We start from the raw sequence: 113,797 nt of genomic DNA on the forward strand, positions 1-113,797 counted from the left end.
GGGCTTTTTTGGTTACTTTTTCAGCTCTTGGAAAAAGTGACCCGCCGTAAGGGCGGAAAGCGCAATCAGCACCACCCGAAGAAATGGATATACACACTACTCTCGAGTCACCCAGCGACGCGGAGCGTCGTTCAAGGCATTACCACGCGGAGCGTGGGAACGATCATCAGCGATCATCACCTTAAAGACGCAAATGAATTTATCTCAGTGTCCAGTCAACCGCGATTGTGTAACGATGTTTGGCTTAAACGCCCCCCCCCCATCGCCAAGGACAGAACACGGATGCTCGCCGCCCTCAGACACTACCCCGCCTCGGTCCAGTTGCTGCTGTCCTCGTCCCTGTTCCTGACGCTCGGCCGCGCGATCACCCTGCCGTACCTGGTGATCTACCTGTCATCGAACTTCACCCTCAGCATCAGCGACATCGGCATGATCGTCGGCAGCGCCCTGATCGTAGGTTCCTTGCTGAGCCTCTACGGCGGCTACCTCACCGACAAACTGTCGAGCTACAAGCTGATCCTGTGCTTCACCGGCTTCTTCTTCGTCGGCTTCGTCGGCATGTGCGTCACCGGGCAGCTGTGGCTGTTCTTCCTGTTCCTGGTCTCGTTCAACTTCGCCTATTCGGTGATCGACATCGTGGTCAAGGCGGCCTTCGGCAAGCTTCTGCCGGTGGAAGAGCAGAGCAAGGTGTTCTCGGTGCGCTACACCCTCATCAACATCGGCTATGCAGTCGGCCCGTTCATTGGAGCGGGGCTGGCCCACTGGAACATGAAGCTGCCGTTCGTGATGTCGGCGGTGCTGGGGCTGGGCTACTTCCTGGTCTATTCGATCTATGGCGATCGCAAGCTCAGTTCGGCCGATCCTGCCAACGCGCCGGTGTCGTTCCTGGCGGTCGGGCGGATCCTGCTCAAGGACTATCGCCTGGTCTGCTTCACCATTGGCGGTGTGCTCAGTGCCGTGGTGTTCGGTCAGTTCACTGCGTACCTGTCGCAATTTCTGGTGACCACCCACACCGCCGAGTTCGCCTACCAGGTCATCAGCACCGTGGTGGCGGTCAATGCGGCGGTGGTGATCTGCCTGCAATACCTGGTCGGCAAGCACATCAGCCATCAGTACCTGAACCAGTGGCTGACCGCAGGTTTCAGCCTGTTCCTGATGGGGGTGGTGGGCTTTGCCATGTCCACCAGCGTGCTGCACTGGGGCATTGCGATTGCAATCTTCACCCTCGGCGAGATCATCGTGTTCCCCGCCGAATACATGTTCATCGACCGCATCGCCCCGACCCACCTGCGCGGCATGTACTACGGCGCGCAGAACCTGTCTAACCTCGGCGGTGCGCTGGGCCCGGTGCTGTGCGGTTTCGCGCTGGCGACGCAGCCACCGGCGTTCATGTTCTATATGCTGGCGGGCTTTATCGTGGGCGGCGGCTGCTTCTACCTGCTGGGCGCGTCCTATTCCAGGCGCCACGATCAACAAACCCGGTAACGTTTTGCGATGACGCACCTTTCACCTCTGGATGCCTGGCAGCAGGCGGTCGATACACAGGGTTTTCAGCCGGACGAGGCCCAGCGCAAGGCGGCGTTGCAACTGCAGGAATGCTGGAGCGCGGTGCGCGCCGGGCGCTCCCATGGCGTGCCCAAGGGCGTTTACCTGTGGGGGCCGGTGGGGCGGGGCAAGACCTGGCTCATGGATCGCTTCTTCGAGGGCCTGCAGATTCCGGCCCGGCGCCAGCATTTCCATCACTTCATGCGTTGGGTGCATCAGCGCCTGTTTCAATTGACGGGCGTTGCCAAGCCACTTGAAGTGCTGGCCCATGAACTGGCCCAGGAAGTGCGGGTGCTGTGCTTCGACGAGCTGTTCGTCAACGACATCGGCGATGCGGTGATCCTCGGCGGCCTGTTGCGGGCCATGTTCGAGGAGGGCGTGGTACTGGTCTGTACGTCCAATCAACTGCCCGAGCAGCTGTATTCCACCGGGCACAACCGCGAGCGGTTCATTCCGGCGATCACCGCGATCAATCACTACATGAACGTGGTGTCGGTGGACGGCGGCGAAGACCATCGCCTGCATCCGGGGCAGGCCGAGCAGCGCTATTGGGTCACCCAGGAGAAAGGGCCGAGCGCGCTGGTCGAGGTGTTCGAGACCTTGAGCAGTGGCGAGTCGGTTTCGATCCAGCCGGTGCCGGTGGGGCGCCGTCATTTGCCGGTGGTGCGATGCAGCAAGACGGTGCTCTGGTGCCGCTATGCAGACATTTGCGAGCAGCCGCTGGCGGCCATGGATTTCATCGAACTGTGCGATCGCTACAAGGCCGTGCTCTTGAGTGAAGTGCCCGCCTTGAGCGCGCCCCAACGTGAAGGGCGCATTGCCCGGGGCACGGAGGATGGCGTGGAGCAGGTGACGGCAGGCGATCGCGAACTGCCGCAGTTGTCACCCTACGATGACGGCGTGCGGCGATTCATTGCGCTGGTGGACGAGTGCTACGACCGCAAGGTGCCGCTGTACGTCGAAGCGGCCATGCCGATGCACGACCTGTACACCGAGGGCTACCTGGCCTTCGCCTTCCGCCGGACCTTGAGCCGGTTGCAGGAGATGCAACTGGCGCGGTTCGGGCATTGATAAAGCCGCCCCGCGTTCCGTAGCAGTCCGGCTTGCCGGCGTCGGGGCCCTCAAGATCGCTGACGCCGGCAAGCCGGACTGCTACGGGACCGAGGCGTTCGATCCATAGCAGCACGGTTCGCCGGCGGGGACGTACGCAAGATCGCCGCCTCAGGCCTGGCTTCTACGCCGATGCCGCAACACATGCTTGGCGCCTTCGATCACCAGCACCACCACCGCCAGCCAGATCGGCAGGTAGGTCATCCATTCCTCACGCTGGATGGATTCCCCCAGCGCCAGGGCGACGAACACCAGCAGCACAGGCTCCACGTAGCTCAGCAAGCCGAACACGCTGAACGCCAACAGGCGGCTGGCGAAGATGTAGCTGATCAGGGCCGAAGCGCTGATGACCCCCAGGATCGGAATCAACACATACAGGCGCGGCGATTGCTCCACCACCGATGGGTTGCCCTTGCAGATGAAGGTGATCGCCACCGGCAGGATCAATACCATGTCCCACCACAGGCCGCCCAGGTTGTCGGTCTTGAGCTTGCGCCGCAGGACGAAATACATCGGGTAACCCACGCACACCACCAGCACTTCCCAGGAAAAACTGCCCAGGCGCAGCAGCTCGTTGCCCACCCCGACAATGGCGCAACAGGCTGCGATCTTTTGCAGGTGCGACAAGTGCTCGCCGTAGACCAGCCGACCGGTGAGGATCATGGTCAGGGGCAGCAGGAAATACCCCAGCGACACATCCAGGCTGCGCCCGTGCAGCGGCGCCCACATGAACAGCCACAATTGCACGCCCATGAGAAACGCCGACAGCGCCATGACCAGCAGCAGCGCCGGGTTCTGGCGAATGCGGTTGGCCTGGGCGCGCGCCAGTTTCCAGTCGCCGCTCCAGAGCATGAAGATCGTCACACAGGGCAGGGTCAGCAACATCCGCCAACCGAAGATTTCCTCACCGCTGAGCGGTTTCAGCAATGAGGTGTAGAAGTACATGACCGCGAAGAGGCAGGAGGCCATGACCGATAACGCAACACCCTTGTACACAGGGGCTCCTTTTCTGATTTCAATGAAGGCTTCCGGTGCCTTGCTCTGATGGCTGGCTTGCGTGAAGTGGCGCGCAGTTTAGCCGAAGGTGCCGGTGGCGATGGTCTGCAATCTGGTAAACGTCGCTTCTGATGGCAGTAAACGACGCCTCTTTGGCAGAGAACGAAACCGCGCGCCGATTGAGCGCGAAAGCCGCCGGCCTCAGACTTTTCCTCAACGCGCCAACACCGGCGCGGCCCTTTGAGGAGCATCGCCATGACCCAAGAAATCGCCGGTATCAAGATCCCCGACAGCGCCCTGGCCCGCGCCACCACCGAGTACATCCGCGAGCAGGAAACCGACCTCTTGTTCAATCACTCCCGTCGCGTGTTCCTGTGGGGCGCCCTGACCGGCGAGCGCAAGGGTCTGAAATACGACGCCGAGCAGCTGTATGTCGGCGCGATGTTCCATGACCTGGGCCTGATGGAACAACACAGCAGCCCCGACCTGCGTTTCGAAGTCGACAGCGCCAATGCTGCCCGCGCCTTCGCCAAACCGTTCGGCCTTTCCGAAGGCGATCTGGAGCAAGTCTGGTTGTCCATCGCACTGCACACCACGCCGGGCGTGCCGGAGCACCTGCGCCCGAACGTGGCCCTGGTGACCGCAGGGGTGGAAATGGACGTGCTGGGCATCCAGTACGATGCGTTCAGCGACCAGCAGCGCGAAGTCGTGACCCATGCCCATCCGCGCGGCGATGAGTTCAAGGAATGCATCCTCTGCGCATTCGCCAACGGTTTCCGCCACAAGCCGGACACCACCTTCGGCACCGTCAACGCTGACGTGCTGGTGGATGAAGATCCGAAGTTCAAGCCGATGAATTTCGTCAACATCATCCGCAGCTCGTCGTGGAAGGCTTGAAGCGTCTGGCGTAGGCGCTACTGAAACACGGCTTTTCTGTAGGAGTGAGCTTGCTCGCGATAGCGGTGGGGCAGTGACCCCTGCATTGTCTGAATGACCGCGATCGCGAGCAAGCTCACTCCTACATTGGTTGTGGTGTTCGGTGGGTCTGAGGCATCTGTGAGGCGAAATCCTCAAATAACCCTCCTTCGACATCACGCCAACCCCTGTTAGGCTCATGGCTGGTCGGCCCATGAAGGGCTGGCGTCGTTGCCAAGGGAGCCTGCATGACCTCCATCAGTACCGCCGCGCCCACCGTTCCGGGGCGGCTGGAACAGTTTTCCACCCGGGTTGCGTTCTTCATCACCGGGTTCAGCATCTCCGCATGGGCGCCGCTGGTGCCCTATGCCAGGGATCGCCTCGGGCTGGACGACGCAGGCCTGGGCCTGTTGCTGCTGTGCCTGGGCATCGGCTCGATTGTGTCCATGCCCGTGGCCGGTGCCCTGACTGTGCGCTACGGCTGTCGGCGCATCATCCTGACGGTCGGCAGCATCGCCTGCCTGTGCCTGCCGTTGCTCGCCACCCTGACCCAGATACCGCTGATGGTCGCGACCCTGTTCATCTATGGCGCCAGTATGGGCGCGCTGGGGTGCGTGACCAACATCCAGGCGATCATTGTCGAGCGCGCCAGCGGCAGGACCATGATGTCGGGCTTTCACGGGCTGTTCAGTTGCGGCGGCATCGTCGGTGCGGCGGGTGTGTCGGCGCTGTTGAGCCTGGGCGTGTGGCCATGGCTGAGCATGACCCTGGTGGCGCTGTTCATCCTCCTGGCCATGTACAAGGCCGGCCCCAACCTGCTGGGATACGGCAGCGAAGCGGGCGGGCCAGCGTTCGCGATTCCCCACGGCGTGGTGCTGTTCATTGGGCTGATGTGCTTCACCGTGTTTCTCACCGAAGGCGCGATGCTCGACTGGAGCGCGGTGTTCCTCAGCACCCAGCGCGGCGTTGAACCCTCCTATGCCGGGTTCGGCTACGCCGTCTTTGCGTTGGCGATGGCCATCGGCCGGTTGTGCGGCGACCCCATCGTGCGGCGCCTGGGCGTGCACCGGATCATCCTGTTCGGCGGCTTGTGCGCAGCAGTCGGCATGGCCGTGGCTACCCTGGTCGAGCACTGGCAGGCGGCGCTGGTGGGATACGCGCTGGTGGGGCTGGGCTGCTCCAACATCGTCCCGGTGTTCTACAGCGCGGTCGGGCGGCAGAAGACCATGCCGGAGAATGTCGCGGTCCCGGCCATTACCACCCTGGGCTATATCGGCATCCTGATGGGCCCGGCGGGGATCGGCTTCGTCGCCCACCTCAGCAGCCTCGGCGCGGCGTTTCTGATTATCGCGCTGATGCTGCTGGGTGTGGCGCTCAGTGGTCGCTACCTGAAGGTGTGAGGCTCAGAGCGGGCGCGCCGTGCCCGACACGCGAATCGAACTGCCGGGCACGTCGCTGAACGTGGCGTGAATCCGCGAGCGGCTGCCCATGTCCTCGCCCTGCACGATGTCGATGGCGCCACCGTGATTCCAGCGAATGTCGCGCAGATAGCCGGCGAACGCTGCAGATGCTGCCCCGGTGGCCGGGTCCTCGTAGACGCCACCAAAGGCGAACGGGTTGCGGGTGTGGAACAGGCGAGGGCTTTCGGCGAACACCAAAAGGATAGTCACCAGGCCTTCGCGCACCATCAGCTCACGGCCGCTGGCGAAGTCATAGCGCATGTTTTTCAGGGTGTCGCGACGGTTCAGCGCCAGCACCAGATGCTGCGCGCCGCCATTGATAAGGGCAGGGGGGATGCGCAGGTCGATGTCTTCGGCCTGCAGGTCGAACAGAGCCATGGCCGCACTCAACAGCTCACGGCGGACCGGCTGGCTGTGGGTGGGCGGCGATTGCAGCGCGGCGGAGGTCAGCGTGCCTTGCTTGTGGCCTTCGACACTGATTCGCGCCTGGTTCAGTTGCAGTTCGTACAGGCCTTCGCCATAGCGGCCGGCCAATGCCGCACCCAGCGCAATGGTCGCGTGGCCGCAGAACGGCACCTCGGCTTCGGGGGAGAAATAGCGCACGCGCCAGGCATCGCCCTCGGGCACCGCAAACGCGGTTTCCGAATAGCCAACCTCGGCGGCGACCGCCTGCATCGTGGCGTCATCGGGGAGGATTTCGCCAATCCACACGCCGGCCGGGTTGCCGCCTTGATCAGCGTCGGAAAACGCCGCGAGTCTGAGGATGTCCAGTGCCATGTTCGAAGGATCCTTGCGCCTTGGGGAAGTTGTGCAAGTCTCGTTCAATCAGGGCACCGGATACCAACCAAAAGTGCTTATGCGTGGGATTCGCCGGGTTGATGCTCAGGCGCAAAACCGCTCCCGACGGCAAGCCGTGCTGCTACAGGGTATTACCGGGTGATGCTCAGGCCGGGATCATCGCGAAACCGACACCGAAGCGGTTCCAGGCGTTGATGGTGGCGATGGCCAGGGTGATGTTGGCCACATCGGCTTCGCTGTAGTGCGCAAGCAACGCTTCGTATTGATCCTGCGGCGCGTGGTGGATCGACAGCTGGGTCAGGCTTTCGACCCAGGCCAGCACGGCCTTTTCCTTGTCGCTGAAGAAAGTGGTTTCGGCCCATACGCTCAGGGTCTGCAGACGGGCTTCGGTTTCGCCAGCCTTGCGCGCATCGTTGGCGTGCATGTTCACGCAGTAGGCGCAGCCGTTGATCTGCGAAGCGCGCAGGCGGATCAGCTCCAGCAGCGAGTTATCCAGGCCGGACTTGGCCAGTGCGGTTTCGAGACCGACCATGGCTTTGTAGGCTTCAGGGGATTTCTGGGCCCAGGAAATGCGCTTGTTCATGTGGTTGTGCTCCGTAGCAGAAGTGGGAAAGTTCGTTGCGAGTGGCCCTACATTACGCTTGAGGTCGCAGGGACCGAATAGCCAATGGAACGGGATATTCGCAGACCAATTGCACGGGTCTGCAGTGATTGGTCTCCTGTCAGCGATCACGCTTCATGAACGCCGGCGACACGCTTTGCGTCTTGCCCCGCAAGCCCAGCGCTCTAGCATGTGAGCCATTCATCACAAGGAGTCATCCATGTTTGCCGGATTCCAGAAAGACCAGCGCCAGGTCAACGGCGTGCAGATCGCCTACCGCATCGGCGGCAGCGGGCCGGGCCTGTTGCTGTTGCATGGTCACCCGCAGACCCACGTCATCTGGCACAAGATCGCCGAACACCTGAGCCAGCATTTCACGGTGGTCGCCGCCGACCTGCGCGGCTACGGCGACAGCAGCAAGCCGCCCGCCAGCGAGGATCATTCCAGCTACAGCAAGCGGGAAATGGGCCGCGACATGGTCGAGTTGATGCGCGAGCTGGGCTTGTCGACGTTCTCGATCCTGGCCCATGACCGTGGTGCCCGGGTGGCCCACCGTCTGGCGCTGGATCATCCCCAGGTCGTGACGCGCATGGCGTTGCTCGACATCGCGCCGACCCTGGCGATGTACAGCCAGACCACCGAAGCCTTCGCCCGGGCCTACTGGCACTGGTTCTTCCTGATCCGCCCGGCGCCGCTGCCGGAAATGCTGTTGCAGGCAGATCCCGAGCAATACCTGCGCAGCGTCATGGGCAGCCGCAGCGCGGGACTGGCGCCGTTCACCGACGAAGCCTTCGCCGAGTATCTGCGCTGCCTGAGGCTGCCGGGCGCGGCACGCGGGGTGTGCGAGGATTACCGCGCCAGCGCCGGCATCGACCTGGAACATGACCGGGCTGACATCGCGGCGGGTAATCACCTGACCTTGCCGTTGCTGGTGTTGTGGGGCGGCGAGGGGACAGTGGGCAAATGCTTCGAGCCGCTCAAGGAGTGGCAGCAGGTCGCCACCGACGTGCGTGGCAAGGCGCTGCCGGGCGGGCATTACCTGGCGGAGGAAATTCCGCAAGAGTTGTTGGCCGAGGTGATGCCATTTTTGACTTAAACACGCCGCCACCACTACTGGTACTCCCACCGCTGCCCCTGTAGGAGTGAGCTTGCTCGCGATGGCGGAGTGTCTGTCACAGCACCATCGTCTGACTGGACACCATCGCGAGCAAGCTCACTCCTACAGGATGTGTTTCGTCAAGCAGAGGGTGTCTCGTCAGGCGCGAGAGCGGGTCAGTCGCCGGGCATCGCGGCGTGCCACCAGTTTCTCGCGCACCTTGTCGTACGCCATGTTGAACAGCATCGTGTACGGCAGGAACAACAGCAACAGACCGATATCCAGCAGGAACGCTTCCCACAGGCTGATCGACAGCCACCAGGCGGCCAGTGGCACCACGGCGACGATCAGCCCGGTTTCGAAGCTGATCGCGTGCAGCGCCCGGACCTTGAGGGTCATGGCAAACCCGAGCCTGGCGCGCAGCCGGTCGAAGCCTGCGTTGAACAGCATGTTCCAGAGCATGGCGACGGTGGAAATCATCACCGTCATCGCCCCCATCTTGCCCAGCGACTGGCCGAGCACCCAGGCAAGGCCCGGCGCGAACAGCACCACGCCGATGAGTTCGAACAGCAGCGCATGAAAAGCGCGCTCCTTGATGGATTTCGCTGGAACGGCCGACTTCGCGGCCTTGTTCTGCGACAGGGTGCTGACTGGCATGACAACTTCACTTTATGGCTGGGCAGGCGTGCATTGTCGTGGGGCAATGGACTAAAGTGAAAATTGTTTCCATCGGATAAACCGATGGATGACTTAGAGTCCTGCCATGAGTTACTCACCCGAGGCTCTTGAAGCCTTCGCCCAGACCATCGCCCTAGGCTCCTTCAGCGCGGCGGCCCGGCGTCTGGGCAAGAGCCAATCGACGGTCAGCGAAGCCATCTCCCGGCTGGAGATCGACCTGGGGGTCGAGTTGTTCGACCGCTCCTCCAAACACCCGACCCTGACCGAAGCGGGTAAGGCGTTGCACGGGCGCATCGAGGAAGTGCTGGCCGCGTCCGACAAACTGCGCCGTGCCGCAGGGCAACTGGCCGGGGGCGTGGAGCCACGGCTGACGCTGGTGCTCTCGGATGCCAACCAGTTCGCCGAATTCGAGGCGCGCATGGCCGAGCTTGACCAGCGCTTCCCCGAACTTGAACTCGAATGCGTGTTTGCCGAGCATGGCGATGCCATCAACCTGATCCAGACCGGGCGTGCCTCGTTGGGGCTGCTGTCGGCCCAGGCCAGCTACCCGCCGGAAGTGGGCCACGCGACCATCGCCGAGCGTGCCGATTTCGGCCTGTTCGTGTCCCACAAGCACCCGCTGGCGGCCGAGAGCGCTGTCGATTATCGCAAGCTGGCCGAACATCGCGCGCTGCGGCTGAACACCATCATCGATGAAAGCATCCCTACCGATGACTTGCCCAGCGGTGCGCGGCGCACCTGGTCGGCGCCCAACTATCTGTTGCTGATGGACATGGCGATCTTCGGCTTCGGCTGGTCGGCCCTGCCGCGCTGGCTGGTGCGCGGGTACGCCCAGGGGCGGCTCAAGGAGTTGCAGGTTCCGGGCTGGCCGCGCAGTTCGGCGGTGGATGTGATCTGGTCGCGACAGAAAAGCCTGGGGCCTGCGGGGGCGTGGTTGCTGGATACGTTGCTGGAGGGCAGGGGCGGGTATTGAGCCGGCATTTGTACTGACCTTCAGATCGACCCGCCGGCAAGCCGTGCTGCTACGGACCGTGTTGCGCCCCGATCCCGTAGCAGCCGGGCTTGCCCGCGGGGGCGGCCTCAAGGTCGACAATGTCCACCAACCGTGCGACGTTTTACCCTCAACGCAAACGATTGCGACCATCGGTCATCTTCCCGTCTTGAGCCCTGAACCCCTCTATTCCAAGGCTTGCCACCTTCCAAACGATCACCACCGGCGGCTTTTTACCCGGCCATCACCATCCCCCTACAAAAAAGAGGTTGAATAGTCACAGTAAATGTTATTTAAATAACAAAAATAATAACGCCCCCGATGCCTGTCGGAGGCGTGAACAAGGTACGACACACATGAACAAGATCGCGGTCATCGGCAGCAACATGGTGGATTTGATCACCTACATCGACCGGATGCCGGCCCTGGGGGAAACTCTGGAAGCGCCGGATTTCGCCATGGGCTGTGGCGGCAAGGGCGCCAACCAGGCCGTCGCTGCCGCCAAACTGGGCGCCGATGTGCTGATGTTGAGCAAGGTCGGCGACGACATGTTCGCTGACAACACCCTGGCCAACTTCAAGCGCTTCGGCATTGACACCCAGTTCGTGCAGCGCGTGCCTGGCGTTTCCAGCGGCGTCGCGCCTATCTTTGTGCAGAGCGATTCGCACAACAGCATCCTCATCGTCAAAGGCGCCAACGCCCACCTCAAACCCGCTGACATCGACGCCGCTCAAGCCGCCCTGCGCGACTGCAAGCTGATCGTCCTGCAGCTGGAAATCGAACTCGAAACCGTTTACTACGCCATAGATTTTGCGAAAGCCAACGGCATTCCCGTGCTGCTCAACCCGGCACCGGCGGTCAAGGGCCTGAGCCGCGAGCATCTGTCGAAGCTGGACTTCTTCATCCCCAACGAAACCGAACTGGCGCTGGTCACAGGGCGGGTTGTCGATTCGGTGGATTCCGCCCGCGCCGCTGCCTTGCAACTGGTAGAGGACGGCATCCGCCACGTGATCGTGACCCTCGGTGAAAAGGGCGCGCTGTACGTAGGCGAGGAGGGTGAGTTTCGCGTCGAAGGCGTCAAGGTCGACGCGCGCGACACCACCGGCGCAGGCGACGCATTCATCGGCTGCTTCTCCCACCACTGGAGCCAGGACGGCGACATGCGCCGCGCCATGACCCAGGCGGTTGCCTATTCCGCCTGCTCGGTCACGGGGCTGGGCACCCAGAGTTCCTACCCTGACGCTGCCACGTTCGGGCGTTTTCTCGACACGCTGTAAGTCACCCATGAGCCGCCGCGCCCCGACCGGTCAGCACGACCGGCAGGGCGGGGTATTCCCTGCACTTCACGGAGAACAACAATGACAAAGCCCGCGCTCCAACAATCACCGGACGGGTTCTACCTGAACCGCACGCCCTGGTTCGCCTTCATCCTGCTGTGCTGCTGCTTCGCGTTGTGGGCGGCGGCCGCGAGCATGAACGACGTGCTCATCGCGCACTTCAAGAAAGCCTTCCTGCTCAGCGATTTCCAGACGGCGTTCGTGCAGTCCGCGTTCTATCTGGGTTACTTCTTCGTGGCGATTCCGGCGGCGCTGGTCGTACGCAAGTTCAGCTACAAGACCACCATCCTGATCGGCCTGCTGCTGTACATGGTGGGCTGCTCGCTGTTCTTCCCGGCGGCATCCATGGCCAAGTACGGCATGTTCCTGATGGCGCTGTTCGTGATCGCGGCGGGCCTGTCGTTCCTGGAAACCGCCTGCAACACCTACTCGACCCTGATGGGCCCCCGAGAAACCGGCACCCGTCGCCTCAACATCTCCCAGACTTTCCACCCGTTCGGCGCCATGGCCGGGGTCTACGTCGGCAGCTTCGTGATGTTCAAGGACACCGACGCCACCCGCGAACAGTTGACCCAGATGAGCGCCTCCGAAGCAGCGATCCAGCAACTGGACATGATCCAGTCGACCCTGCTGCCGTACAAATGGATGATCGCGGTGCTGATCCTGATGTTCGTGCTGATCGCCTTCACCAAGTTCCCGGCGTGCAAGGGCAATATCAAGGAAAGCGTCAAATCCAGCAGCCTGGGCCAGAGCCTGTCTCGCCTGTGGCGCAACCCGCGATTCACCTTCGGGGTGCTGGCGCAGTTCCTGTACGTCGGCGCGCAAGTGGGCGTGTGGAGTTTCACCATTCGCCTGGCCATGCAGATGGGCGGGATGAACGAGCGCAGCGCCTCCTGGTTCTTGCTGACCACCTTCGCCGCCTACTTCGTCGGCAAGATGATCGCCAACCTGCTGATGCGCAAGATGCACCCGGCCAAGGTGCTGGCAATCTACGGCGTGCTGACTATCGTGCTGCTGGCCTACACCATTCTGGTGCCGAACATCAGCGCCGTGTATGCGGCGGTGGGCGTGAGCATTTTCCTCGGCCCATGCTGGCCGACCATCTACGGCCTGACCATCGACGGTCTGGGCGAAGACACCGGCGTGGGCGGCTCGCTGCTGGTCATGAGCATCGTCGGCGGTGGCGTGATGCCGATCTTCCAGGGCCTGCTCTCCGATGCCACCCACGGCAACATGCAGATCGCCTACAGCGTGCCGCTGCTGTGCTTCGTGGTGATCGTGGCCTATGCGATCAAGTGCATGCGTGACCCGCGAAGTGAAACGGCGCCGGTGGGCGCGGCGGTGACCGCCTCATGAAAACCACGACGATCGCTCTGTACCCGGAGCTGTTCGGCAGCGCCGAAAAGACCCTGCTCGAATCGACGGACTTTCGCGTGCTGGCCTGGACCTACCCCAGTGGCGTGAAGGCCGTGGCGCTGGAGAACAATCGCGGACGTGTGGTGGTGCTGCCTTATCAGGGGCAGATGATCTGGTCGGCGGTGTTCGACGGTTGCGACCTGACCATGCGCAACATGTTCAGCCAGCCCCGTCCAAGCTCGACGGTGATCGGCACCTACGGTTGCTTCATGTTCCACAGCGGCATCCTGCGCAACGGCTGCCCGACGCCTGCGGATGACCATGCGCTGCACGGCGAAATGCCGTGCGCGCCGATGGACAGCGCCTGGCTGGAAGTGGGTGAAGACGCGGCGGGTGCCTTCCTGCGCCTGGGCGGCGAATACGAGTACGTGATGGGCTTTGGCGATCACTACCGCGCTCGTCCCGGCGTGACGCTGCGCGCAGGCTCGGGCCTGTTCGACATCGGCATGGACGTGCAGAACCTTGCGGGCAAGCCCATGGAGCTGATGTACATGGCGCACATGAACTATGCCTACGTCGCTGACGGGCAGTTCGTCGAGCCGATGGGCATCGAGGTGACGCGGGTGCGCAGCAGCGTGCCGGCCCATGTGAAACCGACCCCTGCCTGGTCGGCGTATATCGCCGAGCTGACCGAGGATCCGTCGCGTCTCGACAGGCTGGATTCGCCGCAGTTGTATGACCCGGAGATTGTCTGCTTCTTTGATGGCGTGCAGGCTGATGCCAGGGGCGACGCGCATTTCCTGCTCAAGCATCCGGCAGGGCCTGCGTTCTATACGCGGTACAAGCCTGCGCAGTTCGAGCACGCTGCGCGCTGGATCCTGCACAACGCCGATCAACAGGTGGCCGCCTTCGTGTTGCCTGCCACCTGCGAGCCGGAGGGCTACTTGGCGGAAAAGGCCAAGGGCAACGTGCGGGAACTGGCGGCGGGGCAGAGTGCGTCGTTCAGCGTGACGACGGGGTATCTGTCGGCCGCGGAAGTGCGCCAGCTTGAGGATCTTCCAGGGGTACACGCCCCGTAGCAGCACGGCTTGCCGGCGGGAGCGGTGTGTCTGCCACTGATGTTCTGTCTGACACTCCGCTCCCGCCGGCAAGCCGTGCTGCTACGAGGTGGCGGCTGGAGGGCGTGGATTCATTTCACACCACCAACTGCGCCCCGTACCCCTGAATCAGATCGCGATAAGGCTTGGGCAGTTTCTTGTCGCTGACCACCACATGAAAGTGCTCAAGGGTGGCGAAATGCGCGGTGCGCACGGCGTCGAACTTGGAGTGGTCGGCCAGCAGCATGCAGTGCCGGGCCTGGCGCAGGACCTTCTGCTTGACCTCCACTTCATTGAAGTTGAAGCAGGTCACGCCGAATTCGTCGCTCACCCCGGCGGCGGACACGAAGGCCCAGGTCAGGCGGATGCCGTCCAGGATGCTGGCCTCGCTGTGGTGCTCGAACACCTGGTTCTTGCGGTGGAAAGTGCCGCCACACAGGATCAGCGTGCAGTTGGGTTTGTGCTGCAACTTGAGCAGCACGTTGAGGGAGTTGCACACGGCGGTGAACTCCAGCTCGTCGGGGATGAAATCGATGACGAAGGGCACCGTGGTGCCGCAGTCGAAGAACACCGTGTCGCCGGGCTTGATGAAGGCCGCCGCCAGTTTGCCGATGCGGCGCTTTTCCTCGACATGGCGGGTGCCCTGTTCGGTGACCTTGTAATCGCTGGCTTCCGACGGATCGAAGGCCAGGGTGATGTGCCCGCCCAACAGGTGGAATTTTTCCGGATGACGGCCCAGGTCGCGGCGCAGGGTCATCTCCGAAACGTCCAGCAGGGCCGCCATTTCACGCAGGTGAATGGCCTTCTGGTCCTGCAGGGCTTGCTGGATCAATTTGATGCGGTCGGATTTTTTACTGTCCACAGGCATTCCGGCTGTCGATTGAATTTGGTGTAAAAATAACATTTTATGTTATGTTTGAAACATCTGGTGCGGCGCACACTCTTTTAGCTTAAAGCGTGCCGCTTGTAACGGCTTATCTCCCAGGAATTGCAATGAAGATCGAACCTGCAGCACTCGCACAATACATCGACCATACCCTTCTGGCCGCCGATGCCTCCCGCGAGCAGATCGCCACATTGTGCCGTGAAGCGCTAGAGCATGGATTCTATTCGGTGTGCGTCAACTCGGGCCAGGTGCCCTACGCAGCGTCGCTGCTGACCGACGGCAAGGTCAAGGTCTGTGCCGTGGTCGGTTTCCCGCTGGGCGCGGGCCTGTCCGACACCAAGGCATTCGAAGCGAAGCAAGCGATTGCCGCAGGCGCGGGTGAAATCGACATGGTACTCAACGTCGGTGCCCTGAAAGACGGCCTGCTGGACTTCGTGACCGACGACATTGCCGCCGTCAAACAGGCCTGCGGTACAGTGCCGTTGAAGGTGATCCTGGAAACCTGCCTGCTCGACGACGCACAGAAGGCCAAGGCCTGCGAAATCTGCCGCGAGCTGGACGTGGCCTTCGTCAAGACCTCCACCGGCTTCAGCAAGAGCGGCGCGACCCTGGAAGACGTGACGCTGATGCGCAAGGTGGTCGGCGCCGGTGTAGGCGTCAAGGCCTCCGGCGGCGTGCGCGACTACGCAACCGCCGTGGCCATGATCGAAGCGGGCGCCACGCGCCTGGGCACCAGTTCAGGTATTGCCATCGTCAGTGGTGCGCAGGCGTCGGGCTCGGGTTACTAACCCTTCTTCTCCCCACAGCAGTGGTCTGCGCCTTCCGCATCCTGATATTTATCATGCAGGCGCACCCACTCCATTATCTCTTCTTCGTTGCGGCCTTTCGGCGTCAAGTCCAGATAGTTGTAAGTGCCCACCAGAATGTCCAACCCACGGGCGTAAGCCGAGTAGGTGTGGAAGATCTCCCCCGCCGCATTCTTGTAGAACACGCTCACGCCGGGCATTTCCTCTTCGGCGAAGTCGGTGGTCTCGTAGTTGTACTTCATCTTCTTCGCAGACATTTCGTCAGCGCTGGCTGACACGTGGAAGTCCTCGTTGAAGGACGTGCCTGCCGACGACACCCATTTGAAGTGCCAGCCCATGCGTTGCTTGAACCCCTCGAATTCCGCCAGAGGCGCGTGGGACACCGCCACCAGCGAGATGTCGTGGTTCGCCAGGTGCAGGTTGGCGCCGTCCAGGTGGTCGGACAGGAACGAGCAGCCTTTGCAGCCTTCCTTCCAGCCCTTGGCGAACATGAAGTGATAAACGATCAACTGGCTGTTGTTGCCAAACAGCTCGGCCAGCGTCTGCCGGCCATCGGGCGTGTCGAAGCTGTAGGCTTCGTCGATTTTTACCCAGGGCAGGGCGCGACGGTCGGCGCTGAGCTGATCGCGCTGGTGGGTGAGGGCCTTTTCCCGGGCCAGGTGTTCACGCCGGGCAGACAGCCATTCGGCGCGGGATACGACAGGATGCGAGTCGATGTTGCTCATGATGTTCTCCTTGCACAGGCACATATGGGGCTTTGACACTGGCTAGTCGAACGGCGCTGGGTGAAATCGACAAAGGGCTCCTTTCGGCACTTGGGTATGACCTGCGCCGCCGATCAATGGCAAACTGCCCGGGTACTCGAATTCCCGGACCCCATCGTCTATGCCGCAACTCTCCCTGGCTCATTTCAAGGCTCGCTGGTTTTTCTGGCTGTGCATGGTGCTGATCGTGGTCGGCCTGCCGGTCGGTTGCGCGGCGCTGCAGCACAAGGAGCGTGAGTTGGTGTTCATGATCGAGCCGGGCACCGCCAGCTGGTACCACGGGATTCCTGCGGATGTGCAGGAGCTGGAACTCAGGGCGCCGTCCTTTGGCCTGTCCCAGAACATCCACGCCTGGTGGTGGCCGGGCGAGAAGAAAGACGCGCCCTCGATCCTCTATCTGCACGGTTCGCGCTGGAACCTCACCGGGCAGTTTTTCCGCATCGAGCAACTGCACGTCCTGGGCTTTTCGGTGCTGGCCATCGACTACCGGGGCTTTGGCCAGAGCAAGGGGCAACTGCCTTCAGAAGCGTCTGTGTATGAAGATGCGCGCATCGCCTGGGAGCGTCTGAAACAACTGCAACCCGATCCGCAGAAGCGCCTGATCTATGGGCACTCCCTGGGCGGTGCGGTGGCGGTGGACCTGGCGGCAGAACTGGGGCGCGATGCGCAGAAGGGCGATGAGCCTATTCAGGCGCGCGGATTGATCGTCGAGTCGACCTTTACCAATCTGGCGGACGTCGCGTCCTCGGTCGCCAGCACTCGCACCTCGTTGCCGGTGCGCTGGCTGGTGTCGCAGAAATTCGATTCCATCGACAAGATCGCCGACATTCACATGCCGGTGCTGATCGTTCATGGCACAGCCGACGCATTCGTTTCGCCGCGCTTCAGCCAGCAATTGTTCGACGCGGCGCAAGAGCCGAAGAACCTGTTGATGGTGCCCGGCGGCAACCACAACAACAGCATGAACCTGGGGCGCCAGGCCTACGCCCAGGCAATCCAGGCATTGCTGACGGCCAAGGCACCGGTGGCTCACAGCGCGCAGAGTGCAACGGCCAGACAGCCTGGATAAGCCGCTTCGCTAGGCTGGCCGGCCGCAAGTAAAAACCTGTGGGAGCGGGCTTGCCCGCGAATGGGAAGGTCCCGTGACGCGATGTTGTCTGACCCACCGCTTTCGCGGGCAAGCCCGCTCCCACAGGGTTCTCTGTCAGAAAGTCTGGAATACGCCGGCAAGCCGTGCTGCTACGGGGCGGTCGTGGGCTCTACTGGGCGGGCTGGTGCTCGACCGAGAACGGTCTGTTCTGCACCACGACGCGGCCCGGGTGGCTGTCCGGCACCACGAAGCCCTTGAGCGCTTCGAGCAGCTTCTCGGGGTCTTCGATGGGCAGCTCGGCCAGTTGGTGCGGGGTCAGGTTCCACCACTGGCTGGCCAGCAGGCCGTCAATGATGTGCTGGTCGAAACGATAACGCTGCACCTTGGCCGGTGACCCCACCACGATGGCGTAGGGCGGCACGTCCTTGGTAATGAGTGACTGCGCGCCAATCACCGCGCCGGTACCGATGGTCACGCCTTCCAGAATCAGGACATCCATGCCGATCCATACATCGTGGCCGATCACGGTCTGGCCCACTTCCTCATGGGCCTGTGCAACCCCTGCCTGGCTCTGGCGCAGGCCAACCAGCCCACTGTGGGAACTGAGCCAGTCCAGCGGATGGGATTTGCGATTCTGACCGATGGTCACATTGCGCGCGATGGAACAGTAGCGGCCAATGCTGGCGACGTTCTGCAATTCGGTGCCGCTGACGATATCGGTATATGCGCCGATGCTCAGGCAAGCGGAGTTGATCTTGACCTGGTGCAGCTTGACCCCATGCTCCAGGGTCAGCTCCATCTTGCGTCGCAGCCCCTTGATCCCACTGTCCAGACGGCATTTGTTGTGGGCCAGAGCGCGCTTGAGCTGACGGTCCAGAAGCATGCGGCGAAAGAAATTCATAGGGGCGGTCTGCAACTTGCGAAGAGGAAGGCGCGATAACGTCGCGATGGTGTATTTTATGTTGATAACGGTTCGCAATGGTGCCACGTTTCGGGGCACCCGGTAAATCAGAGCTCGCGTCATGGACAAATACTCGAACGGCGAAGCCCACCTCACCCATTCCGACCGGGACTGGGTAGTGCGGGCCAAACCCTTGCCGCAGATGGAGCGGATCGAGGCGTATTTCCATGGACACGGTTTCGAGATGCATCGCCACGACACCTACGCCATTGGCCATACGCTGTCCGGGGTGCAGAGCTTCCGGTACGGCAAGGAAATGGTCAATAACCTGCCGGGCCAGACCATGGTCCTGCACCCCGACGAGCCCCACGACGGCCACGCCGGGACCGAAGACGGCTTCCGCTATCGCATGTTCTACCTGGAGCCTGCGATGATCCAGCAGGTGCTCGGCGGCAAGCCGCTGCCGTTCATCAAGGGGGGAGTATCGAGCGATCCGCGGCTGTTCCGGGCCACACAGACCTTGCTGCGGGACTTGCAGACCTCACTGGATCCGCTGGAACTGGATGATGCCGTCTACGACATCGCCATCGCCCTGCAAACCGCGGCGGGCGTGCGCAAGGGCAGGCAGCGCGTGGATTTTCCGGCCGCCGAGCGTGCGCGTGAGCTGCTGATGGCAAGCCTGGAGCAGGGCGTGACCCTGGACGAACTGGAACAGGCCAGCGACACCGACCGCTGGCGCCTGTCCCGGGATTTTCGCGCCCTGTTCGGCACCAGCCCCCATCGCTACCTCACGCTGCGCCGGCTGGACCTGGTGCGCCACTCGATCTCCTGCGGCATGTCACTGACCGACGCCTCGGTCATGGCCGGATTCGCTGATCAGAGCCACATGACCCGACACTTCGTCAAAACTTTCGGTTACCCGCCGGGCAAGTGGTTGAAGATGTTGGGTATGCGGGATTGACCACTCTCAGCTCATCAACGCCATCTGCGTAGCAGCACGGCTTGCCGGCGGGGCGGTGTTGCAGACAACCCTGCGTCGCCAGGCACGACGCCCCCGCCGGCAGGCCGTGCTGCTACAGGGCCCCCGGCATCAACACCGCAATCAACGCCCTGACCACCCCCGGCAGCGCGTCCAGTTCCCTTACCAGAATGCTCCGTTCGCGCACCGCCCATGGTTCGTCCAGCTCGATGGTCACCAGTTTCATGGTGCGGCTGTGACGCGAGGCGGCCGACTCGGGAATGATGCCGATCCCGACACCCGCTTCCACCATCCGGCAGATGGCCTCGAAGCTCGACACCTGAATGCGCAGCGACAGGTTCTGTCCCAGTCTTTCGACGTGATCGCGCAGGAAACTCAACAGCGTGCTGCCTTCGTGCAGGCCGATGTGCTGGAAAGCCAGGGTCTGCTTGAGGGTGACCTTCTTCTGCGCGGCCAGTTCATGGCCTGCGGGCACCGTGAGCACCAGGCGGTCGGTGCTGAAGTGCATCACCTGCAAACCCGCCGCTTCCACGGGCCCGGCGATGATGCCCATGTCGGTGCTGCCGTCGAGCACGCCGCGCACGATGTCCCGTGACAACCGCTCTTGCAGGTCCACTGTGACGCCCGGGCGCTGGGCCAGAAAGCCTGCCAGCACCTCGGGCAGGAATTCGGTCACGGCGGTGGTGTTGGCGAAGATGCGGATGTGCCCGGCTGAATCGGTGCCGTAGTGGGTGAACTCGCTTTTCAGGTAATCGACCTGGCTCATGATCAGCCGGGCGTGCTTGAGCAGGCGCTGGCCGGCCGGGGTCAGTTCCACGCCACGGCTGTCGCGGTACAGCAGACGGGTGTCGAGTTGGCCTTCCAGGGCCTTGATCCTGGCGCTGGCGGCGGCAGGGGACAGGAAGGCGCGGCGGGCGCCCTGGGTCAGGCTCGGGGATTCGCCGATGTGAATGAAGAGGCGCAAGTCAGCCAGGTCGAAGTGCATGGTTGAATCCGAACGTTGCGAATACTGAGGGCCGTTCAGCATACATGAACGCCGGTATACGCAAATGCAAATTCACAGAATGCCGGACACATTCCATGATCGCCTCATAACAACAACCGCAGAGGGTTATCCCTTATGAGTTCGACAGATTCGCCGGTGGATTTCAGCGCCTGGATCGGACGCACCGAAGAGGCTCAAGACCATCTGAGCCACAACCTGATCAAGCGCATTGCCGCCACCTTTGGCGAGCCGCTGCCAGCTGAAGGCGATGCATTGCCGCCGCTGTGGCAGTGGTGTTTCTTCCAGGAACCGGTGTTCGAAAGCCAACTGGGCAGTGACGGCCATCCGGCCCGCGGCGGTTTTCTTCCGCCTGCCGACAACCGCAACCGGATGTGGGCCGGAGGCCGCGTCGAATTCATCCAGCCGCTGAAAGTCGGTGCCGACGCCCATCGCCTGTCGACCATCTTGCATATCGAAGAGAAGCACGGCCGCACCGGCTCCTTGCTGTTCGTCACGCTGCGCCACGATTACTCGCAAGACGGCGAGCTGTGCGTGCGTGAAGAACAGGACATCGTCTACCGCGAACCCAATCCGCCCAAGCTCACCAGCGGCGAGGCGCCAGACATGGGCGACTGGAGCGAAACCATCGAGCCGACGCCGACCCTGTTGTTCCGCTACTCGGCCGTGACCTTCAACGGCCATCGCATCCATTACGACTACCCCTACGTCACCGAAACCGAAGGTTATCCGGGGCTGGTGGTGCACGGGCCGATGATCGCCACTTTCAATCTGCGGGCCTTCATCCGCGCCAACCCTTCCAGACGAGTGCGCCATTTCGCCTATCGCGGCGTGCGCCCGCTGAACGTGCCGACGCCGTTTCGCGTGGGTGGGCGCATCACCGAGCCAGGCACGGCGCAGTTGTGGGCCGGTAACGAAGCCGGTGTGGCCCAGAGCGCCGAAGTGCGTTTCGACTGACTTCTCTTCTTTTACAGAGCCGGCCGCGCATTCGCCGCGCCGCTGCCAGATGCGAGCACACACCATGAGTCCATACGACAACGAAGATCTCAATGCCATCCGTGAAGGCGTGCGCGCCCTGTGCGCCGAATTTCCTGCCGAATACTGGCGCAAGATCGATGAAGAAAAGGGCTTCCCCGAAGCCTTCGTCAAGGCGCTGACCGATGCCGGCTGGCTGTCGGCGATGATCCCCACCGAGTACGGCGGCTCGGGGCTGGGCCTGGCCGAAGCCTCGGTGATTCTCGAAGAAGTGAACGCCTGCGGCGGCAACTCCGGCACCGTGCACGGCCAGATGTACAACATGTTCACCCTGCTGCGTCACGGCAGCGACGCGCAGAAAAGCTACTACCTGCCAAAACTCGCCAGCGGCGAATTGCGCCTGCAATCGATGGGCGTGACCGAGCCGACCACCGGCACCGACACCACCAAGATCAAGACCACCGCCGTCAAGCAGGGCGACAAGTACATCATCAACGGCCAGAAGGTCTGGATCTCGCGCATCCAGCATTCGGACCTGATGATCCTGCTGGCGCGCACCACGCCGCTGGCCGAGGTGAAGAAGAAATCCGAAGGCATGTCGATCTTCCTGGTCGACCTGCGCGAAGCCATCGGCAACGGCCTGACCGTGCAGCCGATTGCCAACATGGTCAATCACGAAACCAACGAGCTGTTCTTCGACAACCTCGAATTGCCCGCTGACAGCCTGATCGGCGAAGAGGGCAAGGGCTTCAAGTACATCCTCGACGGCCTGAACGCCGAGCGCACGCTGATCGCCGCCGAGTGCATCGGCGATGGCCGCTGGTTCGTGGAAAAGGCCAGCGCTTATGCCCGCGACCGCGTGGTGTTTGGTCGCCCCATCGGGCAGAACCAGGGCGTGCAGTTCCCGATTGCCGAAGCGCACATCGAAATCGAAGCGGCGGACCTGATGCGCTGGCGCGCCTGCGAGGAATACGACAGCGGCAAGAATGCCGGCGCCGCAGCCAACATGGCCAAGTACCTGGCGGCCAAGGCCTCGTGGGAAGCGGCCAACGCCTGCCTGCAGACCCACGGCGGTTTCGGCTTTGCCAACGAATACGACGTGGAGCGCAAATTCCGCGAGACCCGCCTGTACCAGGTCGCGCCGATCTCCACCAACCTGATTCTTTCCTACGTCGCCGAGCACCTGCTCGAACTGCCACGCAGCTTCTGAGGACATCCCGATGAGTCATACCCAGGCAAGCCACACTCAGGTATTAGCGGGCTTCCTCGCCGAGCTGAAATACGAGCAGATTCCAGGCCACGTGCTGGACCGTACCGAAGACCTGTTCCTGGACTGGATCGGCTCGGCGCTGGCCAGCAAGGGCGCGCGGCCGATCCCGATTTTCGAGCGCTATGCCGAGCGCATGGGCCCGGCTGACGGCAAGGCCAAGGTGCTGACCAGCGACCGCCGCACCTCGGCGTACTTCGCGGCGTTGGTCAACGGCGCCGCTTCCCATCTGGTCGAGCAGGACGATCTGCACAACAGCTCCGTGCTGCACCCGGCCACCGTGGTGTTTTCGGCGGTGCTGGCGGCGGCGCAGGACCTGGGCAAATCCGGGCAGGATCTGCTGCTGGCGTCGGTCGCAGGTTACGAGGCGGGCATTCGTATCGGCGAGTTCATGGGCCGTTCGCATTACCGCATCTTCCACACCACCGCGACCGTCGGCACCCTCGCTGCAGCCGTGGCGGTGGGCAAGTTGCTGGACTTCAATCAGGAGCAGTTCATCAACCTGCTGGGCAGCGCCGGCACTCAAGCGGCGGGCCTGTGGGAATTCCTGCGTGACGCGGCCGATTCCAAACAGCTGCACACCGCCAAGGCCGCGGCCGACGGCTTGCTCGCCGCCTACATGACCGAGGACGGCCTGACCGGCGCGCGCAACATTCTTGAAGGCGACCAGGGCATGGCGGCGGGGATGTCCACCGACAGCGATCCGAAGTGGCTGTCCGACCGTCTGGGCACGCGCTGGGCGCTGGTGGAAACCTCGTTCAAGTTCCACGCCTCGTGCCGCCACACTCACCCGGCCGCCGATGCGCTGTTGCACCTGATGCAGCGCGAAGGCTTGCAGCACGACCAGATTGCCAAGGTGGTGACCCGTGTTCACCAGGGTGCAATTGACGTGCTGGGCCGGGTCGATGTGCCGCAGACGGTGCACCAGGCCAAGTTCTCGATGGGCGCGGTGCTGGGCCTGATCGCCGTGCATGGCAGCGCGCAGTTGATCGAATTCCGCGACCTGGCCCTGACCGACGCCGCCGTCGCAGCGTTCCGCGAGAAGGTCACGATGGAGCTGGACCCGGAAGTGGATGGCGCCTACCCGGCGCGCTGGCTGGGCCGGGTGATCGTCACCACCACCGACGGACGCACCCTGAGCGCGGCCATCGACGAGCCCAAGGGCGACCCGGGCAACACCCTGTCGCGGCCAGAGCTGGAAGCCAAGGTTCAGCGCCTGCTGGCGTTCTCCGGCGCACGCACGGTGGAGCAGGGCAAGGCGTTGATCGAGCGGGTCTGGCAACTGCGCGATGCGCGGGAATTGGGCGATCTGATTTAAGGCATACGCCGAACCTGTAGGAGTGAGCTTGCTCGCGATAGCGGTATGCCTGTGCCAGAGGTAGTGACTGACACAACGCATCGCGAGCAAGCTCACTCCTACAGGGATGCGTGAGAGGTGGAAAAACATGACTCAACAAAACCCCCGTCCCCTGGACGGCATCACCGTGATCAGCCTGGAACACGCCATTGCGGCGCCATTCTGCACGCGGCAACTGGCGGACCTTGGTGCCCGTGTGATCAAGATCGAACGCCCCGGCACCGGTGACTTCGCCCGTGGCTACGACCAGCGCGTCGATGGCCTGGCCTCGCACTTCGTCTGGACCAATCGCTCCAAGGAAAGCCTGACCCTGGACCTCAAGCAGGACGTGGCCGGCGATATCCTTGAGTCGCTGCTGGCCAAGGCCGACGTACTGGTGCAGAACCTGGCGCCGGGTGCTGCGGCGCGCATGGGCCTGTCGTTCGAAACCCTGCACCAACGCTTCCCGCGGCTGATCGTCTGCGATGTGTCCGGTTATGGCGAAGGCGGCCCGTACGAGAAGAAAAAAGCCTATGACCTGCTGATCCAGAGCGAGGGCGGCTTTCTTTCGGTCACTGGCGGACCGGGGGAGAACGAAATGGCCAAGGCCGGTTGCTCCATCGCCGACATCGCCGCCGGCATGTACGCCTACACCGGCATCCTTTCGGCGCTGCTGCTGCGGGACAAGACCGGGGAGGGCAGCCGCATCGATGTGAGCATGCTGGAAAGCCTGGTGGAGTGGATGGGCTATCCGATGTACTACGCCTACAACGGCGCGCCGCAACCGCCACGGGCCGGGGCGTCGCACTCGACGATCTACCCCTACGGGCCGTTTCCCACCGGCGGTGGTGGCACCATCATGCTGGGCCTGCAGAACGAGCGCGAATGGGCGCTGTTCTGCGAGAAGGTGTTGCTGGACAAGGCGCTGGCCACCGACGAGCGTTTTTCGGCCAACTTCAAGCGTTCGGAAAACCGCGAGGTGCTGCGGCAGATCATCGTCGACGGCTTTGCCGCGTTGAGCCTGGATGAGGTGGTGGCGCGTCTTGAGGACGCGCAGATCGCCAACGCACGGGTCAACGACATGCACGGCGTGTGGGACCACCCGCAACTCAAGGCCCGCGACAGCTGGCGCGAAGTGGACAGCCCGTCGGGGCCCTTGCCGTCGCTGCTGCCGCCTGGCCGCAACGCCGCCTTCACCCCGCGCATGGATGGCGTGCCGGGGCTGGGGCAGCACACGCAGAGCATCCTCGGCGAGCTGGGTTTTTCCGCCGAGGAGCAGGCGCGGATGAGTGCCGCCGGCGTGGTTTAAGGGCCGACGGAATTGCTCCCAGCCCCTGCACTCTGTGGGAGCGGGCTTGCCCGCGAAGAGGCCAGTGCAGGCGCCCCATCTTTGGTGTCTGGTGATCGGCCTTCGCGGGCAAGCCCGCTCCCACAGAGTCGGGTGGTGCTCTGACATTGATTCATGACCAAGGAATTTTTCAACCATGCCCCAACCCACCATCCGCTCCGCGCTGTTCGTCCCCGGCAGCCGACCCGAGCGTTTCGCCAAGGCGCTGGCTGCTGGCGCCGATGCGGTGATCGTCGATTTCGAGGATGCCGTCGAAGAGCCGCTCAAGCGCCAGGCGCGGGATCATCTGGCGGCGTTTCTGCAGGCCAACCCACAGGCGTCGGTCTGGGTGCGGGTCAATGCGCCGGATCATGCCGAGCATGGCGCTGACCTGGCGTTCTGCAAACAACACGCGGGCGTGGCCGGCGTGCTGCTGCCCAAGGTTGAAAGTGCCGCCCATGTGGCGGCGGTGTGGGCCACCGGCAAGCCGGTATTGCCCATCATCGAAAGCGCCAAGGGCCTTCTGGCGTTGCAGGAAATTGCCCATGCACCGGGTGTCGAGCGCTTGTCGTTCGGCGGCCTGGACCTGGCGCTGGACCTGAACCTCAACACCGGCACCGCCTCGGCGCAGATGTTCCTCGATCAGGCGCGCATGTCGGTGCAACTGCATTCCCGAGGGGCGGACCTGCTGCCGCCGCTGGACGGCGTACACCCGGCCATCGGCGATCCCGACGGCCTGCACCGGGTCATCCGCCATGCCCACGACATGGGCTACGGCGGCGCGCTGTGCATTCATCCGGCGCAGGTGCCGATGATCCACGCCGCGCTGGCGCCCAGTGTCGAGGATCTGGGCTGGGCCCGGCGGGTGGTGGACGCCAGTGCCGCAGCCGGCGGCGCAGGTGCCTTCCAGCTGGACGGGCAGATGGTCGATGCTCCGGTGCTGTTGCGGGCGCAGCGATTGCTGGCCATGAGCGCGAGATGAGGCCCGTCCGCCATATGGCGTTCGGCTATGACGAATGCCGGCTTACATAAAAGCTGATTCTCTAAACACATCATGTTGGGCATGGTTAGGGTGCACAACGCTCAAGCAGTACCGATTGCTCCTACAAAAAATACGCTCCTACAAAAATAAAAAGGTGATATCGATGTTGAAGCTGACCAAGGCGCTGTTCTGCGCCGCTGCAGTCTCCGTGGCCGGTATGGCGCACGCTGACCCCGTCGTCATCAAGTTTGCCCACGTGGTGGCGGAGAACACGCCTAAAGGCCAGGGCGCCTTGATATTCCAGAAAATGGTCGCCGCCGACCCGGCCTTGAAAGACAAGGTCAAGGTCGAGGTGTACCCCAACTCTTCGCTGTTCGGTGACGGCAAGGAAATGGAAGCCCTGCTGCTCGGCGACGTACAGATGCTGGCGCCGTCGCTGGCCAAGTTCGAGCAGTACACCAAGAAAACCCAGATCTACGACCTGCCGTTCCTGTTCAATGATCTGGCCGCCGTTGACCGTTTCCAGCAGGGCCCCCAAGGCAAGGCGCTGCTGACCTCGATGGACGACAAGGGTATTCACGGCCTGGCTTACTGGCACAACGGCTTGAAGCAGCTGTCATCGAACAAGAAGATGGTCGAGCCCAAGGACGCCCGCGGCCTGAAGTTCCGCGTACAGGCTTCAAGCGTGCTGGAAGCGCAGTTCGTGGCGCTGCATGCCAACCCGCGCAAGATGAGCTTCGCCGAGGTGTACCAGGGCCTGCAGACCGGCACCGTCAACGGTACCGAGAACACCTGGTCGAACTATGAGAGCCAGAAGGTCAACGAGGTGCAGCCGTACTTCACCGAGTCCAACCACGGCCTGATCGACTACATGGTCATCACCAACTCCAAGTTCTGGAACGGCCTGGCGCCTGATGTGCGCGACGAGCTGCAAAAGATCATGGATCAGGTGACGGTCGAGGTGAACAAACAGGCCGAAGCCCTGAACCAGACCGCCAAGCAGAAGATCATCGATTCCAAGACCAGCGAGATCGTGACCCTCACCCCCGAGCAGCGCGCCAAGTGGCGTGAAGTGATGAAGCCGGTCTGGGACAAGTTCTCCGAAGAAATCGGCCCGGACCTGATCAAGGCTGCGGACGATGCCAACCAGGCGTCTGTCGTCGCCCGATAAGACCGCTTCATCCAGGCAGTGATGTCTGCGTGGCCGCCGGGCTCCCGGTGGCCGCTCTCTCGACGTTCGGAGAATTCTTATGCAATCGCTGACGCGACTCTGGGAGCACCTGGAGGAGGGCATGATCGCCTTTCTGCTGGCTGCCATGACGCTGGTGACTTTCGTCTACGTGGCGCTGAACAACATCTACACGCTGTTTTACACCCTCAGCGACCAGTGGGCGGTCAGCAGTGATTTTTTCGCAGGGATCGGCGATCACTTGATGGGTTATGCCCAGGGCATGACCTGGAGCGTCGCCCTGACCAAGGCCTTGTTCGGCTGGCTGATTTTCTTCGGTATCTCCTACGGCGTGCGCACTGCCGGGCACCTTGGGGTCGATGCGCTGGTGAAAAAGACCAGCAAACCGGTGCAGCGGATTCTCGCGATGCTCGCCTGCGCCTGCTGCCTGGCCTACGGCGCGCTGTTCCTGATCGCCAGTTACAAATGGGTGTCGGCGCTGTTCGTGGCCGGGATCGGCGCTGAAGACCTGGACCGTTATGGCGTCAAGGTCGCCTACATCACCGTCATCGTGCCCATTGGCTTCGCGCTGGTGATCGCCCGTTATCTGGAAATTCTCTACCGCATCTGGACCCACCGGCAGACGGGCCTTGGGCTGGCCGATGAGGCAGCAGAAGCCAGCAAACTGGCCAACCCTAACGAGGAGCAACACTGATGACCGTTCTTTGTCTGTTCCTCCTGCTGTTCGTGTTCATGTTCCTGGGCGTGCCCATTGCGATTTCGCTGGGCCTGTCCGGTGCGGTATCGATCCTGCTGTTCAGCCAGGACTCATTGAGTTCGCTGGCGATCAAGCTGTTCGAAACATCCGACAGCTACACCTTTCTGGCGATTCCGTTCTTCCTGCTGTCCGGCGCCTTCATGACCACAGGTGGCGTGGCGCAGCGCTTGATCGACTTTGCCAACGCCTGTGTGGGCCACATTCGCGGCGGCCTGGCGATTGCGGCAGTGCTGGCTTGCATGTTGTTCGCGGCGTTGTCTGGCTCTTCGCCTGCCACGGTGGCGGCGGTGGGTTCGATTGCCGTGGCTGGCATGGTGCGTTCGGGTTACCCGAAGGAATTCGGCGCCGGGATCATCTGTAACGCCGGTACCCTGGGCATCCTGATTCCGCCGTCGATCGTGATGGTGGTGTACTCGGCGGCCACCGAGACTTCGGTGGGCAAGCTGTTCATCGCAGGCGTAGTGCCGGGAATCCTGCTGGGCGTGATCCTGATGGTGGTGATCTACATCGTCGCTCGGGTCAAGAAGCTGCCAGCGCAACCACGGGTGTCGTTCCGCGAGTGGCTGTCCACCGCGCGACGGGCATTCTGGGGCCTGCTGTTGCTGGTGATCATCCTGGGCGGCATCTACAGCGGCATGTTCACCCCTACCGAAGCTGCGGCCGTGGCGGCGGTGTATTCGGCGTTCATCGCGCTGTTCGTGTACCGGGACATGCGCATTCGCGATTGCCCCAAGGTGCTGCTGGAGTCCGGGCGACTGAGCATCATGCTGATGTTCATCATCGCCAACGCCATGCTGTTCGCCCACGTGCTGACCACCGAACAGATCCCGCAGCAGATCACCAACTGGGTGATTTCCGAAGGGCTGACGCCAATCGGCTTCCTGATCATGGTCAATGTGGTGTTGCTGGTGGCGGGCAGTTTCATGGAGCCTTCGGCCATCGTGCTGATCCTGGCGCCGATCTTTTTCCCGATTGCCACCAAGCTTGGGATCGACCCGATTCACCTGGGCATCGTGATGGTGGTGAACATGGAAATCGGCCTGGTTCACCCACCCGTGGGGCTGAACCTGTTCGTGACCTCGGCGGTGACCGGCCTGACCCTGGGGCAGACGATCCGCGCGGCGCTGCCGTGGTTGTCTATCCTGTTGTTGTTCCTGATTCTGGTGACGTACGTGCCGTTCATCTCGCTGGCCCTGCCGAACTGGCTGGGCATGCCATGACGGCGTGAGTCATTGACCGAACTGTGAGCGCAGTGCCTTGGCCCTCGTCGACTTTGAGTCTTCGGGGGCTTTTTTCATCCCATTGTGCCGATTCCCCCCGTAGCAGCACGGCTTGCCGGCGGGGGCGTCGTGTCAGGCAATGCAGAGGTGTCTGATACACCGCCCCCGCCGGCAAGCCGTGCTGCTACGGTGCGTGGTGTTCGGGCCGGTCAATCGGCGAAATCAGGCGCGTGCCGCGCCAGGATCCGTTTCACGCTTTCCAGATGCAATCGCGCACTTTCGGCATCCTCCTCACCCATCTGCCGGGCCGTGCGCAACAGCACCTGCGGCTCGAGGGCTTTCAACGCTCGCCCGCTGCTCATCGCCTTGAGTTGCACTTCGGCCGCACGTTCCAGGTAGTAGAGATCGTCCCAGGCCTGGGCGATGCTATGACCGGTCACCATCACCCCGTGATTCTTCAGAAACAGAATATCCGCCCCGCCCATCGACGCCGCGATGCGGTCGCCTTCGCAGTTATCCAGCGCCAGCCCGTTGTAGTCCTCGTCCACCGCCACCCGGCCATGAAACTTCAGGGCTGTCTGCCCGGCCCACACCAGCGGTTCGCCTTCGAGCATCGCCAGCGCCGTGGCATTGGGCATGTGTGTGTGAAACGCCGCAATGGCGCCCGGCTTGTTCAGGTGCAGCCGGGCATGGATATAGAACGCCGTCGCTTCGGGCTTGCCATCGCCTGCAATCACATTGCCGTCAAAGTCGCAGATCAACAGGCTCGACGCCGTGATCTCCTCGAAGCTCAAGCCATAGGGATTCACCAGAAACAGCTCGGGATGCCCTGGCACCAGCGCCGAAAAGTGATTGCAGATGCCCTCGCTCAAGCCCAGCCGCGCCGCCATGCGCAGGCTGGCGGCGAGGTCCAGCCGGGCGGCGGCGATCTGCGGGCTGTCCAGGTTCGTGTAGTGCCGGTCGTTGCGCGCAGCGCTGCGCAGATCGTGTGCCATGGAGCTCTCCTTATTCGTTCGCCCAACCCTTGCCGCGAATGTAGTCGGGCACCTGGGCCAGGTTCGTCAGCGTCGCGTCAGGAGTGTAGTCGGGCAAGGGTCTGCGGCGAGTGCCGCGGTCGATCCACACGCAACGAAAGCCCAGGTCCCGGGCCACTGTCAGGTCCAGATGGGGGCTGGCGCAGATGTGCAGCACCTCGTCCAGATCCACATCCAATTGCTCATGGGCATGCCGGAACAGGCGGTGATCGGGCTTGTAGGCTTGCGCCTGTTGCGCAGTGATCACGCGGTCGATATGGCCGCCAAGCTGGGCCACGTTGCCCTTGATGATGTCGTCATCGGTGTTGGACACGATGCACAGCTTGAAGCCCTGGGCCTTGAGCCACTTCAGGGTCTCGGGCACTTCAGGGAAGGGCGGCATCTGGCCGATCCGGCGAATCAGGCTCTCGGCGTCGTCAGGCTCGCAGGGCAGGCCGAGTTCTTCCAGGGTCAGGGCCATCGACTGGCGGGAAATGTCGGCGAACGAATGGTGGGGTGGCGTCTGTTCCAGGCGGTGTTCGTGACGGTCGTAGATCTCGATGAAACGGTCGGCATCCAGTGCGGGATTGCCTTTGCGCGCCAGCAATTGACGCACGCAGTCGAGCAGGCCTTCGTCCCATTGAATCAGGGTGCCGTAGCAGTCGAAGGTCAGCCAGCGGGGGCGGGGAGTGGTCATGGTCGGCTCCAGATCGAAGTGTTGTGAGGCCACTCTAGACGTTCGTGGTTTTGATCGTAAAATTAAATTAAGATCAAAAAATAAGTTGTATTTCGAATTAAGAGGGCGAACGCCATGTTTGATCTGGAACTGCTGCGCACGTTCGTCAGCGTGGTCGATTCAGGCGGCTTTACCAAGGCTGGCGAGCGGGTCAACCGCACCCAGTCCACAGTCAGCCAGCAAATCCGCAAACTGGAGGAGACGCTTGGGCGCCCTCTGTTGCTGCGACAGCGGGCGAGCAAGCACATCGAGCTGACCGAAGACGGCGAGCGCCTGATCGGTTATGCCCGGCGGCTGGTAGCCTTGGCGCTGGAAGCCCACAGCGTGCTGTGTGGCGATGGCGAGGTTGGCGTGGTCAAGCTGGGCGTGCCCGAGGATTTCGACGTGCAGCGCCTCATGGCCTTGCTGTCCGGCTTTGCCCGGGAGCATCCGCGCATTCGACTGGACACCGTCAACGGCCTGAGCGTCGATCTGCATCAGCGCCTGGAAAACCGCGAGATCGATTTGGCGCTGGTCAAGCGTGATCGCGGCAGCAAGCAGGAACCGGCACTGGCCAGTTGGCCTGAACAGGTCAACTGGGTGGCGGGGTGCCAGATGGACGTCATCGACGATCCTGTGCCGTTGGTGGTTTACCCTCAGGGCTGCATCTATCGAAACCGCATCGTGCACGCCCTGGAGTCGTCCGGGCGGCGCTGGCGCGTGGCGTTTGCCAGCCAGAGTCTGGTGGGCATTCAGGCGGCAGTGTCTGCTGGGCTGGGGATCAGCCTGCTGCCTGCGTCGGCCATGTTGGTCGATCATCGTTTGCTGGGCGTGGAGGAAGGGTTTGCGGCGGTGCCGCCCAGCGAGCTGGCGCTGGTGGCGGCCAACCGGATGCTGACCGATGTGCAGCGCACCCTGGTCGAGTACATGAAGGGGCAGATGACAGGCAATTGATACAGGCAAAAAAAAATCCGCGCAGGCCCAGAACATCAGGGCACCACGCGGATCGTCTACGACTCGGTCAGTGCATGAAAAGTGCGATCAGGATAATCACCGGGATCGGCACACCCAGGAACCACAGCAGTAATGAGCGCATGATGTTTCTCCTTGATCAGCGAAGGGTAGAAGTGCTGGCGTAAGCACGGGTTTCAACGTAGGTCACGGCGTCACGGCGACGGCCACCCCAGATGGCGGCGAGGCTGGCGACGAAGGCACCGCAGAGCAGGGCGACGAAGGTCCACAGCGCGGTCATGGCGGCAACCTTGGCTGCAGTCTCGGCGGCTTGTTGGGCTTTGAGTTTGGCGTCAGCCACGGCCTGCTTGGCCTGACCGTAAACCTGATCGACACGGGCCTGGGCGTCGGCCTGGCTCAGGTTGGTACGTTGCGAAACCAGTTGGGCCAGGTAGTTGCGGTCTTCGGTTGCCAACTGACCATCGTTGGCCAGGGTCTTGGCGAAGATACGCACCACCACGCCGCGCGCTGCGTCATCGCTGACGGCTGCAGGGCGGTCGTCGCGGAACAGGCTGTCGACGAAGTAGCCATATTGATCGGAGCTGGTGTTACCGGCTGCACTGCCGGCTGCAACCGCTGCGGTCCCGGCAACGCCTGCTACCGCACTGGCACCGGCCTTGACACCGCTGCCGACGATGCCGCTGACCGAGCCCACGACCAGCACAGCGGTCACCAGGGTTGCGATTGCCCAGGACAGGAAGCCATGAGCGGTGTCGCGGAAATACACTTCATCGCCATGCATGTTCGACCACTTCACCCGCAGCCGACCGGCCAGATAGCCACCAAGGCCCGAAGCGATGATTTGCGTCAGCGCCAGCCAGATCACCGTGGAAATGCCCAGTGTCTTGGCGCTGGCCCCTTCACTGGCCCACGGCGACATCGCTGAGAAGCCCAGCCCGGAGCCCAGCAGTACCAGAATCAACGATAAGGCAGCGGCGCCCGCGGCGCCGGCAAAGATGGCAGCCCAGGACACGCCTGATGCTGTGGAGGGTTCTTCTACGTCGGCAGGATAGGAATCAGGGGAAACGTTCATCGTGTGCTGCTCCATGCGAATAGGTGTTGCAGGAGCTAATGCACCGGCTGTGCCAGTGGTTGAAATAAGAAATTGCAATATAAATCAGTAAGTTAACTGATGGGGTATGCAGTCCTGTTCATGCAATTTGCATGACAGGCCAAGGTTGCGGTGGCGTTCTGCCCGGTTTGTAGAAGTTCAGCCCGATCAAGGGATTGCACGATGTTTTTCGCGTTGATCGAGACCCGCTAGAAATATTCTGGCACTCATTTTCTGAAGGGTTGTCCTGTGCAGTCCGCTCCTGCGGACTTTCTGAACGCAGAACCGCAACATATATATGCATTACCCGCCTTTAGGCTAATGTCCCGGTGCCAGCGCATGACCTATAGTTTGCGCACGGCCCACCGATCTTCGAGAGGTTTACCACCATGTTCGTGCACCGCCCCCTGGAAGAAAAAGACATCCCGGCCGTCTGCGACATGCCTCAGAGCATCGACGAGCTTTTCTACATGTTCCCCAAGGCCACCTTTCCGCTCACCCCTGCGCAGCTGAAAGATGCGATTGAACAGCGCTCCGACAACACAGTTATTGAACTGGACGGGGTAGTGGTCGGCTTCGCCAACTTTTCCCGCTTCGACTTCCGGGGCCGCTGCTCGATGGGCAACGTCATCATCGCGCCCCATGCCCGCGCCAAGGGCGTTGGCAGGTACATGATCGGTTGCATGATGGAACTGGCCTTCGGCAAACATGAGGCCAAGGAACTGACCGCCTCCTGCTTCAACCACAACGTGCCGGGCCTGTTGTTCTACCCCAAACTCGGCTTCAAACCCTTCGCCATCGAAGAACGCCAGGACAAGAAAGGCGCTCGCGTGGCATTGGTTCACCTGCGCCTGCCCCGCGAATAACTTCCACGAATTGCCACTCGTCGGTCAGCCTTACAGTGGCCGACGAGCGGTTCAATGTCTTTTGCGCCAATTCCGGGCCTGTTCAGCCTCCCCACTGCTGACCCTCGAACGAATCCGCTCGTTTTTTCCACTGGTTACTGCTGATGAATCGTTTTTTCGAAACGAGAAGACAGTTAACCGGCGCCACAATTCACTGTTTTTCAGCTGTTTGCTTCCGGTTTGGGCCAGGCGTATAACTTGGCTTATTCGCCAATAACCATGAGGTTCTTGAGACGAATCGAGCGATGGCATCCCCACGCAAGTGGGTTACTGGGTGTTGGCGAGTGACTGTTACAAGTTATGACAGGAGTCGCCTCGGGAGGATATAACTAATGATTGCATGTACGCTTTCCAACCTTGAACTACGCAGCATAATTGAAAGTGCGTTTCTGCCGATGCGTTGCAACTGCACCGTGATGAGTGACTCCATGACGGTCGAAGTGATTGACCCGCTCACCGAGCGCGTAGAGCTGCTGGCCAGCGGTATTGCGCTGGAGCGGCTGGACAATAGCCGCGCCCTGTGCGAACTGATCGGCGAATTGCGCGCCGACCTGAACAATTCGCGCTACCAGCAGCGACATGCGCTGGCAGGCTGAATGACGCGATGTGTTTTACGTATACCAGGGTTCACAGACCGACGCCCATGATGCAGTGCATGTCATGGGCGTTTTTGTTTTAGCGCCTCTGGCGACGGATGTTAGTTGATCAAGGCTTTGGGTTTATCACCTTCGATAACTCCACCCCTCTTATATATTTCTCACCTATCCCCGCAATAGCGTTGAACGAATGACGCGACCGCACTCAAATGAAGTGTTCCAGAATTCTGGCCAATGTCTGCCGGGATGCGCGTTCCATCGGCGGCAGGATCAGGGCATCTGCACGTAGATCTGGAATTACGCTCGCATACCTTTTATCTTAAGCCCGCACAGGGCGGCAGGCCGCCGGTTTCGCTTAACACCACACAGACAGGGGAATGCATGGCTGACTACCAGCCCGATGCCCGTGAAGTGCCGCAGGGGTCGGACCTCAGGGGCGATGTTCGTCGACGCAAGGTAATGATGGGCGTTGGCTTGCTGATGGGCATCGTCGTGCTCTGTGTGGCAGCCATACTCCTCATGCTGCAGCGCCTGGAAGCGAGGAACGCCAGTTTCCAGCCCCCCATGACCGCCCTGGAACGCCAACGCCTGCTGCCGCCCGACCCGGTGCTCGACACGGCACCGCAGATTCAGGGCTTGCGCTATGGGGAGCAGCCCGGGCTTATTGGCGACGACCTGGTGGCACCCGAGGTCCAGCACGTCAGCCACGGCCCGTTAGGCCAGGCTCCGGCGCTTGAGGGCGGCAACCTGCATGCCGACTCGGCTGCAGGCCTGCAACACGCCAGTCATTTGCAATAACGCGCCCGGCACCAGCTCGTGCGATCAATGCACGCTGCGGTGGTGCTCATTTTCAAACAACAGCCTGAATTGTTCTTCGCCATTGTGCTCGATCGCGTAGTGCTCGCGGATCGGGCCGGCTTCGATCCTGCCGTCCAGTGCAACGCGGATGATGGCTGACTTTGGCAGGTAATCGGGCACTTCACCAATGATCGTCAGTTCCCTGAAGCTGTGGCCGTCCATCTCCACCGTGGCCAGGCGAACCCTGCACGTCGCCTGCATGGGAATAGGGCCAAACAGGGTGTCACGTGAATAGTCGATTTCGGCAATGCTGGACCGACGGTTTTTCTCAGCATTCATGTTTGCGACCTCCATATCCGTTCAAAAGTGGTACGAGCCAGACAGTGGAACCGGGCGGGCCGGGAATAGTTCTGTGTTTTTGCCGGCAGGTATGACCATCCATCGACTGCACTGGCAAGGCAGCGGCTTGATTTCGGAGAAAAGCGGCTTTTATGGCGTCATTAATATGCCTGCGCCTCAATGGACGGAAAACCGGCTGGAAAACATTCTCATCCGGATAATAAGCAGGCTAATGATGTGACAGTTTTCCGACAACTAGCAGCCAAGTTTGCGGTTCGATTAATCGCAAGTTGATAAAAAAATGAACGGTTGCGATTTTAAAAATGTATGGAGATATTCACCGCTCCAGAAATAATGACGTCAAAAAATAAAATCGTTTTAAAACAGTATGTTGAACACTCAGATTACACAAAACGAGATTTTCTCGAAAATTTGACACCTTCCGGGTTTTTTGAAACTATCACCCTACGTAATTCTTCTTGTAATAGTTTGAAATAAATTTTGACCCGTTACCGATTGCGCGCCTGGAAGTCCCGAACCAGAGCGCTTCGCTAATGGCGGTAGCGTCTCCCAGGTCCCCGCAGAAGTGATTTCAGGGCGCCGCCAGGTGATCGATTCCTCTTCTTAGTGGCGCTGCCGCGCACTTGCTGCCGTTTTCAACCCGCTGCCCTTATGGTCGGTGTGCGGTAGTCATGCCCAAGGTTTTCTGCGGTACATGTTTTGTATCAAGTTAGACATGTTCGTATCAAGTTACACATAAACGCAAGTTGCTTTAGAGCAGGCGGTTCTTTGCGCCTGTTACACATTGTCCCGGACGCATTTTGGGCTGCGCTCAATGCATCGACCTCGTTTGGAGTCAAGATTATGTATGGAGATCATCTGGAAACCGTTTGCGGTTGCGTAGTCGGTGGTGCCGGACCGGCAGGAATGGGGCTGCTTTTCAATGCATTGAAGAGCGGAGCCATGCCGGAGCTGGCCAGGGAAGGCCTGATCATTGTCGATGCAAGCCCCAACCCGGGCACGGGTCGCCTGGGCGACTACAGGATCACTGCCAACTCGGTAGGCGATGTGTTCCTCGATTGCCTGCGCGATCCGGCGCTCAAGGATGTGTTCGAACCCCTCGAACACTCTCCGGCGTATTGGCGTATCCGCCGTCAGGCCCAGAGCGCGCCGCAACTGGCGGATGTGGCCGAGCTGCTCGCCGAGGCCTCGACACTGGTGCTCGACTTCATCGTCGAGCATTACGGTGTGAAGCTGTGGACCAGCACCACCATCACCGAGGTGGTGCACGAGGATGACGGTTATCAGGTCTGGGTCGAATCCCAGGGGCACACCCGGCGCATCCGTTGCCGGGCGCTGGTGCTCAATCTGGGCGGGCGGCAGGATCCGCAAAACCTGCTCGACAGCCTTGCCGACCAGGGCCTGGCCGTTCCACCCACGGCCAAGGTTCAGAGCGCCGACGAACTGCTGCGCATGAACGCTGTGCAACTGCGCGATTTCTTCGCCCCGACGCTGGCGCGCAAGGGGCGGATCAGTGTGGTGGGCGGTTCTCACAGTGCCTTCTCGACGCTGGAAAACCTCGCCGACGCCCTGGAATTCGCCGGCATGGACGAAGTGACCCTGGTGCACCGTTCGCCGATCCGGCTGTTCTACGAGACCGCCCAGGCGGCGACAGACGCAGGCTATGCCTTCGATCCGGTCAGGGATGTGTGCCCGGTATCGGGGCGCGTCAACCGCTCCGGCGGCTTGCGCTACCGTGCGCTGGATGTAGGACGTGAGGCATTGGCCAACGGGCATGTCGGCAAAACCGGTGTCAGAGTGCATCTGCTGCAGACGCTGAACGGTCCCGAGGGTCAGTACGAACTGGCGCGTCAGGCCTTGGCGGAGTCCGAGGTGGTGGTGCAGTGCACCGGCTACCAGCCACTATTGCCGCCGATGAATTATGTCGCCGGTGGCGCGATCAGCCTGATGGAAGTCAAGGGCGGGGTGGATTCGGACCCCGCCGGCTGCCCACTTGATTCCAACGGCCAGCGCCTCTATGGCCTGCACCTGTTCGGGCTCGGTGCCGGGCTTGGCGTTGATCCTCGGCTGGGCAGCGAAGCGTCATTCGACGGCCGTATCTACGGCGTCTGGCAATTCCACCATGACGCCAGCGGGGCTGTGATCGATGCCGTTCTGGCGCGGCTGCAGGAACCGCTCGCTCAGCCCGTCAGCGTCAGCCGCACGCTGGTGGCCAGTCGCGAAGAGCAGCGCCAGCCGTTCCTGTGGCCGGTGCTGGCCAACGCGCAATCCTGACTCTCCTTGCAAGACTTGCGTCCCGAACCGCCTCTGGTGGTTCGGGATTTTTTTTGCCTGATGTTTGCGCGGCGCAGGTTTATAGCCTTCAGCAATGTCGTGGGAAAACAATATGTTGGTCATCATTCAATTTTTGGATAGAGTGCGATCCTTCATCTATTCTGGGGTGTTCGTACCCTCTTCATTGACTCCACAAGGAACCGACAGAACATGCGCATTTTGATCGTGGGTGCAGGGGCGATTGGCGGCTACTTTGGTGGTCGGCTGCTGGAGGCGGGGCGCGACGTGACATTCCTGGTGCGCCCGGGGCGTGCCGAAGAGCTGGACCGCGACGGTCTGATCGTGCGCAGTCCGCTGGGCAATATTCTGTATCCATCGCCGCCCCACGTCATGACGCCGATGCTGGATCAGGTGTTCGATTTGATCGTGCTCAGTTGCAAGGCCTACGACTTGGATGCAGCGATGGAGTCCTTTGCCGCCGCCGTGGGTCCCGCGACCTTGATCCTGCCGCTGCTCAATGGCATGGCGCATCTGGATCGCCTGGCGGCGCGGTTCAGTCCTGAGAACGTGCTGGGCGGGCAGTGCCTGATTTCCCTGGACCGTGACGCCTCGGGGGCGATCCTGCACCTGAACGACACCAACCAGTTATCGTTCGGTGAGCTGAGCGGCGCCTTGACCCCACGGATTCTGAAAGTCGCCGAGGCGCTGGCCGACGCAGGATTTGCCGCAAACCTGAGTCAGCAGATCGTTCAGGAGATGTGGGAAAAATGGTGTTTCATCGCCACCGGCGCAGGCATTACCGGCGCCATGCGCGCGAGCATTGGCGATGTGATCCAGAGCGGGGGCGAGCCACTGATTCTCAAGTTGCTGGCCGAGTGCGCCAGCGTCGCCGAGCATTCCGGTTATGCGTTGCGCAGCGAGGTGCGCGAGCGATTCGAGACGATGCTGACCACCAAGGGCTCGAAGATGACAGCGTCCATGCTGCGGGATATCGAGCGGGGTGCGCCGATAGAGGTCGATCACGTGATCGGCGACATGATCGCCCGTCGCGCCGCTTCCGACAGACATGCGAAAGCGGGTATTACGGTGCTCGATTACGTGAACCTGCACCTCAAGTCCTACGAAGCGCGGCGGGTGAGGGAGCAGCGGTAGCGGTGATCTTGCGAACGCCCCCGCCCGTAGGAGCGCGCTTGCCCGCGATGGCGGTGTGTCAGCTTGCATATCGGTGACTGACCCACCGCTCCCGCCGGCAAGCCGCGCTGCTACGGTCATGTGTACGACATCAATCCCGTAGCAGTCCGGCTTGCCGGCGTGGCGCCTTCATGATCGCAATCGCCGGCAAGCCGAGCTGCTACGGACCGCGCAAGCAACGCACTTCTGGCTTACCCCTTGGCCTTCGCCAGCTCCATGATCATCCGGGTCAGCAGGTAGATCCTGGGCGATACGCTTTCCACTTCGGCATATTCCTCCGGTGTATGAATATTGCCGCCGACGATGCCGAAACCATCCAGGGTCGGCACGCCGACGCCCGCCGAGAGGCTGGCATCCGCTGCGCCGCCGCTGCCTTCGATGGTCAGCTTGCGGCCGATTTCGCCATATATCCCTTGCGCCATCTCCACCAGTTTGTCCGATTCAGGCGTCTGCGGCATGGGCGGCAGGCCGCGATCCAGGTGGGTGGTCACTTCGGTTTCCGGGATCAGCTTGTTGGCCGAAACCCGCGCCAGGTCTTTCTCGATGCGATCGAACTCCTCGGGCACTGCGGCGCGTACGTCGCCCTTGGCCGTGGCCTGGTCGGGAATCACGTTGACCCGGTCGCCAGCGTTGAGCACGGTGAAATTGATGGTGGTTTTCTTCTCGGCATCACCCAGCTTGCCCAGTTGCAGGATCTGGTGCGCCACCTCCATCGCCGCATTGCGACCCAGCTCCGGCGCGACACCTGCGTGGGACGCCTTGCCCTTGACTTCGACCACCGCAGTGGCGCTGCCCTTGCGCCACACCACCAGGCCATCGGCGGGGCGGCCTGGTTCCAGGTTCAGGGTCACGTCATGCTGTTTGGCGACTTTCTGAATCAGCTCGGTGGCGGCTGCCGAACCGGTCTCCTCGCTGGCGTCGAGCAGGAAGGAGATTTGCGCGTAGTCCTTGAAGTCGATGTTCTTCAGAATTTTCAGCGCATAGAGTCCGGCGACGATCCCGCCCTTGTCGTCCATGACCCCAGGGCCGTAGGCGCGACCATCCTTGATATGGAAGGGCCGGGCAGCTGCCGAGCCTTCCTTGAACACGGTGTCCATGTGCGCCATCAGCAGGATTTTCGCCTTGCCGGTGCCCTTGATTGTGGCCACCACATGGCTGCTTTTGTCTGGTGCGGTGTTGGGGAAGGTTTCGATGGTGGCGCCGAGTTTCTTCAGCTCCTCGACGGTGATGTCGCGCACCTGGGTAAGGCCCGGTTCATAGCCTGACCCGGTGTCGATGTTGACCAGTCTTTCCAGCAGTTTGAGGGCTTCGTCCTTGTATTTGTCGGCATCGGCCTGAACCTGTTTGTTCGGCTCGGCAAAGGCCGGGGAGGCGACGGCGAAGGTGAGGCCAAGGGCAAGGGCGCTGGCGAGCAGCGAGCGGGAAAACGATGACGGCATGGGTCTGTCCTTGATGTTGTTTTTTGAAAACGCCCCCTTACCCTAGCGTCTTGTACAGGTTTGTGCATGTTGGAATGCGACCTGTCCCCAATCAATTCGTCCCACACCCCGCCCGTGAAAGCACCACAAATCCCGTAGCAGCCGGGCTTGCCCGCGGGAGCGATCCGTAGGCCGCCCCCGCCGGCAAACCGTGCTGCTACGTGGACTGTGTTGCACGCACCGCCAAGCGAACCACTGCCTCGACCAGCAGCGCCAACCCCAACGCCCCGGCGCCAATCAGAAACAGCAACCGATGATCCCCGCCGCTGGCATTGAACAGCATCGAATACCCATACCCGGACAGCGCCTGCATCAGCGCAAACACCGTGGTCGCGCGGCTCCACGCAGCTCCTTGGGCGCCGGCATCCTGGGGCAGGAGTTCATGAACCCGCGCCAGCACCAGCGGCACGATGCCGGGCGGAAAGCTGCCGATGACCAGCGTCAGCGCCGCGATCAGCAGGCTGCTGTGGGAGCTGTACAAAATGCCGACCACCAGCGCCTGCACCACCAGCACCAGGCGAATGCCCCGCACCGGTCCCAGCCGGTCGGCGATGTAGCCATACAGCATGGGTCCTGCCAGCGCACCGACGCCATAGGCGATCCAGTACAGCGCCCCGACGTGAGCACCCAGCCCCAGGTCCCGCGCGACGAAATCCACCAGGAACACCATCAACGGCACCAGTCCGATCGCCATCAAGCCGAACTGCAGATAGGTCAGGTTCAGAAACAGCACATGACGCGGCGGGCGATGTACCTGCACCGCCTGAACAGAATCCGGTCCTGTTGTCGCCGTCGACGCCGCAACCTGTGGCCAGCCAGTCCAGCTGATGGCCGTCAGCACCGCGCAGAACGCCGCCAGGCCCAGCCAGGTGATGCGCAGCCCCGTGTCCAGCAGCAGCGGCACCAGCGTACCGGACGCGGCGATGCCCAGGCCCAGCCCGAAAAAGATCGCGCCACTGGCCAGCCCCTTGCGCGTGCCGGGAATGTGCGGCAGCACGGTGGAGGCGACCAGCACCATGATCGCGCCACCGGCCAGCCCGGAAATGAAGCGCCAGGCGAAGAACCACAGGGTCGACAGCGGCAGCGCACAGCCAGCGAACGACAGCGTCACCAGCACCATCATCAGGCGCAGGGTGGTGCGATTGGAAAACCTGCGAGCAACCGGGCGCCCCAGCAACGCGCCGATAAAATAGCCGGCAAGGTTGGCGGCGCTGAGAATGATGATGTCGGAGGTGGCGAACCAGTGGTTCTCGATCAGCGGCGGAATCAGTGGCGTGTAGGCAAAGCGCGCCAGGCCGATGCCGACCAGGGTGGCGCACAGCCCGGCAATGATGGCGTGCCAGGGGATGGCAGGGCGGACGGGCGCATTGTCCGGGGATGACGTATCCATAGAAACGGCTTCGGGCTGCATGTTGCTGACCTCGGAAAGAGATAGGAGTCTATGTTTGACAGCGATGTCATGTTTGTCACTCTAGTCAAAATTGACAGGCTTGACAAGAATGAGGTCAACTCATGGCTCGCAGGTGGATCGAGACGTCGATTCCACGGCTAATGAAAAACGCTGGAGAGCAGGGCAATGGCGGGTGTAAGACAGTTCGACGAAGACAGGACACTGGATCTGGCGATGAACGTGTTCTGGCAAAAGGGCCTGAGCGCGACCTCGATGCAGGATCTGGCCGAAGCGACGGGGGTGTTGCGCGGCTCGCTGTACAACGCCTATCAGGGCAAGGAGCAACTGTTTCTCAAGGTGTTCGATCGCTATCGCCAGCGCATGACCGCCAGCATGGCCCAGGCGCTGGCCGAGCCGTCGATCCGCGTGGCGCTGGAGAACTTCTTCGAGTTCATCATCAGCTCGATGATCGAGGGCACCCCGACCCGAGGCTGCCTGACCACCAAGACGGCGGTGGACGGTATCAGCGAGGTCGATACCATTCGCGTAGCGTTGCAGGGCATGCTCGATGACATCGAAGCCTTGTTGCACGCCCGGTTCGCCGCCGAGGCGCAGAACGACACGCTGAATCTTCCTGCCGACCAGGCCTCGCGCCTGGTGTCGACCTTCACCCGGGGCGTGGTGGTGATGGAGCGGATCTACCAGGACCCCGAGCGCCTGCGCAGCACCGCAGCCTCGATGGTCCGGGTGTTGGTAAAAGACTAGACCGGATCAGCAATGCATCGCCCAGGACAGAAACGTAGAACCTTTGCCGTGAGCTACCCTCAATAATTCAACATCTGTTGTCAGAGGAGAGGCGCACCATGCCGGTCAAGCACGATTTGTACGCGGATTTGAGTATCACCAAAGACGAGCTGCTCAAGCGTCGCAGCAAGGATGCCAAGCTCGATCATCTGGTTGGTCAGTACGACGCAATCGACGCCGACATCGTCAAGGCTGAAGCCGGATCGTCGGGCGATGTCTCGGACGACCAGCTCAAGAAGCTCAAGGAAAAGCGCCTGCTGGCCAAGGACAAGATCGTCCAGCAACTGATGTAGGGTGTTTGCGTCATGTGACGCGCTGAACACGAGCGGCGAGCTGTCCACACGAAGCTCGCCGTTTTGTTTTCAGCACATATCGAGAACTGTTCGCATCACGTGCTATAACTAAGCGCAGGCCGCGAACTAGAGCGGTCGCGTGGCTGTGCAGGGTATTAATTAATGTATGAAGTTGTTACTTATACAGATGTTAGTTGGCCAGAGAGTGAACAGTGTCACGCTAATGGATCCAAAAGTTACGCAGAAAAAAACGGCGTCAGGTTGTACGCCGTTTAATGAGCCTGCCACCGGGTAGCGGCAGACTAGTGACTTAGAAGATGAACCGCAGGGTCATTGGGGATCTTGGTTAGGCGCGATCTCGGCTTGAATACGTTTGTAGATTTCTTCACGGTGAACTGAAACGTTCTTCGGGGCGTTGATGCCGAGCCTGACCTGAAGGCCCTGTACGCCCAGAATGGTGACGGTGATTTCGTCACCGATGTTTATGCTTTCGCCGACTTTGCGGGTGAGTATCAACATAATCTTTTCCTTGATGGCCTCTTGAAGCGCCTCTACCAGGAGGCTGGCGTTAGCCTTTTGGGTGGTGTGGTTGCCGAGTGCATCCCAATGTGTCCGTCACTATGACGTCACAGGTATGCAATTAATTCCCCAGGTTCATCTTCTTGTCATTGGAATGGTCGCTCCTGAGGCCAGACGGCATGCGAATTTTGCCTGCTTTTGGCAGTAAATCCCCGTAACAATTGGCTATGGGGCTGATAGCCGAATCCGGGGCGGCGCCTATTGCACACTTCTTTCGCATTTATTGCAAAGCGCTCGTGCAGGCAAGTGATGAAATTTTCATTAGATTGCCTGTGAGCGATCTCCTAAAGGAGTGTAGGAGAGTTCCGAATTGCGTGACGTCAAAGTGATGCGACTTTAAACGAAATGGCTACAGGCTGTCTCTGGGCGTGTATCGGCAGGCAGGGGAGATGTGCGCGCGGCACAAATGAAATGCCCACCGCGAGGGTGGGCATTGTCACGCTGGAGGGTAGGTCAGACGACCAGCGACAGCAGCATGATGAAGATGATGCCGACCACCGAGAGGATGGTTTCCATCACGGTCCAGGTCTTCAGGGTTTCAGTGACGGTCATGTTGAAGTACTGCTTGACCAGCCAGAAACCGGCGTCGTTCACGTGGGACAGGATCAGCGAGCCTGCACCAGTGGCCAGCACCAGCAGTTCGCGGTTCACGCCCGGGATCATGCCGACCACCGGAGCCACGATGCCAGCGCCGGTGATGGTCGCAACGGTCGCGGAGCCGGTGGCCACGCGAATCACCGCCGCCACCAGCCAAGCCAGCAGGATCGGCGAGATCTGCGCCTGCACAGCCATATGACCGATCAGGTTACCGACGCCGCTGTCCACCAGCATCTGCTTGAAGCCACCGCCGGCACCCACGATCAGCACGATTGCGGCAACCGGCGCCAGGCTCTGGTCCAGCAGCTTGATGATCTGTTCCTTGCTGAAGCCGCGAGCGGCGCCAAAGGTGTAGAACGCCAGCAACAGGGCGAACAGCAGGGCGGCGATCGGGTGGCCGATGAAGTCCATCCAGATGCGGAAGATGTGGCCGGTCGGCAGCGCGACGTCGGCGAAGGTCTTGAGCAGCATCAGGAACACTGGCAGCAGGATCGTGATCAGGGTGATCGCGAAGCTGGGCAGGTTGTCGTTGGTCGATTCCTTGGCGATCTGGTCCATCAATTCCTTGGACGGGTTGCCCGGAATGTATTTGGCGATCCATTTGCCGTAGATCGGGCCCGCGATGATGGCGGTCGGGAAGGCGACGATCAGGCCGTAGAAAATCGTCTTGCCGATGTCAGCGTTGAAGATGCCGATGGCCAGCAGCGGACCCGGGTGCGGAGGCACCAGACCGTGCACCGCGGACAGGCCGGCCAGCAGCGGGATGCCGATTTTCACGATGGACACGCCGCTGCGACGGGCAACGATGAACACCAGCGGGATCAGCAGCACGAAGCCGATTTCGAAGAACAGCGGGATGCCCACCAGGAACGCCGAAAACATCATGGCCCAGTGCACGCGTTCTTTGCCGAAACGGCGAATCAGCGTCTGGGCGATCTGGTCGGCGCCGCCGGAGTCGGCCATCAGTTTGCCGAGCATTGTGCCAAGGCCCAGGATGATGCCGACGAAGCCCAGTACGCCGCCGAAGCCGTCCTGGAAGGATTTCATGACTTTGTCTACAGGCATGCCGGAGGTCAGCCCGAGAAAACCTGCTGCGATGGTCAGTGCTACAAAAGGGTGGACTTTGAACTTGGTGATCAGCAGCACAAGGCCGATGATGGTCACCAGCGCATCCACTAGCAGATACGTGTCTTGAGTCATACCAAACATGGGGTGTCTCTCCGTTGTATTTTGTTTTTTTGGAGCTACTGCAAAGCGCTATCGTTCACTGCCATGTGTACACAAAAAGACAGCGCTATCTTTGTCGCTCACGCCGGATCTGCGATCAGGAGCCGGTGAGGGCGTTGCCAGATGCGGTTTGCGATTCGTCCCACCAGCTTGCCGCCCTGGCACCGATGGTCTCGATCGTTTGGGTTGCGTCGACGACCAGGGTGCGGTCTTCGCCGTAGGGTGGTTCGAGGGTCGCGAACTGGCTGTCCACCAGGCTCGCCGGCATGAAATGCCCCGGCCGGTGCGAGCAGCGCTCGGTGGCAAGCTCCTTGGTCAACTCAAGAAACACAAAACCCAGGCCCGGCACGGATTCACGCAGGCGCTCACGGTAGATGAGCTTGAGGGCTGAGCAGGTCAGGACCGGTTTTTCACCGTTACGCACCGCCTGCGCGACTTCTTCGCCCAGGCGGGTGAGCCAGCCTGCGCGGTCTTCGTCATTGAGGGGGTGGCCGGCGCTCATCTTGTCGATGTTGGCCTGGGGGTGAAAGGCGTCGCCTTCGATCAGGCGTCCGCCACTGTTCTTGGCAATCTCGGCGCCGACGGCGCTTTTGCCACAGCCGGAAACACCCATTACCACGAGGGCAGAAATAGCAGTTGGAGCAGTCGTCATAAAAACCTCGCCCCAGAGACAGCGCTGTCTTTGCCGGATGGTGTGCAACACCGGCAAGGCTGTTTCCGGGTGTAGTCATTGTTATGGGTATTACGGTCGTTCATGAGTCACTCGACCTCGGCCGTGAACACGGTCGAAGAAGGTTGCGAGACTCCATGGGGTAGCGCTACCTTAGAGCCCATTCGACACAATCGCAACCCCTTCGCCTTTCCTTCCATTCAGTTGGCAACGCATGACTCGCATTGGTTCCCGCTCCACTGGTCGTCCCACCCTTAACGAGGTCGCGAAACTGGCGGCTGTTTCGCCCATCACTGCCTCACGCGCCCTGCGTGGCGTAGCGACCGTCGCGCCGGACCTGGTGGAAAAAGTACGCGCTGCTGCGCAGAGTCTAGGCTATGTCGCCAACCCTGCCGCCCGGGCGCTGGCTTCTTCGCAAAGCCAGTCGGTGGTGGTGCTGGTGCCATCGCTGTCCAACCAGTTGTTCATCGAAACCCTGGAAGCGATTCAGAACGTGCTGCGCCCGCGCGGGCTCGAAGTGGTGATCGGCAACTACCACTACTCGCCGGTCGAGGAGGAGAACCTGCTGCGCAGCCACCTGGCCAACCGGCCACGGGGCATTCTGCTGACCGGATTCGACCGCAGCCCGGCGGCCCAGCAACTGCTGGCAGCCAGTGGCGTGCCCTGTGTGCACATGATGGAACTCGATCCGGCCCGGGCCGAGCCGTGCGTGGGGTTTTCCCAGCAACAGGCCGGTGCGCAGGCGGCGCAGCATTTGTTGAGTCGTGGGCGGCGGCGCCTGGCCTATGTCTCGGCGCAGCTTGACCCGCGAGTGATCCAGCGTGGCAGCGGCTTTCGCGGCGTGCTGGAGAAGGAGGGGTTGTTCGACGAAGCGCTGCAGATGGCCTCGCCATTGCCATCGTCCATAGGTCTTGGGGGCGAATTGTTCGCGCGCCTGCTGGCTGAGCATCCGGATGTGGACGGGGTGTTTTTCTGCAACGACGACCTGGCCCAGGGCGCGACCCTGGAAGCGTTGCGTCGCGGGATCAGGATTCCCGAGCAGGTGTCGCTGATCGGCTTCAACGATTTGCCGGGTTCGGCGCACATGGTGCCGCGCCTGACCTCGATCCGCACCCCGCGCGAGCAGGTCGGCCAACGCGCCGCGCAATTGCTGCTGGGGCTGCTGGACGGCAATGTCCAGCAGGCTCAGGTGGATCTGGGGTTCGAGCTGGTGGTGCGCGAGAGTACCTGAGCGCCCGCAATCACAGGTCCACACGAGACCCGTAGCAGCACGGCTTGCCGGCGGGGGCGGCGTATCAGCCAATGGATATCTGTCTGACACACCGCTCCCGCCGGCAAGCCGTGCTGCTACGGTTCGGCGTTTCGCCTCAAGCCTCTTTCTTGAACGCCAACCGGAACTCGTGCAACAACGGTTCGGTGTACCCGCTCGGTTGCTCCCTTCCTTTGAACACCAGCGCACAAGCGGCCTGGAACGCGGTGGATTTCTCGAAGTTCTCCGCCATCGGCGTGTAGGCCGCATCCCCTGCGTTCTGCTTGTCCACCACCTTGGCCATGCGCTTGAGGGTTTCCATGGCGTCGTGCTCGTGGATCACCCCGTGACGCAGCCAGTTGGCGATGTGCTGGCTGGAGATGCGCAGGGTGGCGCGGTCTTCCATCAGGCCGACGTTGTGAATGTCCGGCACCTTCGAACAGCCCACGCCTTGCTCGACCCAACGCACCACATAGCCCAGCAGGCCCTGGGCGTTGTTCTCGACTTCCTCGCGAATTTGCTCCTCGGTCCACTCGGCCTTGGCCACCACCGGAATGCTCAGCAGGTCCAGCAGAATCTGCTCGCTCTCGGCGTTCAGGTCGACCTTCTCCAGTTCCTGTTGCACCGCTTTGACGTCCACCTTGTGGTAATGCAGCGCGTGCAGCGTGGCGGCAGTCGGCGAGGGCACCCAGGCGGTGGTCGCACCGGATTTCGGATGGCCGATCTTCTGTTCCAGCATGTCGGCCATCTGGTCCGGCATCGCCCACATGCCCTTGCCGATCTGCGCCCGGCCGCGCAGGCCGCAGGCCAGGCCCACCAGCACGTTACTGCGTTCGTACGCCTTGATCCACGGCGTGGCCTTCATGTCGCCCTTGCGCAACATAGGGCCGGCTTCCATCGAGGTGTGCATCTCATCGCCGGTACGATCGAGGAAACCGGTGTTGATGAACGCCACCCGCGCCGACGCTGCGTTGATGCAGGCCTTGAGGTTGACGCTGGTGCGCCGCTCTTCATCCATGATCCCCATCTTCAGGGTGTTGCGCGGGATCTTCAGGGCGTCTTCGATACGGCCGAACAACTGGTCGGCAAACGCCACCTCGGCAGGGCCGTGCATCTTCGGTTTGACGATATACACGCTGCCTGCGCGGGAGTTGCCGCGGTTGTGCAGGTCATGCAGGGCGATCAGGCTGGTGATGACGCCATCGAGAATGCCCTCCGGAATTTCCTTGTTGCCGTCGTAGACAATCGCCGGGTTGGTCATCAGGTGGCCGACGTTGCGAATGAACAGCAGCGAGCGGCCATGCAGAGTGAGGCGGCTGCCATCGGCGGCGTTGTACTCGCGGTCGGCATTGAGCTTGCGGGTGATGGTCTTGCCACCCTTGACCAGTTCTTCGGTCAGGTCGCCTTTCATCAGGCCCAGCCAGTTGCGGTAGATCACCAGCTTGTCTTCGGCGTCCACGGCGGCGACCGAGTCTTCGCAGTCGATGATGGTCGAGAGTGCAGCTTCCAGCAGCAGGTCCTTGATGCCTGCCGGGTCGCTGCTGCCGATGGGGCTGGTGGGGTCGATCTGGATTTCGATGTGCAGACCGTGGTTCTTCAGCAAGATGGCGGTGGGCTGCGCGGCATCGCCCTGGTAGCCGACATATTTTTCCGGCTGCGCCAGGGGCGACTGACTGCCGTTGGCGAGGGTGACCACCAGCGCGCCGCTGTCCACGGCATAGGCGGTGGCATCGACGTGGGAGCCTGTTGCCAGGGGCGCTGCTTCATCGAGCAGGGCGCGGGCGAAGGCGATGACCTTGGCGCCGCGCAGCGGGTTATAGCCAGCCTTGATTTCGGCGCCGTGCTCGTTGGAAATCGCGTCGGTGCCATACAGCGCGTCATACAGCGAACCCCAGCGGGCGTTGGCGGCGTTCAGGGCATAACGCGCGTTGGCGGCGGGCACTACCAACTGCGGGCCGGCCTGTTCGCTGATTTCGATGTCGACCTTGCTGGTCGTGGCCTGCACCTGATCCGGCACCGGTTGCAGGTAGCCGATGGAATCGAGGAAGGCGATGTAGGCGGGCATGTCGGTGACAGGGCCCGGGTTGGATTTGTGCCACTTGTCCAGTTGCGCCTGGATGCGCTCGCGCTCGGCCAGCAGCTCGCGGTTGAGCGGCGCCAGGTCATGCACCAGCGAGTCGAAGTCCGCCCAGAAAACGTCCGGGTCAAGCCCGGTTCCGGGAAGCACGTCCTCGTCGACAAAACGCTTCAGGCTGGCTGCCACCTTGAGGTTGTGGCAGTTGACGAATTCGGTCATCTCGGGCTCTCCATCAAAATTGTCTATAACGCGACCCTGTAGGAGTGAGCTTGCTCGCGATTGCGATCTGCATGTCATGCAGGAGTGTCTGACACACCGCTATCGCGAGCAAGCTCACTCCTACAGGGTTTTGGGTACCTCTTTAGCCGGCGTTGACTGCAGCAACACCCGCCTTGGCCACCTGTGCATCCTGATCGGCCTTCACGCCCGACACACCCACCGCGCCAATGGTTTCGCCGTTCACGATCACCGGCACGCCGCCTTCGAGCGAGGTCAGCAGGGGCGCGGTGACGAAGGCCGTACGCCCGCCATTGACCATCTCTTCATAGCCCTTGGATTCACGACGGCCCAGCGCCGAAGTGCGGGCCTTTTCGATGGCGATGTAGGCGCCAATCGGGGCGCAGCCGTCCAGGCGTTCGAAACCCAGCAGGTGGCCGCCATCGTCGGTCACGGCGATGGACACCGCCCAGCCGTTGGCTTGCGCCTCTTTACGGGCGGCGGCGAGGATCTGGGTGACTTCGGTCTGGCTCAGTACGGATTTGGTTTTCATGAAGCTCTCCTTTGCAAGTCGGGGTTGATTCGGTGGTCCGGGCGCCTGCCTGTTACACGGGTTGCAGGGCGTCCTCGATGAGTTCGATCCAGTGCTTGACCGGGGTGCGGCCGGCACTGGCAAGGTGGGTCTGACAGCCGATGTTGGCGGTGGCGATGACCTCGGGCCGGCCGCTCTCCAGGGCATTCATCTTGTTGTCGCGCAGTTGTCTGGACAGCTGCGGCTGGGTGATCGAGTAGGTGCCAGCCGAGCCACAGCATAGGTGACCGTCCGGCACTGCGGTCAAGTTAAAGCCCAAGCGGGTCAGCACTGCTTCCACCGAGCCTCCGAGTTTCTGCGCGTGCTGCAGCGTGCAAGGGCAATGGAACGCCAGCTTTTGGCTGGTGCAGGCGCCGAGTTTTTCCAGCGGTTCGGCACGCAGCACTTCCACCAGGTCCTTGGTCAGCGCGCTGATTTTTGCGGCTTTCTCGGCATAGGCCGGATCGCCACGCAGCATGTGACCGTAATCCTTGACGAACGCTCCACAGCCGCTGGCAGTCTGCACGATGGCTTCGGCACCGGCCTGCACGCTGGGCCACCAGGCATCGATATTGCGCCGGGCGCGCTGCAGGCCCTGTTCCTGGGCATTGAGGTGGTAATCCACGGCGCCGCAGCAACCGGCCTGGGCGATGGACTTGACCGTGATGCCCAGGCGATCGAGCACCCGAGCCGTCGCCGCATTGGTGTTGGGCGACAGGCCAGGCTGCACGCAGCCTTCGAGAATCAGCACCTGCCGTGCATGTTGCCGAGTGGGCCGCGGCTTGGCCGGGCGCACGCTGCCGGGCAGCTTGTCTTTCAGGGTTGCGGGCAGCAGCGGGCGGAACGCGTTGCCCATTTGCGTCAGCGCCTTGAACAGCGAGGTGTTGGGCACCACGTTGCGCAGGCCTTCGCGCACCAGCCGCTGGCTCATCGGACGCGGCACGGCGGCATCGACCACCGCGCGGCCAATGTCCAGCAGGTTGTGATAGTTCACCCCCGACGGGCAGGTGGTTTCGCAATTGCGGCAGGACAGGCAACGGTCCAGGTGCAATTGGGTTTTCTCGGTGACTTCCTTGCCTTCGAGCACCTGCTTGATGAGGTAGATTCGCCCGCGCGGGCCGTCCAGTTCATCGCCCAGCAACTGATAGGTCGGGCAGGTGGCGTTGCAGAAACCGCAGTGCACACAGCTGCGCAGAATGCTTTCGGCTTCTTCGCCACGGGGCAGGCGCTTGGCCTGTTCGCTCAGGGTGGTCTGCATGGTTCAGATCTCTGCGTACATACGGCCCGGATTGAAAATCCCGTGGGGGTCCAGTTGTGCCTTGAGCTGGCGGTGGTAGCGCATCAGAGGCTCGGCCAGGGGCTGGAACGGGCTTTGATCCAGGCCATGGCTGTAGCAGGTCGCGTGACCGCCGACGGCGCTGACCATGGCGCGAATTTCCTCGCCCGACGCATCGGACTTCAGCCAGCGCTGGGCGCCGCCCCAGTCGATCAACTGCTCTCCGGGCAAAGCCAGCACGCCGGTGTTGGTGGGCAGCGACAGGCGCCACAGCGCTCGGCCATCGGTGAAAAAATCCAGCCGGTGTTCGTTCAGCGCCTGCCACCACGCCGGGTCGATGGACTCGCCACCCAGGCGATCATGGGCCGCAGCCACCGACCCTTCACCGCCTTCCAGACGCAGGCGCAAGACGCGGCCGTCGTGGCTGGCGGCGCTGATCGGCAAGGGTTGCTGGCCCCATTCGGCCAGGCGGGCGAGGGCGTGGGCGCTGTCCATCTCCAGCGCGATGCTGGTGCACAGGCGTGGTTTGGGCAGCACCTTGAGCGACACTTCGGTGAGCAGCCCCAGGCAGCCGAAACTGCCGGCCATCAACCGCGACAGGTCGTAACCCGCGACGTTCTTCATCACCTCGCCGCCGAATTTCAGGTGCTTGCCAAGGCCGGTGATGACCCGGGTGCCGAGCACGTAGTCACGCACGGAGCCGGCCCACGGGCGACGCGGCCCCGACACCCCCGCGGCGATCATCCCGCCCACGGTGGCATCGCCGACGCCTGCGTCGCTGTAGCTGGGCGGCTCGCAGGGCAGCATCTGCCCGGCCTGGTCCAGCGCAGCGTTCAGTTCGCTGAGCGGGGTGCCGGCGCGAGCGGTAATCACCAGTTCCGTCGGGTCATAGCTGACGATGCCACGATGGATGCGCGTATCCAGCACTTCCCCGGCCACTTCACGGCCCAGGAACGCCTTGCTGTTGGCACCCTGAATACGCAGCGGCAGGCCGCTCTGGATGGCCTGGTTGACCTGTTCGAGCAAGGTCTGGCTGGCGTCGCCGTCTTGCGCGGTGGGGTAGGACTGACGTTCGGCACCCATCAGAAACGCTCCAGTTCAGGGAAGGGCAGCTTGCCCATGTGCACGTGCATCGCGCCGAATTCGGCGCAGCGGTGCAGGGTCGGGATGTTCTTGCCCGGATTGAGCATGCCGCTGGGGTCGAACGCCGCTTTCACGGCGTGGAACAGGGTCAGTTCGTCGCTGTTGAACTGCGCGCACATCTGATTGATCTTCTCGCGGCCCACGCCGTGTTCGCCGGTGATGCTGCCGCCGACTTTCACGCACAGTTCCAGAATCTTGCCGCCCAGCGCCTCGGCGCGATCAAGTTCCCCCGGCTGGTTGGCATCGAACAGGATCAGCGGGTGCATGTTGCCGTCACCGGCATGGAATACGTTGGCCACACGCAGCCCGTATTCCTCGGACAGCGCAGAAATGCCCTGCAAGACGCCCGGCAATTCCCGACGCGGAATGGTGCCGTCCATGCAGTAGTAATCCGGCGACAGCCTGCCTACAGCAGGGAAGGCGTTCTTGCGTCCGGCCCAGAAACGCACGCGCTCGGCTTCGTCCCTGGCCTGGCGCACCTCGGTGGCGCCGGCTTTTTCCAGCACGGCGCGGACCCGGTCGCAGTCTTCGTGAACGTCGGCTTCCACGCCGTCCAGTTCACACAGCAGGATGGCTTCGGCGTCCACCGGGTAACCGGCGTGGATGAAGTCTTCAGCGGCGCGGATGGCCAGGTTGTCCATCATCTCCAGACCGCCCGGGATGATGCCTTCGGCAATGATGTCACCCACTGCACGGCCAGCCTTTTCCACCGAATCGAACGCCGCCAGCAGCACCCGCGCCACTTGGGGTTTGGGCAGCAGTTTGACCGTCACTTCGGTGATGATCCCGAGCATGCCTTCGGAGCCGGTGAACAGCGCCAGCAGGTCGAAGCCGGGGGAATCCAGCGCGTCGGAGCCCAGCACCATGCGCTCGCCTTCGACGGTGAGGATGTCGACCTTGAGCAGGTTGTGCACGGTCAGGCCGTACTTGAGGCAGTGCACGCCGCCCGCGTTCTCGGCGACGTTGCCGCCGATGGAGCAGGCGATCTGCGACGACGGATCGGGTGCGTAGTAAAGATCGTAGGGCGCGGCGGCCTGGGAAATCGCCAGGTTGCGCACCCCCGGTTGAACACGGGCGAAGCGTCCGGCGGGGTCGATGTGCAGGATCTTGTTGAAGCGCGCCATGACCAGCAGCACGCCTTTCTCCAACGGCAGTGCGCCACCGGAAAGCCCGGTGCCGGCGCCGCGTGCGACCACCGGCACGCCGCGCTCGTAGCACAGCTTGAGCAGCGTCTGGACTTGCTCGACCCGCTGCGGCAACACCACCAGCATCGGCGTGGTGCGGTACGCGGAGAGGCCGTCGCATTCGTAGGGGCGCAGTTCTTCCTCGCGGTGGAGGATCTCCAGGTCCGGCAGGCGTGACTGCATCGCTTGCAGCAACTGCGCCTTGTCGATGTCCGGCAGCGCGCCATCGACGCGTTCGTCATACAGGATATTCATGGTGGGTGTTTCACCCCGTCTTGTTCTTATATGGCCCCGTTCTGGCACGGAACGTTCTACGGCTGACTTGCATCATTGGCCGGGTGGGGCTTACTGTCCATGGCAGAAAGCACTGGTCGAACCAGTTTTTTTTGGCATTTGCACAAAGGTTTTTTATTAATCCTCGGAATATCAATTAGTTAGATATGCATTCCGTTGTTTCTTGTGTCGCATTTATAACTGGTCATACCAGATCGCTTCTCGTAGCAGCCCGGCCGGGCGGCGCTCCGCTTGCCGGCGGGAGCGATGTGTCAGACAACTCATCTGTGACTGACACACGGCTCCCGCCGGCAAGCCGTGCTGCTACGGGATGTGTGGACACCTTTTGGAAAGAGGGCTTATGGACAACCTCGTGCAAGCTTCCACCCCTCAGGTTGCGGACGTCGTCAGCGAGCGCATCGAGCGGCTGATCGTCGATGGCGTGCTCAAGGTCGGGCAACTCCTGCCTTCGGAGCGGCGCCTGACCGAGAAGCTGGGCGTCTCGCGCACCGCGCTGCGTGAAGGGCTCAAGCTGCTGCGTGCCCGGGGCATCATCGAAACCCGTCACGGCAAGGGCTCATTCGTTGCGCAGATGGGCGGCTTGGGCCTGTCCGCCGCATCGCCGCTGATGCACCTGTTCGCCTCGCAGCCGCGCACCCTCTATGACCTGTTCGAGGTGCGCAGCCTGCTGGAAGGGGAGTCAGCCCGCCTGGCGGCGCTGCGCGGTACCGACGCAGATTTCGTGCTCATCACCCGCGCCTACGACGCGCTGGTGGCGGCCCACGATCACGCGCTTGATGCCAGCGAACACGCGCGGCTCGATCATGCCTTTCACCTGGCGATCAGCGAGGCATCCCACAACCCGGTGCTGGTACAGACCCTGCGCTCGCTGACAGACCTGCTGCTCAACACGGTCTTTGCCTCGGTCAACAACCTCTATCACCGTGAAGCCCAGAAACGGCAGATCGACCGCCATCACGCCAGGCTCTACAACGCCGTCACCGGCCGCCTGCCGGATCAGGCGCGCAAGGCCGCCGTGGCGCACATCCAGAGCATCTGCGACAACCTGCGGGAAATCGAGAACGAAGAACAGCGACTGGTCAGGGCCACCTTGCGCCTGGAGGGCTGGGCCTGACCTTGACAGCCACCGGTGAATGTCGCACTTTACGCATTGCGTAAGTCGTTTACGAAAACCTGTTGATCAAAAACAATAACCAGCGCAGGCCTTCCCGTGGACCTATTCACCTACTACCGCTCGACCTCCAGCTACCGCGTGCGCATCGCGCTGGCGTTGAAGGGCCTTGAGGTCAATGCCATTCCCGTGAACCTGATCCGCGACGGCGGCGAACACCGCAAGCCCGCGTATCTGGCGGTCAATCCGCAAGGCCGGGTGCCAGCGCTGCGCCTGGAGAGCGGCGAGGTGGTGATTCAATCCATGGCGATGATCGAATACCTCGAAGAACGCTTCGCTAAGCCTGCGCTGCTGCCCGACGATCTGCTCGCCCGTGCCCGGCATCGGCAGGTGGCCGCCCTGATCGGCTGCGACATCCATCCGCTGCACAACGTCGCCGTGCTTAACCGCCTGCGCGGCCTGGGCCATGACGAAGGTGACGTGACCGCCTGGATCGGCCACTGGATCAGCGAAGGCTTCGCGGCCGTGGAAGCCTTGATCGGTGACGAGGATTTCTGTTTCGGCGTGGTGGGTCTGGCTGACCTTTATCTGCTGCCACAGTTGTATGCCGCGCGACGTTTCAATGTCGATTTGGGCGCATTCCCGCGCATATGCAGGGTCGAGGCGCTGGCGCTGGCCCATCCGGCGTTCCGCAAAGCGCACCCGGATGCGCAATCGGACAAGCCGGAGTAGTCTGTCCCTTATGAAAATCTTCGGTCTGCAACTGATCTTCGGCGACTTTCTCGCCCGCAGCGTACGGGGCATTCCCTGTGCGCCACCTGCTCGACTGTGAACCTCGCCAACCAGCATTTCACTATTTAGCAGGAGCAAGACCGTGACTGATCTCTATGAAAACCCCATGGGCCTGATGGGCTTCGAGTTCATCGAATTCGCCTCGCCGACGCCCGGCTCGCTGGAGCCTGTGTTCCAGATGATGGGCTTCACCAAGGTCGCCAACCACCGTTCCAAGAACGTGGCGTTGTACCGCCAGGGCGCGATCAACATCATCCTCAACAATGAGCCTCACAGCGAAGCGTCCTACTTTGCCGCCGAACACGGTCCTTCCGTGTGCGGTATGGCGTTCCGGGTCAAGGATTCGCAACACGCCTACAAACGCGCGCTGGAACTGGGTGCACAGCCCATCGAAATCGCCACCGGCCCGATGGAGCTGCGCCTGCCCGCGATCAAGGGCATTGGCGGCGCGCCGCTGTACCTGATCGACCGTTTCGGCGAAGGCACGTCGATCTACGACATCGACTTCGTGTTCATCGAAGGTGTCGAGCGTCATCCAGAGGGTGCAGGCTTACAGTTCATCGACCATCTGACCCACAACGTCTATCGCGGACGCATGGCGTACTGGGCGAATTTCTATGAAAAGCTGTTCAACTTCCGTGAAATTCGTTACTTCGACATCAAGGGCGAATACACCGGCCTGACTTCCAAGGCCATGACCGCACCCGACGGCATGATCCGCATCCCGCTGAACGAGGAGTCGTCCAAGGGCGCGGGGCAGATCGAAGAGTTTTTGATGCAGTTCAACGGTGAAGGCATCCAGCACGTGGCGTTTTTCACCGACGACCTGATCAAGACCTGGGATCGCCTGAAAGCTCTGGGCATGCGCTTCATGACTGCGCCTCCCGGCACCTATTACGAGATGCTTCAGGGGCGCATCCCCGACCACGGCGAGCCCGAGGCCGAGTTGCAGTCCCGTGGCATCTTGCTGGACGGCACTTCAGAGGGCGGCAACAAACGCCTGCTGCTGCAGATCTTCTCGGAAACCCTGATGGGCCCGGTGTTCTTCGAATTCATCCAGCGCAAGGGCGATGACGGGTTCGGCGAGGGCAACTTCAAGGCGCTGTTCGAGTCGATCGAGCGCGATCAGGTGCGGCGCGGGGTGCTGACCACCGATTAATCGGTTGGTTATCCCCCGTAGCAGCACGGCTTGCCGGCGGGACGGTGTGTCAGGCAACTCATCTTTGACTGACTCACCGCGTCGCGGGCAAGCGCGCTCCTACAGGGCTCAGGCTTTTGGCATTTCCCCACCCATCCGCGCGCTGATCGCGCGGGCGGTGTGCAGCAGTTTCTGCGCCGCCAGGGCCTGATGCTCACCGGTAAACACCGACGCCGATCCCACCACCGTCACCACACCCACCAGCTTGTTGCCCATGGCAAACACCGGGGACGACACCGCGTTCACGCCGGCCATCAACAAACCGTGGATCTGATGCACGCAGGTCGCGCGAATTTCCTCGACATGGCGCTCCACTTCCTTGAGCTGTGCAGCCGACAGCACAGCCGACTCCTGCTGGCGCAGGGCAGCGGTTTCGGCGTTCGACAAGAAGGTGTCGAACACCAGTCCCGTGGAGGAGCCGAGCAATGGCAGCACCGAGCCGATCTGCGTGACCAGGGTCACCGCGCCCAGGGACTGCTCGACGTACACCACGGTCGGCCCCTTGTTGCCCCACACCGCCAGGAAGCAGGTTTCGTTCAGCTCGTCACGCAAGGCGATCAGCTCGGGGGCCGAGATTTTCAGCACATCCAGTTGGCTCAAGGCGGCAAGACCAACCTGCAAGGCCGAGCGCCCCAGCCGGTAATGGTTGGTGATCGGATCCTGCTCGGCAAAGCCGCTGTCCACCAGTGCCTGCAGGTAGCGATGCACCTTGCTGGCCGGCATCGAGACGTGCTCGGCGAGCCTGGACAGCGAGGTGGCGGGCGCCAGTTCCGCCAGGGCCTTGAGGATGCCGACGCCGACTTCGGCGGACTGCACTTTCTGTTGGCGGGGAGCGGGGGCGGTTGCGGATGGATCGGTCATGAGCAGGGCGTGCGCCGGTCTGGAAAGGCTGCTTTATAGCTTGACCGTTGTTCAAACTCAAATTACGTTATGCGTAAACAGATTACGATTGGCGTTGCTCATACCTGTAGGAGTGAGCTTGCTCGCGATAGCGGTATGACTGCGCCCCGTGCTGTGACTGACACACCGAATCGCGAGCAAGCTCACTCCTACAGGAAATGTGTTGGTCGACGGTTCAATAACAACAAGAGGTCAAGATGTTCACCAAACCCGCATCCGAGCCGCTCAATTACCAGACCGGCTTCGGCAACCAGTTCAGCAGCGAGGCGGTGCCGGGTGCGTTGCCGGCCGGGCAGAACTCGCCGCAGCGTCATCCTCTGGGCCTGTATGCCGAGCAGTTCTCCGGCACCGCGTTCACCGTGCCCCGCGCCGAAGCACGGCGCAGCTGGCTGTACCGCATCAAGCCTTCTGCGGCCCATCCGCAGTTCAAGCGCCTTGAGCGTCAGATCACAGGCCTTGAACAAGGTCCGGTGACGCCCAACCGCCTGCGCTGGAACGCCTTCGACATCCCCGCTGAACCCACCGATTTCATCGACGGCCTCATCGCCCTGGCCAGCACCAGCGCGGCGGATCAGGCCGAAGGCGTGAGCATTTATGTCTACACCGCCAACCAGTCGATGCAGCGTGCATTCTTCAACGCCGATGGCGAATGGCTGCTGGTGCCGCAACAGGGCTGCTTGCGCCTGGTCACCGAGCTAGGCCTGCTGGACATCGAGCCGCAGCAAATCGCGGTGATTCCCCGTGGCCTGAAATTCAGCGTGCAACTGCTTGACGGCACGGCTCGCGGTTACCTCTGCGAGAACCACGGCTGCGCCTTGCGCCTCCCGGACCTGGGCCCCATAGGCAGCAACGGGCTGGCGAACCCTCGGGATTTCCAGGTGCCGGTCGCCTGTTTCGAAAACACTGAACAACCCACAGTGCTGGTGCAAAAGTTCCTCGGCGAGCTCTGGGCGGCGCAACTGGAACATTCGCCATTCGATGTGGTGGCCTGGCATGGCAACAACGTGCCGTACAAGTACGACCTGCGCCGGTTCAACACCATTGGCACGGTGAGCTATGACCACCCGGACCCGTCGATCTTCACGGTCCTGACCTCGCCGGGAGCTACCCACGGTCAGGCCAACATCGATTTCGTGATCTTCCCGCCGCGCTGGATGGTGGCGGAAAACACCTTCCGCCCGCCGTGGTTTCACCGCAACCTGATGAACGAGTTCATGGGCCTGATCGACGGCGCCTACGACGCCAAGGCCGAAGGCTTCATGCCGGGCGGGGTGTCGCTGCACAACTGCATGAGCGCCCATGGCCCGGACAACGCGACGGCGGAAAAGGCCATCGCCGCTGATCTTGCGCCACACAAGATCGAACAGACCATGGCCTTCATGTTCGAGACGGGCAAGGTCCTGCGCCCCAGCCGTCATGCCCTACACTGCCCGCAACTGCAAGGCGACTACGACGCCTGCTGGAACGGCATCGCCAGAACCTTCAAACCTCTGGACACGGATAACCAACGATGAGTACTTCCCTTCATGCCCGCAGTTGGGTGACCTCTGCCAACGATCACCCTGATTTTCCGCTGCAGAACCTGCCATTCGGGGTGTTCAGCGCCAGCAACCTCAGCCGGCGCGGCGGGGTGGCCATCGGCGACTGCATTCTTGACCTGCAAGCTGCGCTGGAAAGCGGCTGTTTCACCGGGCAGGCGCGGATTGCCGCCGAAGCCGCAGGGCGCGGGCAGCTCAACGATTTCTTCGCCCTGGGCGCCTCGGCGCGTCAGGCGCTGCGCCTTGAACTGCTGCAACTGCTGGACGAAAGCAGCCCGGCCCGCGAAGACCTGCTGCACCCCATGAACGCGTGTCAGATGCACCTGCCGGCGCAGGTCGGCGACTACACCGATTTCTACGTGGGCATCCATCACGCCACCAACGTCGGCAAGCTGTTTCGCCCTGACAATCCACTGCTGCCCAACTACAAGTACGTGCCCATTGCCTACCACGGCCGGGCGTCGACGCTGTGCGTGTCCGGCACGCCGGTCAAGCGCCCGAGCGGTCAGACCCTGGCCCCAGGCGCTGAAGCGCCCACCTTCGGCCCGAGCAAGCGGCTGGATTACGAGCTGGAAGTCGGGGTGTGGATGGGGCCGGGCAACGAGACCGGCGAGCCCATCGGCATCGGTCAGGCAGGTGAGCACATCGCCGGCTTCTGCCTGCTCAACGACTGGTCGGCGCGGGATCTGCAAGCCTGGGAATACCAGCCGCTGGGTCCGTTTCTGTCCAAGAGTTTTGCCACCAGCATTTCACCCTGGGTGGTGACCAGCGAGGCGCTGGCGCCGTTTCGCAGCGAGCAACCACAGCGGCCTGAAGGTGACCCGCGGCCGCTGGAATACCTGTTCGATGAACAGGACCAGGAGCAAGGCGCGCTGGACATCGAACTGGAGGTGCTGCTGCTGACGGCGCTGATGAAAGAGCAGGGCATGGCCCCGCAACGGCTGGCGTTGAGCAACACCCTGAACATGTACTGGACGGTGGCGCAGATGGTCGCCCATCACAGCGTCAACGGTTGCAAGTTGCAGCCGGGGGATCTGTTCGGCACCGGCACCCTGTCCGGCCCGCAGCAGGGGCAATTCGGCAGCCTGCTGGAGATCACCGAAGGCGGCAGGCACTCGGTAGAGTTGCCGAGCGGCGAGACGCGCAAGTTCCTGGAGGCGGGGGACGAGGTGATTCTCAAGGCACGCTGCCGTCGCGACGGTGAGGTCAGCATCGGCTTTGGCGAGTGTCGTGGGGTGATTGTTGGGTAACTCGGTTTGATCAATTGAATCCTGTGGAAGCGGGCTCGCCCGCGAAGGCGGTGGATCAGTCACCATTCAGGCGTCAGATCCGACGTATTCGCGGGCAAGCCCGCTCCCACAGGGTTAACGTGGTGCATCAGTTGAGGGCACGACCACTCGTCAGGCAAATCCTTCGACCAACGACCCCGTTCTCGGCAAAAACCGCCCCTGCCGCTCACCCTGCACCTTGCCCTGGGCATAACTCAAATGCCCGTTCACCCACACTCCGTCGATGCCTTCGGCGGCGCGTTTGGGTTCCTTGAAATCCGCCACGTCGCGTACCGTTTCAGGGTCGAACAACACCAGGTCGGCCCAATAGCCCTCACGCACGAAGCCGCGCTCGTGCAGGCCAAAGCGGGTGGCTGTCAGTCCCGTCATCTTGTGAATGGCGGTGTGCAGCGGAAACAGTCCCAGGTCCCGGCTGAAATGCCCAAGCACCCGAGGGAACGCACCCCACAGGCGAGGGTGTGGGAAAGGGTCTTCCGGTAGGCCATCGGAGCCGATCATCGACAGTGGGTGCTTCATGATGTTCTGTACGTCGTTTTCATCCATGCCGTAGTACACCGCCCCGGCCGGCTGCAGCTTTTTCGCAGCGTCAATCAGTGACAGGCCCCAGTCGGCGGCGATGTCTTTCAGATCGCGCCCGCCCTGATCCGGGTGTGGCGTGGACCAGGTAATGGTGATGCGAAACGCATCGGTGACCTGCTTCAAGTCCAGCGTCGAGGAACTGGCGGCATAGGGATAACAGTCGCAGCCCACCGGGTGGCTCTGCGCGGCTTTTTCCAGTGAGGCCAGCAGTTGCGGGCTGCGGCCCCAGTTGCCGGCACCTGCGCATTTCATGTGGGAAATGACCACCGGCGAGCGCGCATGGCGACCGATGTCGAAGGCCTCGTCCATGGCCTCCAGCACCGGCTCGAACTCGCTGCGCAGGTGCGTGGTGTAGACCGCGCCAAATGCGGTCAACTCTTCGGCCAGTTGCTTGACCTCATCGGTTTCTGCCGAGTACGCCGTGGCATAGGCCAACCCGGTGGAAAGCCCCAGCGCGCCGTCCTCCAGGCTCTCGCGCAGTTGCTCGCGCATGGCGCTGATTTCGTCAGGTCTTGCCGTGCGGAACAGATCGTCCAGATGATTGCTGCGCAGCGCCGTGTGGCCGATCAGCGCCGCGACGTTGACCGCCGGGCGGGCCTTGTCCACCGCCTTGCGATAATCACTGAAACGCGGATAGGCAAAGGCCTTGGCCGGGCCGAGCAGGTTCATCGGGTCCGGCGGGTCGCCCGCCAGGGTCACGGGCGAGGCACTGATGCCACAGTTGCCGACGATCACTGTGGTCACGCCCTGGGTGATCTTGGGCAGCATCTCGGGATGGCGGATCACCACGGTGTCGTCATGGGTGTGCACGTCGATGAAGCCCGGCGCGAGCACGCGGCCCGCCGCGTTGATTTCCTCGCCGGCGGACACCCCGTCAAGGTCGCCGATGCGCTGGATGCGCCCGTCGCGGATCGCCACGTCGGCGCGCACGCCGGGGGTGTCGCTGCCGTCGATCACCAGCGCGTCGCGGATGATAAGGTCGTAAAGCATGTCAGTCTCCAAGCGGCAGGCCGTCGTCACCGCCGCGATAGTCATCCAGGGCCAGTTTGATCCGGCGCAGGCGTTCCTGATTGTCGTCCGGGGCCAGCAGGGCAAGCTCGGTGGCCAGCACGTCGATGGTCAGCAACATGCCGTAGCGCGCCGCCGTGGGTTTGTAGATGAAATTGGTTTCGGCGATCTGCAGCGGCAGCACGACGTCGGCAAGCTGCGCCAAGGGCGAGTCGGGCAGGGTGATGGCCAGGGTTTTCGCGCCGTAGCTGCGGGCCAGGCTCACCACCTCCAGCAGCTCCGGCGTGCGGCCGCTCAAGGAACAGACGATCAGGCTGTGATCGGGCCCCAGGGTCGCGGCGATCAGGCGCATCATCACCGGGTCTCGGCTGGCGGAAATGGGATAGCCCAGGCGCACCAGACGGGTCTGCAGTTCTTCGCTGCACAGGCTGGAGCAGCCGCCCATGCCGAAGCTGTGGAGCATGCGCGCCGGGGCGAGCAGGGCCACCGCCGCCTTGAAACGCGCGTCGTCGAAGCCTGCCAGGTGCTGGCGCAGGGTTGATTCGATATCGCCGACGATCTGAGTGAAAAACGCCGATTGCTCCGGCGCCTGCTCCGGGTTCAGAAAGCGGCTGCCTACACCACTGGCCTGGGCCAGTTGCAGGCGCAGATCGCGCAGATCCTTGCAGCCGATGCTGCGGGCAAAGCGCGACAGCGTGGCGCTGCTGACTTCGGCGCGGCTGGCCAGTTCGTCGAGGCTGGCGCTGGCGGCGAAGGCGACGTCGCTCAGAATCAGCCGGGCGATCCGGCCTTCACCGGCGCTGAAGGAATCCTGGCGGGCGCGGATCTGGTAAAGGATGTCCACTCAGAGCACCTGTGCCAGACCGAGGGTCAGGACGAACGCGATTACCGAGATCAGCGTTTCCAGCACCGTCCAGGTCTTGAAGGTTTGCGCCACTGTCATGTTGAAGTACTCCTTGATAAGCCAGAATCCGCCGTCGTTGACGTGGGAAAAGATCACCGATCCGGCGCCGGTCGCCAACACCAGCAGCTCCGGATGCGGATAGCCCAGGCCCATGGCCACCGGCGCGACGATGCCCGAGGCAGTGGTCATGGCAACCGTCGCCGAGCCTGTCGCCACGCGCATCAAGGCGGCGAACAGCCAGCCCATCAGCAGCGGCGAGAGATGGAAATCCTGGGCCAGGCCGACGATCTCGTTGGTCACGCCGCTGTCCACCAGGATCCGGTTCAGCCCGCCACCGGCGCCGACCAACAGGGTGATGCTGGCGGTTGGGGCCAGGCATTCCTGGGTGAATTTGAGAATTGAATCACGATTGAAGCCCTGCGCGATGCCCAGTGTCCAGAAACTCAGCAATGTCGCCAGCAGCAGGGCGATCACCGAGTTGCCGATGAACAGCAAAAAGCTGTTGAAACCGCTGCCCGGCGTGGAAATCAGGTTGGCCCAACCGCCCAGCAGCATCAGGAAGACCGGCAGCAGAATGGTCGCCATGGTGATGGCAAAACCGGGCAGTTGCTTGCGCGGTTCGCGGTCCAGAAACTGCTTGGCCAGCGGGTTTTCATCGGGCAGGTGGATGTGCGGCACTATGAGTCTGGCGTACAGCGGGCCTGCGATGATCGCGGTGGGGATGCCGATCAGAATCGCGTAGAACAGGGTCTGGCCGACTGATGCCTGATAGGCCTGCACCGCCAGCATGGCCGCAGGGTGCGGCGGAACCAGGGCGTGCACCACCGACAGGCCGGCGACCATGGGCAGACCGACCATCAGGATCGAGACCCCGACGCGACGGGCGACGGTGAAGGCAATCGGCACCAGCAGCACGAAGCCGACCTCGAAGAACAGCGGCAGGCCCACCAGAAACGCGATGCAGACCATGGCCCAGTGGGCGTTGCGCTCGCCGAATCGGTCGATCAGCGTGCGCGCCACCTGCTCGGCACCGCCGGACTCGGCCATCATCTTGCCGAGCATGGTGCCCAGCGCGACCACCAGCGCGATGTGGCCCAGGGTCTTGCCGACACCGCCTTCGTAGGAGGAAACCACCGAGGTGGCAGGCATCCCGGCCACCAGCGCAAGGCCGACGGACACTAGGGTGATGACGACAAACGGATTGAGACGAAAACGCGCGATCAGGACGATCAGGGCAATGATCGCGATGGCGGCGTAGACCAACAGGGACAGGCCGGTAGACGGAGGCATGCAACGGTTCCTTGCAGAGAAGTTGAGGTCAGCGGGCGGGCGGCGGGCAGTGTCAGTCCGGGCGCAAACCAGCGATGAAAACGGTCTCGGCAGTGGGTGTTGCAAAGGTGTTGCAGGATGGAACGAGGGTCGGGAGGCGACGATCACAGGCAGGCATTGTTTTTATCTCTGATTTCGTGATGAAAATTAAATTACACGAAAATCGATAACAATAGAAATATATGAAAATAACTTTCTCTCAGGCGGGTCCGGCTTGCCGGCGTCGGCGATCTTGAAGACGCCATCGCGGGCAAGCGCGCTCCTACAGGGCTGAGGTCAGCCACACCCGTAGCAGCACGGCTTGCCGGCGTCGGCGATCTTGAGGTCGCGGTCGCGGGCAAGCGCGCTCCTACAGGGTTGAGGTGACCACACCCGTAGCAGTCCGGCTTGCCGGCGTCGGCGATCTTGAGGACGCCATCGCGAGCAAGCTCACCGCTCCTACAAGGCTGGCGCAAGACCTGTAGGAGTGAGCTTGCTCGCGATCGCGGCGGCCCTGAAGACATTTGTGGCGACTGACACACCGCCATCGCGAGCAAGCTCACTCCTACAGGGTTGAGGTGACCACACCCGTAGCAGTCCGGCTTGCCGGCGTCAGCGTCCGCTGAACCGCTCCCGGTACGCCTGTGGCGTTACGGCCACGGCTCGCAGGAAGCTGCGGCGCAGGGTTTCTTCGGTGCCGAAGCCGCAGCGATCGGCGATGCGTTTTATGGGCAGGGCGCTGTCGCCGAGCAAGCGCCGCGCTGCCTCGACCCGCAGCTGCTCGATGGCCCGGGCCGGGGTGTTGCCGGTGTGGGCGCGGTAGTGGCGTACGAAGCTGCGTTCGCTCATGCCCACTTGCGCGGCCAGGCTTGCCACCGACAGGTCGGCGGCCAGGTTGTCGAGGATCCAGGCGTGCAGGTCGCCGAAGCGGCTGTCCTGGCTGCGGGTGGCGTGTTGCATCGACAGCGCGGTGCTGAACTGCGACTGCCCGCCGGGGCGCTTCAAAAACACCACCAGTTGCCGCGCCACAGCCAGCGCGGCGTTCCGCCCAAGGTCGGCTTCGACCAAGGCCAGCGCAAGATCGATCCCCGCCGTGACGCCAGCCGAGGTCCACAGTTTGCCTTCATTTATGAAAATCGGCTCAGGGTCGACCATCAGCGCGGGATAGTTGCGCGCCAGGTCTTCGCAACTGTCCCAGTGGGTGACTACCCGGTGGCCGTCCAGCAACCCGGCCTCGGCCAGCAGAAACGCGCCGGTACAGACCGACGCCAGCCGCCTTGCGCTCGACGCCTGATGCCGAACCCAGTGCAACAAATCCTGATCCTGCAAGGCGACGTGAACGCCCCAGCCGCCTGCAACGATCAAGGTATCGGATGCCCCTTCAGGCAATGGATGAGTGTGCAAACCCAGCCCGGCCGAGGATTCCACCCTGCCATTTTCCCGCGCAATAACGCTGGGCGAGTAGGGCGCCGGCAAGCCCTGTTCAGCCGCATGCACGTTGGCCGAGGCGAACACCTGCAGGGGGCCGGTGACGTCGAGCAGTTGCACGTTGGGGAACGCCAGAATATGGATGGGCCGGGCGTTGGTGGACATGGCGGCGCCTCATAGGAATTGGCGGAAAGTGTGGGTGATATGGCGTATCCGCCAGAGCCTATCTGGCTAGAGTGAATTCGTCCAACCCACGCAATGCGAACAAGGAGCGATTTCCATGACCCTGCACATCGGCCTGCTGGTATTCCCCAAGGTTCAACAACTGGACCTGACCGGCCCCTACGACGTTTTCGCGACCATGCCGGGTGTCACCGTGCACCTGGTGTGGAAAGACCTCGAACCCCTGCAATCGAGTACCGGCCTTGCATTGGTGCCGACCGCGACCTTTGACGACTGCCCGGATCTGGACGTGATTTGCGTGCCCGGCGGGATCGGCATCAACGCGTTGCTTGAAGACGCCCAGACCCTGGCCTTCATCCAGCGCCAGGCGGCCAATGCGCAGTACGTCACTTCGGTGTGCACCGGAGCGCTGGTGCTCGGTGCGGCGGGCCTGCTCAAGGGCAAGCGCGCAACCACACACTGGGTGTCCCATGGGTTGCTGGAAAAATTCGGGGCAATTCCGGTCAAGGAGCGGGTGGTGCGTGACGGCAACCTGATGACCGGTGGCGGTGTCACCGCGGGCATCGATTTCGCCCTGACGCTGATCGGCGAGATCTTCGATGCGCAGAAATCCCAGACCATTCAGTTGCAGCTGGAATACGCCCCGGCGCCGCCGTTCGATGCCGGTCGCCCCGAATCCGCGCCTGCCGATGTGCTGGCGATTGCCAGCGAGCGTGCAGCGCCAGGGCTTGAGGAACGGCGGCAGATCGTCGAGCGGGTGGTGGCGGCCAGTCGTTAAACGGGCTTGGGGTTGGCGGGGATTTCGTACCAGCACAGGAACAGGTCCAGCGCCGACTCCACCACCGATTGCTGTTTCTCCGCGCTCAGCAGGGGCTCGTTGAGGGTCACCTGCGGCCAGAACGCGAACGCCTTGAGCAGGGCGTGGATCTGCGAGGCGGCAAAGCCCGGCTCGACGTCTTTCAGGCGACCGTCCTGCTGGGCGCCGCGCACCCAGATGGTGAAGGTTTCTTCGCGCTGGTTCAGGCGGCTGACCCAAGCCTGGGCGCGTTCGGGGGAGTGAATCGTCGCGCCGATGGCCACCCGCGCCAGGTCGATAAAATTACTGTCACCCAAAGTCTTCATCTTGGTGTTGAGCAGGTCGCGCAATTGTTCACGCAAGGGCACCCCGGGGCGGTAGATATCCTCGGACTGGGCCGTGGCCTTGGCCCACAGGCGCTGAAGCATCTCGGCGAACAGCTCTTCCTTGCTCGGAAAGTGGTTGTACACCGTGCGCTTGGAAACTTCGGCCCGCGCTGCGATGCGGTCCATGCTGGTGACCTCGAAACCGTTGTCGCGAAACTCGGCAATGGCTGCCTGCACAATGGATTCACGTTTTCGGTCGGTCAGTCGCTGGGGGGCAGTCATGGCATCGCTTCTAGAAAATGGCACAGGTCGGAACCTGGCCCGACAAGAAAATTACACCGAGTAGTTTACTTCTCTTTGAGGATCGTGCAAGCTTGAAACTACACTGTGTAGTGTAAAGCGCTGTAACAACTTCTCGCTTACTTCTTCCCGAAGAATGCAACATTCTGCGATGCGTCCGCCGTCGCAGAAATCTCCACCCGTTTCATGGAGTCAGCACATCATGGCCTCGATCGAAAAGAACCTCGAACAAGCTCCCTCGTTGCCGGTCCTGTCCCGCCGGGATGGCCGCTATTTCAATCACAAGCCGATGCAGCGCGCAGGTTTCCTGAAAACCCTGCGCATCTTCTGGAACGCGATGGTCAACAAACCACGCCACACCCGCCCGGTGGGGGAAATCCCGGTTCAGCCGCTGTCCCGCCAGCAGTTGCTGGCCGCGCCCAACAACACCGTTTATCGCCTGGGCCATTCGACTGTGCTGCTCAAGCTGCGCGATCAGTATTTCCTCACGGACCCTGTGTTCGCCGAGCGTGCCTCGCCGATCCAGTGGGCAGGGCCGCAGCGCTTTCACCAGCCGCCGATCAGTCTGCATGAGCTGCCGCCACTGAAAGCGGTGATCCTGTCGCACAACCATTACGACCATCTGGACCACATGACCATCGGCGTGCTCAAGGACAAGGCCGAGCATTTCATCGCGCCGCTGGGGGTGGGTGACACCCTGATCGAGTGGGGCGTGCCGGCCGAGAAAGTGCAGCAACTGGACTGGTGGCAATCCACGGAAATCCACGGTATCCGCTTCGTCGCCACCCCGGCCCAGCACTTCTCCGGGCGTACCCTGCGTGACGGCAACCAGACGCTGTGGGCTTCCTGGGTGATGATCGACGGCGAGCAGCGGATCTTCTTCAGTGGCGACACCGGTTACCACGCAGGCTTCAAGCTGATCGGCGAGCAATACGGCCCGTTCGACCTGACGCTGATGGAAACCGGCGCCTACAACGTCGACTGGCCCGATGTGCACATGCAGCCTGAAGAAACGCTGCAGGCGCATATCGATGTGCGGGGCAAATGGCTGCTGCCGATCCACAACGGCACCTTCGATCTGGCCATGCATGCCTGGCACGAACCTTTCGACCGGATCCTGGCACTGGCCTGGGACCGCAGCATTTCCATCACCACTCCGGAAATGGGCCAGCCGTTCTACATCGACTACCCAAGCCGTGGCGAGGCCTGGTGGATGAAGGTCGAGAAAGCGGTCGAAGCCCCGGCGCCGCGTCGCTGTGGACGGCGCTGCAATCGCCAGCAGGTGGCAAGCCGCGGCTAGGCCCGCATTTGCCGGATCAGCATCAGGGCTTCCTCCTTGAACAGCGGTTGCTTCATGCGCTCTGCAAGTAACGCGACTTCACGTTCGCGTTCGCAGCCGATCACGGCGGCCACCTTGCCCTGTTTGCACAGCAGGGCCAGGAAGTCGAAGGATTCCGGTTCGCCCAGGTAGACCTCATCGTCCCAGTCGTTGGCGTGGCCGAGGTAGTCCAGGCGCTTGCCGAAGTGGAAGGTCCAGAAGTACGGCACGTCGGTGTAATGCTGATTGCCGCCGAGCATGTTGCTGGCGGCGATGCGTGCCTGTTGCTGGGCCAGGCGCCAGTGTTCGATGCGCTGGGTGGCGCCGTTCATGGGGAAGGTCGCGATATCACCCGCCGCCCACACGTCCTTGCCTGCCAGCATGCCGCTGTTGACGGCCAGCGAGCCGTCTTCTTCCAGTTGCAGACCATCGATGAACTGCGTGGCGGGCCCGACCCCGATGCCGATCAAGGCCAGGTCCGCTGGCAACCTCTCGCCATTGTTCAGTACCGCTCTTTCCAGGCGCCGTTTGCCCTTGTGAATATTGCCCTCGAAGCGTGTGACTTCCACGTGGGTGCGGAACAGAACCCCGTTGGCTTCGTGCAGCGTACGAATGGCCTTGCCGATCCGTTCGCCGAGCTGGGCGGCGAACGGGATTTCATGGCGAGCGATCACCGTCACTTCAACTTTGTGCTTGCGCAGGGCCGAGGCCGCTTCCAGGCCAATGAAGCTGTCGCCGACGATCAGCGCGTGGCTGCCCGAGGGAGCGGCGGTCAGGATCTTCTTTGCGTCGCTGCGGCTGCGCAGGGTCAACACCTGCGGCAGGTCGGCGCCTATCAGCGGCAGCGTGCGCGGTTCGCCACCGCTGGTTATCAGCGCGGCGTCATAGTCGAAGCGACGGCCATCGGCCAGGATCAGCCGCTTGTTGATCACGTCCAGCTTCATGACTTCGCCATGGATGCGTTCGATGTGGTTGTCCTGGTAATAGATTTCCTTGCGCAGCGGTGGGGTCTCCTCGGGCTGCATCTCGGCCGAGAGCACGAATTTGCTTAGCGCGGTGCGGTCGTAGGCGGGGTGGCGTTCGCGGTCGATCAACAAAAGCTGGCCGTTGAAGCCGTTGTCGCGCAGGGCACAGACAGCGGCCGTGCCTGCGGCGCCGGCGCCGATCACCACGAAGCAGCGGTTGTCGAACGGCAATTGGCGGTACGTCGAGTGCGCAGGGTGCTCCTCGACGTGGATCTGGTCTTCGATGATCTGCACCGGATAGCGCACCAGCGCATCCAGCGCCGGCGGCTCGCACAGGCTGCCATCCTCGATGGCGAATTCGGCCTTGTGCCATGGACAGATCAGATGCCCGTTGCACACCGCGCCATCGGCCAGCGGCGCGCCGGCATGAGGACACTCGGCCTGGTAGGCGCGCACCTCGTCGGCATGGCGAACCAGCACGACCTTGATGGCGCCAACTGCAACCTGAATGCCGCGATCTTGACGAAGATCGGCCAGGCTGGCGACTCGATGCATAGCCATTTCACATTCTCCCAGGCTTTCTTTTGGGAGTCGGTGGGTCTGGCAGAGGTTCAGTAAATCTCATCTCCCCCATACCTGCATTTCCCCCGACCTGTAGGAGTGAGCTTGCTCGTGATGACATTACTGGCATTTAGTAAACGTCGGCAGACAGACCGCTATCGCGAGCAAGCTCACTCCTACAGGTTTTCGGTACGCCAGGGTTTATCAGCGCGCTCCTACGGGCTCAGCGCACCAATCCCAATCGTTCATGCCATTCGGCAATCGATTCCTCTGGATACTGCTCGAATTGCTGATCCTTGGGTCCGGCCTGGACCTCGACCCACGAGGCCTTGGAGTCCAGCAGCAGATGCGTGTGCTCGGGCGGGGTGGGCAATGGCGTGTCGATGGCGCTGGCGAAGGGGTGAATCAGCTCCGGCCATTCAGGGCTGAACAGCCACAGGCCGCTGCCGCAGTGCTTGCAGAAATGTCGCTCGGCGCTGCTGGTGCCGACGTGGTGCTGCTCGTCGTCGCGCATCTTGGCGTGGTAGATCGCGATGCTGCTCTTGCCCTTGACCTTGAGGCTCTTGGCGTCACCGCCCAGATTGATCGAGTAGCCGCCACCGCCCTGGGTCTTGCGGCAGATCGAGCAATAGCAACGTTGATAAGGGTAGGGGTGGGCGCTGGTCAGGCTGAATTCCACCGCGCCGCAATGGCAGGAACCTTCCAGGTGCATGGCGTTTTCTCCAATCGGGAATGACAGACTCTTAGGTCTAGACCTCAGCCCTCCTTCAGGTTCGATGTTTTCTCGAACGAGTGTTCGCTTTATTCATTCGAGCAGCCTAAAGAAGCGGCTGGCCGCGTCGATATGCGATGGTTGTACGATGACATTTGTCACCACTACCCTCTAAAAACAACGAGCCTACGGTCATGAACCTACGCAACCTGACCATCGCCCGCCGCGCGGGCCTTGGATTTACCCTGATTTCCCTGCTTGTCGCCGTGCTCGGCTGGTTCGCCCTGAGCCAGATGTCCACGATTCGCCAGAGTGAGGTGGCGGTGGAGAGCAACTGGGTGCCGAGCATGCGCCTGGTCAATGACATCCGCGAAGCCATGCTGCGCATTCGCACCATCTCCCTGCGCATGGCGCTGGACACCGACCCCAACAACGTCAGCGTGTACAGGGGCCAGATGGACGCCCGCTCCAAGGTGCTGAACGAGAAGCTGACCAGCCTCGACACCTACATCGACACCCCCGAAGAAAAGGTGTTGTACGACAAGTTTCGCAACACTCTCGGCGATTACCAGCGCGGCCTGAGCCAATCCTTCGTGCTGGCCCAGAGCGGCGATCTGAAGGCGCTCAACACCTTGCTGCTGGTGGACATGAAAACCGCAGTGGACAACTCCGGCACCCAACTGGGTGATCTGGCGGACTTCTACACCCACAGGATCGAGCTCGAAGGCACGGCGGCCCAGGCCCAGTACGGCCAGTCGCGCACGGTAGTGCTGGTGTTCGTGTTGATCGCGGCGCTGTCCACGGTGGTCCTGGCGCTGTGGCTGACCCGCAGCATCATCCTGCCGCTGGAAGACGCGGTGACCGCCGCCGAGTTCGTCGCCAAGGGCGATCTGACCCACGACATTCGCGTCGAAGGCAAGGACGAAGTCACTCGCCTGCTGCGCGCCCTGCAACAAATGCAGAACAACCTGCGCAGCACCCTGAGCCTGATCGGCAGTTCGGCGAGCCAGTTGGCGTCGGCGGCGACCGAGCTGAACTCGGTGACCGAAGACAGCCATCGCGGCCTGCATCAGCAAAATGCTGAAATCGAACAGGCTGCCACCGCCGTCAACGAGATGACGTCGGCGGTGGAGGAGGTGGCGCGCAACGCGGTGTCCACCTCCCAGGCGTCCAGCGAGTCCAACGATGCCGCGCAGGATGGCCAGGCGCGGGTGATCGAAACCGTGACCTCGATCCAGAACCTGTCCAGCAACGTGCAGCAGACCTCGGTACTGGTGCAGAACCTGGCCGATCAGTCCCAGGACATCGGCAAGGTGCTGGACGTGATTCGCTCCATCGCCGAGCAGACCAACCTGCTGGCGCTCAACGCGGCCATCGAGGCGGCGCGGGCCGGAGAGTCGGGTCGTGGCTTTGCGGTGGTCGCCGATGAGGTCCGCGCCCTGGCCCATCGCACCCAGCAATCGACGCTGGAGATCGACAAGATGGTGTCGACCATGCGCAGCGGTTCCAGCGAGGCGCTGGAGTCGATGCTGGTCAGCCGCAATCAGGCGTCCACGACCCTGGAGTTGGCGCAGGGCGCTGGTGAATCGCTGAACCGGATCACCTCGTCGATCAACCAGATTTCCGAACGCAACCTGGTGATCGCCAGCGCAGCCGAGGAACAGGCGCAGGTGGCTCGGGAGGTGGATCGCAACATCGTCAATATTCGCGATCTGTCGCTGCAGTCTTCGTCCGGGGCCAACCAGATCAGTGCGTCGAGCAATGAGCTGTCGCGTCTGGCGGGGGAGTTGAATCAGGTGGTGACGCGCTTCCGCGTCTGATAACCGTAGCAGCACGGCTTGCCGGCGGGGGCGGCCTCAAGATCGTCCCCGCCGGCAAGCCGTGCTGCTACGGTCCGCCGTGATTGCATAAACGTTTCATCTCATTCACTTGCCTGCGCCTGTCTTCGCCTTGCATCATGCCCCCGACCAATAATTCCTGGCGGGCCGAACCCGCCGACACGGCTGGAGAAAGGCAATGGATGATGTGAATGGTGGTGCAGGCAGCTGGCTACGCTCCCCGCTGCACAAGGGCTGGCTGGCTCAGGAAGGCCTGCGGTTGCTGGGGTTTGCCAAGGCCTCGCGTTTGCCCGAAGGCTTTGGTGCGCTGGATGATTTCGGCCGGCTGCCTGCCGACGCCGTCGCTGAAACCCTGATTACCGCCCGCATGACCCACAGCTTCGCCATGGCCCACATCAGCGGCATTCCCGGCTTCGCCGAACTGGTCGATCACGGCATCGCCGCGCTCGCCGGGCCGCTGCGCGATGCCGAGCACGGCGGCTGGTTCGACCGGCCCCAGGCGCACACCAGCAATACTGGCAAAGCCGCGTACTTGCATGCGTTCGTCGCCCTGGCGGCCAGTTCCGCCGTGGTTGCGCAACGTCCCGGCGCCCAGGCGCTGCTGGAACAGGCGATCCAGATCATCACCCAGCATTTCTGGAGCGAAGAAGAGGGCACGGTGCGTGAATCTTTCGCCCGCGACTGGACCGAGGAAGAAAGTTATCGCGGTGCCAACAGCAACATGCACAGCACAGAGACCTTCCTCGCCCTGGCCGATGTGACGGGCGACGGGCGCTGGCTGGACCGCGCGCTGCGCATCGTCGAGCGGGTCATTCATCAACATGCGACAAGCAACAACCACCAGGTGATCGAGCATTTCACTGCCGACTGGCAACCGGTGCTCGATTACAACGCTGACCGTCCTGGGGATGAATTCCGCCCCTACGGCACCACCCCCGGCCACGCCTTCGAATGGGCGCGTTTGGTGTTGCACCTTGAGGCCGCGCGACAGAAAGCGCAGATGCCCACGCCTTCGTGGCTGCTCGAAGATGCCCGCGGGTTGTTCGAAAACGCCTGCCGCTATGGCTGGAACGTCGATGGCGCTCCTGGGATCGTCTACACCCTGGACTGGGAAAACCGCCCGGTGGTTCGCCATCGCCTGCACTGGACCCACGCCGAAGCAGCGGCGGCCTCGGCGGCGCTGCTGCAACGCACGGGTGAGGCGCAGTATGAAGCCTGGTATCGCACGTTCTGGGAATTCAACGAGACGTTGTTCATCGACCGTGAACACGGCAGCTGGCGCCATGAGCTGAATCCGCAGAACCAGCCCAGCGCCGACATCTGGCCGGGCAAGCCGGACCTTTATCATGCCTACCAGGCAACCCTTTTGCCGGTGTTGCCACTGGCCGAGAGCCTGGCGACAGGGCTTGCGCACTACGCGTGACCTCAACCGCCCCCGCCGGCAAGCCGTGCTGCTACGGGAGCGGGGGAGGCCACACACCGCACCGTAGCAGTCCGGCTTGCCGGCGTCAGCGATCTTGAAGGCGCCTCGCCGGCAAGCCGGACTGCTACGGGATATCGCCGCCCGTAGCAGCCGGGCTTGCCCGCGGGAGCGGCGTCAGGCCAAACGCTGAGTGACGCGAATCACCTGGCGGGCGATGTAGGCGCCGGTGACGATCACGCCAAACAGGCGCAGGGTCTGCATGGCCAGCACGAAGCCGACGTCGGAATGGGTGTCGATGGCGATGATCGCCATGGCGTCCAGGCCGCCGGGGCTGGTGGCCAGGTACACCGAGAGAAAATCCTTGCCCATCATTTCGGCGATGACCCAGGCGGAAATCGCGCAGAGCAGGATCAGCAACAACGACCCCATGATCATCGCCGGAAGCCGCCGCCACACGTACCTGATGGTCGCCCGGTCGAAGCGCAACCCGATGTAACTGCCGATCGCACCATAAGCGATCGCCAGCAGCCAGGTCGGCATGGTGATCTGCAACAGACCGCTCAATTGCAGCGCGCCGCCCACCAACAGCGGCACCAGCAAGGCACCTGCGGGAAGACGACCTCCGAGGGTCACGCCGACCACAATCACCAGCAGGCTCAGCCCCAGGTTCAGCAAATTGACACCCTGCATCAGCGCATCGGTGCTGTGGGCCGCAGTGCCACCGCCCTCGACCCCGATCACCCGGCTGACCAGCGCGCCGATCATCACCACGCACACCACCCGCACGTACTGCATGGTCGCGACCACCCGCGAATCCGCGCCGTAATCCTCGGACATCGCTACCATCGCCGACGCCGCACCCGGCGAGGTGCCCCAGGCGGCAGTGCTGCCCTGAATTCCGCCCCAGCGCGCCAGAGCCACGCCCACCACCGCGCTCAAGGCGATGGTCAGAACCGTGGCGAACACCATCACGTGCCAGGATTGCATGGCCGTGAGCAGCACGCCCATGGTCATCGAATGGGCCACCAGCACACCGACCGTGCCCTGACCCAGGCGAAACACCTGCTTGTTCAGGCGAATCGTCGCGCCCGACACACCGAAGCCGATGGCGACCAGCATAGGGCCGAGGAACAGCGCCGCCGGCACGTTGAAATACTTGAAGGCTTGACCGGCACTACCGGCCAGGAGGATGAGCAAGGACCATTGCAGCAATGGGTGCAGACTTTCGAGGGAAAACGAGGCGGGGCGCGACAACGAGGATCTCCAGTGCATGGGCTTTTCCTGATGGAGTTCGTCCAATGCTCAGAAGTATCGACAGTTCAATCGATCAAGTCTATTTTCTAATAGTCATGAATTGATAACTCTGGTTTATATATGGACCTGCGGGACCTGACCTATTTCGAAACCATCGCCGAGCTTGGCCACCTGGGCCGGGCAGCGGAAAAACTCAATCGCAGCCAGCCGGCGCTGACCAAGAGTATCCAGCGCCTTGAAGAGTCCTTTGGCACCAAGCTGTTCCAGCGCGACGGGCGGCGCATCAAGCTGACGCCGGTGGGGGAGCTGTTGCAGGCGCGGGGCAAGATGTTGCAGCAGAGCATCGCCCAGACCCAGCGCGAAGTGCGTGATTTCGCCAGCGGCGCGGTGGGTGAGATTCGCCTGGGTTGTGCCTCGACCATGGCCGAATACCTGCTGCCGGAGCTGACCGACGCGTTGCTCAAGCGCGCCCCGGACATCACCCTCAAACTGGTGATCGGCCAGGATGACATGCTGCGCGAGCAGCTGCGGTCAGGGCATCTGGACATGATCATCTGCGCCCAGCGCAGCGTCGAAGACGAGTTCGCCGCGCACCCGATCCTCACCGATGAAGCGGTGGTGATCGCCAGCCGCAATCATCCGATCTTCAACACGCCGTATCAGATGAGCGATCTGTGCGGTTATCGCTGGGTGCTGCCGCCACCGGGGGTATCGTCGCGAATCTGGGTCGATGAAGCCTTCGCCCGCCACAACCTGCCGCTGCCGGTGGTGCAGATCGAGGCCAACTCCATTTCGCTGTTGCCCAGGCTCATCGCCCAGACCAACCTGCTGAGTTTCATCGCCAGGGAAACCCTGGAATATGGCAAGAACATGCAATATCTGCGTGAAGTGCCGCTGCAAGCTACCACCATGGCGCGGACCATTTGCGTGATCCTGCGCCGCGAGGGCTACCTGTCGCCAGCGGCCCATGCCATGGCCCAGATGCTGCGCGACAACGGCGGCGCCTTTTTCAGCTGGGTGTGATCCCGACACGTTCTGGACTAACCTTGGGTTATCGACAAGAGGAGAAATCGAAGATGCAGCTACAGCCACACACTTTCGCCGAGCACACTCTGGTGCCATGTTTTCTGAACGATGAAGACCACCATTTCGGCGGCGACCAGTCCCCGCTCAATGATTCGGACGCCGACGAAGACACCGAATCCCTGGAGGAATTGGATCTGGGTGATCTGAGGCTGGACGAGTTCGCCGACGCCGACAAGCTGGACATCGGCTCGTCGACGCTGGGCTAATACGCCGTCCACTTTCAGGGGCTGGCAAGCTGGCCCCTGTGATGGCTGCCGTTAATCGGGGCAGGCACAAATGCCGCTGGAATCTGTACGGATAGACAGTATCCTTACCACTTCCTGCCAGCCGTCACGTGATCCCATTGTGAGCCTTTCTCCCCTCGACAACCCTTTCTATTACCTGGAAAACTTCCGCCAGGTGTTGAGCTGGATCGGCCAGCGCTACGGCGATCTGCTGATCGATGAGGAGCACGCTTTCATCGCCACCTTCGCGCGCCTGCCGCAACCGGCCCAGGCGCTGCTGGTGAGAATGGTGATGCGCAAGGGCACATTGTTCCGCGCCAGCAAACTGGACTACACCGAGATTGGCGATGCTCGCCTGGCCGTGGTGCCGCTGATCGAATGCGGCTGGGTCGATGGTCAGCCGCCTCTGGACCTCCCGGCGCTGTTTGCCCTGTTGCGCAAGGACGAACTGGCCCAGTGCTTCAAGGCGCACGACGTCAGAAGCTCGGAGAAGAAGGCCGACCTGCTGCAGCGTCTGCTGCCTGATTACCAAGTTACGCAGCCTCTGACGCAATGGTTTTCGAGCCTGGACGAGGCGATCTTCGCGCTGCAAGTCATGCCCTTGTGCGATCGTCTGCGGCTGTTGTACTTCGGCAACCTCTATCAGGAATGGTCGGAGTTCGTGCTGGCGGATCTGGGGATCTATCGCTACGAAAAAGTCGAGTTTTCTGTCGAGTCCCGGGGCATCAGCCAGCGGGCGGACATCGACACCTGCCTGCATCTTCACAGCTGTCGTCAGGCGCTGGACGAGGAGGGTGAACTGCAAGCTCTGGCTGACCAGGCGCTGGCGATTTCAACTGACAACCCGTGGCTGGCCATGCGTCGGGCCAAGCTGTTGTTCCAGATCGGCTATCAGGCTGAGCGTGAGCAGGATTGGCCGCTGGCGCTGAGCGTTTATGTGCAGTCCAGTTATCCGGGGGCCCGGGTGCGCAGGATCCGGGTGCTTGAGCGCGCCGGGCAATTCGTCGAAGCCATGGCGCTGCTGAACATTGCCGAGGCGGCGCCGGAGAACGACGAAGAAACCCAGCACCTGCTGCGCATCGCCCCACGCCTGCAGCGCAAGCTGGGGCAGGGCAGCACAAAGCGCAAGGCGGCGCGAGTCGTCACCCGGCTGGATTTGAGCGTGGTGCCGTTGCCTGATTGCAGTGTCGAGCAGTTGATTGGGCAGCATCTGGCTGAAGCGGGCAGCGAGGTGCATTACGTGGAGAATGCGCTCATCAATTCGTTGTTCGGATTGTTGTGCTGGCCGGCGATTTTCGCGCCGCTGCCGGGGGCGTTTTTTCACCCGTTTCACAGTGCGCCGAGTGATCTGTACAGCCCGGATTTCTATCAGCGTCGCGCCGGGGCGTTCGATGGCTGTCTGGCGGCGCTGTCGGACGGCCGTTATCAGGCGCTTATCCGGCAGAACTATGTGGACAAGTTCGGTTTGCAATCGCCGTTCGTGTTCTGGGGCGCGCTGACGCCAGAGCTGCTTGAAACAGCGCTGCATTGCCTGCCTGTTCAGCATTTGGAGCGCTGGTTCCGCCGCTTGCTGCAGGACATCAAGGCCAACCGCACAGGCATGCCCGACCTGATCCAGTTTTATCCCGAGCAACGCAGCTACCGCATGATCGAGGTCAAGGGCCCCGGCGACCGCTTGCAGGACAACCAGTTGCGCTGGCTGGATTTCTGCGCCGAACACGGCATGCCGGTGGTGGTGTGTTATGTGCAGTGGGCCGAAGAATCCGCCCTGGCCGGGTGATGCGGCGACCATGAGGACGCCCCCGCGGGCAAGCCCGGCTGCTACGGGTTTGTGGTTTGCCCCGGTTCCGCTTCTGGCCGAAGGCCGTAGCAGCACGGCTTGCCGGCGGGGCGATTTCGAAAACGCCGACGCCGGCAAGCCGGACTGCTACGGGTTTGTGGTGTGCCCCGGTTGCGCTTCTGGCCGAAGTCCGTAGCAGCACGGCTTGCCGGCGGGGCGATTTCGAAGACGCCGACGCCGGCAAGCCGGACTGCTACGGGTTTGTGGTGCGCCCCGGTTCCGCTTCTGGCCGAAGGCCGTAGCAGTCCGGCTTGCCGGCGTGACGTTTTCAGGGGTGTCGCCGGATCCGCCTACCGTTTGACCTTCTTCGGCGGCGAGGGCAATGGTGCGAACAAAGCTTCGATGTCTTCGTCCTGAAGTTTCCAGTCGCCGCTGACCCGGCCGTCGAGCACGCCTGCGGCCAGTGCCGATTTTTCCTTTTGCAGGTGCTGGATCTTTTCTTCCACCGTGCCCTTGGCGATCAGCTTGTAGACGAACACCGGTTTCTCCTGGCCGATGCGGTACGCCCGGTCGGTCGCCTGGTTCTCCGCCGCCGGGTTCCACCAGGGGTCGTAGTGAATCACCGTGTCGGCAGCGGTCAGGTTCAACCCGGTGCCACCGGCCTTGAGGCTGATGAGGAAAATCGAGCGCTTGCCGCTCTGGAAATCCTGCACCGGGGTGCGGCGGTCCTTGGTGCGGCCGGTCAGCAGGGCGTATTCGACGCCGCGCTGTTGCAGCTCCGCCTCGATCAGCTCCAGCATCGAGGTGAACTGAGAGAACAGCAGGATCTTGCGATTCTCCGCCAGCAACTCTTCGAGCATGTCCATTAGGCTTTGCAGCTTGGCCGAGCTTGAATGGCGGCTGTTCACCGGCACGCTGTTGACCAGACGCAAATCGCAACAGACCTGACGCAATTTGAGCAACGCCTCCAGGATGATGATCTGGCTGCGCGCCACGCCCTTGCGGATGATCTCTTCGCGGACCTTCTTGTCCATCGCCAGACGCATGGTTTCGTACACGTCGCGCTGGGCGTCGTTGAGTTCGACCCAATGCACGATCTCGGTCTTGGGCGGCAGTTCGGTCGCGACCTGCTCCTTGGTGCGGCGCAGCAGGAACGGCTTGATTCGCGCGTTCAGGTGCTCAAGGCGCGCCTCGTTGCCGGACTTCTCGATGGGCGTGCGGTAGTTGCTGTTGAACTGCTTGGCATCGCCCAGCCAACCCGGCATCAGGAAATGAAACAGCGACCACAGCTCGCCCAGGTGATTCTCCAGCGGCGTGCCGGACAGGCACAGGCGTTGCCGGGCATTGAGCTGGCGCGCGGCTTGGGCAGCCTTGCTGTTGGGGTTCTTGATGTACTGCGCTTCATCGAGCACCAGCACATGCAGCAACTGTTTGCTCAGAAGCTCCACGTCACGCGGCAGCAGGGCATAGGTGGTGAGAATCAGGTCGTAGTCCTGCAGGCTCTCGTATTCCTGATGCCGATTGGCGCCGTACAGCGCCAGCACCTTGAGCTGCGGCGTGAAGTGTTTGGCCTCGTCCAGCCAGTTGGGGATCAGGCTGGTGGGCATCACCGCTAGCGCCGGTCGGTCGAGGCGCCCGGCCTGTTTTTCCACCAACAGATGCGCGAGGGTCTGCAGGGTCTTGCCCAGGCCCATGTCATCGGCCAGCACGCCGCCGACTTCCAGCTCGCGCAACGCCTGCATCCAGCTCAGGCCTTCGAGTTGGTAGGGCCGCAGCGTGGCGTTGAGGCCTTGCGGAATCTGGACCTTGGCGTCCTTGATGTTGACCAGCCGCTCGGAGAACTGCCGCAGGCGGTCGCCGCCTTGCCACACCAGCGGCAGGTCGTCGAGTTGCTTGAGGCGCGTGGCGTCGGCCGTGTTCAGGCGAATAGCGTCGTTGCCTTCCTCGCGCCAGTAGAAATCGCCAAGGGTCGCCAGCACGTTTTTCAGCCGGCCATAGGGCAGGGCGACCTGGATCGGGCCGCCACCGCGCTGGGTGAAGTGATTCAACTGCACCAGCAGCTGTTCGTCGTCGCGACGCTTGGCGATGCCGCTGGCGGTCATCAATTCGGGATGCGTGCGCAGCAGGTTGATCAGGATCGGCAGCAGACTCAGGCGCTCGCCGTTGACGATGATTCCCAGTTCCAGGTCGAACCAATCGTGCTCGGGCTCTTCATCGACCACCGCGTACCAGTCGTCGACCGGCGTCACGTCAAAGCCGAACTCTTCGTTCATCTCCACGTGCCAGCCATCGGCACGCAAGGTCGGCAGTTCATCGAGCATGAAGCTCAGCCAGGCCTTGTCGGTAGGCAGCTCGAACATTTCCCCGGCGCTGTCGGGCAACGCTTTGCTCTGGCGTGTGGCGATGCGAAAGCCGATCTCCTGCAGCTGCTTGCGGTACTGGTTTTCGCGGTCCAGATGGCGGCGCAGGCGCAGGGTTTCCTCGGGCAGGTGGCGCACGATATCGCTGGAGCGGCCCGGGGCTGGCACGCCCGAGGTGTAGAACTCCTCGTAGCGGAAAGCCAGGGCGGCGCGGTGCTGGATATGCCGCTGCATCTTGCCGTTGCGCGGCTCGTAGGCGCTGAACTCGAAACTGGCGAGGATCAGCCGTGGTACGGGCTGGATGTCGTCGATGATGCGTTCCGGCAGCGCGGGCTTTTCCTCGGCCTTGGGCGCACGCGATGCGCTGTCGCGCTCGACGGCGGCGAGGATGCCGGATTTGTTCTCCGGGTCCTGCAGGAAGAACAGCGCCGCCGCACAGTGCTTGCAGTTATTCCTGACAGGGCAGGTGCACTTGCCGATGACGAAATTGCGCGTGCGCTCGGGGTCCTTGAATTGCAGGGTCTGGGTGTAGATCTCAAGGCTCGAGCCGCGGCACACGGTGCGCACCAGGTCGGCGCTCAGGTGCTGCAGCGCCACGCGTTTCTGCCGGGCATAGTCATGCCCGCGTTCCACGCTCTGAGCCTTGAATAGCGGTTCCCATGGCAGGGCCAGGGCTTTTTCCAATAGGGATGACACGTCTTGCCCTACGTCAACGCGGTGCTTGAAGAGGAGAAACCTTGATCAGCATGGCCAGGCTCCCGTTGTCCAGGTAGGTCAATTCGCCGTTCCTGACCCGGGTCGCCTGGCGCATGCGTTCGCTGGTCACCAGCACGCCATGATCGTCCAGCTGATTGACCCAGAAGTTGGCGTCGATATCCGTAAAGCGCGCCAGGCCCAGGCTCACCGTACCCTCGATGGGGAAGTGGCCGAACTGCTCGGTGCCGCTGCTGATCGCCACCTTGCTCGGGGTGGCGCTCAGTTGTTGTTGCCAGGCGCGGTGCAGCAGCACCTTGTAGCCTTCGCTGGCTTTCAATTTGTCGACCAGCGCGTCCAGTGCGGTGGTGGTCTGGTTATCGGCTCCCAGCTTCTGCGCGCCGGCGGCCCAGTCTTCGGGGGCCGCCTGATTGGTCGCGGCAGGCTCGCCGCTCTGGCGGAACAGGATCAGTTCCACCTGATAGGCGCCATCGGCGAATGCCGCAGGGGCGATCAGCACCAGCAGCAGGGTGAACGTGTGAAGCAGACGCATGTACTTTCCTTAAGCCGATTTTTTAGGGGGCAGCGGGGTCAGCCGCTCGAACAGCGCTTCGAGCGTGTTGAAGCGCTCCTCGGGACGCTCCATCGGCACCATGAACTTGAACAGCGTGGCACCTTCGAACTTGTAGCGTTTGGGTTGCCCCTGAATCAGCTTGATCAACGTCAACGGGTCTACTGGAGTATCGGCGGCGAATTCGATTCGTCCACCTTGCGGGCCCGCATCGACCTTCTTGATGCCCAGTTGCTCGGCCTTGAGCTTGAGCGCGGTCATGCGCACCAGGTTCTTGGTCGGCTCCGGCAGCAGGCCAAAGCGGTCGATCATTTCCACTTGCAGGTCCTTGAGGCCTTCCTCGTCGGCGGCGTTGGCGATGCGTTTGTAGAGAATCAGCCGCGCGTGGACATCCGGCAGATAGTCCTCGGGAATCAGCCCCGGCACCCGCAGGTTGATTTCCGGGCCACCGCCCAGCGGCTGCTCCAGGTTCGGCTGCTCGCCCTTGCGGATCGACTTCACCGCGCGCTCGAGCATTTCCATGTAGAGGGTGAAACCCACGGCCTGGATCTGCCCGCTCTGGCCTTCGCCCAGCAATTCGCCCGCGCCACGGATTTCCAGGTCGTTGGTGGCCAGCACGAAGCCCGCGCCCAGGTCCTGGGTATTGGCAATCGCCTCCAGGCGTTTTTCGGCATCCGGGGTGATCTGTTTGCGCGGCGGCGTCAGCAGGTAGGCGTAGGCCTGGTGGTGACTGCGCCCGACCCGGCCGCGCAACTGGTGCAGCTGGGCCAGGCCGAACTTGTCGGCACGCTCGATGATGATGGTGTTGGCGCTCGGCACGTCGATGCCGGTCTCGATGATGGTCGAGGCGATCAGCACGTTGAAGCGCTTGTGGTAGAAGTCGCTCATGACCTGTTCCAGGTCACGCTCGTGCATCTGCCCGTGGCCGATACCGATCCGCGCCTCGGGCACCAGTTCAGCGAGGTCGGCGGCGCATTTCTCGATGCTCTTCACATCGTTGTGGAGGTAGTACACCTGACCGCCGCGCAACAGCTCGCGCAGCAGCGCCTCTTTCACCGTGGGCTTGTTCTGCTCCATGACAAAGGTGCGCACCGACAGGCGCCGGGCAGGCGGGGTAGCGATGATCGACAGGTCGCGCATGCCGGCCACGGCCATGTTCAGGGTGCGCGGAATCGGCGTGGCGGTCAGGGTCAGGATGTCGACCTCGCTGCGCAGGGCCTTGAGCTGTTCCTTCTGACGCACACCGAAGCGGTGCTCTTCGTCGATGATGACCAGCCCCAGGTTCTTGACCTTGACGTCGTCCTGCAACAGCTTGTGGGTGCCGATGACGATGTCGATCTTGCCCTCGGCCAGGTCTGCCACGGCGGCGTTGATTTCCTTGGCCGATTTGAAGCGGCTCATCACCTCGACGCGCACTGGCCAGTCGGCGAAGCGGTCGCGGAAACTGTTGTAGTGCTGCTGGGCGAGTAGGGTGGTCGGCACCAGGATCGCCACCTGCTTGCCGCCATGCACGGCGATGAACGCCGCACGCATGGCCACTTCGGTCTTGCCGAAGCCGACGTCACCGCAGACCAGGCGGTCCATCGGCTTGGGCGCGAGCATGTCGGCGCGCACCGCTTCGATGGTGGTCTGCTGGTCCGGGGTTTCTTCGAACGGGAAACCGGCGCTGAAGGTTTCGTAGTCAAGCTTGGGATCGGCAAACGCATAGCCTTCGCGTGCGGCGCGGCGGGCGTAGATGTCCAACAGTTCGGCGGCGACGTCGCGCACCTGCTCGGCGGCCTTGCGCTTGGCTTTCTGCCAGGCCTCGGAGCCCAGGCGATGCAGCGGCGCCAGTTCGTCATCGCTGCCGGTATAACGCGCGATCAGGTGCAGGTTGGCCACCGGCACGTACAGCTTGGCCTCTTCGGCGTAGGCGAGCATGAGGAATTCGGCGACCTGGTTTTCCACCTCCAGCGTCGCCAGGCCCAGGTAGCGGCCCACGCCGTGGTCGATGTGCACCACCGGCGCGCCTTCGCGCAGCTCGGCCAGGTTCTTGATGACCGCATCGCTTGAATGGCCGTCGGCGCGTTTTTCGCGGCGCCGACGCTGCATGACGCGCTGCCCGAACAGCGGGCTTTCGGCGACCAGGGCGAGCGCCGGCTGACCCAGCATCAGGCCTTCGTCCAGCGGCGCGATGGTGATCGCCAGGCGCTCTTTGCTGTCGACGAATTCCTGCCAGCTGTCGAGGGTTTTCGGGCGCAGCTTCAGGCGTTCGAGCAACTCCAGCAGCACTTCGCGACGCCCGGCCGATTCTGCGGTGAACAGCACGCGGCCGGGGAATTCGTCGAGGAAATTCGAAAGCGCCGCCAGCGGCTGGCTGGTCTTGGCCTCGATGGCCAGGTCCGGCAACGCACGGCCCGGAAAGCGCTCGCGGCCCACGCCGGTGTCGACGTCGTCCTGGCTTGCAACGATGCGCGGCCAGCTTTTCAGGCGCGCGAAGCAGTCCTCGACCGGCAGGAACAGCTCGGCGGGGGGCAGCAGCGGCCGGTCGGGGTCGACGCGGCGTTCTTCGTAACGGTTGCGCACATCCTTCCAGAAGGTTTCTGCCGCCTGCTCGATGCCCGGCAGCGAGAACACCTGGGTGTCCTGGGGCAGGTAGTCGAAGAGGGTCGAGGTTTCTTCGAAGAACAGCGGAATGTAGTACTCGATCCCCGCCGGGGTGATGCCGCTGTTCAAGTCCTGGAAGATCGGGCTGCGGCGGAAATCGACATCGAAGCGTTCGCGAAAGCGCGCCTTGAAACGGGTGACCGCTTCTTTCTGCAGCGGGAACTCCTTGGCCGGCAGCAGGCGTACCGAATCGACCTTGTCGATGGAACGCTGGGTTTCCGGCTCAAAGGTGCGCAGGGTTTCGATTTCGTCATCGAACAGGTCGATCCGGTAGGGCAGTTTGCTGCCCATCGGAAAGAGGTCGATCAGCGCGCCGCGCACGGTGAATTCGCCGTGCTCGTACACCGTATCGACGTAGCGATAGCCGCTGGCTTCGAGCCGCGTGCGCATCAGCTCCACGTCCAGCTTCTGGCCGACGTCCAGCACCAGGCTGCTGCCGAGCAGGAACTTGGTCGGCGCCAGGCGGTGCAGGGCGGTGGTGATCGGCACCACCAGCACGCCGTGATCCAGCTCCGGCAGCCGGTAAAGGCTGGCGATGCGCTGGGAGATGATGTCCTGGTGGGGCGAGAACAGATCGTACGGCAGGGTTTCCCAGTCAGGGAAATGCAGCACCGGCAGTTCGGGGGCGAAGAACTTCAGTTCCTGCTCCAGCCGCTCGGCGCTCTGGCTGTCGGCGGTCAAAAGCAGGGTGAAGCGTTTCGCGGCGCTGGCCGCCTCGGCAATGGCAAGGCTTTGAGCGGCACCGGGCAGGTTGCCCCAATGTTGTTTGCCAGTGGCGGCAGGAAGATTCGGCAGGCGCAGGACGGGCACGTTAGATAGAGCTCCAGGCGTTGCGGCAAAGCCTGTGATTGTAACTAAATCGGGAATCCGCTGTCAGTTTTGTGCTCGCCTTTATAGGTGCCAAATTATGTAGTGCCCGGCAACATGAAAACTCCGGATTGCTCATAAACAAAGGCTTGGGCATAATGTAGTCCCTTTTTTCAGCCCCTACATGTGGAAGGTTCCCGTGACTCAGAAGCCCGACCAGTGTCTTGGTGAATGGATCGATCGTGAAGCGCTCGCCGAAGCGATGATCCCTCTTATCGGTCAGCTCTACCGCAACAACAATGTGGTGAGTTCGATCTATGGCCGCACTCTGATCAACCGTTCAGTCATCGCAATTCTCAAGGCACACCGCTTTGCGCGTCATCGTCAGGCCGACGCGACCGAATTGTCCGTGCACGAGACTTTCCCGCTCATCAAAGCGATGAGCGAGCTCAAACTGGGTGCCGCTTCGGTGGACCTGGGCAAGCTGGCCGTCAAATACAAGGCCGAGGCCAACGGCCGCACCGCCGAGCAGTTTGTACGTGAAGAAATGGCCGAGATCGTGGGCCAGCAGAATTCCGGCGCGCGCAAGGGCACTGACGTCGTGCTGTACGGTTTCGGCCGTATCGGTCGTCTGCTGGCACGCATCCTGATCGAAAAAACCGGTGGTGGCGACGGCCTGCGCCTGCGCGCCATCGTCGTGCGCAAGGGCGCCGAGAACGACCTGCTCAAGCGCGCCAGCCTGCTGCGTCGTGACTCGGTGCACGGTCCGTTCGACGGCACCATCACCATCGACGAAGCCAACAGCACCATCACCGCCAACGGCAACCTGATCCAGGTGATCTACGCCAAGAACCCTACCGAGGTGGACTACACCCAGTACGGTATCAAGGACGCGCTGCTGGTCGACAACACCGGCGTATGGCGTGATGCCGATGGCCTGGGCCAGCACCTGCAGTGCCCGGGCATCGACCGCGTCGTGCTGACCGCGCCTGGCAAGGGCAAGCTGAAGAACATCGTTCACGGCATCAACCACCAGCAGATCACCGCTGACGACAAGATCGTTTCCGCGGCCTCCTGCACCACCAACGCCATCGTGCCGGTGCTCAAGGCGGTCAACGACAAGTTCGGCATCGTCAACGGTCACGTTGAAACGGTTCACTCGTACACCAACGACCAGAACCTGATCGACAACTTCCACAAGGGCGACCGCCGTGGCCGTAGTGCCGCGCTGAACATGGTCATCACCGAAACCGGCGCCGCCACTGCCGCTGCCAAGGCACTGCCTGAGCTGGCCGGCAAGCTGACCGGCAACGCGATCCGTGTACCGACGCCGAACGTGTCGATGGCGATCCTGAACCTGAACCTGGGTACTGCTACCTCTCGCGAAGAAATCAACGAATACCTGCGCGAAACCGCGCTGTACTCGGACCTGCACAAGCAGATCGACTTCGTGAACTCCCAGGAAGTGGTCTCCACCGACTTCGTAGGCTCGCGCCACGCCGGTGTGGTCGACGCCGAAGCGACCATCTGCATGGATAACCGTGTTGTACTGTACGTCTGGTACGACAACGAATTCGGTTACAGCTGCCAGGTAGTGCGCGTGATGGAAGACATGGCCGGTGTAAACCCGCCTGCATTCCCGAAGTAACGCGAAAAGCAGCTGCAAGCGGCAAGTTTTAAACTGCAAGCTGAAGCAAAAAAACGCCCCGACATGTTCGGGGCGTTTTTGTTCGTGTCTGATTTTCAAGGGAGCGCCAGCGCGCACCAGTCCCGTAGGAGCGCGCTTGCCCGCGACTGCGATCTGTCTGCACCTCCATCTGCAACTGACCCACCGCCATCGCGGGCAAGCGCGCTCCTACGGATGTGTGTTGTGAGGTGGTGGTGGGTGCAACCCCAACCCCGTAGCAGCACGGCTTGCCGGCGGGGGCGTCCTCGAAATCGCCCCCGCCTCCTGGGTTGCCCTCGGGCCTGTAGGAGCGCGCTTGCCCGCGACTGCGATCTGTCTGCACCTCCATCTGCAACTGACCCACCGCTATCGCGGGCAAGCGCGCTCCTACGGATCTGTGGTGTGAGGTGGTGGTGGGTACATCCCCAACCCCGTAGCAGCACGGCTTGCCGGCGGGGCAATTTCAAGGGCGCCCCCGCCAGCAAGCCGTGCTGCTACGGGACGGTGTGAAGCAGGCATAAATACAAACGCCCCGAACTTGTCGGGGCGTTTGCGTTTCTGCTTCTAACTTGCAGCTTGTGGCTTGCAACTTGCCGCTGCAGTTACCCCGCGACGGCTTCCATGCGCGCCTGGCCGCCCTTGCGGAACAGCACCAAGGTGGCGATCAGTCCCAGGACGGCGGCGCCGCTCAGCCAGATGCCGGGGGCTGCCTTGTTGTCCAGCACGTGGATCAGGTAGGTACAGGCCGCCGGGGTGAAGCCGCCGAAGGTGGCGGTGGCCAGGCTGTAGGCCAGGGAGAAGCCAGTGGTGCGTACTTCGACCGGCATGATCTCGGTCAGCGAAACCACCATCGCACCGTTGTACGAACCGTACAGGAACGACAGCCACAGCTCGACCATCAGCAGGTTGGCGAAGCTCGGGTTGGCGGTCAGCCAGGACAGGGCAGGGTAGGCCGTGACGATGGCCAGGATGGTCGCGGCCAGCAGCAGCGGTTTACGACCGATCTTGTCCGACACCGCGCCCATCACCGGCAGCCAGATGAAGTTCGAGATACCCACGCACACGGTCACCAGCAGGCTGTCCAGGTCAGACAGGTGCAGTTCGTTCTTGCCGAAGGTCGGGGTGTAGGCGGTGATCAGGTAGAACGACACGGTGGTCATGACCACCAGCGCCATGCCGGCGATGACCACACCGAAGTTGGACCCGATGGACTTCATCACCTCGCCCATGGTCGGACGGTGTTTGCGCGCACGGGCTTCGAACTCAGGGGTTTCTTCCAGCGAGCGACGGATGATGAAGATCGCCGGAACGATCATGCAACCCACCAGGAACGGCACGCGCCAGCCCCACTGGCCCATGTCTTCAGGCGTCAGCCAATGGTTCAGGCCAACACCCAGGAGGCCTGCGAACACCACGGCTGCTTGCTGGCTAGCAGACTGCCAGCTCACGAAGAAGCCTTTGCGGCCCGGCGTCGAGATCTCGGCCAGGTACACCGACACACCGCCCAGTTCCACACCGGCAGAGAAGCCTTGCAGCAAGCGGCCGATCAGCACCAGCAACGGCGCCGCGACGCCCAGGGTCGCGTAACCCGGTACGAAGGCGATCAGCAGGGTGCCCATGGCCATCAGGGCCAGGGTGATGATCAGGCCTTTCTTGCGGCCGTGGTGGTCGATGTAGGCGCCGAGGAAAATCGCGCCCAGCGGACGCATCAGGAAGCCGGCACCGAAGGTGGCCAGCGAGAGCATCAGCGAGGCGAATTCGCTGTCGGCAGGGAAGAAAGCCTTGGCAATGGCAGTGGCGTAGAAGCCGTACACCATAAAGTCAAACATTTCAAGGAAGTTGCCGCTGACAACGCGAAATATCGCCTTGCCTTTGCCTGTGTTCGAGGCCATTTGGAAATACTCACTCAATGCGTCTAGCTAGGGGGATCCGTTGTATTTATGCGTCCTCTCATGCGGAGTCGGAGCTTGGCCTCCCACGCCGCATATTTGTAACGATATGTGTAAAAGTGGCGGATAGCAATCAGAAGACACTTATCATGCTGCGCCGTTCCGGGGTGGCATGGGCTTATTTGAGCAGCGCTTCACGCAGGTCGGCGGACAGGCCGTCCGGAGCCAGCCAGATCGCGAAATACACCTTGGCAAGCTCCGCATCGGCGCTGGCGAAGATCACTTTGCCGTTGCGGGTGAGGTTCAAACCGTCGCTGCGGTTCCAGCTCAGGTCGTAGCGATCGCCGTCCTTGATGTCCCGAAAGCTGTTGTGCAGGCGATCGAGTTCGGGCTTGAGGCGTTTCAGGGCTTGCGCAGGCTGCTGTTTTTCAAGCGCAACGTTGGCGGCCTTGATGACGTCCTCGCGGTCGATGTCGCGAAAGTAATACAGCTCAAGCTTTTGCGGCGTCTGCGAAAAGGCGGCCTGCCGGGCAGAAACCGAGGGTTCGGCATAGAAAGCCGCGGCGTACACGTCCGTCCACAAGTAAGTGAGGATTGCCTGATTCTTGCGCTCGAGCACCGGAGACTGGCCCTCGAGCCGGGCTGGAAAGTCGGCCTTTTTCAGCAGGTCCGCGTGAGAGGCCAAGGCGAGAGGGCTGGCAATGAGGCCCAGGACGAGTATCCAGTGAGTCAGGCGGTGGCGCATGGGTAGGGCCTTGTGTGCGGTCGAGTGTGTAAGGGTATGTCAGATTGGCCGCCGCCGGGCGTCAGCGCAAAAATCCCCACAAAGCGTACGCAAACCCACAAAATCTCAGCTTTTATTGGGATTCCCACCGCGTAGGGATTTATCATCCGCACACTTTGGCGTCTGAACGGCTGTTGAGGCCGATCAAATGCCACGTCACGCAGCCAGAATTGGCATGTGACACGACCAAGGGTTAATGTTCCCCGCGACGCGAGACGTTTAGACTGCGCCGCGAGTTTCGATTCTTCATGCCGCCAGCCGCGGCATGATCCAGCCGGAGACGCCAGAGTGGCGTCTCGGCCTGTTCTGAGGAGTACGCATGGCTGTCTACAACTACGACGTAGTGGTGCTGGGTTCCGGCCCGGCTGGGGAAGGCGCGGCAATGAACGCCGCCAAGGCTGGGCGCAAGGTGGCGATGGTCGACAGCCGTCGCCAGGTCGGCGGCAACTGCACCCACCTGGGCACGATCCCGTCCAAGGCACTGCGTCACTCGGTCAAGCAGATCATCCAGTTCAACACCAACCCGATGTTCCGGGCCATTGGCGAACCGCGCTGGTTCTCCTTCCCGGACGTGCTGAAAAGCGCCGAAAAGGTCATCAACAAGCAGGTGGCCTCGCGCACCGGTTATTACGCACGCAACCGTGTCGACGTGTTCTTCGGCACCGGCAGCTTTGCTGACGAACGCAGCGTCGATGTGGTCTGCAACACCGGCGTGGTAGAAAAGCTGGTCGCCAACCAGATCATCATCGCCACCGGTTCGCGCCCTTATCGCCCGGCCGATATCGATTTTTCCCACAAGCGTATCTACGACAGCGACACCATCCTCAGCCTGAACCACACCCCGCGTAAGCTGATTATCTACGGCGCAGGCGTGATCGGCTGTGAATATGCGTCGATCTTCAGCGGTCTGGGGGTGGACGTCGAATTGATCGACAACCGCGACCAGTTGCTGAGCTTCCTCGACGCGGAAATTTCCCAGGGCCTGAGCTACCACTTCAGCAACAACAACGTGATGGTTCGCCACAACGAAGAGTACGAGCGGGTCGAAGGCCTGGAAAACGGCGTGATCCTGCACCTCAAATCTGGCAAGAAGGTCAAGGCCGACGCCTTGCTGTGGTGTAACGGTCGGACCGGCAACACCGACAAGCTGGGTCTGGAAAACGTCGGCATCAAGGCCAACGGTCGTGGTCAGATCGAGGTCGACGAGGAATACCGCACCAGCAAGCCGAACATCTATGGCGCCGGTGACGTGATCGGCTGGCCAAGCCTGGCCAGTGCGGCCTACGACCAGGGCCGTTCGGCCTCGGGCAAGGCGGTGGACAACGGCACCTGGCGGTTCGTCAACGACGTGCCGACCGGCATCTACACGATTCCGGAAATCAGCTCGATCGGCCAGAACGAACACGACCTGACCCAGGCAAAAATCCCGTACGAAGTGGGCAAGGCGTTCTTCAAGAGCATGGCTCGCGCGCAGATCTCCAACGAGCCGGTGGGCATGTTGAAGATCCTGTTCCACCGCGAAACCCTGGAAATCCTCGGCGTGCATTGCTTCGGCGACCAGGCGTCGGAGATCGTACACATCGGCCAGGCGATCATGAACCAGCCGGGTGAGGCGAACTCGATCAAGTACTTCGTCAACACCACCTTCAACTACCCGACCATGGCCGAAGCCTATCGGGTAGCGGCGTACGACGGCCTCAACCGGCTTTTTTGAGCGGCTCCGGCCGGTGGCCTGAGCCGGCCGGGGAGACCGATTTCAGTAATTCCCGAGGGTGGCGCTGGCCAAACCGGGAAAGTCTGTAATCAGGCTGTCAACGCCGAAGTCGGCGAGTCTGCGCATCAGCGCAGGCTCGTTGACTGTCCACACCGACACATGCAGGCCCTGATTCTGGGCTCGCTTCAGGCGCTCGGGCGTGCACAGCGTCCAGTTCAGCGCAAGAATCTCACAGCCGTAGCTCTGCGCGACCTTAAGCGGATCCAGCCAGGCATACTCCGCCACCAGTCCTCGCGACACATCCGGTGTCAATTCCAGTGCAGCCCCCAACACTTCCCTCGAACTCGAGGTGATGGTGATCTTGTCCAGCAAGCCATGACGCTGGGCCATCTCGCGAATCGCCAGCACCGTGGTCGCCGAGCGGGTGCGTGACGCGCTTTTGACCTCCAGTTGCCAATGATCGAAATCGCACTGCTCGAACAGTTCTTCCAGGCGCGGAATCGGGCATGGCTGCACCCAGCCAGGGCCACCCTTGCGGGCGTCGTAGGTCACAAGGTCGGCGGCGTCATGCTCGACCACCTTGCCGCGCCGGTCGGTGGTGCGTTTGAGGGTCGGGTCGTGGATGACCATCAGTTCGCCGTCGCGGGACAGGTGCAGGTCCAGTTCGCAACGCTTGACCCCATGCTTGAGGCATTCCTTGAAGCTGGTCAGGGTGTTTTCCGGTGCTTCGCCCTTGGCGCCGCGGTGGCCGTAGATTAGGGTCACAAATGCTCCTTCGATAACGCGCCTTGAGGCTGAAAATCAGGTGGGATCGGGATTGCTCTGCTCTCGGGCAAGCCTGCGCTGGGCGGCTTGTCGTTGCAGGATGTGTCTGGCCAGCAACTGGCGCTGGGCGTCGGAGAGGTCGACCCATTCGGTGCCCACCTCGAAGTCGCCGATCTTCAGCGAATGGCACTGGGTCACCCGGGCGCGCAGCATCATGCCGGAGGCCTGTGGCATCAGCACCATCTTGACCGACAGCAGGGTGTCGACCGGGAAGGGGCGGTGGGATTCGAACTGCAGCCCGCCCTCGGACATGATGACCTTTTGCGGCGCGCCCAGCTTGCCCAGCACGGTCTGCGCGACCACCTGGCCGAGCAGGTCGATGCGCTTGCTCATGGCCCGCAGGAAGCTGTTGGTGGTGCGGTCACGGTCATCGAGCTGGCGCAGCAGATGCTGGGATTCGAACTCGGCCACGTGCAGTTCGCTCAGCAGATCGAACAGCGTGGAGCTGTCGTTGTGCGCGTGTTCGTCCAGGGTACCGGAGGCTGGAATGCGTTGAATTTCCAGTGCGACGCTGTCCTCGATACGGTAGTATTCGCGGCGTTCTTCTTCATCTAGTGTCGGCATGGCGAACCCATGGTAGCGGCGGTTGTCAGAGTGATTGCGCTTGAATCGCGGCTCATTGATTCGAGTGTAAAGCCGCAGGCCCAGGCCCGCCACAAGGACGTTCCCATTCCTTTGAACAAGCCCTTACATGTTCAGACCTCTTTTTGTTTTCATCGGCACGCGTTACACCCGTGCAAAACGCCGTAACCATTTTGTCTCCTTCATTTCCCTGACGTCGATGATCGGGCTCGCCCTGGGCGTCGTGGTGATGATAGTCGTGTTATCGGTCATGAACGGCTTCGATCACGAGATGCGTACCCGGGTTCTCGGCATGGTTCCACACGCGACCATCGAATCCGGCGAGCCGATAAACGACTGGCAGAACCTCGCTGCGCGGGTCAAACAGAACCCGCAGGTCGAGGCCGTCGCGCCGTTCACCCAGATGCAGGGCCTGCTGACCAACAATGGCAACGTGCAGAAAATCCTGCTCAATGCCATCGACCCGGTTCAGGAACGCAAAGTTTCGATTATCGACGGCTTCATGAAACAGGGTCATCTTGACGATCTGGTGTCAGGCGGCTTCGGTGTGGTCATCGGCGACAAGGCTGCGGCCAAGCTCGGCGTGGGCATCGGCGACAAGGTGACGTTCGTGTCGCCCGAAGTCACGGTCACGCCTGCCGGGATGTTCCCGCGCATGAAGCGCTTCACCGTGGTCGGCATCTTCCACGTCGGCGCCGGCGAGCTGGACGGCTATCTGGGGGTGACCAACCTTCAGGACCTGGCGCGCCTGCATCGCTGGAAGCCCGATCAGGTGCAGGGCCTGCGCCTGAAGTTCACCGACCTGTTCAAGGCGCCGCGCACCGCCTACGAAATTGCCCAGAACCTGGGCGACCACCAGTACTACTCCCGTGACTGGACCCGCACCCACGGCAACCTGTACCAGGCCATCGGCATGGAGAAATCCATCATCGGCCTGCTGCTGTTGCTGATCGTGGCGGTGGCGGCGTTCAACATCATTTCGACCCTGGTGATGGTGGTCAACGACAAGCGCGGTGACATCGCGATCCTGCGCACCCTGGGTGCGACGCCGGGCCAGATCATGCGCATTTTCATGGTTCAGGGTACGGTGATCGGCGTGGTCGGCACGTTGGTCGGCGCCGGTGTCGGCATTCTTGCGGCGCTGAACGTCAGTTCCGCGATTTCGGCGCTCGAAGGCCTGATCGGCCACAAGTTTCTCAACGCGGATGTCTATTTCATCGACTATCTGCCCTCGCAATTGATGACCGAAGACGTGCTGCTGGTGTGCGGCGCGGCGCTGGTCCTGAGTTTCCTCGCCACCCTGTATCCAGCCTGGCGTGCGGCGCGCACCCAGCCGGCAGAGGCGTTACGTTATGAGTGAGTCGGGCATGAGTGATAAAGCTGTTCTGAGTTGCCGCAACCTGGGCAAGTCCTACGAGGAAGGCCCTGAATCGGTAGTGGTGCTGTCCGGTCTGCAACTGGAACTGCATCCGGGCGAGCGCGTGGCGATCGTCGGCAGTTCGGGTTCGGGCAAGAGTACCTTGCTGAACCTGCTCGGCGGCCTGGACACACCCACCGAGGGCAGCGTCTGGCTGGCCGGTGAGGAGTTGTCGGCGCTGAACGAAAAGGCCCGGGGCCTGCTGCGTAACCGGGCGCTGGGTTTCGTCTACCAGTTCCACCACCTGCTGCCCGAGTTCACGGCGCTGGAAAACGTCTGCATGCCGCTGCTGATCGGCAAGACCTCGATCCCCGAAGCCCGCCAGCGCGCCACGGCGCTCCTGGAGCGTGTAGGGCTTGCGCACCGTCTGGCGCACAAGCCTTCGGAGCTGTCCGGCGGCGAACGCCAGCGTGTGGCGATTGCCCGCGCGCTGGTCAACCAGCCGGGCCTGGTGATGCTCGACGAGCCGACCGGCAACCTCGACTCCCACACCGCCCAAGGCATCCAGGACCTGATGCTGGAACTCAGCACCTCGTCGCGCACCGCGTTCCTGGTGGTGACCCACGACATGACTCTGGCGCGCCAGATGGACCGCGTGTGGCGTCTGGAAGAAGGCCGTCTGGTCGAGGCGTGATGTTTTCAGCCCTTTCGGGGGCTTCATTTTCAGCTACGGTGCTTCACCCATGTTCAGACCGTTATCCATCTTTATCGGCGCGCGCTACACCCGGGCCAAGCGGCGCAACCACTTCATCTCGTTCATTTCGATGACCTCGATGATCGGCCTTGCGCTGGGCGTCCTGGCCATGATCGTGGTGCTGTCCGTGATGAACGGTTTCCAGAAGGAAATGAGTTCACGCATTCTGGGCATGGTGCCCCACGCGGTGATCGATGGCGTCAAGCCGCTCGACGACTGGAAACCTGCCGCCGACGCCGCGTTGAAGAACCCGCAGGTCACCGCCGCCGTGCCATTCACGCAAATGGACGGCATGCTTTCCTACAAGGGTTCGATGCAGCCTATCGAGATCAATGGCGTAGACCCTGCGCTGGAATCCCAGGTGTCCATCGTCACCCAGCACATCGTTCAGGGCCGCCTGCAGGATTTGAAAGCAGGCGAGTACGGCGTGGTGATCGGTGAAATCACCGCGCGGCGCTTTCGCTTGAACGTTGGCGACAAGATCACCCTGATCGTCCCGGAAATCAGCAGCGATCCGGGTGGCATCACCCCGCGTCTGCAACGCCTGACGGTGGTTGGCGTGTTCAAGGTCGGCGCCGAGCTGGACGGCTCCATGGCCTTGGTCAACGTGGCCGACGCCGCCACCATCAAGCGCTGGCAGCCCAATCAGGTGCAGGGTGTTCGCCTGGCCCTGACCGATCTATACGCCGCGCCGCAAGTCTCGGCGGCCATCGCAGGTAACCTGGGCGCGGACTACAAGGCCGATGACTGGACCCACACCCAGGGCAGCCTGTTCAGCGCCATGAAAATGGAAAAGACCATGATTGGCCTGCTGTTGCTGATGATCGTCGCGGTGGCGGCCTTCAACATCATCGCCACGCTGATCATGGTGGTGAACGACAAGGGCGCCGACATCGCGATCCTGCGCACCATCGGCGCGACGCCGCGTCAGATCATGGCCATCTTCATGGTGCAGGGCACTGTGATTGGTGTGGTTGGCACCCTGATCGGCGGCGTGCTGGGCGTGATTGCGGCGATCAACGTCAGCCAGTTGGTGGGTTGGGTAGAACGCGTCACCGGACAGCACATCTTCACCTCGGACGTGTACTTCATCAGCAACCTGCCATCGCAACTGGAAGGCAGTGATGTGGTGATGATTTGCGCTGCGGGGCTGATTCTCAGCTTCCTGGCGACCATCTATCCGGCGTACCGCGCCTCGCAGATCCAGCCAGCCCACGCGCTGCGCTACGAGTAAATCCGCCGGTCAATGCCCCATCAGCCAGTGTTGATGGGGCCCCGGTAGCGTCCACAGCCCGAACAGAATCACCAGCAGCCCGCCGGCCATCCGCACCCCACGCTTGCGCAGCAACGCAGTGGTGCGCTCGGCGGCAAGGCCGGTGGCCAGCAGCACCGGCCAGGTGCCAATCCCGAACGCCAGCATCAGCAGTGCACTGTGCAGCGCATCGCCTTGGCTTGCCGTCCACAGCAGCGTGCTGTAGACCAGTCCGCACGGCAGCCAGCCCCACAGCGCACCGAGCAGAAGGGCGCGTGGCGTGCTCGACACCGGCAGCAAGCGGCTGGCGACGGGCTGGATGTAGCGCCACAGCCAGCGTCCCAGGCCTTCGATGCGCGTCAGGCCGCTCCACCATCCCGCCAGGTACAGGCCCATGCAGATCAGCAGCAGGGCAGCGATGACTCGCAGCAGCATCGCGCCAGGGCTGTTGGCCACGGCCCAGCCGGCGAGGCCGATGAGCAGGCCCGCGCAGGCGTAGCTGAAAACCCGCCCCAGGTTGTAGGCCACCAGCAGGCGCAAGCGTCGGCTGCGTTGTTCGGCCGGGATCGCCATGGTCAGCGCACCCATCAAGCCACCGCACATCCCCAGGCAATGCCCGCCACCGAGCAGGCCGAGGATCAGCGCGGAGAGGAGTTGGGGGAGGAGGTCAGGCATTGGGGTGGTCCAGGGCTTTGCGGGTGAATGTTCCGACGTCTTCGCGAGCAAGCTCGCTCCCACAGTGGATGTGCGTAGAGTCACAAAATCTTGCCGTGCCCGGGACTTGTGGGAGCGAGCTTGCTCGCGAAGGCGTCGGCGGGAGCGATGCGATAACCCAGTCCATCACCCGATTTTCTTCTCTTCCGGTTTTTGCATTTCCCTGCCCGACGCCTCATCCACCCCCGCCTTGTGCCCGGGGTCCTGGTCATCGAAAAGAATGCTATGGGCCGGGCTGTCCATGTCTTCGTACTGGCCGCTGTCCACGGCCCAGAAGAACACATAGATCGCCACTGCGACGATCAGCAGGGCCACCGGAATCATGATGTAGAGCGCGGGCATCGAACCTCCGGATCCTTCAGGCGGGCAGCGGGCGCGGGTGGGCGACCAGGGTGGGGGTGGCTTCCGTCAGCCCGACGCGGGTCAGGCGCAGGGCATTGAGCACCACGATCAGCGAGCTTGCCGACATGCCCGCTGCCGCCCACAGCGGCGTGACCCAGCCAAGCGCGGCGAACGGCAGCATGAGGCCATTGTATAGCCCTGCCCACATCAGATTCTCGATGATGATGCGCCGCGTCCGCCGGGCCAACGTGAAGGCCTGAACCAGTGCCGGCAGGCGGTTGGACAGCAGTACCGCATCGGCACTGGTTTTCGCAAGATCCGTGGCCGAGCCCATGGCCACGCTGATGTCCGCCGCAGCCAGCACCGGCACGTCGTTGACGCCATCACCGAGCATCAACACCTTGTGGCCCTGGGCCCGGAGCTGCTTGAGCCTCTGCAGTTTGTCATCGGGACGCAGGCTGCCATGTGCTTCGTCGATCCCAAGCTGGGCCGCGACACTGGCGACCATGGGCGAGCTGTCACCCGACAGCAGCACAGTCCTCCAGCCTCGCTGCCTGCAGGCGTCGATCAAGGCGGCTGCGTCGTCGCGCAGGCGATCGTCCAGCACCAGCCACGCCAGTACCTGCTGATCGTCACCCAACAGCAGCCATTGGCCGGCTTGCTCAGGGGTTGGCGGAACCGCACTGCCGCTCAGGGCACAGACAAAAGCCGGCTGGCCGATGCGCAGCAGGCGCCCGTTGACACGGCCTTCGAGCCCCAGCCCCGGGGTATTGCTCACTGAATCGGCTGTCAATGGCGTATGGCCGAAAGCGCGGGCGATGGGGTGTTCGGACCGGCTTTCCAGCGCGGCCGCCAGCGACAGGCACTGATCGTTGTTCAGCGGCCCCAGACTGCGAATGGCCCGCAGAGTCAGGCGGCCCTCCGTCAGGGTGCCGGTCTTGTCGAAGATCACCGTGTCGATCTGATTCAACCCTTCTAGCACATGCCCTCGAGTCAGCAGCAAACCCTGGCCGTGCAGGGTGCCGGTGGCGGTGGTCAGCGCAACCGGCGTGGCCAGCGACAGCGCGCAAGGGCAGGTGGCGACCAGCATCGCCAGCACGATCCAGAATGCGCGGGCCGGGTCGATCTGCCACCAGATCAGCCCCACCACCACCGCAGCCACCAGCGATATCAACAGAAACCACTGCGCGGCCCGGTCGGCAATTTGCGCCAGCCGGGGTTTTTCCGACTGCGCCCGTTCCAGCAAACGCACGATGGCCGAGAGCCGAGTGCTTTCACCCAGGGCCAGGACTTCAACGGTCAGCACGCTGTCCACGTTCGAGGTGCCAGCCGTGACAACATCGCCCACGACGCGAGGCTGGGGCAGGTACTCGCCTGTCAGCACCGATTCGTCGATGCTCGACTGGCCGCTGATGATCCTGCCATCGGCGGGCAAGATCGCGCCCGGATGCACCAGCACCCGATCATTGAGGCGCAGTTCGCTGAGCAGAATGCGCTCGCTCTGTCCGCTTTCGGTCAAACGCAGGCAGGAGGCAGGCAGCAGGTTGACCAGTTGCCCGGTGGCCGCAGCGGTACGCTCCCGGGCGCGACGCTCCAGATAGCGCCCGGTCAGCAGGAACAGCGCGAACATGCCCACCGCATCGAAATACAACTCGCCGGTGCCGGTGATCGCGGTCCAAATGCCTGCGCCATAGGCCAGGCCAATGGCCAGCGACACCGAGACGTCCATGGTCAACTGGCGGGTGCGCAAGTCACGCAGGGCGCCCTTGAAGAACGGAGCGCAGCTGTAAAGCACGATGGGGGTTGTCAGAAACATCGCCACCCAGCGCAGGATGGTGTGCATCTCGGGGCTGAGGTCGATATTGAATTCCGGCCAGGTGGCCATGGTCGCCATCATCGCCTGAAACCATAGCAGCCCGGCGACGCCCAACTGGCGCAGGCTGCGGCGGTTTTCCCGGGCCAGTTGCTCGGTGGCCTGGTCGGCCTGCCAGGGATGGGCGGCATAGCCGATGCTGCGCAGCTCAAACAGCACCTGACTCAGGGGTAGCTCGGCGTCGTTCCAGCGCAGATAAAGCCGATGGTTGGACAGGTTCAGCCGCGCTTCGACCACGGCGGGCAACGTGCGCAGGTGTCGCTCGATCAGCCAGCCGCAGGCCGCGCAACTGATGCCTTCGATCAGCAGCGTGGTGTCGGCCAGGTCCTCGGCATGCCGAACGAAAGGCGCCTGCACATCGGGGCGGTCATAGAGCGCCTGTTCTTCGAGCAGTTGCGCGGGCAGGGCCTGAGGATTGACCGAGGCTTCGCTGCGATGGCTGTAGTAGCTTTCCAGGCCGCCCGCGACGATGGCCTCGGCCACTGCCTGGCAGCCCGGACAGCAGAACGGGCGGGACTCACCGAGTACGACGGCACTGAAACGATCACCGGGCGGAACGGGCAGGGCGCAATGAAAGCAGGGGGTTGGGGCGTTCACGTCATCACTTCTTTTCGGCACCCTGCAGCGGCTCGTCACCCAGGATCAGGTCCTTGTCACGGGTCACCGATTCTTCCTCGAACAGGCGCCATGTCTGGCTGTTCTCCACGCCCAGCAACTCGACGAAGCGACGGCCTTCGACCCGGTCACTCATCTGCCCGACGTAGCGCCCCGGTTGTGCGGGGTTGCGCGCCAGGATGATCTTGCGATCCTTTTCCGGCTGGGTGGGGGAGATCAGGTTCAGCACCAGGGTCTCCGGCTGGCTGTTGCCGGTCAGGCGCAGGTCGGCCTCGCCGGTGAGGTCATCCAGGGTCACGGTGGCGCGCAGTTTCAGGGTTTGCGCCAGCAGTTCGCGGTCCAGGGAACGGTTGATGCCTTTGCCTGCTTCGTAATAGTTGTCGTTGACCAGGTTGTCCGGGTTGTCCACGGCGATGGTCACCATCGCCACGGTCAGGCCTACTGAACAGGTCAGCATGCCGATGATGATCCATGGCCAACGATGTCGGTACCAGGGGCTTGCAGCAGTCGCTACGCTCATGTGTGACGTCTCTCAACGAACTTGTGGGCCGATGAATCGGCTCTTGGCTTGTACTTCGGTGCCGCTGTTTTCGATGTCCTTGAGGATGAAGTGGATCTCGTTGGTGCTCGACGGCAGTCGCTCAGGCGACACCGACAGCTCCACCGGCATGGTGAATATCTCGCCGGCGGCCACCTTGATTTCACGCCGGCCCTGCAGCTTGAGGTCGGAAAGCCCGGTGGCGTCGAGTACGTAGGTGTGGTCGATCTGATCCTTGTTCATGATCTTCAGGCTGTAGACGTTCTCGATTCGCCCTTCGGCGTTCTCACGGTACAGCACGCGGTCCTTGCTGACGTCGAAACCCACCAGCGAGCGCATGAAGAACGCCGCAGTCAGCACGCCGATCATCACCAGCAGCACCGCCGCGTAGCCGATCAGGCGCGGGCGCAGCTTGTTGGTTTTCTGTCCGGACAGGTTGTGTTCGGTGGTGTAGCTGATCAGGCCGCGAGGGTAGTTCATCTTGTCCATGATGGTGTCGCAGGCATCAATGCACGCGGCGCAGCCGATGCACTCGATCTGCAGGCCGTCGCGGATGTCGATGCCGGTGGGGCAGACCTGCACGCACATGGTGCAGTCGATGCAGTCACCCAGTCCCTGGGCCTTGTAGTCCTGGTCTTTCTTGCGCGGGCCACGTTGCTCGCCGCGGCGTGGGTCGTAGGACACGATCATGGTGTCCTTGTCGAACATCACGCTCTGGAACCGCGCGTACGGGCACATGTAGATGCACACCTGCTCGCGCAGCCAGCCAGCGTTGCCGTAGGTGGCGAGGGTGAAGAAGCCGACCCAGAAATATGACCAGCCATCGGCCTGGCCGGTGAAGAAATCAACGGTGAGTTCGCGGATCGGCGAGAAGTAGCCGACGAAGGTAAGCCCCGTGACCAGCCCGATCAGCAGCCACAGGCCATGCTTGGCCGACTTGCGCACGAACTTGTTGGCGCTCATGGGCGCCTTGTCCAGTTTCATGCGCTGGTTGCGGTCGCCCTCGGTGACCTTTTCGCACCACATGAACACCCAGGTCCACACGCTCTGCGGGCAGGTGTAGCCACACCACACGCGCCCGGCGTACACCGTGATGAAAAACAGCCCGAAAGCGCTGACGATCAGGATGCCCGACAGCAGGATGAAGTCCTGCGGCCAGAAGGTGGCGCCGAAAATGTAGAATTTGCGCTCCGGCAGGTTCCACCAGACCGCCTGATGGCCGCCCCAGTCGAGCCAGACCGTGCCGAAATACAGCAGGAACAGCACGATCCCGCCGCCAATTCGCAGGTTGCGGAAGATCCCGGTGAACGCCCGGGTGTAGATCTTCTCCCGGGAGGCGTAGAGATCGACGGTGTCACTCTCTTTGTGGGGCGGCGGAGTGACGTTGTGAACCGGTATTTGCTCGCTCATTGCGGCGTGCTCATCGAACCATCACGTGGCTGTGGAAAATGCCTTGGCCAGTACGTGCCGGCCAGGGTCATTGCTTGTTGTTGTGCCGTTCATGATACCCCTGTGACTTTAGTCCAAGGCAGCGGTGTCTGGTCGCTCGGGGCATGGACGGTGTTGCGCGTTGATGCAGGTCAAAAGTGGCAAGGTCATTCGGAATGCGTCGGGCACTCGAACTGCCGCTACGAAATTCCAACTCCGTAGGGAGCGCGCTCTTCGTTCAACTGACTGAGCCAGGGGTTCAGCACTGCAGCGCCGCTCCCCGAGAAGTCGGCGGTGTTGCGGGTGACCACCGTCATGCCATGCACCAGGGCTGTGGCGGCGATCATTGCATCGTATTCGCTGCGAGGATCAGGAACGTGCAGGCGGGCGCATCTGGTGGCGACGGACGCATCTACAGGCAGAATTCGCCCCGCGAAGGCTGGAAGCAAATGATGCTCCATCCAGCTCCTGAGCAATCCCGATTGAGCCGGGTCGCGTCTCTCAAGCCGAAGAATGCCGGTCTCAAGCTCAAGGACCGTGACCGCGCTGATGTACAGGCTGGGCGCCGGGATCTGCCGGGCCCATCTCAATACATTTGGCGCTGCCTTCTGATTCTTTCGCAGCTCCGAAACCACGTTGGTGTCGAGCAGGTACATCAGGACAGATCCACTTCACGCGGCAATATCGGCGCGCGTCGTGACTCGAAGTCGATGTCTTCGATGCCGGGCATTGCGAGCATGTCGACGATGCTGAGCGAGCCGCCGGCGAGTTTCTGGTAATCCTCGATGGTGAGCAGCACATGCGCCGGACGACCCCGGTCAGTGATGAAGACCGGGCCCTCTTTCGTCGCCTTCTTGGCGCCGCTGGTATCCTGATTGAACTCGCGACTTGAAATAGTGGTGATCACAGGCGATAGCTCCTTGCTGTTGTAGCAATGTTTCTACGTTTCGATTTTATGGATGTTATGCCTGTCACGACCATCTCTCAACAGCGAATGTGTAACCAAAGAAAAACCCCGTCAGTTGACCCTGACGGGGCCTCCAGATGCATCGTTCCTACTCCTGCGCGTCCGCCGGCTTATTCCCATGAGACAGGCTATACACATACGCCGCCAGCAAATGCACCTTGTCATTGCCCTGCAGCAATTCCTGGGCAGGCATCTGGCCCTGGCGGCCGTAGCGGATGGTCTGCTGCAACTGCGCGAAGCTTGAACCGTAGATGAACGCGCCCGGGTGGGTCAGGTCAGGTGCGCCCATGGCGGGAGTGCCCTTGCCTTCGGGGCCGTGGCAGGCGACGCAGTTGCCGGCGAAGATTTTCTGCCCGTTGACCGGGTCTGCCTTGGCGTCGTCTGGCAGTTTGCGCCCATCCAGTTTCGTCAGCACGAAGGCCGCGACGTCCCGCACACCCTGATCGCCGACCACTTCACCCCATGCCGGCATGACCGCATGACGGCCACCCATGATGGTGGTCTTGATGGTCTGCGGATCACCGCCCCAGCGCCAGTCGGCGTCGGTCAGGTTGGGGAAGCCGTAGGCACCCTTGGCGTCCGAGCCGTGGCACACCGAACAGTTGGAGGCGAACAGCCGGCCACCCATTTTCAGGGCTTGCGGATCCTTGGCCACATCTTCGATGGGCATGGCCGCGAATTTGGCGAAGATCGGACCAAAACGCGCATCCGACCGGGACATTTCCTTTTCCCATTCATGCACGCCGGTCCAGCCCGGCTGGCCGTTGGAGAAGGCGATCTTCTTGTCGTTGTCGACGTAGTCGTAGCCCGGCAACAGGCCCTTCCAGTTGCCCAGGCCGGGGTACAGCGCCAGGTAACCGAGGGCGAAGATGATGGTGCCGATGAACAGCATGAACCACCACTTGGGCAGCGGGTTGTCGTACTCCTCGATGCCGTCGAAGGAGTGGCCGACGGTCTCGTCGGTGGTGTCGGCGCGCTGGCCCTTGCGGGTCGCCAGCAGCAGCCAGGTCAGGCAGAAGATCGTGCCCAACGACAGTACGGTGACGTACAGGCTCCAAAACGTAGTCATTCTTTGTTGCTCCTGGAAGCTTGCGCTTGCTCGAGGTGCTTGATGGCCTCGGGGTCGTCGGCAAAGGGCAGCAGGGTCGCGTCGTCGAATTCAGCCTTGCGCCGGGGGCTGAATACCCACAGCGCCAGGCCGATGAAGGCCACCATCACCACGACGGTGCCCAGGCCTCGAATCATTCCGATATCCATGGCGATCACCGTTTGCTCTTGATGATGGTGCCCAGGCCCTGCAGGTAGGCCACCAGCGCATCCATTTCAGTCTTGCCCTTGACCGCGTCACCGGCCTTGGCGATGTCGTCGTCGGTGTAGGGCACGCCGAGGCTGCGCAGCACTTCCAGCTTGCGACCGGTCAACTTGCCGTCGAGCTTGTTTTCCACCAGGAACGGATAGGCCGGCATGATCGACTCCGGCACCACGTTGCGCGGGTTATACAGGTGCGCGCGGTGCCAGTCGTCGGAGTAGCGTCCGCCCACCCGCGCCAGGTCCGGCCCGGTGCGCTTGGAACCCCACAGGAAGGGGTGATCCCAGACGCTTTCGCCGGCCACCGAGTAGTGCCCGTAGCGTTCGGTTTCGGCGCGGAACGGCCGGATCATCTGCGAGTGGCAGCCCACACAGCCGTTGGCGATGAACACGTCGCGGCCTTCGACTTCCAGTGCCGGACGCGGCTTCATGCCTTCGACCGGCTTGTTGGTCACGTCCTGGAAGAACAGCGGGACGATCTGCGTCAGGCCGCCCACTGCTACCGCGATGACCATGAAGATCGACAGCAGGCCGATGTTCTTCTCAAGTGATTCGTGCTTGATCATCAGTGCGCTCCCACGACAGCGATCTGGGCGGCTTCTTCGGCTTCCTCGGTGTTCGACGCACGCACGGTGCGGAACACGTTGTAAGCCATGAACAGCATGCCGCTGGCAAAGAACGCACCGCCCAGGGCACGAACGATGTAACCCGGATGGCTGGCTTGCAGCGCTTCGACAAACGAGTAGGTGAGGGTGCCGTCATCGTTGATCGCACGCCACATCAGGCCCTGGGTGATGCCGTTGACCCACATCGAGGCGATGTAGAGCACGGTACCGATGGTCGCGAGCCAGAAGTGGGTGTTGATCAGCGCGATGCTGTGCATCTGCGGACGCCCGTACAGGCGCGGGATCATGTGGTAGACCGCGCCGATGGAAATCATCGCCACCCAGCCCAGCGCACCTGCGTGGACATGGCCGATGGTCCAGTCGGTGTAGTGCGAGAGCGAGTTGACGGTCTTGATCGCCATCATCGGCCCTTCGAAGGTCGACATGCCGTAGAACGCCAGCGACACCACCAGGAACCGCAGGATCGGGTCGGTGCGCAACTTATGCCAGGCGCCGGAGAGGGTCATCATGCCGTTGATCATGCCGCCCCAGCTCGGCGCCAGCAGGATGATCGACATCACCATACCCAGCGACTGCGCCCAGTCCGGCAGCGCGGTGTAATGCAGGTGGTGGGGGCCGGCCCAGATATACAGGGTGATCAGCGCCCAGAAGTGCACGATGGAAAGGCGGTAGGAGTAAATCGGACGCTCGGCCTGTTTCGGCACGAAGTAGTACATCATTCCCAGGAAACCGGTCGTCAGGAAAAAGCCTACGGCGTTGTGCCCGTACCACCACTGGATCATCGCGTCGGTGGCGCCCGAGTAGGCCGAATAGGATTTGAACAGGCTCACCGGCAGCGACATGTGGTTGACGATGTGCAGCATCGCCGTGACCACGATGAAGGCCCCGTAGAACCAGTTGCCGACGTAGATGTGCTTGGTCTTGCGCTTGACGATGGTGCCGAAGAACACCGCCGCGTAGGTGATCCAGACGATGGCCAGCAGGATCGCGATTGGCCACTCCAGCTCGGCGTATTCCTTGGTGGTGGTGTAGCCCATCGGCAGGGTGATGATCGCGCCGATGATGACCGCCTGCCAGCCCCAGAAGTGAAACGCCGCCATGCCGTCGCTGATCAGGCGCGTCTGGCAGGTTCGCTGCACGACATAGTAGGAGGTGCCGAACAGTGCGCACCCGCCGAAGGCGAAGATCACAAGGTTGGTGTGCAGCGGGCGAAGGCGTCCGAACGTGGTCCATGGCAGACCAAGGTTCAAGTCAGGCCACACGAGTTGTGAGGCGATGAAGACACCGAGCCCCATGCCAAGGATCCCCCAGACCACCGTCATGATGGCGAACTGGCGGACTACCTTATAGTTATAAGCAGTCGGACTGATTGCTGTGCTCATTCTAAGGTTCCACGGTTTGGGTATTTTATTAGTGTGGTAACGGCCGCAACATCGAATAAAGCGTAGACGTTTTGCCGCGCAACAAGCGCAAGACGAGGTCGACGCAAACACGGGATGCGGTTTTTTCGCGACTCGCTGCGCTTGGTTGCGCCAGGCAGAGTTGCCGGAGTGGGCCGAAAGGGCGGGAAAACAGGGCGAGTGAGGCGGCGCGCGTGAATGCCGAAAATTGTATACAGCCCTTCGGGTGACATACCGGGCCGCGCGGTCTGCCTGCAAGAGGGTGTGGAGGTCGTGCACAATCCTTTCACTGATCCTGTGGCCAGCTGTTGCCGGACCACCGTGCACGCAAGCTTAGACGCGAACGGCTCGCGATGGAAGCCACAAGAGCAAGAAGTTTGACACCTCGCCGGGTGCAGGGGGGTAATCACCGCGCCACCTTGCGGGGCGCGGTGAACATCGACTTCTGGCCTACGCTGAAACGTTTCTCTACCTGCTTTCCCTGTACTTCGGTAGAGTGTTTCTACGCCAAAAGTTGTATACAAATGCCGATGACAATTGCACTTTTTGACTGCCCAAAAATTTGGCCCGAGCTGGCAGGTCAGGCCGGTGATCGTCACGGTTGATCGACCGGCACCGGAAAAATCGATGCAATCCGACGATGAATCCGCCCGGTTGCGTGCGGGTTGGGGCGCCCATGGCGTCGGTGCTTTTTTCCGAAAGTCCTGGCAGGTTAGTTTCAGGAAGCTGAACCGCGGCTGTCGCCCAGGAAAGTCCGGCGCGGCTGTCTTTTGCCTGGAACGCTTGGGCATAATGGCGCCCTGCAATCAAGTTCATGGGTCGAGACAAGCATGAACAAAGGACACGCGGCGAGTACTGACGCCGATCAATGTGCGCACCTGGCGCAGGTGCAGGGCTGGTTGTGGAATGCCCCGGCAGAGACCGTCGGCAACCAACCGGCCACGCTGATCCTCGCCCATGGCGCGGGTGCTCCCATGGACAGCGAGTTCATGAACGACATCGCCCAGCGCCTGGCCGCACTGGGTGTCGGCGTGTTGCGCTTTGAATTTCCCTACATGGCCCAGCGCCGGATCGACGGCGGCAAGCGCCCGCCCAATCCCAAACCGAAGCTGCTGGAGAGCTGGCGCGAGGTCTACGGGGCCGTGCGACCGCTCATCAAGGGCCGCCTGGCCATCGGCGGCAAATCCATGGGCGGGCGCATGGCCAGCCTGCTGGCCGACGAGTTGCACGCCGATGCGCTGATCTGCCTGGGCTACCCGTTCTACGCCGTCGGCAAGCCGGAGAAACCCCGGGTCGAGCACCTGGCCGAGCTGCACACACCGACCCTTATCGTCCAGGGCGAGCGCGATGCGCTTGGCAATCGTGAAGCGGTTGAAGGCTATTCGCTGTCACCGGCCATCGACGTGCACTGGCTGCCCACCGCCAACCATGACCTCAAGCCATTGAAGGCAGCGGGCATCAGTCATGCCGCCTGCCTGCAGGAAACCGCCGAGCGCATCGCCAGTCGTCTACTCGGCTGATGCCTCGGCTGCAGCGGCCTGCGAGCACCAGACATCGAACTGACCGTCGGCGATCAACAGCCCTGCCGACGGCATGTCGATGTGAAAGGTGCCGCGCAGGTGACCCGTCTGCACGTCGCATTCGAGCAGGGTGACCGAACCCTTCTCGAAGTCCTGCGAATGATAAAGCTGCGCAAACTGCCGGGGCGTGACGTGATAGATCGCCGACAAGCGCTCGTCACGCACCAGGTCGTAAGTGCCGGGTTCCAGGCTCTGGTCGATGAACATGCCCAGCACCGTGCGGCGGTGGGCGACCTTGCCCACCGCGTGAATCTTCCAGATCTTGTGCCTGCGCTTGCCCGTCAACTCCGGGCGCAGGCAGGAAAAGGCAGATAACTGCCTTGGGGTGAACGGCTTGCCGTTTATGGTGGCGCTGAGTTCGCAGGCTGTGTTGCTCGCGCTGTGAGTCGGTGTGCCGGTGGAGCCTTTCATGGGCGTCGCTCCCTTGTCGCTTTTATATAGGCGCCTGGCACTGCTGGCCAGGTCGTGTCGAAGAGGGCGCAATGCCGCAGGCACAAAAGGCCTGCGGCATTGCGCAAGGCCAGCCGTCAGCGAATGCCGATGGCCGAAATCACGCTGTAGGTGTAGCCATCCAGCTCCATGCCGCTACCCAGGGCTTTCTGGTAATAGGTCTTGCCAAATGGCGACAGCTTGGCCAGGGTCGATGACCAGTACAGGTCCTTGACCAGGGGCCAGTTGGCCGCCCACATACCGTGAATCTCCCGCAGTTCCTGGATCGACGGCAGCCGGGCCTGATTGTTGCCAGCCTGTGCGCCTGCCTGGCCGAAATTGCCCTTGCCCAGCTCGATGCAGTGGATCACCCCCGTGACGGTCACTGCGTAGGACAGCGACTGCCCCGCAGCATCGGCCACGGTAATGGTGGTCGTGCCCTTGCCGCGGACGCTGACCAGCCCGGCCTCACTGACCTGGGCCACCCGCGGATCGGCCGAGGTGTAGGTATAGGGCGCCGTCCCGCCGCTCGCCTGGCGCTGAACCGTGGTGCCGCCTGGCATCGTCGGCAGCGCGTCGGGGCGCGAGGGCACCAGGTACACCTTGCCGCCCAGCGTCACCGGCGAGGTGTCCAGGCTCAGCGGGTTCTGCACCCGCAACGTGCGGCGCTCGGAGTCGCGTACGTTGCCGCCACGGCTGACCTGATAGCTCAATGTCGCCTGTGCGCCGGCACTGGCGGTAATCAGCGCCTTGGGCAACTGGAACACCAGTTCAGTGCCGCCCGTGGCCTCCTGCTCGACGGTTTCAAAGCGCGAGGCACCTTCCCAGATCACCTTGACCCGATCACCGGCGCGTACCTCATAACGCGCCCGCACCGTCGCACCGGCCTCTGGAATCAGCCCCGGATTCACCACACCGTCCTCCTGCACGGTGTCCATGGTCGGCGCCGGAAGCACCGATGCGCTCATCACCCGCACCGAATAAACCTCCGAATCCTGCGAGGTGCCATTGGCCCGGATCACCTGATACGACACCGCCACCGTCTGGCCGTCGTTGGCATCGAGCAGCGCACGGGCAAACACCACCGACAGCGCCTTGCCGGCATCGTCCTGGGTGATGGACTTCTCTTTCTGGTCGCTGCCGTTGGGACCGTTCCAGCTCAGGTTGACCGTATCCCCCTGGCGCAGATTGGCTGAATCCGCGATCACCACCGTGGCGCCGTTGGGTGCGTTGGCGGGGTCAAGGATGTCGTTTTCGGCTTCGAGGATGGTGGGCAGGGGGAGGGGGCCGCTCTGGTTGGCGCTGACGGGCAGCATCAACGAAGGCGAAGTGAAGAACGCACGGCTGAAGGTGTTGACGGTGTAGTGGATCGCCACCGAGCCACCCGCGAGCAGGCTGACCTTGTCGTCCGGAATGAAGAAGTCCATCGGCATGCCGGCAGCACCTGCGGCGACGGTCTTGAGTTCATCGAACATCACATTGGCGCCGCTTTCGGTCTTGCCCATCCAGTACAGATGAACGTCGTTGCCCTCTGCCATGAAGTAATACACAGGCACCTCGACGCGAACGTTGAGCGAGGCCGGATCCAGCACCCCGCCGTTCTGTTCGGCAACCGGCACCCTGGGCAGCGGCAACTCCATGGGCTGGCCGATGATTTTCAATTGCAGGCTCTTGGAGCGCAGCGTCACACCGGCCGCCTTCGTCACCTTGTAATACAGGCGAGCCCGGCCTTGCGCGATCGGCTGGAACTGCGCATTGGGGACCACGAATTCGTGGAAGCTGCCTGCGCCGGGAATGGTTTTGCTCGCGGTGTAGGTCTCGAGTGCCATGCCCTCGGCCGTGCTGCGTTCCATCGACAGCACCAGCTCATCGCCAGGTCGAATGTCCGGATGGGCGATGACCAGCACCTGCACATCGGCACCGGCCAGTTGATCGAGATCCAGTTCCATTCCCGGCGCTTGCGGGGTGATCGGCGCGGGCAACGTGGACTCTCCCGCCTCGACCGCCACATAGGTCGGCAGGGACCAGCGCGACCAGTTGTTGACGATGTCGCGGATTTCGTAGCGCACCTCCAGCATGTCCGAGTCGCCGGCGCGCTCGATGATCTCTTTGCTGACCGGGATGACCAGTGGCTGACCGACTTGCTGGGCGTCGGTGATCTCGGTGCGGATGATTTCGCCATGCCAGGACAGCGCGATCCGGTCACCCACGAACATGTTCATGTAGGCGGCAATTTCCACCGTCACGCCTTCAGGCGAGGTGATGATTCCTTCCGGAAACACTTTCGGCGTGGCCAGTCGCTCGTTTTCCCAAGGTGTGGCCGGGTTGGTGTCAGTGCCGCCCGGGATGGTCAGCTTGACTGGCACCACCGCAGGGGTGGACGTGTTTTTCTGCCCGCCGATGGGTTTGGTTACCTCATAGAAGAGGGTGATGTTCGTTTCGTGGATGAACTTCTGGTCCAGCGGCAGGACCACGAAATTGAAGAAACCGGGTGACAGGTCTTCTCGCTTCACCGTGTAGTTGAAGGCCAGTGCGTCATCACAAAAAAGGTCGATGATGTCGCCTTCGGCAATTTCAAGATAGGGCCCGACGCGCACGGAGAGTGGCACCTGGGGGTCGAGTGTGTCGGCATGACCGATACCGCTGGGGTCATGCAGGTTCTGCATCGCCGGAGCGGGCAGCAGTGCTCGAATCGCATCGTTCATGAGAGTGTCCTTGTCTTCATGTAGACGGCGGGCCCGCAGGCCCGCCTGGGGTTTAGCGGCAGCCCTGCCCGGGAATGGACATGGTGATGATCACGTTGGTGGTGATCGAGTTGACGATCACCCCGTTCGGACCTTCGACGCGGTAGTAGGCCTCGCCGCGGCCTTCGCAGATCAGGCGCAACTGCTGGGCCGAGACGCGGAAGATGTAGCCCTGTTGCTGCTCCAGCTCATCCATGACATGGGTGAACTCAAGGCTCGCGCCCGGCACCGGCGTATCGGGATTGCCCCGGGCGTAGCCATGGAACACGATGCTCACGCGCGGGTACTTGTCGGCGTTCAGGTACGGGCGAATGAAGATCGGCGTGCCGTCAGGACTGTTGACCGGGCTGATGGCGTTGTTCTGGTTGGCGTTGGTGAACACCGGGCCAGCCAGGCCACCGGGACCACCCGGCAGATCGCCCACGGAGCGCACGATCACCGGCTGCGTCGGTGAACGCGACGTGTTGGGGTTGCCGGCGTGGCTCACCGTGTAATAAACCCGGATCGCGTCGCCGGTGCCTTCGGCCGTCATCAACGCATTGGGGATGGTCAGCAGCAGGTCGCGGCCGACATCGCTGGAGCGCAGGGTGTAGGTCACAGGCGTCGCTTGCGAACCCCAGTACAGGCGGAACACATCGCTGATGGCGAACTCGTCGCGCCAGCCGATCACGGCATTGGCTTCCAGCAGGAAGTCGTCCTCGTCGATGACGTTGTCCTGGTTGTCCGGGTTGTCGCTGGTGCCACGGATGATCGGCAGGGCCAGCGCCTCGTTTTCCGGGGTTTCAGGGTCCGGATCCTGAGGGCCGGGCAGGGTCAGGTTGACGTACACCGGCAAGCCCAGCGACGTCCCCACCAGCCTGCCGCCGCGACGCACTTCGTAGCGCAGCTGAACATCGCCGTCGCCTGCCAGGGCGATATGGGCGTACGGCACGTTCAGGGTGAACACCGGGTCCGAGGTTTCATCGCCGGGTTGCAGCGGCACTTCCGGTAGGGCATTCGCACCCCAGTACAGAGTGATCCTGTCTCCAGGCTGCGGGCTTGGGTACTGCGGAATGTCCACCGCCACCTTGGCACGGGCATCGGCGTCGTCGATCACGCCATCCTCCGACTGGCGGCACAGCGGTGCCGGGTAGTCGTCGGGCACCTGCGTGAGGTACAGCTGGAAGGTCTTGGACAGGGAGTTGATCGAGACATTGCCGGCTCGGTCGGTCACGGTGTAGTACACCGGCTCCTGCACATCGCCCAGGCTTTCGAGGAAAGCGCGGGTGAAGTTGAGCAGCACGTGATCCTCGCCCACTTCCGGGACGGTGACCGTGTGCTCCGGGCCTGCCACCGAACCCCAGAAAGTGCGGATCTGGTCGCCCCAGGCCATGCCCAGATAGCCTGGCACGTCGGCCACCAGCACGTTGCCCATGCCGGTCAGCTCGTCGGAAGTCAGCACGCCGTCATCGGTTTCTGGCGGGAACTCCATTCCGGCCAACAGCACGCCGCCCGGTGCGGTGCGGTCTACGATCAGCGGGACTGTCGGGGAAGGAGAGAACTGCTCACCGATGTCGTTGATGGCCGCGTAGCCCACGGTATACACCCCATCGTTGGCCAGCAGCGCCGCAGGGATTTCCAGGGTCAGGGGGTCGCCGGGCTGTTCGGTGTCGATGGGTTTTGTTTCACCGACTCGCACGCCGTTCCACATCAATTGGTATGAGTGCTCGGGAGTAGCTTCATCCCATGCCACGAATTCCATGACCACAGGCTGTTGCAGATCTTCGAGGGTGAGCAAGCCATCGACAGGGTCGGCAACCGGCACAGTGGGTTGGGGCAGTTCACGCGGTAAGTTGCGGGTGACGAGGGAACTTCTAGTTGAATGACACATTGTATTTCTCCAATTAGCAGGCAGCCGAGATCCTTGTTTGAACGGGCTGCTGCAAGTTTTATGAATAACCGAAGTTGTCGGTTATCGAGTGGTGTAGCGATGAATCCGATCCGCGTATCCAGTGAGTGTCGCAAGTGTCTCGTTGTACGGGATGATTTTTAACTAATAGGAGTTGTGAGTGACTGTCAATAGCTGTGTGCAGTAAATATTTACTGTCT

General features: G+C 62.3%; 99 protein-coding genes and 1 pseudogene. 48 read left to right on the forward strand and 52 right to left on the reverse strand.

The window, feature by feature from the left end:
* Nucleotides 1–282: 282 nt before the first annotated feature.
* Together NPS29_RS07910 and zapE are read left to right on the forward strand one after the other, a co-directional pair.
* Nucleotides 283–1,485 (forward strand): MFS transporter, encoded by a 1,203-nt coding sequence (locus tag NPS29_RS07910; protein WP_274131819.1) that lies wholly within the window; start codon nucleotides 283–285, stop codon nucleotides 1,483–1,485.
* Nucleotides 1,486–1,494: 9 nt separating this feature from the next.
* Nucleotides 1,495–2,616: a cell division protein ZapE gene (gene zapE / locus NPS29_RS07915; protein WP_274131820.1), complete on the forward strand. Its 1,122-nt coding sequence runs from the start codon at nucleotides 1,495–1,497 to the stop codon at nucleotides 2,614–2,616.
* Nucleotides 2,617–2,766: 150 nt separating this feature from the next.
* Here the strand turns inward: zapE and rarD are convergent, their stop codons facing one another.
* Nucleotides 2,767–3,651 carry an EamA family transporter RarD gene (gene rarD / locus NPS29_RS07920; protein WP_274131821.1) on the reverse strand — a complete coding sequence of 295 codons (885 nt, stop codon included), beginning with the start codon at nucleotides 3,649–3,651 and terminating at the stop codon, nucleotides 2,767–2,769.
* 255 nt (nucleotides 3,652–3,906) lie between these two features.
* Between rarD and NPS29_RS07925 the strand changes: the two genes are divergently transcribed.
* Both NPS29_RS07925 and NPS29_RS07930 read left to right on the forward strand, forming a co-directional pair.
* A complete protein-coding gene (locus NPS29_RS07925) occupies nucleotides 3,907–4,548 on the forward strand; it encodes an HD domain-containing protein (protein WP_274131822.1) in 642 nt (213 codons plus the stop codon).
* 266 nt (nucleotides 4,549–4,814) lie between these two features.
* Nucleotides 4,815–5,966: an MFS transporter gene (locus tag NPS29_RS07930; protein WP_274131823.1), complete on the forward strand. Its 1,152-nt coding sequence runs from the start codon at nucleotides 4,815–4,817 to the stop codon at nucleotides 5,964–5,966.
* Between the two features lie 3 nt (nucleotides 5,967–5,969).
* Here NPS29_RS07930 and NPS29_RS07935 read toward each other — a convergent pair whose 3' ends face one another.
* Entirely contained in the window at nucleotides 5,970–6,803 is an 834-nt protein-coding gene (locus NPS29_RS07935; RefSeq protein ID WP_274131824.1) for a PhzF family phenazine biosynthesis protein, read from the reverse strand.
* 166 nt (nucleotides 6,804–6,969) lie between these two features.
* Complete coding sequence (locus NPS29_RS07940) at nucleotides 6,970–7,407, reverse strand: carboxymuconolactone decarboxylase family protein (protein WP_274131825.1); 438 nt, start codon at nucleotides 7,405–7,407, stop codon at nucleotides 6,970–6,972.
* A gap of 238 nt (nucleotides 7,408–7,645) precedes the next feature.
* On the opposite strand from NPS29_RS07940, the gene NPS29_RS07945 reads away from it, so the two are divergent.
* Complete coding sequence (locus NPS29_RS07945; RefSeq protein WP_274131826.1) at nucleotides 7,646–8,521, forward strand: alpha/beta fold hydrolase; 876 nt, start codon at nucleotides 7,646–7,648, stop codon at nucleotides 8,519–8,521.
* A 159-nt stretch (nucleotides 8,522–8,680) separates the two neighbouring features.
* On the opposite strand, the gene NPS29_RS07950 is transcribed toward NPS29_RS07945, so the two are convergent.
* Nucleotides 8,681–9,178 (reverse strand): multidrug/biocide efflux PACE transporter, encoded by a 498-nt coding sequence (locus NPS29_RS07950; RefSeq protein ID WP_274131827.1) that lies wholly within the window; start codon nucleotides 9,176–9,178, stop codon nucleotides 8,681–8,683.
* A 106-nt stretch (nucleotides 9,179–9,284) separates the two neighbouring features.
* On the opposite strand from NPS29_RS07950, the gene NPS29_RS07955 reads away from it, so the two are divergent.
* The 4 genes from NPS29_RS07955 to NPS29_RS07970 all read left to right on the forward strand — a co-directional run bounded on the left by NPS29_RS07955 (nucleotide 9,285) and on the right by NPS29_RS07970 (nucleotide 13,962).
* Nucleotides 9,285–10,172, forward strand: coding sequence for a LysR family transcriptional regulator (locus NPS29_RS07955; RefSeq protein WP_274131828.1), 888 nt, complete (start codon nucleotides 9,285–9,287; stop codon nucleotides 10,170–10,172).
* A 374-nt stretch (nucleotides 10,173–10,546) separates the two neighbouring features.
* Entirely contained in the window at nucleotides 10,547–11,467 is a 921-nt protein-coding gene (rbsK, locus tag NPS29_RS07960) for a ribokinase (RefSeq protein ID WP_274131829.1), read from the forward strand.
* Between the two features lie 81 nt (nucleotides 11,468–11,548).
* Nucleotides 11,549–12,883 carry an L-fucose:H+ symporter permease gene (gene fucP, locus NPS29_RS07965; RefSeq protein ID WP_274131830.1) on the forward strand — a complete coding sequence of 445 codons (1,335 nt, stop codon included), beginning with the start codon at nucleotides 11,549–11,551 and terminating at the stop codon, nucleotides 12,881–12,883.
* Nucleotides 12,880–13,962, forward strand: coding sequence for an aldose 1-epimerase family protein (locus tag NPS29_RS07970; protein ID WP_274131831.1), 1,083 nt, complete (start codon nucleotides 12,880–12,882; stop codon nucleotides 13,960–13,962). Before fucP ends, NPS29_RS07970 begins: the two co-directional genes overlap by 4 nt.
* A 115-nt stretch (nucleotides 13,963–14,077) precedes the next feature.
* Here NPS29_RS07970 and deoR read toward each other — a convergent pair whose 3' ends face one another.
* The gene (deoR, locus tag NPS29_RS07975) at nucleotides 14,078–14,848 is read right to left on the reverse strand and encodes a DNA-binding transcriptional repressor DeoR (protein ID WP_274131832.1); all 771 of its coding nucleotides are present in this window, start codon (nucleotides 14,846–14,848) and stop codon (nucleotides 14,078–14,080) included.
* A gap of 125 nt (nucleotides 14,849–14,973) precedes the next feature.
* Here deoR and deoC point away from each other — a divergent pair, with 125 nt between their 5' ends.
* On the forward strand, nucleotides 14,974–15,654 hold the full coding sequence (gene deoC / locus NPS29_RS07980) for a deoxyribose-phosphate aldolase (RefSeq protein WP_274131833.1): 681 nt from the start codon (nucleotides 14,974–14,976) through the stop codon (nucleotides 15,652–15,654).
* On the opposite strand, the gene NPS29_RS07985 is transcribed toward deoC, so the two are convergent.
* Complete coding sequence (locus tag NPS29_RS07985) at nucleotides 15,651–16,397, reverse strand: DUF899 domain-containing protein (protein ID WP_274131834.1); 747 nt, start codon at nucleotides 16,395–16,397, stop codon at nucleotides 15,651–15,653. The genes deoC and NPS29_RS07985 overlap by 4 nt on opposite strands.
* A gap of 160 nt (nucleotides 16,398–16,557) precedes the next feature.
* Here NPS29_RS07985 and NPS29_RS07990 point away from each other — a divergent pair, with 160 nt between their 5' ends.
* Entirely contained in the window at nucleotides 16,558–17,505 is a 948-nt protein-coding gene (locus NPS29_RS07990; protein WP_274131835.1) for an alpha/beta hydrolase, read from the forward strand.
* A gap of 190 nt (nucleotides 17,506–17,695) precedes the next feature.
* Here NPS29_RS07990 and NPS29_RS07995 read toward each other — a convergent pair whose 3' ends face one another.
* Nucleotides 17,696–18,427: a CatB-related O-acetyltransferase gene (locus NPS29_RS07995; protein WP_274131836.1), complete on the reverse strand. Its 732-nt coding sequence runs from the start codon at nucleotides 18,425–18,427 to the stop codon at nucleotides 17,696–17,698.
* 121 nt (nucleotides 18,428–18,548) lie between these two features.
* On the opposite strand from NPS29_RS07995, the gene NPS29_RS08000 reads away from it, so the two are divergent.
* Nucleotides 18,549–19,388, forward strand: a complete 840-nt coding sequence (locus NPS29_RS08000; protein ID WP_274131837.1) for an AraC family transcriptional regulator — start codon at nucleotides 18,549–18,551, stop codon at nucleotides 19,386–19,388.
* Nucleotides 19,389–19,500: 112 nt separating this feature from the next.
* On the opposite strand, the gene NPS29_RS08005 is transcribed toward NPS29_RS08000, so the two are convergent.
* Nucleotides 19,501–20,391, reverse strand: a complete 891-nt coding sequence (locus NPS29_RS08005) for a LysR family transcriptional regulator (RefSeq protein ID WP_274131838.1) — start codon at nucleotides 20,389–20,391, stop codon at nucleotides 19,501–19,503.
* A 135-nt stretch (nucleotides 20,392–20,526) separates the two neighbouring features.
* Here NPS29_RS08005 and NPS29_RS08010 point away from each other — a divergent pair, with 135 nt between their 5' ends.
* The 8 genes from NPS29_RS08010 (at nucleotide 20,527) to dctM (ending at nucleotide 29,462) form a co-directional block, all read left to right on the forward strand.
* Entirely contained in the window at nucleotides 20,527–21,366 is an 840-nt protein-coding gene (locus tag NPS29_RS08010; protein ID WP_274131839.1) for an FAS1-like dehydratase domain-containing protein, read from the forward strand.
* A 64-nt stretch (nucleotides 21,367–21,430) separates the two neighbouring features.
* Nucleotides 21,431–22,594 carry an acyl-CoA dehydrogenase family protein gene (locus NPS29_RS08015; protein WP_274131841.1) on the forward strand — a complete coding sequence of 388 codons (1,164 nt, stop codon included), beginning with the start codon at nucleotides 21,431–21,433 and terminating at the stop codon, nucleotides 22,592–22,594.
* A 10-nt stretch (nucleotides 22,595–22,604) separates the two neighbouring features.
* Nucleotides 22,605–23,969, forward strand: coding sequence for an MmgE/PrpD family protein (locus NPS29_RS08020; protein ID WP_274131842.1), 1,365 nt, complete (start codon nucleotides 22,605–22,607; stop codon nucleotides 23,967–23,969).
* A gap of 127 nt (nucleotides 23,970–24,096) precedes the next feature.
* Nucleotides 24,097–25,296 carry a CaiB/BaiF CoA transferase family protein gene (locus tag NPS29_RS08025; RefSeq protein ID WP_274131843.1) on the forward strand — a complete coding sequence of 400 codons (1,200 nt, stop codon included), beginning with the start codon at nucleotides 24,097–24,099 and terminating at the stop codon, nucleotides 25,294–25,296.
* Nucleotides 25,297–25,471: 175 nt separating this feature from the next.
* Complete coding sequence (locus NPS29_RS08030) at nucleotides 25,472–26,296, forward strand: HpcH/HpaI aldolase/citrate lyase family protein (protein ID WP_274131844.1); 825 nt, start codon at nucleotides 25,472–25,474, stop codon at nucleotides 26,294–26,296.
* Nucleotides 26,297–26,459: 163 nt separating this feature from the next.
* Nucleotides 26,460–27,467 carry a TRAP transporter substrate-binding protein gene (locus tag NPS29_RS08035; RefSeq protein WP_274131845.1) on the forward strand — a complete coding sequence of 336 codons (1,008 nt, stop codon included), beginning with the start codon at nucleotides 26,460–26,462 and terminating at the stop codon, nucleotides 27,465–27,467.
* A 79-nt stretch (nucleotides 27,468–27,546) separates the two neighbouring features.
* Nucleotides 27,547–28,179, forward strand: a complete 633-nt coding sequence (locus NPS29_RS08040) for a TRAP transporter small permease (protein WP_274131848.1) — start codon at nucleotides 27,547–27,549, stop codon at nucleotides 28,177–28,179.
* Nucleotides 28,179–29,462 (forward strand): C4-dicarboxylate TRAP transporter large permease protein DctM, encoded by a 1,284-nt coding sequence (gene dctM / locus NPS29_RS08045; protein WP_274131849.1) that lies wholly within the window; start codon nucleotides 28,179–28,181, stop codon nucleotides 29,460–29,462. The genes NPS29_RS08040 and dctM overlap by 1 nt, the downstream gene beginning before the upstream one ends.
* 209 nt (nucleotides 29,463–29,671) lie before the next feature.
* Here the strand turns inward: dctM and NPS29_RS08050 are convergent, their stop codons facing one another.
* Both NPS29_RS08050 and NPS29_RS08055 read right to left on the reverse strand, forming a co-directional pair.
* A complete protein-coding gene (locus tag NPS29_RS08050) occupies nucleotides 29,672–30,457 on the reverse strand; it encodes an aldolase (protein ID WP_274131851.1) in 786 nt (261 codons plus the stop codon).
* A gap of 10 nt (nucleotides 30,458–30,467) precedes the next feature.
* Complete coding sequence (locus NPS29_RS08055) at nucleotides 30,468–31,172, reverse strand: haloacid dehalogenase type II (RefSeq protein WP_274131853.1); 705 nt, start codon at nucleotides 31,170–31,172, stop codon at nucleotides 30,468–30,470.
* 114 nt (nucleotides 31,173–31,286) lie between these two features.
* Between NPS29_RS08055 and NPS29_RS08060 the strand changes: the two genes are divergently transcribed.
* Nucleotides 31,287–32,144: a LysR substrate-binding domain-containing protein gene (locus NPS29_RS08060; protein ID WP_274131854.1), complete on the forward strand. Its 858-nt coding sequence runs from the start codon at nucleotides 31,287–31,289 to the stop codon at nucleotides 32,142–32,144.
* A 157-nt stretch (nucleotides 32,145–32,301) separates the two neighbouring features.
* Here NPS29_RS08060 and NPS29_RS08065 read toward each other — a convergent pair whose 3' ends face one another.
* Entirely contained in the window at nucleotides 32,302–33,234 is a 933-nt protein-coding gene (locus tag NPS29_RS08065) for a hypothetical protein (RefSeq protein ID WP_274131856.1), read from the reverse strand.
* Nucleotides 33,235–33,641: 407 nt separating this feature from the next.
* On the opposite strand from NPS29_RS08065, the gene NPS29_RS08070 reads away from it, so the two are divergent.
* The 3 genes from NPS29_RS08070 to NPS29_RS08080 all read left to right on the forward strand — a co-directional run bounded on the left by NPS29_RS08070 (nucleotide 33,642) and on the right by NPS29_RS08080 (nucleotide 35,551).
* Nucleotides 33,642–34,118 (forward strand): GNAT family N-acetyltransferase, encoded by a 477-nt coding sequence (locus NPS29_RS08070; protein ID WP_274131858.1) that lies wholly within the window; start codon nucleotides 33,642–33,644, stop codon nucleotides 34,116–34,118.
* A 371-nt stretch (nucleotides 34,119–34,489) separates the two neighbouring features.
* Nucleotides 34,490–34,753 carry a DUF1652 domain-containing protein gene (locus tag NPS29_RS08075; protein ID WP_274131860.1) on the forward strand — a complete coding sequence of 88 codons (264 nt, stop codon included), beginning with the start codon at nucleotides 34,490–34,492 and terminating at the stop codon, nucleotides 34,751–34,753.
* A gap of 381 nt (nucleotides 34,754–35,134) precedes the next feature.
* Nucleotides 35,135–35,551, forward strand: coding sequence for a hypothetical protein (locus tag NPS29_RS08080; RefSeq protein WP_274131862.1), 417 nt, complete (start codon nucleotides 35,135–35,137; stop codon nucleotides 35,549–35,551).
* A gap of 24 nt (nucleotides 35,552–35,575) precedes the next feature.
* On the opposite strand, the gene NPS29_RS08085 is transcribed toward NPS29_RS08080, so the two are convergent.
* The gene (locus NPS29_RS08085; protein WP_274131864.1) at nucleotides 35,576–35,890 is read right to left on the reverse strand and encodes a hypothetical protein; all 315 of its coding nucleotides are present in this window, start codon (nucleotides 35,888–35,890) and stop codon (nucleotides 35,576–35,578) included.
* Between the two features lie 864 nt (nucleotides 35,891–36,754).
* Here NPS29_RS08085 and NPS29_RS08090 point away from each other — a divergent pair.
* Nucleotides 36,755–38,185 (forward strand): pyridine nucleotide-disulfide oxidoreductase, encoded by a 1,431-nt coding sequence (locus tag NPS29_RS08090; RefSeq protein ID WP_274131866.1) that lies wholly within the window; start codon nucleotides 36,755–36,757, stop codon nucleotides 38,183–38,185.
* Between the two features lie 210 nt (nucleotides 38,186–38,395).
* Nucleotides 38,396–39,337: a ketopantoate reductase family protein gene (locus tag NPS29_RS08095; protein ID WP_274131868.1), complete on the forward strand. Its 942-nt coding sequence runs from the start codon at nucleotides 38,396–38,398 to the stop codon at nucleotides 39,335–39,337.
* 230 nt (nucleotides 39,338–39,567) lie between these two features.
* Here the strand turns inward: NPS29_RS08095 and NPS29_RS08100 are convergent, their stop codons facing one another.
* Nucleotides 39,568–40,815 (reverse strand): M20/M25/M40 family metallo-hydrolase, encoded by a 1,248-nt coding sequence (locus NPS29_RS08100; RefSeq protein ID WP_274131869.1) that lies wholly within the window; start codon nucleotides 40,813–40,815, stop codon nucleotides 39,568–39,570.
* A 196-nt stretch (nucleotides 40,816–41,011) separates the two neighbouring features.
* Nucleotides 41,012–42,244: a YbfB/YjiJ family MFS transporter gene (locus tag NPS29_RS08105; RefSeq protein ID WP_274131870.1), complete on the reverse strand. Its 1,233-nt coding sequence runs from the start codon at nucleotides 42,242–42,244 to the stop codon at nucleotides 41,012–41,014.
* 186 nt (nucleotides 42,245–42,430) lie between these two features.
* On the opposite strand from NPS29_RS08105, the gene NPS29_RS08110 reads away from it, so the two are divergent.
* Together NPS29_RS08110 and NPS29_RS08115 are read left to right on the forward strand one after the other, a co-directional pair.
* Nucleotides 42,431–43,009, forward strand: a complete 579-nt coding sequence (locus tag NPS29_RS08110) for a TetR/AcrR family transcriptional regulator (RefSeq protein ID WP_274131871.1) — start codon at nucleotides 42,431–42,433, stop codon at nucleotides 43,007–43,009.
* 98 nt (nucleotides 43,010–43,107) lie between these two features.
* Nucleotides 43,108–43,341 (forward strand): DUF465 domain-containing protein, encoded by a 234-nt coding sequence (locus NPS29_RS08115; RefSeq protein ID WP_274131872.1) that lies wholly within the window; start codon nucleotides 43,108–43,110, stop codon nucleotides 43,339–43,341.
* 330 nt (nucleotides 43,342–43,671) lie between these two features.
* Here NPS29_RS08115 and csrA read toward each other — a convergent pair whose 3' ends face one another.
* The 3 genes from csrA to NPS29_RS08130 form a co-directional block, all read right to left on the reverse strand.
* A complete protein-coding gene (gene csrA / locus NPS29_RS08120; RefSeq protein WP_274131873.1) occupies nucleotides 43,672–43,860 on the reverse strand; it encodes a carbon storage regulator CsrA in 189 nt (62 codons plus the stop codon).
* A 513-nt stretch (nucleotides 43,861–44,373) separates the two neighbouring features.
* Nucleotides 44,374–45,726: a GntP family permease gene (locus NPS29_RS08125; protein ID WP_274131874.1), complete on the reverse strand. Its 1,353-nt coding sequence runs from the start codon at nucleotides 45,724–45,726 to the stop codon at nucleotides 44,374–44,376.
* 115 nt (nucleotides 45,727–45,841) lie between these two features.
* Nucleotides 45,842–46,357 (reverse strand): gluconokinase, encoded by a 516-nt coding sequence (locus NPS29_RS08130; RefSeq protein ID WP_274131994.1) that lies wholly within the window; start codon nucleotides 46,355–46,357, stop codon nucleotides 45,842–45,844.
* A gap of 271 nt (nucleotides 46,358–46,628) precedes the next feature.
* Between NPS29_RS08130 and NPS29_RS08135 the strand changes: the two genes are divergently transcribed.
* Nucleotides 46,629–47,645: a LacI family DNA-binding transcriptional regulator gene (locus NPS29_RS08135; protein WP_274131875.1), complete on the forward strand. Its 1,017-nt coding sequence runs from the start codon at nucleotides 46,629–46,631 to the stop codon at nucleotides 47,643–47,645.
* Between the two features lie 136 nt (nucleotides 47,646–47,781).
* Here NPS29_RS08135 and NPS29_RS08140 read toward each other — a convergent pair whose 3' ends face one another.
* From NPS29_RS08140 to glcD, 5 genes are all read right to left on the reverse strand, one after another.
* Complete coding sequence (locus NPS29_RS08140) at nucleotides 47,782–49,959, reverse strand: malate synthase G (RefSeq protein ID WP_274131877.1); 2,178 nt, start codon at nucleotides 49,957–49,959, stop codon at nucleotides 47,782–47,784.
* A 142-nt stretch (nucleotides 49,960–50,101) separates the two neighbouring features.
* Nucleotides 50,102–50,509, reverse strand: a complete 408-nt coding sequence (locus tag NPS29_RS08145; protein WP_274131878.1) for a heme-binding protein — start codon at nucleotides 50,507–50,509, stop codon at nucleotides 50,102–50,104.
* 52 nt (nucleotides 50,510–50,561) lie between these two features.
* A complete protein-coding gene (glcF, locus tag NPS29_RS08150) occupies nucleotides 50,562–51,785 on the reverse strand; it encodes a glycolate oxidase subunit GlcF (protein ID WP_274131879.1) in 1,224 nt (407 codons plus the stop codon).
* A gap of 3 nt (nucleotides 51,786–51,788) precedes the next feature.
* Nucleotides 51,789–52,886: a glycolate oxidase subunit GlcE gene (gene glcE / locus NPS29_RS08155; RefSeq protein ID WP_274131880.1), complete on the reverse strand. Its 1,098-nt coding sequence runs from the start codon at nucleotides 52,884–52,886 to the stop codon at nucleotides 51,789–51,791.
* The gene (glcD, locus tag NPS29_RS08160; protein ID WP_274131881.1) at nucleotides 52,886–54,385 is read right to left on the reverse strand and encodes a glycolate oxidase subunit GlcD; all 1,500 of its coding nucleotides are present in this window, start codon (nucleotides 54,383–54,385) and stop codon (nucleotides 52,886–52,888) included. The genes glcE and glcD overlap by 1 nt, the downstream gene beginning before the upstream one ends.
* A gap of 379 nt (nucleotides 54,386–54,764) precedes the next feature.
* Between glcD and glcC the strand changes: the two genes are divergently transcribed.
* From glcC to hppD, 3 genes are all read left to right on the forward strand, one after another.
* Complete coding sequence (gene glcC, locus NPS29_RS08165; RefSeq protein ID WP_274131882.1) at nucleotides 54,765–55,538, forward strand: transcriptional regulator GlcC; 774 nt, start codon at nucleotides 54,765–54,767, stop codon at nucleotides 55,536–55,538.
* Between the two features lie 96 nt (nucleotides 55,539–55,634).
* Nucleotides 55,635–56,267 (forward strand): maleylacetoacetate isomerase, encoded by a 633-nt coding sequence (gene maiA / locus NPS29_RS08170; RefSeq protein WP_274131883.1) that lies wholly within the window; start codon nucleotides 55,635–55,637, stop codon nucleotides 56,265–56,267.
* A 142-nt stretch (nucleotides 56,268–56,409) separates the two neighbouring features.
* Complete coding sequence (gene hppD / locus NPS29_RS08175; protein ID WP_274131884.1) at nucleotides 56,410–57,486, forward strand: 4-hydroxyphenylpyruvate dioxygenase; 1,077 nt, start codon at nucleotides 56,410–56,412, stop codon at nucleotides 57,484–57,486.
* Between the two features lie 108 nt (nucleotides 57,487–57,594).
* Here hppD and NPS29_RS08180 read toward each other — a convergent pair whose 3' ends face one another.
* On the reverse strand, nucleotides 57,595–58,386 hold the full coding sequence (locus tag NPS29_RS08180; protein WP_274131885.1) for an IclR family transcriptional regulator: 792 nt from the start codon (nucleotides 58,384–58,386) through the stop codon (nucleotides 57,595–57,597).
* A gap of 236 nt (nucleotides 58,387–58,622) precedes the next feature.
* Between NPS29_RS08180 and hmgA the strand changes: the two genes are divergently transcribed.
* Together hmgA and fahA are read left to right on the forward strand one after the other, a co-directional pair.
* Complete coding sequence (gene hmgA / locus NPS29_RS08185) at nucleotides 58,623–59,939, forward strand: homogentisate 1,2-dioxygenase (protein ID WP_274131886.1); 1,317 nt, start codon at nucleotides 58,623–58,625, stop codon at nucleotides 59,937–59,939.
* Nucleotides 59,936–61,213 carry a fumarylacetoacetase gene (gene fahA / locus NPS29_RS08190; protein ID WP_274131887.1) on the forward strand — a complete coding sequence of 426 codons (1,278 nt, stop codon included), beginning with the start codon at nucleotides 59,936–59,938 and terminating at the stop codon, nucleotides 61,211–61,213. The genes hmgA and fahA overlap by 4 nt, the downstream gene beginning before the upstream one ends.
* Before the next feature lie 150 nt (nucleotides 61,214–61,363).
* Here the strand turns inward: fahA and NPS29_RS08195 are convergent, their stop codons facing one another.
* From NPS29_RS08195 to NPS29_RS08210, 4 genes are all read right to left on the reverse strand, one after another.
* Nucleotides 61,364–62,821, reverse strand: coding sequence for an N-acyl-D-amino-acid deacylase family protein (locus NPS29_RS08195; RefSeq protein WP_274131888.1), 1,458 nt, complete (start codon nucleotides 62,819–62,821; stop codon nucleotides 61,364–61,366).
* Between the two features lies 1 nt (nucleotide 62,822).
* Nucleotides 62,823–63,683 carry a MurR/RpiR family transcriptional regulator gene (locus tag NPS29_RS08200; RefSeq protein WP_274131889.1) on the reverse strand — a complete coding sequence of 287 codons (861 nt, stop codon included), beginning with the start codon at nucleotides 63,681–63,683 and terminating at the stop codon, nucleotides 62,823–62,825.
* Entirely contained in the window at nucleotides 63,684–65,033 is a 1,350-nt protein-coding gene (locus NPS29_RS08205) for a gluconate:H+ symporter (RefSeq protein WP_274131890.1), read from the reverse strand.
* Nucleotides 65,034–65,663: 630 nt separating this feature from the next.
* Nucleotides 65,664–66,644 carry a GlxA family transcriptional regulator gene (locus tag NPS29_RS08210; RefSeq protein ID WP_274131891.1) on the reverse strand — a complete coding sequence of 327 codons (981 nt, stop codon included), beginning with the start codon at nucleotides 66,642–66,644 and terminating at the stop codon, nucleotides 65,664–65,666.
* A 115-nt stretch (nucleotides 66,645–66,759) separates the two neighbouring features.
* Here NPS29_RS08210 and NPS29_RS08215 point away from each other — a divergent pair, with 115 nt between their 5' ends.
* The gene (locus NPS29_RS08215) at nucleotides 66,760–67,440 is read left to right on the forward strand and encodes a DJ-1/PfpI family protein (protein WP_274131892.1); all 681 of its coding nucleotides are present in this window, start codon (nucleotides 66,760–66,762) and stop codon (nucleotides 67,438–67,440) included.
* Here NPS29_RS08215 and NPS29_RS08220 read toward each other — a convergent pair.
* Nucleotides 67,437–68,066, reverse strand: coding sequence for a TetR/AcrR family transcriptional regulator (locus tag NPS29_RS08220; RefSeq protein ID WP_274131893.1), 630 nt, complete (start codon nucleotides 68,064–68,066; stop codon nucleotides 67,437–67,439). The genes NPS29_RS08215 and NPS29_RS08220 overlap by 4 nt on opposite strands.
* A gap of 220 nt (nucleotides 68,067–68,286) precedes the next feature.
* Here NPS29_RS08220 and NPS29_RS08225 point away from each other — a divergent pair, with 220 nt between their 5' ends.
* A complete protein-coding gene (locus tag NPS29_RS08225; protein ID WP_274131894.1) occupies nucleotides 68,287–69,384 on the forward strand; it encodes an MBL fold metallo-hydrolase in 1,098 nt (365 codons plus the stop codon).
* Here the strand turns inward: NPS29_RS08225 and NPS29_RS08230 are convergent.
* Together NPS29_RS08230 and NPS29_RS08235 are read right to left on the reverse strand one after the other, a co-directional pair.
* Entirely contained in the window at nucleotides 69,381–70,928 is a 1,548-nt protein-coding gene (locus NPS29_RS08230; RefSeq protein WP_274131895.1) for an apoptosis inducing factor family protein, read from the reverse strand. The genes NPS29_RS08225 and NPS29_RS08230 overlap by 4 nt on opposite strands.
* Before the next feature lie 223 nt (nucleotides 70,929–71,151).
* Nucleotides 71,152–71,640 carry a GFA family protein gene (locus tag NPS29_RS08235; protein WP_274131896.1) on the reverse strand — a complete coding sequence of 163 codons (489 nt, stop codon included), beginning with the start codon at nucleotides 71,638–71,640 and terminating at the stop codon, nucleotides 71,152–71,154.
* Nucleotides 71,641–71,834: 194 nt separating this feature from the next.
* Here NPS29_RS08235 and NPS29_RS28830 point away from each other — a divergent pair.
* From NPS29_RS28830 to NPS29_RS08245, 3 genes and pseudogenes are all read left to right on the forward strand, one after another.
* A pseudogene (locus tag NPS29_RS28830) lies at nucleotides 71,835–72,602 on the forward strand (MCP four helix bundle domain-containing protein); the annotation flags it as partial.
* Nucleotides 72,597–73,460, forward strand: coding sequence for a methyl-accepting chemotaxis protein (locus tag NPS29_RS28835; protein WP_400605140.1), 864 nt, complete (start codon nucleotides 72,597–72,599; stop codon nucleotides 73,458–73,460). The pseudogene NPS29_RS28830 and the gene NPS29_RS28835, both read left to right, overlap by 6 nt.
* Before the next feature lie 196 nt (nucleotides 73,461–73,656).
* Nucleotides 73,657–74,901, forward strand: a complete 1,245-nt coding sequence (locus NPS29_RS08245; protein WP_274131898.1) for an AGE family epimerase/isomerase — start codon at nucleotides 73,657–73,659, stop codon at nucleotides 74,899–74,901.
* Between the two features lie 174 nt (nucleotides 74,902–75,075).
* Here the strand turns inward: NPS29_RS08245 and NPS29_RS08250 are convergent, their stop codons facing one another.
* Nucleotides 75,076–76,173 carry an AbrB family transcriptional regulator gene (locus NPS29_RS08250; protein WP_425312464.1) on the reverse strand — a complete coding sequence of 366 codons (1,098 nt, stop codon included), beginning with the start codon at nucleotides 76,171–76,173 and terminating at the stop codon, nucleotides 75,076–75,078.
* 102 nt (nucleotides 76,174–76,275) lie between these two features.
* Here NPS29_RS08250 and NPS29_RS08255 point away from each other — a divergent pair, with 102 nt between their 5' ends.
* From NPS29_RS08255 to NPS29_RS08265, 3 genes are all read left to right on the forward strand, one after another.
* Nucleotides 76,276–77,178, forward strand: a complete 903-nt coding sequence (locus tag NPS29_RS08255) for a LysR family transcriptional regulator (RefSeq protein WP_274131899.1) — start codon at nucleotides 76,276–76,278, stop codon at nucleotides 77,176–77,178.
* Nucleotides 77,179–77,231: 53 nt separating this feature from the next.
* Complete coding sequence (locus NPS29_RS08260; RefSeq protein ID WP_274131900.1) at nucleotides 77,232–77,447, forward strand: hypothetical protein; 216 nt, start codon at nucleotides 77,232–77,234, stop codon at nucleotides 77,445–77,447.
* 139 nt (nucleotides 77,448–77,586) lie between these two features.
* The gene (locus NPS29_RS08265; RefSeq protein WP_274131901.1) at nucleotides 77,587–79,245 is read left to right on the forward strand and encodes a VRR-NUC domain-containing protein; all 1,659 of its coding nucleotides are present in this window, start codon (nucleotides 77,587–77,589) and stop codon (nucleotides 79,243–79,245) included.
* 350 nt (nucleotides 79,246–79,595) lie between these two features.
* Here NPS29_RS08265 and NPS29_RS08270 read toward each other — a convergent pair whose 3' ends face one another.
* The 3 genes from NPS29_RS08270 to mfd are packed head-to-tail and all read right to left on the reverse strand — an operon-like array spanning nucleotide 79,596 to nucleotide 86,325.
* Nucleotides 79,596–82,301: a DEAD/DEAH box helicase gene (locus tag NPS29_RS08270; RefSeq protein ID WP_274131902.1), complete on the reverse strand. Its 2,706-nt coding sequence runs from the start codon at nucleotides 82,299–82,301 to the stop codon at nucleotides 79,596–79,598.
* Nucleotides 82,302–82,314: 13 nt separating this feature from the next.
* The gene (locus NPS29_RS08275) at nucleotides 82,315–82,851 is read right to left on the reverse strand and encodes a CsiV family protein (RefSeq protein WP_274131904.1); all 537 of its coding nucleotides are present in this window, start codon (nucleotides 82,849–82,851) and stop codon (nucleotides 82,315–82,317) included.
* 9 nt (nucleotides 82,852–82,860) lie between these two features.
* Nucleotides 82,861–86,325: a transcription-repair coupling factor gene (gene mfd, locus NPS29_RS08280; RefSeq protein ID WP_274131906.1), complete on the reverse strand. Its 3,465-nt coding sequence runs from the start codon at nucleotides 86,323–86,325 to the stop codon at nucleotides 82,861–82,863.
* Nucleotides 86,326–86,506: 181 nt separating this feature from the next.
* Here mfd and NPS29_RS08285 point away from each other — a divergent pair, with 181 nt between their 5' ends.
* Nucleotides 86,507–87,970, forward strand: coding sequence for a glyceraldehyde-3-phosphate dehydrogenase (locus NPS29_RS08285; protein WP_274131907.1), 1,464 nt, complete (start codon nucleotides 86,507–86,509; stop codon nucleotides 87,968–87,970).
* Nucleotides 87,971–88,590: 620 nt separating this feature from the next.
* Here the strand turns inward: NPS29_RS08285 and NPS29_RS08290 are convergent.
* Together NPS29_RS08290 and NPS29_RS08295 are read right to left on the reverse strand one after the other, a co-directional pair.
* Nucleotides 88,591–89,880: an MFS transporter gene (locus tag NPS29_RS08290; protein WP_274131908.1), complete on the reverse strand. Its 1,290-nt coding sequence runs from the start codon at nucleotides 89,878–89,880 to the stop codon at nucleotides 88,591–88,593.
* A gap of 175 nt (nucleotides 89,881–90,055) precedes the next feature.
* The gene (locus NPS29_RS08295; RefSeq protein WP_425312468.1) at nucleotides 90,056–90,610 is read right to left on the reverse strand and encodes a chalcone isomerase family protein; all 555 of its coding nucleotides are present in this window, start codon (nucleotides 90,608–90,610) and stop codon (nucleotides 90,056–90,058) included.
* A gap of 370 nt (nucleotides 90,611–90,980) precedes the next feature.
* On the opposite strand from NPS29_RS08295, the gene sthA reads away from it, so the two are divergent.
* Entirely contained in the window at nucleotides 90,981–92,375 is a 1,395-nt protein-coding gene (gene sthA / locus NPS29_RS08300; RefSeq protein WP_274131912.1) for a Si-specific NAD(P)(+) transhydrogenase, read from the forward strand.
* A gap of 42 nt (nucleotides 92,376–92,417) precedes the next feature.
* Here the strand turns inward: sthA and NPS29_RS08305 are convergent, their stop codons facing one another.
* The gene (locus NPS29_RS08305) at nucleotides 92,418–93,140 is read right to left on the reverse strand and encodes a glycerophosphodiester phosphodiesterase (RefSeq protein ID WP_274131914.1); all 723 of its coding nucleotides are present in this window, start codon (nucleotides 93,138–93,140) and stop codon (nucleotides 92,418–92,420) included.
* Between the two features lie 36 nt (nucleotides 93,141–93,176).
* Nucleotides 93,177–93,764 (reverse strand): PilZ domain-containing protein, encoded by a 588-nt coding sequence (locus NPS29_RS08310; RefSeq protein WP_274131916.1) that lies wholly within the window; start codon nucleotides 93,762–93,764, stop codon nucleotides 93,177–93,179.
* 127 nt (nucleotides 93,765–93,891) lie between these two features.
* Here NPS29_RS08310 and NPS29_RS08315 point away from each other — a divergent pair, with 127 nt between their 5' ends.
* The 3 genes from NPS29_RS08315 to NPS29_RS08325 are packed head-to-tail and all read left to right on the forward strand — an operon-like array spanning nucleotide 93,892 to nucleotide 97,127.
* On the forward strand, nucleotides 93,892–95,142 hold the full coding sequence (locus NPS29_RS08315; RefSeq protein WP_274131917.1) for a lipoprotein-releasing ABC transporter permease subunit: 1,251 nt from the start codon (nucleotides 93,892–93,894) through the stop codon (nucleotides 95,140–95,142).
* A 7-nt stretch (nucleotides 95,143–95,149) separates the two neighbouring features.
* Entirely contained in the window at nucleotides 95,150–95,833 is a 684-nt protein-coding gene (lolD, locus tag NPS29_RS08320) for a lipoprotein-releasing ABC transporter ATP-binding protein LolD (protein ID WP_274131918.1), read from the forward strand.
* 49 nt (nucleotides 95,834–95,882) lie between these two features.
* Nucleotides 95,883–97,127 carry a lipoprotein-releasing ABC transporter permease subunit gene (locus NPS29_RS08325; protein WP_274131919.1) on the forward strand — a complete coding sequence of 415 codons (1,245 nt, stop codon included), beginning with the start codon at nucleotides 95,883–95,885 and terminating at the stop codon, nucleotides 97,125–97,127.
* Between the two features lie 9 nt (nucleotides 97,128–97,136).
* Here the strand turns inward: NPS29_RS08325 and NPS29_RS08330 are convergent, their stop codons facing one another.
* The 11 genes from NPS29_RS08330 to ccoN form a co-directional block, all read right to left on the reverse strand.
* Nucleotides 97,137–97,820, reverse strand: a complete 684-nt coding sequence (locus tag NPS29_RS08330) for a sulfite exporter TauE/SafE family protein (protein WP_274131920.1) — start codon at nucleotides 97,818–97,820, stop codon at nucleotides 97,137–97,139.
* A 165-nt stretch (nucleotides 97,821–97,985) separates the two neighbouring features.
* Nucleotides 97,986–98,201, reverse strand: a complete 216-nt coding sequence (ccoS, locus tag NPS29_RS08335; RefSeq protein WP_274131921.1) for a cbb3-type cytochrome oxidase assembly protein CcoS — start codon at nucleotides 98,199–98,201, stop codon at nucleotides 97,986–97,988.
* A 16-nt stretch (nucleotides 98,202–98,217) separates the two neighbouring features.
* Nucleotides 98,218–100,671, reverse strand: a complete 2,454-nt coding sequence (locus NPS29_RS08340; RefSeq protein ID WP_274131922.1) for a heavy metal translocating P-type ATPase — start codon at nucleotides 100,669–100,671, stop codon at nucleotides 98,218–98,220.
* 4 nt (nucleotides 100,672–100,675) lie between these two features.
* Nucleotides 100,676–101,209, reverse strand: coding sequence for a FixH family protein (locus NPS29_RS08345; protein WP_274131923.1), 534 nt, complete (start codon nucleotides 101,207–101,209; stop codon nucleotides 100,676–100,678).
* Nucleotides 101,210–101,221: 12 nt separating this feature from the next.
* Nucleotides 101,222–102,637: a cytochrome c oxidase accessory protein CcoG gene (gene ccoG / locus NPS29_RS08350; protein WP_274131924.1), complete on the reverse strand. Its 1,416-nt coding sequence runs from the start codon at nucleotides 102,635–102,637 to the stop codon at nucleotides 101,222–101,224.
* Between the two features lie 218 nt (nucleotides 102,638–102,855).
* Entirely contained in the window at nucleotides 102,856–103,311 is a 456-nt protein-coding gene (locus NPS29_RS08355) for a type II toxin-antitoxin system VapC family toxin (protein ID WP_274131925.1), read from the reverse strand.
* On the reverse strand, nucleotides 103,311–103,562 hold the full coding sequence (locus tag NPS29_RS08360; RefSeq protein ID WP_274131927.1) for a type II toxin-antitoxin system Phd/YefM family antitoxin: 252 nt from the start codon (nucleotides 103,560–103,562) through the stop codon (nucleotides 103,311–103,313). The genes NPS29_RS08355 and NPS29_RS08360 overlap by 1 nt, the downstream gene beginning before the upstream one ends.
* Before the next feature lie 148 nt (nucleotides 103,563–103,710).
* A complete protein-coding gene (gene ccoP / locus NPS29_RS08365; protein WP_274131928.1) occupies nucleotides 103,711–104,691 on the reverse strand; it encodes a cytochrome-c oxidase, cbb3-type subunit III in 981 nt (326 codons plus the stop codon).
* On the reverse strand, nucleotides 104,688–104,879 hold the full coding sequence (locus NPS29_RS08370) for a cbb3-type cytochrome oxidase subunit 3 (RefSeq protein WP_081569091.1): 192 nt from the start codon (nucleotides 104,877–104,879) through the stop codon (nucleotides 104,688–104,690). Before NPS29_RS08370 ends, ccoP begins: the two co-directional genes overlap by 4 nt.
* A gap of 5 nt (nucleotides 104,880–104,884) precedes the next feature.
* Nucleotides 104,885–105,496: a cytochrome-c oxidase, cbb3-type subunit II gene (ccoO, locus tag NPS29_RS08375; RefSeq protein ID WP_274131932.1), complete on the reverse strand. Its 612-nt coding sequence runs from the start codon at nucleotides 105,494–105,496 to the stop codon at nucleotides 104,885–104,887.
* Nucleotides 105,496–106,938, reverse strand: a complete 1,443-nt coding sequence (gene ccoN / locus NPS29_RS08380; RefSeq protein ID WP_274131934.1) for a cytochrome-c oxidase, cbb3-type subunit I — start codon at nucleotides 106,936–106,938, stop codon at nucleotides 105,496–105,498. Before ccoN ends, ccoO begins: the two co-directional genes overlap by 1 nt.
* An 848-nt stretch (nucleotides 106,939–107,786) precedes the next feature.
* Here ccoN and NPS29_RS08385 point away from each other — a divergent pair.
* On the forward strand, nucleotides 107,787–108,476 hold the full coding sequence (locus NPS29_RS08385; RefSeq protein WP_274131936.1) for an alpha/beta family hydrolase: 690 nt from the start codon (nucleotides 107,787–107,789) through the stop codon (nucleotides 108,474–108,476).
* Here NPS29_RS08385 and NPS29_RS08390 read toward each other — a convergent pair.
* The 3 genes from NPS29_RS08390 to NPS29_RS08400 form a co-directional block, all read right to left on the reverse strand.
* Complete coding sequence (locus tag NPS29_RS08390; protein ID WP_274131938.1) at nucleotides 108,465–108,947, reverse strand: hypothetical protein; 483 nt, start codon at nucleotides 108,945–108,947, stop codon at nucleotides 108,465–108,467. The two genes, NPS29_RS08385 and NPS29_RS08390, sit on opposite strands and share 12 nt — an antisense overlap.
* Nucleotides 108,948–109,063: 116 nt before the next feature.
* Nucleotides 109,064–111,670, reverse strand: a complete 2,607-nt coding sequence (locus tag NPS29_RS08395; protein WP_274131940.1) for an Ig-like domain-containing protein — start codon at nucleotides 111,668–111,670, stop codon at nucleotides 109,064–109,066.
* A 52-nt stretch (nucleotides 111,671–111,722) separates the two neighbouring features.
* A complete protein-coding gene (locus NPS29_RS08400; RefSeq protein ID WP_274131942.1) occupies nucleotides 111,723–113,579 on the reverse strand; it encodes a hypothetical protein in 1,857 nt (618 codons plus the stop codon).
* Nucleotides 113,580–113,797 lie beyond the last annotated feature (218 nt).

The organism is Pseudomonas putida (assembly GCF_028682175.1).
GTDB lineage: Bacteria > Pseudomonadota > Gammaproteobacteria > Pseudomonadales > Pseudomonadaceae > Aquipseudomonas > Aquipseudomonas putida_AD.

Excerpts from the sequence above, each read along its gene's own strand:
- NPS29_RS07910 (WP_274131819.1), top strand. The coding sequence starts at position 283 with ATGCTCGCCGCCCTCAGACACTACCCCGCCTCGGTCCAGTTGCTGCTG.
- zapE (WP_274131820.1), top strand. The coding sequence starts at position 1,495 with ATGACGCACCTTTCACCTCTGGATGCCTGGCAGCAGGCGGTCGATACA.
- NPS29_RS07925 (WP_274131822.1), top strand. The coding sequence starts at position 3,907 with ATGACCCAAGAAATCGCCGGTATCAAGATCCCCGACAGCGCCCTGGCC.
- NPS29_RS07930 (WP_274131823.1), top strand. The coding sequence starts at position 4,815 with ATGACCTCCATCAGTACCGCCGCGCCCACCGTTCCGGGGCGGCTGGAA.
- NPS29_RS07935 (WP_274131824.1), bottom strand. The coding sequence starts at position 6,803 with ATGGCACTGGACATCCTCAGACTCGCGGCGTTTTCCGACGCTGATCAA.
- NPS29_RS07940 (WP_274131825.1), bottom strand. The coding sequence starts at position 7,407 with ATGAACAAGCGCATTTCCTGGGCCCAGAAATCCCCTGAAGCCTACAAA.
- NPS29_RS07945 (WP_274131826.1), top strand. The coding sequence starts at position 7,646 with ATGTTTGCCGGATTCCAGAAAGACCAGCGCCAGGTCAACGGCGTGCAG.
- NPS29_RS07950 (WP_274131827.1), bottom strand. The coding sequence starts at position 9,178 with ATGCCAGTCAGCACCCTGTCGCAGAACAAGGCCGCGAAGTCGGCCGTT.
- NPS29_RS07955 (WP_274131828.1), top strand. The coding sequence starts at position 9,285 with ATGAGTTACTCACCCGAGGCTCTTGAAGCCTTCGCCCAGACCATCGCC.
- rbsK (WP_274131829.1), top strand. The coding sequence starts at position 10,547 with ATGAACAAGATCGCGGTCATCGGCAGCAACATGGTGGATTTGATCACC.
- fucP (WP_274131830.1), top strand. The coding sequence starts at position 11,549 with ATGACAAAGCCCGCGCTCCAACAATCACCGGACGGGTTCTACCTGAAC.
- NPS29_RS07970 (WP_274131831.1), top strand. The coding sequence starts at position 12,880 with ATGAAAACCACGACGATCGCTCTGTACCCGGAGCTGTTCGGCAGCGCC.
- deoR (WP_274131832.1), bottom strand. The coding sequence starts at position 14,848 with ATGCCTGTGGACAGTAAAAAATCCGACCGCATCAAATTGATCCAGCAA.
- deoC (WP_274131833.1), top strand. The coding sequence starts at position 14,974 with ATGAAGATCGAACCTGCAGCACTCGCACAATACATCGACCATACCCTT.
- NPS29_RS07985 (WP_274131834.1), bottom strand. The coding sequence starts at position 16,397 with ATGAGCAACATCGACTCGCATCCTGTCGTATCCCGCGCCGAATGGCTG.
- NPS29_RS07990 (WP_274131835.1), top strand. The coding sequence starts at position 16,558 with ATGCCGCAACTCTCCCTGGCTCATTTCAAGGCTCGCTGGTTTTTCTGG.
- NPS29_RS07995 (WP_274131836.1), bottom strand. The coding sequence starts at position 18,427 with ATGAATTTCTTTCGCCGCATGCTTCTGGACCGTCAGCTCAAGCGCGCT.
- NPS29_RS08000 (WP_274131837.1), top strand. The coding sequence starts at position 18,549 with ATGGACAAATACTCGAACGGCGAAGCCCACCTCACCCATTCCGACCGG.
- NPS29_RS08005 (WP_274131838.1), bottom strand. The coding sequence starts at position 20,391 with ATGCACTTCGACCTGGCTGACTTGCGCCTCTTCATTCACATCGGCGAA.
- NPS29_RS08010 (WP_274131839.1), top strand. The coding sequence starts at position 20,527 with ATGAGTTCGACAGATTCGCCGGTGGATTTCAGCGCCTGGATCGGACGC.
- NPS29_RS08015 (WP_274131841.1), top strand. The coding sequence starts at position 21,431 with ATGAGTCCATACGACAACGAAGATCTCAATGCCATCCGTGAAGGCGTG.
- NPS29_RS08020 (WP_274131842.1), top strand. The coding sequence starts at position 22,605 with ATGAGTCATACCCAGGCAAGCCACACTCAGGTATTAGCGGGCTTCCTC.
- NPS29_RS08025 (WP_274131843.1), top strand. The coding sequence starts at position 24,097 with ATGACTCAACAAAACCCCCGTCCCCTGGACGGCATCACCGTGATCAGC.
- NPS29_RS08030 (WP_274131844.1), top strand. The coding sequence starts at position 25,472 with ATGCCCCAACCCACCATCCGCTCCGCGCTGTTCGTCCCCGGCAGCCGA.
- NPS29_RS08035 (WP_274131845.1), top strand. The coding sequence starts at position 26,460 with ATGTTGAAGCTGACCAAGGCGCTGTTCTGCGCCGCTGCAGTCTCCGTG.
- NPS29_RS08040 (WP_274131848.1), top strand. The coding sequence starts at position 27,547 with ATGCAATCGCTGACGCGACTCTGGGAGCACCTGGAGGAGGGCATGATC.
- dctM (WP_274131849.1), top strand. The coding sequence starts at position 28,179 with ATGACCGTTCTTTGTCTGTTCCTCCTGCTGTTCGTGTTCATGTTCCTG.
- NPS29_RS08050 (WP_274131851.1), bottom strand. The coding sequence starts at position 30,457 with ATGGCACACGATCTGCGCAGCGCTGCGCGCAACGACCGGCACTACACG.
- NPS29_RS08055 (WP_274131853.1), bottom strand. The coding sequence starts at position 31,172 with ATGACCACTCCCCGCCCCCGCTGGCTGACCTTCGACTGCTACGGCACC.
- NPS29_RS08060 (WP_274131854.1), top strand. The coding sequence starts at position 31,287 with ATGTTTGATCTGGAACTGCTGCGCACGTTCGTCAGCGTGGTCGATTCA.
- NPS29_RS08065 (WP_274131856.1), bottom strand. The coding sequence starts at position 33,234 with ATGAACGTTTCCCCTGATTCCTATCCTGCCGACGTAGAAGAACCCTCC.
- NPS29_RS08070 (WP_274131858.1), top strand. The coding sequence starts at position 33,642 with ATGTTCGTGCACCGCCCCCTGGAAGAAAAAGACATCCCGGCCGTCTGC.
- NPS29_RS08075 (WP_274131860.1), top strand. The coding sequence starts at position 34,490 with ATGATTGCATGTACGCTTTCCAACCTTGAACTACGCAGCATAATTGAA.
- NPS29_RS08080 (WP_274131862.1), top strand. The coding sequence starts at position 35,135 with ATGGCTGACTACCAGCCCGATGCCCGTGAAGTGCCGCAGGGGTCGGAC.
- NPS29_RS08085 (WP_274131864.1), bottom strand. The coding sequence starts at position 35,890 with ATGAATGCTGAGAAAAACCGTCGGTCCAGCATTGCCGAAATCGACTAT.
- NPS29_RS08090 (WP_274131866.1), top strand. The coding sequence starts at position 36,755 with ATGTATGGAGATCATCTGGAAACCGTTTGCGGTTGCGTAGTCGGTGGT.
- NPS29_RS08095 (WP_274131868.1), top strand. The coding sequence starts at position 38,396 with ATGCGCATTTTGATCGTGGGTGCAGGGGCGATTGGCGGCTACTTTGGT.
- NPS29_RS08100 (WP_274131869.1), bottom strand. The coding sequence starts at position 40,815 with ATGCCGTCATCGTTTTCCCGCTCGCTGCTCGCCAGCGCCCTTGCCCTT.
- NPS29_RS08105 (WP_274131870.1), bottom strand. The coding sequence starts at position 42,244 with ATGGATACGTCATCCCCGGACAATGCGCCCGTCCGCCCTGCCATCCCC.
- NPS29_RS08110 (WP_274131871.1), top strand. The coding sequence starts at position 42,431 with ATGGCGGGTGTAAGACAGTTCGACGAAGACAGGACACTGGATCTGGCG.
- NPS29_RS08115 (WP_274131872.1), top strand. The coding sequence starts at position 43,108 with ATGCCGGTCAAGCACGATTTGTACGCGGATTTGAGTATCACCAAAGAC.
- csrA (WP_274131873.1), bottom strand. The coding sequence starts at position 43,860 with ATGTTGATACTCACCCGCAAAGTCGGCGAAAGCATAAACATCGGTGAC.
- NPS29_RS08125 (WP_274131874.1), bottom strand. The coding sequence starts at position 45,726 with ATGTTTGGTATGACTCAAGACACGTATCTGCTAGTGGATGCGCTGGTG.
- NPS29_RS08130 (WP_274131994.1), bottom strand. The coding sequence starts at position 46,357 with ATGGGTGTTTCCGGCTGTGGCAAAAGCGCCGTCGGCGCCGAGATTGCC.
- NPS29_RS08135 (WP_274131875.1), top strand. The coding sequence starts at position 46,629 with ATGACTCGCATTGGTTCCCGCTCCACTGGTCGTCCCACCCTTAACGAG.
- NPS29_RS08140 (WP_274131877.1), bottom strand. The coding sequence starts at position 49,959 with ATGACCGAATTCGTCAACTGCCACAACCTCAAGGTGGCAGCCAGCCTG.
- NPS29_RS08145 (WP_274131878.1), bottom strand. The coding sequence starts at position 50,509 with ATGAAAACCAAATCCGTACTGAGCCAGACCGAAGTCACCCAGATCCTC.
- glcF (WP_274131879.1), bottom strand. The coding sequence starts at position 51,785 with ATGCAGACCACCCTGAGCGAACAGGCCAAGCGCCTGCCCCGTGGCGAA.
- glcE (WP_274131880.1), bottom strand. The coding sequence starts at position 52,886 with ATGGGTGCCGAACGTCAGTCCTACCCCACCGCGCAAGACGGCGACGCC.
- glcD (WP_274131881.1), bottom strand. The coding sequence starts at position 54,385 with ATGAATATCCTGTATGACGAACGCGTCGATGGCGCGCTGCCGGACATC.
- glcC (WP_274131882.1), top strand. The coding sequence starts at position 54,765 with ATGGACAACCTCGTGCAAGCTTCCACCCCTCAGGTTGCGGACGTCGTC.
- NPS29_RS08180 (WP_274131885.1), bottom strand. The coding sequence starts at position 58,386 with ATGACCGATCCATCCGCAACCGCCCCCGCTCCCCGCCAACAGAAAGTG.
- hmgA (WP_274131886.1), top strand. The coding sequence starts at position 58,623 with ATGTTCACCAAACCCGCATCCGAGCCGCTCAATTACCAGACCGGCTTC.
- fahA (WP_274131887.1), top strand. The coding sequence starts at position 59,936 with ATGAGTACTTCCCTTCATGCCCGCAGTTGGGTGACCTCTGCCAACGAT.
- NPS29_RS08195 (WP_274131888.1), bottom strand. The coding sequence starts at position 62,821 with ATGCTTTACGACCTTATCATCCGCGACGCGCTGGTGATCGACGGCAGC.
- NPS29_RS08205 (WP_274131890.1), bottom strand. The coding sequence starts at position 65,033 with ATGCCTCCGTCTACCGGCCTGTCCCTGTTGGTCTACGCCGCCATCGCG.
- NPS29_RS08210 (WP_274131891.1), bottom strand. The coding sequence starts at position 66,644 with ATGTCCACCAACGCCCGGCCCATCCATATTCTGGCGTTCCCCAACGTG.
- NPS29_RS08215 (WP_274131892.1), top strand. The coding sequence starts at position 66,760 with ATGACCCTGCACATCGGCCTGCTGGTATTCCCCAAGGTTCAACAACTG.
- NPS29_RS08220 (WP_274131893.1), bottom strand. The coding sequence starts at position 68,066 with ATGACTGCCCCCCAGCGACTGACCGACCGAAAACGTGAATCCATTGTG.
- NPS29_RS08225 (WP_274131894.1), top strand. The coding sequence starts at position 68,287 with ATGGCCTCGATCGAAAAGAACCTCGAACAAGCTCCCTCGTTGCCGGTC.
- NPS29_RS08230 (WP_274131895.1), bottom strand. The coding sequence starts at position 70,928 with ATGGCTATGCATCGAGTCGCCAGCCTGGCCGATCTTCGTCAAGATCGC.
- NPS29_RS08235 (WP_274131896.1), bottom strand. The coding sequence starts at position 71,640 with ATGCACCTGGAAGGTTCCTGCCATTGCGGCGCGGTGGAATTCAGCCTG.
- NPS29_RS28835 (WP_400605140.1), top strand. The coding sequence starts at position 72,597 with ATGCAGAACAACCTGCGCAGCACCCTGAGCCTGATCGGCAGTTCGGCG.
- NPS29_RS08245 (WP_274131898.1), top strand. The coding sequence starts at position 73,657 with ATGGATGATGTGAATGGTGGTGCAGGCAGCTGGCTACGCTCCCCGCTG.
- NPS29_RS08250 (WP_425312464.1), bottom strand. The coding sequence starts at position 76,173 with ATGCACTGGAGATCCTCGTTGTCGCGCCCCGCCTCGTTTTCCCTCGAA.
- NPS29_RS08255 (WP_274131899.1), top strand. The coding sequence starts at position 76,276 with ATGGACCTGCGGGACCTGACCTATTTCGAAACCATCGCCGAGCTTGGC.
- NPS29_RS08260 (WP_274131900.1), top strand. The coding sequence starts at position 77,232 with ATGCAGCTACAGCCACACACTTTCGCCGAGCACACTCTGGTGCCATGT.
- NPS29_RS08275 (WP_274131904.1), bottom strand. The coding sequence starts at position 82,851 with ATGCGTCTGCTTCACACGTTCACCCTGCTGCTGGTGCTGATCGCCCCT.
- NPS29_RS08285 (WP_274131907.1), top strand. The coding sequence starts at position 86,507 with ATGTGGAAGGTTCCCGTGACTCAGAAGCCCGACCAGTGTCTTGGTGAA.
- NPS29_RS08290 (WP_274131908.1), bottom strand. The coding sequence starts at position 89,880 with ATGGCCTCGAACACAGGCAAAGGCAAGGCGATATTTCGCGTTGTCAGC.
- sthA (WP_274131912.1), top strand. The coding sequence starts at position 90,981 with ATGGCTGTCTACAACTACGACGTAGTGGTGCTGGGTTCCGGCCCGGCT.
- NPS29_RS08310 (WP_274131916.1), bottom strand. The coding sequence starts at position 93,764 with ATGCCGACACTAGATGAAGAAGAACGCCGCGAATACTACCGTATCGAG.
- NPS29_RS08315 (WP_274131917.1), top strand. The coding sequence starts at position 93,892 with ATGTTCAGACCTCTTTTTGTTTTCATCGGCACGCGTTACACCCGTGCA.
- lolD (WP_274131918.1), top strand. The coding sequence starts at position 95,150 with ATGAGTGATAAAGCTGTTCTGAGTTGCCGCAACCTGGGCAAGTCCTAC.
- NPS29_RS08325 (WP_274131919.1), top strand. The coding sequence starts at position 95,883 with ATGTTCAGACCGTTATCCATCTTTATCGGCGCGCGCTACACCCGGGCC.
- NPS29_RS08330 (WP_274131920.1), bottom strand. The coding sequence starts at position 97,820 with ATGCCTGACCTCCTCCCCCAACTCCTCTCCGCGCTGATCCTCGGCCTG.
- ccoS (WP_274131921.1), bottom strand. The coding sequence starts at position 98,201 with ATGCCCGCGCTCTACATCATGATTCCGGTGGCCCTGCTGATCGTCGCA.
- NPS29_RS08345 (WP_274131923.1), bottom strand. The coding sequence starts at position 101,209 with ATGAGCGTAGCGACTGCTGCAAGCCCCTGGTACCGACATCGTTGGCCA.
- ccoG (WP_274131924.1), bottom strand. The coding sequence starts at position 102,637 with ATGAGCGAGCAAATACCGGTTCACAACGTCACTCCGCCGCCCCACAAA.
- NPS29_RS08355 (WP_274131925.1), bottom strand. The coding sequence starts at position 103,311 with ATGTACCTGCTCGACACCAACGTGGTTTCGGAGCTGCGAAAGAATCAG.
- ccoP (WP_274131928.1), bottom strand. The coding sequence starts at position 104,691 with ATGACTACGTTTTGGAGCCTGTACGTCACCGTACTGTCGTTGGGCACG.
- NPS29_RS08370 (WP_081569091.1), bottom strand. The coding sequence starts at position 104,879 with ATGGATATCGGAATGATTCGAGGCCTGGGCACCGTCGTGGTGATGGTG.
- ccoO (WP_274131932.1), bottom strand. The coding sequence starts at position 105,496 with ATGATCAAGCACGAATCACTTGAGAAGAACATCGGCCTGCTGTCGATC.
- ccoN (WP_274131934.1), bottom strand. The coding sequence starts at position 106,938 with ATGAGCACAGCAATCAGTCCGACTGCTTATAACTATAAGGTAGTCCGC.
- NPS29_RS08385 (WP_274131936.1), top strand. The coding sequence starts at position 107,787 with ATGAACAAAGGACACGCGGCGAGTACTGACGCCGATCAATGTGCGCAC.
- NPS29_RS08390 (WP_274131938.1), bottom strand. The coding sequence starts at position 108,947 with ATGAAAGGCTCCACCGGCACACCGACTCACAGCGCGAGCAACACAGCC.
- NPS29_RS08395 (WP_274131940.1), bottom strand. The coding sequence starts at position 111,670 with ATGAACGATGCGATTCGAGCACTGCTGCCCGCTCCGGCGATGCAGAAC.
- NPS29_RS08400 (WP_274131942.1), bottom strand. The coding sequence starts at position 113,579 with ATGTGTCATTCAACTAGAAGTTCCCTCGTCACCCGCAACTTACCGCGT.